This is a genomic window from Streptomyces sp. NPDC087300 (assembly GCF_044744425.1).
Classification (GTDB): Bacteria; Actinomycetota; Actinomycetes; order Streptomycetales; family Streptomycetaceae; genus Streptomyces.
In genome coordinates this window covers 1-111269 of sequence record NZ_JBIUYI010000015.1, presented here as the reverse complement: position 1 = coordinate 111269, position 111269 = coordinate 1, and the positions used below count along the sequence as shown (strand labels likewise).

Below are 111269 nucleotides of genomic sequence, written 5' to 3'. Positions count from 1 at the left end.
GTCATGCGGTCCAGCTCGGGCCGCGGCGCCTCCATCAGGTGGATGCCGCCGCGCTCGGCCGCGAGCTGGAGGGCCTCGCGGACCCGCTCGTCGTTGTCGATGAACTGCTGGACGTAGAGCGTGGAGGCGGGCACGCCGTCGCGCAGCGCCTCGAAGACCGGGTTGCGGCCGACGACCATCTCGGACGACGCCTTGCCGCCGCGGCCCTTGGGCGCGGGACGGCGGGGGGCGCCCGCGGACTTCTTGGCCTTGGCGTTGGCGATGCGGTTCTTCACATGCCCCTTGCGCGCCTCGGCGGGCGGCGTCGGACCCTTGCCCTCCAGGCCGCGGCGCCGATTGCCGCCGCTGCCGACCTGCGCGCCCTTCTTGCCGGACATGCGGCGGTTGTTAGCGGCCATGACCTACCTGTCTGTCGTGATGCGTGTGCGCGCACGTGCGTGCGCGTACGAGGTGTACGTCTATGAAGTGTGCCGCCCGAATCGCCGGGCGGCACATCAGCGGGTGCCTAGCGCGGGCCGAGCGTCCAGCGCGGGCCGCTCGGGCCGTCCTCGATGACGAGGCCCGACTGGTTGAGCGAGTCACGGATGGCGTCGGCGGTGCCCCAGTCCTTGCGGCCGCGGGCGGCCTCGCGCTGGTCCAGGACGAGCCGCACGAGGGTGTCGACGACGCCGTGCATGCTGTTGAGAGATCCAGTCTCGCCGCGGTCGCTCGCGCCACCCGCCCAGTGCGCGTCGAGCGGGTCGAGGCCGAGGACGCCCAGCATGGCCCGCACCTCGGCGAGCCGCGCGATGGCGGCTTCCTTGTCGTCGGCGGCGAGGGCGGAGTTCCCCTGCCGGACCGTGGTGTGCACGATGGCGAGCGCCTGCGGGACGCCCATGTCGTCGTCCATGGCGTCGGCGAACGCGGGCGGCACCTCGGCGGCGGCGTCGACGACGCCCCCGGCCTTCTCCACCACGCGCTGCACGAAGCCCTCGATGCGGGCGAACGCGGACTCGGCCTCGCGCAGCGCCTCCGGGCTGTACTCGATCATCGAGCGGTAGTGCGGGGTGCCCAGGTAGTAGCGCAGCACGATGGGGCGCCACTGCTTGACCATCTCGGAGACGAGGACCGAGTTCCCGAGGGACTTCGACATCTTCTCGCCGCTCATGGTGACCCAGCCGTTGTGCACCCAGTAGCGCGCGAACGTGTCGCCGAAGGCCTTGGCCTGGGCGATCTCGTTCTCGTGGTGCGGGAAGATCAGGTCGATCCCGCCGCCGTGGATGTCGAACTCGGTGCCCAGGTACTTGTGGGCCATCGCCGAGCACTCCAGGTGCCAGCCGGGACGGCCGCGGCCCCAGGGGGTCTCCCAGCTGGGCTCCCCCTCCTTGGCGGCCTTCCACATGGCGAAGTCACGCGAGTCGCGCTTGCCGGTCTCGCCCTCGCCGGAGGGCTGGAGCAGATTGTCGAGCTCCTGGTTGGAGAGCTCCAGGTAGCCGGGGAAGGAGCGCACGTCGAAGTAGACGTTGCCCTCGGCCTCGTACGCGTGACCGCGCTCGATGAGGCCGCGCATCATCTCGACCATCTCGGTGATGTGCCCGGTGGCGCGCGGCTCGTAGGTGGGCGGCAGGCAGCCGAGGGCGTCGTACCCGCTGTTGAAGGCGCGCTCGTTCTCGTAGCCGATCGACCACCAGGGGCGGCCCTGTTCGGCCGACTTCTTGATGATCTTGTCGTCGATGTCCGTCACGTTCCTGATGAACGTCACGTCGTAGCCGCGGTAGGCGAACCAGCGGCGCATGATGTCGAAGTTCAGCCCCGAACGGATGTGCCCGATGTGCGGGGCCGCCTGCACGGTGGCACCGCAGAGGTAGATCGAGACACAGCCGTCGTTGAGGGGGCTGAAGTCACGGATCTGCCGGGCGCTGGTGTCGTACAGGCGAATCGTCACCACACCAGGGTAGTGGGCGCAGGGCAGTGCCCCGCGACCCCTTGGGCCACAGGGCACGGAACTGTGACGTTGCGGTGTCCTGGACGCCCGCGGCGCCCTCAGATGCTCCCGACGACCTTGCGCGCCGAGACCCGCACGACGACCCGCTCGCTGTCGTCCTTGGAACCCGGATTGAAGTCGGCGTAGTCCTTGCCGGTGTACTTGCGCGACAGCTCGTCGATGAGCTCCTGCCCGCCCTCGGTCGTCATCGTCGCCGTGCCGCGGATCTCCGCGTACGTGTAGGGGGCGTCGAAGGGCTGGACCAGCACCGTCACGCGCGGGTCGCGCCGCAGGTTCTTCTCCTTGCGGCGGCCGATCGTCGTCGAGAACAGCAGGTCGTCGCCGTCCCGCGTGACCCAGACCGGCGACACCTGGGGGCTGCCGTCGGGCTGGATGGTGGCGACCGAGATGAAGACCGGCGAGTCGAGCAGTTTCTTGAGCTGGTCGGACAGTGCGGCGGACATGAAAGTCACTCCTTCGTGGGCGGCTGGTGGTACGAGGCATACGCCAGTACACGGCGTAGGACTACCCCGATATCAGCCTCAGACTGTCGTGCGTACGACCAACGCGGTGGCGATCGCGGCGAGTCCGTCGCCGCGGCCGGGGAAACCGAGGCCGTCGGTGGTGGCCCCGGAGACGGAGACGGGCGCGCCCGCGGCCTCGGAGAGCACCTTCTGCGCCTCCTCGCGGCGCTTGCCGATCTTGGGGCGGTCGCCGACGACCTGCACGGCGACGTTCCCGATGGTGAAGCCGGCCGTTCGCACGATCCGGGCTGCCTCGGTCAGCAGGGTGAGCCCGGAGGCCCCGGACCACTCGGGGCGGCCGGTGCCGAAGTGCGCGCCGAGGTCGCCGAGGCCCGCCGCGGAGAACAGCGCGTTGCACGCGGCGTGCGCGACGACGTCGGCGTCGGAGTGCCCGGCGAGCCCGGGGCCCTCGCCCTCCCACTTCAGGCCCGCGCACCACAGCTCGCGGCCCTCTTCGAAGGCGTGGATGTCGGTGCCGATGCCGACCTGCGGCAGTACGACCAGGGGCTCGGGGGTCTCAGAAGCCATCGTTGGCCCTCCTGCGCGCGAGCACCGCTTCGGCGAGTACGAGGTCGAGGGGGCGCGTCACCTTGAACGCCTCCTCGTGTCCCGGCACCACGACGACCGGCTCGCCGAGCTGCTCGACCATGCTCGCGTCGTCCGTGACGTTCTCGGTGACGCTCTCGTGGGCGCGCACCAGGAGGGACCGGTCGAAGCCCTGCGGGGTCTGCACGGCGCGCAGCCTGGCCCGCTCGGGCGTGGCCACGACGGGCTCGGGCAGCCCGGCCTCCCGCGGCTCGACCTGCTTGACGGTGTCGGTGAGCGGCAGCGCGGGGACGACGGCGCCCGCGCCGTCGCGGACGGCCTCGATGACGCCGTCGACCGTGTCGACGGGCACCAGCGGGCGGGCCGCGTCGTGCACCAGGACGATGTCGATGCCCTCGGGCAGCGCGTCGAGACCGGCCCGCACGGACTCCTGACGGGTGTCCCCGCCGGGTACGACGAGGAAGTCGGTGCGGCCGGGCAGCGCGTGGTCGTCGAGGAGGGTCTTCACCTCGGGGGCGCCGTCCGGGGGTGCCACGACGACGACGAGGGAGACGGCGCGGGACTCCGCCATGGCGCGCACGGCGTGGATGAGCATCGGGGTGCCGTTCAGCGCACGGAGCGCTTTGGGGGCGCCAGGGCCGAGGCGCACGCCCCGTCCTGCCGCGGGAATGACCACCGCGGTGCGGGATTCGCTAGACATCGGTTCCGTTCAGGTTTGTGTGCTCGGCCGACATGGGTATGGCCACACCGTGCCGGGCGGAACGCCTTGACCGGACCCTTCCGTGACATCTGGTCGAACCAGCTGCCCGAGCCCGGCACACCAACACGGTCCCCTGAGGACCGCTCACATGCCTGCCCGGGTGGACGAGGGAATTCGTCGCCGTCCGACAAGATTCGTCCGAGAAGGATCCGGGTACGAACATGCCGCAGCGCCCGGCGACTCCGTAAAGGGTCAGCGGGCACCGCGGCATCATTGCGCCAGGCCGGCCGGGGCTCGCGCCTCGGGCCGTATGCGCGTCAGGACGCGAGAACCTCGTCCAGCAGGGCCTCGGCCTTGTCCTCGTTCGTGTTCTCCGCGAGGGCGAGCTCGCTCACCAGGATCTGCCGTGCCTTGGCGAGCATGCGCTTCTCACCTGCGGACAGTCCGCGCTCGCGCTCCCGACGCCACAGGTCACGCACGACTTCCGCGACCTTGATGACATCGCCCGAGGCGAGCTTCTCGAGATTTGCCTTGTAGCGACGAGACCAGTTCGTGGGCTCTTCGGCGTACGGCGCGCGCAGTACCTCGAAGACCCGGTCCAGTCCATCCTGACCGACCACATCACGCACGCCGACGAACTCCGCATTGTCCGCTGGCACACGTACCGTCAGGTCGCCCTGGGCGACCTTCAGCACCAAGTAGGTCTTGTCCACGCCTTTGATCTGGCGAGTTTCGATGGCCTCGATCAGCGCGGCCCCGTGATGGGGATAGACCACGGTGTCGCCAACCTTGAACGTCATGTGACAGGTACCCCTTCCGTGGCTATCCATCCTAACACGAGAACCGCCTCTTCTGAATGGCGTTTTCGCAGGTCAGGGCATATCTCGGGGCTTGACAACAGCAACAGGAACGTGCTGCGGAGGGGCCGCGGAACGGGGTATTCGCAGGTCGGAGCCGCTCTCCGGGGAGGCGGAAACACACACGTTACGTACCCCTCAAGAGCGCCCCAAGAGGTCGAACGTCCCGGTTTGCCAGGTTCCAAGCGGAGGAGTTCCGCTACTCCGTTCGGAGGACGGAGAGGTGTGCGGATCGTTGTGCGGATCGACGTCCCGGGCGATTCCAGAATTGATCAAGAAGCCGGATGATCAATTCTCCGGACCCCCATGCATTCCTTACGGGAAATCCGCAAGGCGGGACCGGAGAGCCGTTGACGGCGCTTATGTGAATGATGAACGAGGGGCCTACAGGTACTCCTGAGGTCAATGTGCGGGACGTGAAGAGGCCGGGGCGGAGTCGGAGCGGCGACGGGGCGGCGACGGAGCGCGGTGTGACGATCGGACGACCGCCGGGAGTCGTCGCGCGCCCCCTAGGCACGACCCCTCGGTGCGCAAGGGGCGGGTCGGGTGCGGTGGCACGGGAACGGCTCGGTAACCTAAGCCCGCTGACACACACTTAGGACGGCTTTACGGCCGTCCGCCCCTCCCGTACCGCCAACGTTCAAGGAGTTGCCGCCGCCGTGAGCCGCAGCCTTCGACGCGGCGCAATCGCCGCTTCCGCCATCGCGTTCTCGCTCGCCACGCTCGCCGCCTGCGGCGCCGGCAACAACGCGCAGACGATGGAGGTCAAGCCGGACAATGCCGCGACCACCGTCGGTGACATCAAGATCCAGAACGCCATGGTCATCACGCAGCCGGACCTGAAGTCCAAGGGTCCCGCCGTGATCTCCGCGACGGTCTTCAACAACGGCAGGACCGCCCAGGACCTGGAGTCGATCACGGTCGACGGCACCGACAAGAAGGCGGCGCTCACGCCCGGCAAGGACGACAAGGACTCCAAGTCGAAGGGGAAGCTGACCATCCCGGCCGGCGGCTCCGTCGTCATCGGCGGCGAGAACAACGCCTCCGCGGTCCTGCCGAGCAGCCGTGAGGCCGTCAAGGACGGCAACGCGCAGAAGGTCACCTTCTCGTTCAGCAAGACCGGTGACGTGGCGCTCCAGACGTTCGTCGTGCCCGCCGAGAGCTACTTCTCCAAGTGGGGCCCGAGCGAGCTCCCGCAGGCGCCCGACGGCAAGCCGGCCAAGGGCGCGTCGGGCAACCCGTCCGGCAAGCCCTCGGGCAAGCCGTCGGACGGCGCGAGCGGCAACCCCGAGGGCCAGGCGGACGACGCGCACACGAACCCGTCCGGTGAGGCGTCCGACGGCGCCTCCACGAACCCGTCCGGCGACGCCTCGCACGGCGCGGGCTCCGGTACCGGCACGGAGCACTGAGCGACGTACACACGCGTGAAGAAGGGCGGGACCCCGGTGGGGTCCCGCCCTTCTTCATGGCTTCAGGATGCTCTTTACGGCTCGAACTTGTAGCCGAGGCCGCGGACCGTCACCAGGTAGCGCGGCGCCCCCGGGTCCGGCTCGATCTTGGCGCGCAGGCGCTTGACGTGGACGTCGAGCGTCTTGGTGTCGCCCACGTAGTCGGCGCCCCAGACGCGGTCGATGAGCTGCATGCGGGTCAGTACCCGGCCCGCGTTGCGAAGGAGCATCTCCAGGAGGTCGAACTCCTTGAGCGGCAGGTCGACCTTGGAGCCGGAGACCGTGACCACGTGGCGGTCCACGTCCATGCGGACCGGGCCCGCCTCCAGGGCCTGCGGGGTGACCTCCTCCGGCTCGCCCCTGCGGCGCAGGACGGCGCGGATGCGCGCGACCAGCTCACGGGACGAGAAGGGCTTGGTCACGTAGTCGTCGGCTCCTATTTCGAGGCCGACCACCTTGTCGATCTCGCTGTCCTTGGCGGTGACCATGATCACCGGGACGTTGGAGCGGCTGCGCAGCTGGCGGCAGACCTCGGTGCCGGGCAGGCCGGGCAGCATCAGGTCGAGCAGGACGAGGTCGGCGCCGTTGCGCTCGAATTCGTCGAGTCCGTCCGGGCCCGTCGCCGCGATGGCGACTTCGAAGCCCTCCTTGCGGAGCATGTAGGACAGAGCGTCGCTGAAGGATTCCTCGTCCTCGACGACGAGCACTCGGGTCACGGAAGGACCTCCGGGGCAGGAATGGGTTCGTACGTAGTGGTCGCTGCGGTCTCGTCCGGCGATGCGTCCTCGGCGTCGAGGCCGCCGCCGTGACCTGTTCCGCGGTCGCGGTGCGCGGCTGCCTCGGGCAGCCGCAGGGTGAAGGTGGAGCCCTGACCCTCGGAGCTCCACACGGTGACTTCCCCGCCGTGCGAGGCGGCCACGTGCTTGACGATGGCGAGGCCGAGGCCGGTGCCGCCGGTGGCCCGTGAGCGGGCCGGGTCGACGCGGTAGAAGCGCTCGAAGATGCGCTCCTTGTCCTTGTCGGAGATGCCGATGCCCTGATCGGTGACCGCGACCTCGATGAGATCGCCGCCGGGTGCGGTGACCCGGCGGGCGGCTATGCCCACGCGGGTGCGGGCGGGGCTGTAGTTCACGGCGTTCTCGACGAGGTTGCCGAGTGCCGCGGCCAGCTGGCCGCGATTGCCCCAGATCTGCAGGTCCGCGGTGCCTCCCGCGGCCATGGTGATCTGCTTGTGCGATGCCTGGTGCCGGCTGCGGTCGATCGCCTCCGCCACCAGTTCGTCGACCCTGACGGGTTCGGCGTCCTCAAGGGGGTCGTCGTTCTGGACCCGGGAGAGGTCGATCAGTTCCTGTACGAGGCTGGTCAGGCGGGTCGCCTCGATCTGCATGCGGCCCGCGAAGCGCTCGACGGCCTCGGGGTCGTCGGAGGCGTCCATGACGGCTTCGGAGAGGAGGCTCAGGGCGCCGACGGGCGTCTTCAGCTCGTGGCTCACGTTGGCGACGAAGTCGCGGCGCACCGCCTCGATGCGGCGGGCCTCCGTGAGGTCCTCGACCAGGAGGAGCACGAGCCGGGAGCCGAGCGGCGCCACGCGCGCGGAGACCGCGAGGGCCTCGCCGCGTCCCGTGCCGCGCCGGGGCAGGTCCAGCTCGACCTGGCGTATCTCCCCGTCGCGGCGGGTGTCGCGGGCCATCTGGAGCATCGGCTCCACGGCGAGCTTGCCGCCGCGGACCAGGCCCAGCGCGTACGCCGCGGAGCTCGCCTTGACCACGCTGTCCGCCTCGTCGAGGACGACGGCGGAGGAGCGCAGTACGGAGAGGACCGTGTCCACGCCGGGCGGCAGGACGGGGTCGGTGTGCAGAGAGGTTCGGGTGGGGCGTTTCTGGTCGCGTTCGCTCCAGCGAAACGCCAGCATGGCGATCACGCCGGTGCACACCCCGGCGATCGCTGCCGCTGCGGCGACCGCCGCGTTCACGTCCATGGCTCCAGGTTATGCGCCCGTGGAGCGCCGGTCACAGCCATACGAGTGCCGCCTCGAACACTCGTCGCCCAGAGTTCACCGAGGGGACGGATCCGGTTCATTTCCTCCGATCGGTCCCGGACGGGCCGGACGCGAGCCTTCGCACCTCGTCGCCCACAGTTCACCTTGATGACAGAGGTGGTTCATTCGGGGTGCCGGAAACGGACGCGTCCGGGCCACACCGTGGGAGCGTAGGGGCCAGCCCCCTGAGACGTACGAGAGAGGGACAGCCACATGCGGGACGCGTACCACGAGGAACTTGACTCGATCGGCGAGGGCCTGGTCGAGATGGCCCGCCTTGTCGGGTCCGCTATCGGGCGCGCCACGACGGCCATGCTCGACGCCGATCTGAAGATGGCCGAGAGCGTGATCGCGGCCGACCAGAAGGTCGACGACCTTCAGCACGACCTGGAGGCCCGCGCGATAGCCCTGCTCGCGCGCCAGCAGCCGGTCGCCACGGATCTGCGCATCGTCGTCACCTCGCTGCGGATGAGCGCCGACCTGGAGCGCTCCGGCGACCTCGCCCAGCACGTCGCGAAGCTGGCCCGGCTGCGCTTCCCCGACTCCGCGGTGCCGCGGGACCTGCACGCCACCATCCTGGAGATGGGCCAGCTCGCCCAGCGCCTGATGGCGAAGGCTGCGGAGGTCATCATCACCAAGGACGTCGACCTCGCGCTCCAGCTGGAGCAGGACGACGACGAGATGGACCAGCTGCACCGCACGCTCTTCCAGCACCTGATCGACGACCGCTGGAAGCACGGCATCGAGACGGCCGTCGACGTCACCCTGCTCGGCCGCTACTACGAGCGCTTCGCGGACCACGCGGTGTCGGTCGCCAAGCGGGTCGTGTACCTGGTCACGGGCGAGCACGCGGACGAGATCCAGCCGACGGGGACGCCGGTGGAGGGGGCCTAGCCCTGGCTCTTCGCACGTGAACGTGCCCCGTGCCGCCGGTCTTTCCGGGTGGCACGGGGCACACGTGTGTCAGCCGCAGCCGCCGCCGCACTGGCAGGAGCCGCCGGACTGGCAGCCGCACTGGCAGCCGGGGCCGCAGCCGCAGGAGCCGAGCAGGACGAGCGCGGGCAGGGCCCGTGCGCCGGACCGCTGCTCGGTGAGGGTTTCGGGCTTGGGGGACACGGCCATGGTCTCCTCCTCGTAGGCGTACTGGCGTACTGCCTGATGCCCATTCCATGCCCAGCGCCGAGGGCGCATCAACGGCGCACGCGCGCGTGGCGGGACCCGGAACCCCGGTGGGCCCCGGGCGAAACTCCGTTCACTGTCTTCACAGGAATGCCTTAATGTGAGGGCGCTGTAACGGGGGGTCAAGTCCCGGTCGTCTGACCTGGGTTCTTCATATGTGGGGGGTCACATACCGTGCGTACGCGCACCATCTCGACCGCGACAGCGCTCGCGGTCCTCTTCAGCTCCGCCGCGCTGGTCGCGGTGGCATCGGGCCCGGCGCTCGCCGACTCGGCCAAGGTCCTGAACGTGAAGTCGGCGGGCGACGTCCTGGTGGACGGGGAGCACCAGCGCGTCTACGTGTCCGACCCGCGCGGCGGCAAGATCGTCGTCACGGACTACGCGGGCGCCGTCAAGGCGACCCTGGACGGCCTGCCGGACGTCGACGGGCTCGCGCTCTCGCCCGACTCGCGCCAGGTGTACGCGGCGGTCGCCGGGCTCGACCGGATCGTCTCCGTGGAGACCTCGACGTACACACAGAGTGCGAGCTACGCGCTGGACGGCGCGCAGAAGCCGCGCACCCTCGCGCTCGCGAGCGGCAAGCTGTGGTTCGGCTACGGGCCCGACGCCGCGGGCGGCATCGGCTCGCTGGACCTGTCCGGTGCCGAGCCGGTCGTCGCGCTCGGCCAGGACGGCGACGCGAGCTTCTACGCCGCTCCCGAGCTGGGCTCCGACCCCGACTCGGGGATCCTCGTCGCGGGCGAGAAGGTCACCAGCAACGACACCCTGACCGTGTACGACGTCTCGGGCCCGCAGCCGACGACGGTGGCCAGCAAGTCCGTCGACGGCGGTTTCTTCGACGACATCGCGGTCTCCCCCGACGGCACGCAGGTCGTCACGGCCAGCGGCTCCCCGTACTACCACCCGGTGTACTCCACCAAGGACCTGTCCCCCGTGGGCCGTTACGACTCCGGGGACTACGGCGCGGCCGTGGACATCGCCCCGGACGGCACCGTGGCGGCGGGCACCTCCTCCTGGTACCGGCCCGACGTGCACATCTACAAGCAGGGCCAGTGGTCCAAGATCCGCGACTACGAGTTCCCCAACACCGGTACCCACAGCGGCGGCGACACCCTGGCCGAGGGCGGCCTGGCGTGGGCGCCGGACGCCAGCAAGCTCTTCGCCGTCTCCTCCAACAGCGCGGGCGTCTACTCGCTGCGGGTCCTCGACGCGCCCGCCAAGTACCTGCCGAAGCTCACGGTCAGCGCGCCCGAGAAGGCCCCGCGCGCCAAGTCGCTCACGGTCAAGGGCAAGCTCACCTCCACCGGCATCCCGGCGGGCACCTCCCTCACGGTCACGCGCACGGACGTCGAGTCGGCGGCCCCCGGCAAGACGCTGCCCGCGGTCAAGACCGCGGCGGACGGCTCCTTCTCGTTCAAGGACACCCCGCCCGCGGGCGGCAAGGTGACCTACAAGGTCGCGTACGCCGGTGACGCCACGCACGCCGCGACGTCCGCGTCCGACGCGGTGGAGGTCTCCCGCTCCACGCCGAAGCTGACCCTGAACAAGAACGGCAACACCTACTCCTACGGCGCCGACGTCTCCTTCACCGCGCACCTCGGCACCACCTACAAGAACCGCACCGTCGAGATCTGGGCCGACCCGTACGGCGGCGACAAGCCCAAGAAGCTCGTCAAGAAGGGCACGGTCAACTCCCGCGGCGACCTGTCGGCGACCGTCGACATGAAGCGGGACACGGTGGTCACGGCCGTCTTCTCCGGAGACGCGCGGTACGCCTCCAAGAAGGCCACATCCACGGCGTACGCCAAGGTCAAGATCTCCAGCTCCGTCTCCAGGCACTACAAGACGGGCAAGATCGGCTCCACGAAGTACCACTACTTCCACAAGAACACCGACCCGGTGCTCTCCACGAAGATGACGTACTACAAGGGCCGCAAGCAGCGCTTCGAGCTCCAGGTCTACGGTCCCGACCGCAAGTGGCACTCCACCGGCACGGAGTACTTCGCGCTCTACCCGGACGGCACCTCCGCGATCAGCATCGGCGCCCCCGGCCAGTCGGGCATCCGCGCGCGCATCCGCTCGTCGTACGTGAACGGCAGCTCGGGCGACAACGTGAACTCGACGACGCACGGGGCGTGGCAGTACCTGAACTTCACGCGCTGAGCCAGTGGGCCGATCCGGCCCGGGGTGGGCGCTTTGCCGCCAACCCCGGGCAACTGGCCCGTCACGGGGGTGCGTTCACGCTACACAGGAAGGCCGGGACGTTCCGTCGCGCCTGCTTGGGGAGGCCGGCCCGTGGTACTCACGATGGATCTCGCCGTTCTGCTGGCCGTCGTCATCTTCCTCCTGGTCCGCAGACCCCCGAGGCCCCGGAAGCGGATCGACGCGGTCCTGACCATGACCCTCGTACTCGTCTTCGGCGTCCTCATCGCGCCCACCGGCTTCGGCCAGTGGGTCCTGGACACCACGGGCGAACTCACCCAGGGCGTGACCAAGGCGGGCACGCCCTGACCTGACCGCACCGATCGTCTCCAGCGCCGTGCGCCCATAGGGGCACGGCGCTGCCCTTGTGGGCACGCGCTGTGACAGAACGAAGACGGCGCGGTGGATCGGCCGTAACTGCCTGCGAGATACAAATACTCCAGACCGCCTGACATGCACCGACCACTTCTGGGGGAACACCGTGAAGACCACCCGCCTCACCGCTCTCGCCGCCATCGCCGTCGCCGCCTCGCTCTCGCTCACCGCGTGCAACGGTGACGACTCCGCGGACGCCTCCGCCAAGGGTTCCGGCTCCTCCTCGTCCTCCTCCGACGGCGGCTCCTCGTCCGCCGGCTCGGACGACGCCGCGAAGCCGGGGGGCGGCGGCGCGGAGGCGGGTTCGGGCTCGGAGGCGGGCTCCGGCCAGGGCAAGGGCACCAAGGACGAGGCAGGAGCGGGCAGTTCCTCGAAGACCGGCGGCGGCAAGACCACGTTCTGCAAGACGGCCGACCTCGCCATAGACGCCGCCGACGCCGCCCCCGACGAGACCGAGGGCCGCATCAACATCACCATGATCAACCGCGGCTCCACCACCTGCTCCGCCACCGGATTCGCCGGCGTCGACATCAAGGACGAGGACAACACCTCCAACCCCGTCGAACGCGGCCAGGCCCAGCCCCGCATCACCACCCTCAAGCCCGGCGACGCCGCCGTCTTCAACCTCTCCTACACCAACGACACCAGCGGCAAAAGCCTCGCCTCCCCCACCAACATCATCGTCACACCCCCCAACGAGACCCACTCCGTCACCCTCGACTGGCCCACCGACGCCTCCGACATCAAGGGCGCCTACACCGACGTCCAGGTCTACCCCACCCACACCACGAACTAGCGCGGGCGCGACCTCGTCGCGAACGGCCCCGGCACGACCAGAAGAAGGCCCCCAACCTGCGGAGATCCGCGGGCAAGGGGCCTTCTTGGCGTGGGACGGGGCGCATGACCTTCGGCCCTACACCGGGGCGCGCTCGTTGCCTAGCTTTGTCGGGTCCGCAGGTCTGTAGGCCCGTAGGTCCACAGGTCCGTAGGTCCACAGACCCGTCGACCTGGAGAGGAGGGTGGCCGGATGTCACAGTGGGTGGTCGTCGCCCTCGCGTTCTCGGGCTCCGTCTGCTGCGTCAGCCTGACGTCGCTGGCCAAGCTGATCGTCAAACACCGCAGGGAAGACCGAAGGCGAGCCCTGAACGGCCCGGATCCGATGTGCGGCTGCGGGCACCACCTGGCGTTCCACGACCCCTCCGAGGGCGTCTGCCACGCTCCGGCACAGGTGCCTGTCGCATGGGACTGGACCGGGGACCCGAGCAAGTTCGAAGAACGCCGGTGCTCGTGCCGCACGTACGCGGGCCCCGAGCCGCTGCCGTCCTTCCACACGCCTGAGCTGGTGGGTCGGGGCTAGGGGGGTGGCTGAAGCGTTCCTCCGCGGGGCCCCCGGAGCGGCGAAAAGCCCCCTGCCAGCGGGAGACCCGCAGGCAGGAGGCTTGAACCGGCACGCCGGAAGCGCTGGGGCTACTTCTTCTTACCCTGGTTCTTGACCGCCTCGATCGCCGCCGCCGCCGCGTCCGGGTCCAGGTACGTGCCGCCCGGCTTCACGGGCTTGAAGTCCGTGTCCAGTTCGTACGCGAGCGGGATGCCCGTCGGGATGTTCAGGCCCGCGATGTCCTCGTCCGAGATGCCGTCCAGGTGCTTGACCAGGGCGCGGAGGCTGTTGCCGTGGGCCGCTACCAGGACCGTCTTGCCGGTCAGGAGGTCGGGGACGATGCCGTCGAACCAGTACGGGAGCATGCGGACGACGACGTCCTTGAGGCACTCCGTCTGGGGGCGCAGCTCGGGCGGGAGCGTCGCGTAGCGGGGGTCGGAGAACTGGGAGTACTCCGCCTCGCGGTCGAGCGCCGGCGGCGGGGTGTCGTACGAACGGCGCCAGAGCATGAACTGCTCCTCGCCGAACTCGGCCAGGGTCTGGGCCTTGTCCTTGCCCTGGAGGGCGCCGTAGTGGCGCTCGTTCAGGCGCCAGGAGCGGTGGACCGGGATCCAGTGGCGGTCGGCCGACTCCAGGGCGAGCTGCGCGGTGCGGATCGCGCGCTTCTGGAGCGACGTGTGGACCACGTCGGGGAGCAGGCCGGCGTCCTTGAGCAGCTCACCGCCGCGGACCGCCTCCTTCTCGCCCTTCTCGTTGAGGTTGACGTCCACCCAGCCGGTGAACAGGTTCTTCGCGTTCCATTCGCTCTCGCCGTGGCGGAGGAGGATCAGCTTGTACGGTGCGTCGGCCATGGCTCCGAGCGTAATCGAACCCGGGGGCCCCTCGCGCGCGCGGGCGCGGGGCTGGACGGTGACGCGTCAGTTGACGGCTCCCGTCAATTGGGTAGCGGGGCGGGACCTTCGGCTCGTAACGTGCGGGAGCCGCTAGAGACACTTACACGCACCGACGTTCCGGGGGTCCGCCATGCCAAACGCCGTCATGAGCCACATGAGACGCGCCGTGACCGAGAGCGTATCGGGGCTCCCCCGTGCCTTCTGGTGGCTGTGGACGAGCACTCTGGTCAACCGGCTCGGGGCCTTCGTCGCGACCTTCATGGCCTTGTACCTGACCCTGGACCGGGGCTATTCGGCCTCGTACGCGGGACTTGTTGCCGCCCTGCACGGGCTCGGCGGCGTCGTCTCCTCGCTCGGCGCGGGCGTGATGACCGACCGGCTCGGGCGACGGCCCACGCTGCTGATCGCGCAGGCGTCGACGGCCGTGTCCGTGGCCGTGCTCGGGTTCATGGAGCACCCGGTCGCGATCGCGGGCGTCGCCTTCCTCGTGGGCATGGCGAGCAACGCCTCGCGGCCCGCCGTGCAGGCGATGATGGCGGACATCGTGCGGCCCGAGGACCGGGTGCGGGCGTTCTCCCTCAACTACTGGGCGATCAACCTGGGCTTCGCGATCTCCTCGGCGGGCGCCGGGTTCATCGCCTCGTACAGCTATCTCGCGGGCTTCCTGATCGAGGGCGCCATGACCATGGTCTGCGCGATCGTCGTCTTCGTGAAGCTCCCCGAGTCGCGGCCCGTGCGCACCGCCCTGGAGAAGGCCGCCGAGCCGGCGGTCGGGCTCGGGACCGTGCTGCGGGACGGGCGGTTCATGGGCGTGGTGGGCCTGTCCTTCCTGGTCGCGCTGATCTTCCAGCAGGGGTCCGTGGGACTGCCGGTGGCCATGGGCGAGGCGGGGTTCACGCCCGCCGACTACGGCGTCGCGATCGCCGTGAACGGCGTCATGATCGTGGCCCTCCAGATCCCCGTCACGCGCTTCATCGAACACCGGGACCCGCGGCGGCTGTTGGTGATCTCCTCGCTGGTCGCGGGGTACGGCTTCGGGCTCACCGCCTTCGCCGGGTCGGTCGGCGTCTTCGCCCTGACGGTGTGCGTGTGGACGCTCGCCGAGATCGTCAACGCGCCGACGCAGACCGGCCTCGTGGTGCGGCTCTCGCCCACCCACGGGCGCGGGCGCTACCAGGGCATGTACACGCTGTCGTGGTCGGTGGCCGCGCTGGTGGCGCCCCTGATGTCCGGCGTCATGATCGACCGGTTCGGCGCGGAGTGGCTGTGGGGTTCGTGCGCGGTGATCGGGACGGTGGCCGCGCTGGGGTACTGGGGGCTGATGCGGCGGCTTCCGGAGGAGGACCACCTCGCGGAGGGGCGCGTCGTGGAGGAGCGCGCCACAGAGGGGCGTGTCGTGGAGGAGCGCATCGCGGAAGGCCCCGTCTCGGAGGCTCCCGTCGCGGGAGTCCCCGTCGCCGAAGCCCCCGTCGAGGCCGTCGTGCTCAGTGGCGCAGATCCCGCTGCGCCTCGTACAGATTCCGTGGCCGCACCGCGTCCGTAGTGCCGTACAGCTCAAGGCGCGCGTGCAGGTCGCCGGTGAAGTCGGGTACGTCGATCTGGTCGAACTCGCGGACCTCGTTGATGCCCACCGTCGCGCTGTGGGGCGCGAGTTGGTCGATCTTCATCAGGCCCGCGCGCTGGTTGGTGACGCGGATGTTCCAGTGCGTGAAGCGGGCCCCGAAGAGGGGGCCCGCGCTCGCGTCGCCGCCGTGCCTGCCGTTGTTGTCGACGGTGATGTCCGTACGGACGTTCGCGAAGGGCATCCCGCGGTGCGAGTCGAAGGTGCCCATCTCCATGCGGCCGCGTGACCAGACGTTGTACGAGGAGAGGCCCTCGACGTTGATGCCGTGCAGCTGCGTGCCCGCGGGCGCGGGGACCGTGCGCTCCTCGATCACGAAGTCCTCGATCAGGTTGTCGTGCGAGCCCTCCCGGCAGAAGTACGGGTGGTGGGAGCCTCGGCCCGCGACGCGGGTGCGGCGCAGGGTGCAGGCGGAGGCGCCGACCAGGCCGAAGCCGTTGTCCACATGGCGTACGACGACGTCGTCGGCCCAGCAGTCGTACGCGCACTGGAACGTGACGCCGTTGTGGCCCTTGTCCAGGAGGTGCGGGGACTGCGGGGTCTCGACCGCTTCGAGGGTCAGCCCCTCGACGCCGGAACCGGTCAACTCCCTTACATGGGTGGTGAGTCGCGGATCCCATTGCGGGCGTACGTCCAGCGGCAGGGGGCGCTCGAAGGTGACCTCGCGCGTCCGGGGCGCGACCGAGGCGATCCGTACGGGCCACTCGTAGGGGACGTACGACGTGAGCTTGGTCTTGTCGTCCCAGGTGTACGCCTCGGGGCCGGGGCCGCCGCCCGCCATGTGTTCGAGGAGCGTGTGGTCCGCGTCGTCGGCGAGGCGGAGCAGGACGAGGTCGCCCTCGCGCAGCCGGGAGGCGTCGGCGACCGTCACCGACCGGTCGCCGCGGCGGGCGGGCGCGACGGTGGTGAGGGTCTCCCATTCGTCGCGCTTATTGCCGGTCCAGCCCTCGAAGGGCCAGTCCTTCGCCTTGATCGCGGTGGTGAGCGTCTCCCAACGGGCCGCGGGGCAGAGCCAGATGAGGCCGCCGGCCCAGGACCAGCTGGACTTGTCGCCGCCGTAGCGGGAGCCGTAGGGGCCGATCAGCTCGGTGAGGTTCTTGGTGGCGAGCAGGGTGGTGCGGCCGCTGCCCGCGCCGCGCAGGGTGACGTGGTCGTGGCCGATGCGGATGACGTCGTCGACGCGGAAGGTGCCGGGCGGGACGAGCACCGTGCCCCCGCCGGACTTACCGGCGTCGGCGAGGGCGCGGTTGATCGCGGGGGCCGCGTCGGACGTGCCGTCGGGCTTGGCGCCGTAGTGGCGGATGTCGAACTGGCGCTTGTGTCGGGGAAATCCACGGGTGCCGGTCAGGGCGCCCGCGCGGCCCACGTAGGGGATCTGCGGGTGGGTGTAGGGGGTCCGGGTGAACTCCCGCCAGAGGGTGGGGGTTTGGGTCCGGGCGGCCCGGTGCGGCGGGGAGGCGTGGGCCGTGCCGCCGGTGACGGCCGTCGCCGCTACGGCTATCGCGCCGCCGAGTACGCCGCGTCTGCTGGGGTGCCCCATGCCTCGCCGCCTTCCATCGTCCATGGATGTGAACTCAGTTCATGCTTGCGATGGGCCGGAGCATGGCATGGCGGGGCGCCTGGCGGAAGGGTGCGGGTCGGTGTTTTCCGTGCCGCCGCTTCGCGGCGGATGCTTTCCCACCCGCCCACCCGGCACTCCGCGCCGGACCGTGCGGGTAGGGGCGGGTGGGTGGGCGTGCCCCGTAGGGGCGCGGGGAACTGCGCGGCCAGCCCCCCACAAACCCGCGGCCGCCAGCCGGCGTAACGCCCCCTCAGCCCCGCGGCTGAGTCAAGTGGGTGAACGCGTCCAGGTTGCGCGTCGACTCGCCGCGCGAGACCCGCCACTCGTACTCCTTGCGGATCGCCGACGCGAAACCGAGCTCCAGGAGCGTGTTGAAGGAGTCGTCCGACGCGGACAGGACCGCGCCGAGCAGCCGGTCCAGCTCCTCGGGGGTGACCGCGGCGAGCGGCAGCTTGCCCGCCAGGTAGATGTCGCCGAGCGAGTCGATCGCGTAACTCACGCCGTACAGACGGAGGTTGCGCTCCAGGAGCCAGCGGTGCACCGCTTCGTGGTTCTCGTCGGGGTGGCGGATCACGAACGCGTTCAGGGAGAGCGAGTGCTTGCCGACGATCATCGACAGGGTCGTGGAGAGCTTGCGGGTGCCCGGCAGCTTCACGACGTACGCGCCGGGCTCGGGGGACTCCCACTCCAGCTCGGCGTCGTCCAGGGTCCGCTCGACCGTCGCCGCGGCGTCCGGGGTCTCTGCCTGCTCAGCCATGGTGCGAGCGTACGTGACGGCGGAAGTCGTGCATGGCTCCGGTGTAGACGTCCGCCGTGGCCGACGCGGCGGTGTCCCAGCCGAAGGACTGCGCGTGCCGGGCGGCGGCCGCGCCCATGCTGTCCACCAGATGGGGGTGGTCGGCGAAATCGCGCAGCACGCGCGCGTAGTGGGCCGGTTCGTGTCCGGAGATGAGGAAGCCGGTGACCTCGTCGCGCACCGCGACGGGCAGCCCGCCCACCGAGGCGGCGAGGACCGGGGTGCCCGCGGCCTGCGCCTCGATGGCCACCAGGCCGAACGACTCGCTGTAGGAGGGCATCACCAGGACCGAGGCCGCGCGGAACCAGTCCGCGAGCTGCTCCTGGCCGACCGGCGGCTGGAAGCGGACCACGTCGGCGATGCCCAGCTTCGCGGCCAGCTTCTGGAGGCCCTCGGGCTTGGCGAGGCCGCTGCCGCTGGGTCCGCCGACGATGGGTACGACGATGTTGGCGCGCAGCGCGGGACGCTCGTCGAGCAGTACGGCGACGGCGCGCAGCAGCACGTCAGGGGCCTTCAGGGGCTGGATGCGGCCCGCGAAGAGCGGGATCAGCGCGTCCTGGGGCAGGCCGAGGCGGTGCCGGGCGGCGGCCCGTCCGTCGGCGGGGCGGAAGCGGTCGAGGTTCACGCCGGGGTGCACGACGGCGACCTTGCCGGGGTCGGCTTCGTAGTGGCGTACGAGTTCGTCGGCCTCTTCGGAGGTGTTGGCGATGAGCCGGTCGGCGGCGCGCACGATCTGCGTCTCGCCGATGACGCGGGCGGCGGGCTCGGGGGTGTCGCCCGTGGCGAGCGCCGCGTTCTTGACCTTGGCCATGGTGTGCATCGCGTGCACCAGGGGGGCGCCCCAGCGCTCGGCGGCCAGCCAGCCGACGTGGCCGCTCAGCCAGTAGTGGGAGTGGACCAGGTCGTAGTAGCCGGGGCGGTGGCCGGCCCAGGCCTGCATGACGCCGTGCGTGAAGGCGCAGAGCTGGGCGGGCAGCTCCTCCTTGGCGAGCCCTTCGTAGGGGCCCGCGTCCACGTGGCGCACCAGGACGCCGGGCGCCAGCTCGACGGCGGGCGGGAGGCCGCCGGTGGTGGCACGGGTGAAGATCTCGACCTCGACGTTGATCGCGGCGAGGCGCTTGGCCAGTTCGACGATGTAGACGTTCATGCCGCCCGCGTCGCCCGTGCCGGGCTGGTGCAGCGGCGAGGTGTGCACGCTGAGCATGGCGACGCGGCGCGGGCGGCGGTTGCCGCCCGGGATGCGGAGCCGTGGGGGTGCCGCCGGGGAGCGACGCCCGAGCCTGGACACGTACTGGCTCACGTGGCGGTCCTCCTTGCGTACGGGCATGACTGAACGGAGGGCGTACGGGTCCTCCGGAGGGGAGAACACCGGAGGACTCGCCTCCATTTCCTCTTCGCCCCTTTTTGCCAAAGCGTTACCCCGCGCGGCACGGCGGCCCGGCCCGCATACCCTTTCCCCATGGCCCCTCGCACCCCCTCTCGCCCCGTGGGATCGGTGACGCGGGGAACCACCAATCCGAACCGGCTGCGCCGCATGGACCGCTGGATCGCCGCCGCCCACGGCGCCGAGCTGCGCCGCCACGCCGACCCCGTCGCCGTCGACCTCGGCTACGGGGCCTCCCCCTGGACGGCCGTCGAGCTGCTGCTCCGGCTGCGCACGGTCGCGCCCCACGCGCGCGTGGTCGGCATCGAGATCGAACCGGCGCGGGTCGCGGCCGCGCGGCCGTACGAGCGCGAGGGCCTCTCCTTCCGGCACGGCGGCTTCGAGGTGCCGCTGCCGGGCAGCCCGGTCCTGATCCGCGCGGCGAACGTGCTGCGCCAGTACGACGAGGAGCAGGTCGGCGCCGTCTGGGAGCGGCTGTGCGGGCGGCTCGCCCCCGGCGGGCTGCTCGTGGAGGGCACCTGCGACGAGATCGGCCGGCGGCACGTGTGGGTCGCGCTCGGGCCCGAGGGGCCGCGCACGGTCACGTTCGCCACCCGGCTCGGCTCCCTGGAGCGGCCTTCCGACCTCGCCGAGCGGCTGCCCAAGGCGCTGATCCACCGGAACGTGCCGGGCGAGCCGGTGCACGCGTTCCTGCGCGACTTCGACCGGGCCTGGGCGGCCGCCGCGCCCTACGCCTCGTACGGCGCACGGCAGCGGTGGATCAGGTCCGTGCGCGACCTGACCGCCGACTGGCCGGTGCTCGACGGGACTTCGCGGTGGCGCCAGGGGGAAGTGACGGTGCGGTGGGAGGCGCTGGCCCCGCGGTCGGGCTGAGCGGCGACGGGTCCGCGGTCGGGCTGAGCGGCGACGGGTCCCCGGTCGGGCTGAGCGCCCACGGGCCGCGTCACGGACGCCCGACCCACCCGAACGGACGCGTCCGACTCCCCCGCGCCGCCCGGGGATTGAACACATGTGCGTGCGCGGAGGACGTGATTCCGCCCGCCCCGCGTGGAACGCATCGCTGTGACCTGCGGGGAACGATCTCCGCGTGCCGAACGTCAGATGTGACGGGTGGGGGGATCGGAGTTGCTGTCGAGCTCTGTCGCATTGAGCGTCGGCATGGCACCATCCCGAAGGCGACCGCATGTTACTGACGGTAAATCAGCTTTGGGGGTGGCAAGGGCGTGACTGGCAAGCGATTTTCGACGGCGACGGCCGTGGCGCTGATCTGCGCGGCGACGGTGCTCACCGCACCGGGGACGGCCTTCGCGCAAGCGGCGGGCGGCCCCGCCGAGCGCCCGCCGAAGAAGCCGACGCCAGGCAACGGCAAGTCCCTGGAGCAGGTCCGCAAGGACATCGAGAAGCTCTACCACGACGCGGGCGTGGCCACCGACGCGTACAACGCGGCCGAGGAGCACGCCGACAAGCAGTCCCGGCAGATCGTGAAGCTGGCCAAGGACATCACCAAGGCCCAGGAGAAGCTGCGGAAGCTGAAGTCCCACGCGGGCGCCGAGGCCCGCGCCCAGTACCGCAACGGAGGGATGCCGCCCGAGGCCCAGATGATGCTCAGCGGCAACCCGAGCCAGTTCCTGGACGGCGCGGGACGCATGCGCGCGGGCCAGAAGGCCACCAAGGGGATGCTGACCGAGCTGGAGCGGACCGAGGAAGACCTGCGGATCTACGCCAAGGACGCCACCTCCCGCTGGAAGAAGCTGGAGGCCAACCGCAAGTCGAAGGCCGCCTCCAAGAAGAAGATCAAGCAGAAGATCGCGGACGCCGAGAAGCTCGAATCGCGCCTGGAGAAGGACGAGCGCGAGCGGCTGCGCAAGCTGGAGGAGGAGGCCGCCCTCAAGAAGCAGTCGGCCTGGGTGAGTTCGGGCGTCCTGAAGGACATCGACGGCAAGGCGTCCCCGCAGGGCAAGAAGGCCATCGCGTTCGCCACCGCCCAGATCGGCAAGCCGTACGTGTGGGGCGCCGAGGGCCCGGGGTCGTACGACTGCTCGGGGCTCACCTCCAAGGCGTGGGCCGCGGCGGGCAAGGGCATTCCGCGCACCTCGCAGGAGCAGTGGAAGCAGCTGCCGCGCGTCGACATCGAGAACATGCGCCCCGGCGACCTGATCATCTACCACTCGGACGCGAGCCACGTCGGGATGTATCTGGGCGACGGCGCGATCGTGCACGCGCCCCGACCCGGCCGCGACGTGACCATCACGGGGGCCGGATCCATGCGGATCCTCGGGGTCGTACGGCCCGACAAGTAGCCACCGGGCGGCTCCAGGGGCCGGGGCGCCCGCCCCGGTGTGACCCACCCCACGCCCCGGCCCCCCGCTCAACCCCCGCGACGTGATGTTCGTCATCCCTCACGGGACCGTGCCGTGCCCAATTGCGTTCCTGGATGCGGCATATGACGGTGGCCGTTTTCCGTGCGCCATTCCAATGGAGGCGCGGCTACCGCTAAGGTCCCCGTCGGTGCCGCGTCGACCTGCGTGGCACCACGCCCTCGGGGGGAGGGAAGGAACCAAGCGATGCCCGTACCCATACCGCGGCAGAGAGCAGTCCCGGCCGCGGAAGGCGGTCAGGCTCATGCGGCGCCCCACGACCAGGCGCACGCGGCGCCCCACGACACGGCGGCACCCGCCCATGACACGACCGGCGCAGGAAACGGCAGCGGCAACGGCTCCGGACTCAGCCTCCTGGTGATCGAGGACGATCCGGCGGGGTCACTGGGCGTTCCCGAACTGCTCGACCCCGCGGGCAAGCCCGTCCGCATCCGCACCGCCCGCAACCTCACCGAGGCCGAGCGGCTGCTCACCGACGACGTGCACTGCATCCTGCTCGACCTGGCCCTCACCGCCCCCGGCGGCGCCGAGGCGGACGACGACGAACTCGTCGTCCTCAAGCACGTGCTGCGGCTCGCGCCCCGGCACGCCGTCCTGGCGCTCACCGGGGACGGCGACGCCGAGCGCGGCGCCGAGGCCGTGCGGGTCGGCGCCCAGGACTACCTCTTCCGCGACGAGCTGGACGCGCGCCTGCTGAGCCGCGCCATCCGCTACGCGGTGGAACGCAAGCGCTCCGACGCCGCCCAGCGCCAGCTCACCGAGTCCCGCCTGCACGCCCAGGAGAACGCCCGCCTGGAGCGCGGCCTGCTCCCGACGCCGCTCCTGGAGGGCTCACCGCTGCGGTTCGCCGCGCGCTACCGCCCCGGGCGCTCGCGCGCGCTGCTCGGCGGCGACTTCTACGACACGGTGCGCACGCCCGACGGCTCCGTACACGTCATGATCGGCGACGTCTGCGGGCACGGGCCCGACGAGGCGGCGCTCGGCGTGGAGCTGCGGATCGCCTGGCGGGCGCTGACCTTCGCGGGGCTCTGCGGCGACGAGCTGCTCTCCACCCTGCAGAAGGTCCTCGAACACGAGCGCGCGGACGACGAGATCTTCGCGACGCTCTGCACGGTAGACATCGCGCCGGACGGCCGTAGGGCCGGACTGTGCCTGGCCGGGCACCCCTCGCCGCTGATCGCGCGCGAGGGCCGGCTCGCGGACCTCCTGCCGTACGAGGACAGCGGCCCGGCCCTCGGCCTGCTGCCGCGCGCCCGCTGGCCGCGCAAGCAGGTGGAGCTCGGCGGGAAGTGGAGTCTGATGCTCTACACGGACGGCCTGATCGAGGGCCGGATCGGCCAGGGCAATCAGCGCCTCGGGCAGGAAGGCATGGTGGAGATGGTCCGCCGCCAGATCGCCGAGGGGCTCCAGGGCGACGAACTCCTCGAAGCCGCGGTCAACGAGGTGCGCGACCTCAACGGCGGGGACCTGACGGACGACGTGGCGGTACTGCTGCTCGACCGGGCGCCCGGGGGCCGGTAGATCCGGCCCCGGCGGGGGCGGGGCGGGGGCTACCGGCCGCCGTCCCGGGAGCGGGGCGGAGGCTACCGGCCGCCGTTGTACGGCCCGTAGGGACCGTCGCTGCTGGAGCCGCCGCGGCGGCCGCCGCCACCGGAGATCTGCCGGATCGCGGGCCGCACGTCGACCATGTACACGATCGTCGCGACGAGGCCGATGATCGGCAGGAACGACAGGATCGGGAACAGCAGGTTCACGATGAACGCGAGCCCGAGGATGATCAGCCAGAACGGCTTGGTCTTCTTGTCCGCCGCGCGGTAGGCGTCCTCGCGCCGGACGGCGGCGTCGATGAGCGCGAATCCGCTGAAAACGATCAGGGCCAGCGACAGCAGCCACATCAAGTTCGCGAACCCCTGCATCAGCACAACGTCCACCACCAGTCTCGGCTCAATGATTACGCAGCCACGGTACCCGCTACCCCCTCAACGGGGCGGGCACGCCGTGCGTGCCCGCCCCGTACACACGGGGAACGCGTGTCGAACTCCGTGCCGCGGGGACCTACTTGGACCTACTTGGCGGGCGGCGTGGTCTTCTTCGCCGTCGTCTTGCGGGTCGTCGCGGTCTTCTTCGCGGCCGGCTTCTTCGCCGGGGCGGCGGCCGCGGCCTTGGGCTCGGCGGAGGAGGCGGCGGTCGCGGTGGGCGCCGGGGTGGCGGTGTCGCTGCCGGTGCCGGCAGCAGTAGTCCCCTCCGCGCCCTTCGCGCCCTTCGCGTCCTTCGCAGGCTCGGGGTCGGGCTCGACCGTCTCGGCGATCTCGAAGATGTCCTCGGCGGCCTCGCCGCGCCAGGTCTTCACGACCTGCTCGCCGTGCTCGGCCACCTCGTCGTACTTCTCCCGCGCCTTGACCGCGAACTCGGCCGCGACGCCGACGCCGCGCAGCGCGAAGTCCTGGGCGGTCTCGCCGAGCTTCTTCAGGTCGGTGTCGAGCGTGCCGAGCACCTCGGTGACCTTGGCCTGAAGGGTCTCCTGCGCCTCCTTGGCGCGGGCGGCGGCCTTGTCCTGGACGGCCTTGGTGTCGGTGTTGCGCACCGCGTCGATGCGGGACGGCGCCTCGGCGATCAACTGCTCGACGATGCCGGGCACCTTCTTCGCCTGCTGGATGGCGCGGTCCGCGGACCCGGCGACGAAGTACGCGGGGGTGGGGTTGCTGAGGGTCTTGCGCAGGTCATCGGTGATGGCCATGACGATGGTCCTCCCGGATTCGCGTCAGCTGGTGCAACTTGTTCAACCTGAGGGTGATTGCTTCGCATCGCCGCCGTCAGCCGTGCGGGGGCCTTCAACGGTGTCGGTGTCCTCATCCGCCGCCTCGTACGACGAGGCATCCGCATACGGCTCCGCATACGACGAGGTCTCGAAGCCGTTCTCCTTGCGGAACGACTCGTAGATCTGCAACAGCACTTGTTTCTGGCGCTCGTTGATGGAGGGGTCGGCGAGGATGACGGCGCGCGTCTCCAGCTCGTCCCGCTCCTTCTCGTCGAGGATCCCGGCCCGCACGTACAGCGTCTCGGCGGAGATCCGCAGGGCCTTGGCGACCTGCTGCAACACCTCGGCGCTCGGCTTGCGCAGGCCGCGCTCGATCTGACTCAGATACGGATTGGACACCCCGGCGGCGTCGGCGAGCTGCCGCAACGACAGCTGCGCGTTGCGCCGCTGCTCGCGCAGGTACTCACCGAGATTGCCGACGTTGAGCGATGCCATGCCTCGATGGTGCAGCATCCTTGCTAACTATTGCAAGCGCCTGCTTGCAAAAGTGCGCCATGCCACTCGGGTGGGGCCGGGTGCTCGGTCTCCTGGCTGTCAGTGGCCCCTGCCAAGGTGTGCCGCGTGGACGAACTGGTGGAGCGTGTCGACGGTCGGGATCGTGTGCTGGAGGTGGTCAGCCGACGGGAGGCCGTCCGGGAGGGGTGGCTGCATCGGGTCGCCGTGACCGTGTGCCGTGATGGGCGTGGGCGGATCCTCGTCCACCGGCGGTCGGAGCACCTCTCGCGCTTCCCCGGGCTCTACGAGGTCGAGGTCGGTGGCGCCGCGGGCGTTGGTGAGTCCTATGAGCAGGCCGCCGCGCGCGAGCTGGCCGAGGAGCTGGGGCTTCGCGCGCTGCCGCGCCTGCTGTTCACGTTCCTCAACCGCAGCGGCCTGAGCCCGCACTGGCTCGGCGTCCACGAGGCCGTGGTGCCGGACGCCGTGGTCCCCGATCCCGACGAGGTCGCCTGGTACGGCTGGCTGACCGAGCCGGAGCTCGAATCGGCCCTGCGGGAGTGGCACTTCACGCCCGACAGCCACGAATCCTTCGGCCGGTATCTCGCGTTCCGGGGAGCGCGGCCCTCGGACGGCCGACGCTGAAGTCGACGACGAAGACGATGAATTCGAGTGACGCCGAACCGGACGCCGACCTAGCCTCCCGCCCATGACCACCCCAGACGTCGGCACGGACGACGAGGCCGGCGTGACCGTCCGATGTCAGGACAACGCGTCCGTCGGCGTGACGTTCCGCGACCGGTTCAGCCTCGACGCGGACTCCGTGCACTACGCCGTCGAGCTGCACGCCCCCGGACTGACCGCTCGCGTCGACGAGGTCGTCGCCTGGGTCTGGGACAGCGAACTCGCCGTATTCCTGGAGGGGCTCGCCGCCGATTACCGAGGGTGGGACGGCGAACGGAAGTGGCAGAACGACGACCGCGATCTGGCCGTGTCGGCCGTCTTCCGGTCCGGCGGTCACGTCGGGCTGACCTGGACCCTGCGGCCCTGGACGCACGCCGCGGGCGGCTGGAGTGCCTCGGTGACCACCTGGCTGGAGGCCGGGGAGCAGATGGCCGCGCTGGCGGCCGATGTCCGGGTCTTCCTCGCCGAGGGCTAGGGGCGGGCCTTCGGCCTTCGGTGAACGGCCTCAACTGAGCGCCTAAAGGAACTAGTTGAGCGGGCCGCGCCCCCCGAACGTCGCCGTGTCAGCCCCGCCCTCCCCCGTGTCAGCCCCATGTCAGCCCCCTGACAGACCCCGACGCGATCGTAGAGACATCAACCGGTGAGCAGGGCCGAACACACCACGGCCAGCCACCCCTACCGAGGAGAACCTCACATGTCTCTGCACCTCACCCTCAGCGCCCACGACAAGCTCACCCTCCGCACCGCCGCCTACGGCGCCGTCTCGCTGCTCGCCGCCGCCGATGCCGCCGGATCGCCCCACAAGATCGCCACCCACGGGTCGATCGCCCTGACCTCCGCCACCGGACCCATCGGCCACGTCCTCGGCGAGAAGTCCAAGATCGGCGACCTCAACGGCAAGACCGTCGCCGAACTCGCCGACCGCGTGCTGCCCGCCCTCGCCGAGACCATGCACCTCCTCCAGGACCGCGACCCGGCCGAGGCCGAGAACTTCCGCACCACCATCAACACCGCCATCGACGCCGCCGCCCGTACGTACAAGGGAGAGCCCAGCCCCGTCATGACCGAGATGGCCCGCAAGATCAACGCCGCGCTCGACGCCGCCTGACCGGTGCGCCGCACCGGCGAGGGACAGTCCGTGCCGTCCGGCAGGCTCAACTGCCGGACGGCCGTGGCAAACTCGGCGCGTGCAGATCAGGATGTTGGGTCCATTCGAGGTGCGTACGAACGACGGCGAGCCGGCCGATGTGCCGGGCGCGCGGCTGCGCGGCCTGCTCATCGCCCTCGCGCTCCGGCCGGGACACGCCGTCCCCAAGGCCTCGCTCGTCGACTGGATCTGGGGCGAACATCCGCCCGCCGACGCGACGAACGCGTTGCAGCGCCTGGTCTCCCGGCTGCGCAAGGTACTGCCGGACGGGGCGATCGAGGGGCAGCCGGACGGCTATCGCCTCATCGTGCCGCCCGACGCCGTCGACGCCGTACGGTTCGAACGCCTCCTCGGCGCGGGCCGCTCGCGCGGCGAGGACGCCTCCCGGCGCGCGCCACTGCTGCGCGAGGCGCTCGGGCTCTGGCGGGGCGCCGCGCTTCAGGACGTCGGCCTCCAGGAGAGCGACGCGTTCGACGCCGCCGTCACCCGCCTCGAAGGGCTGCGCCTGGCCGCGACCGAGGAACGCTTCGACGCGGAGGTCGCCCTCGGGCACGGCGTCGAGATACTCACCGAGCTGACCGATCTGGTGGCCGCGCACCCGATGCGGGAACGGCTCGTCGCCTCGCTGATACGTGCCCTGGCCTCGGCCGGACGCGACAGCGAGGCTCTTCAGGTCTACGAGCGGCTGCGCGAGGCGCTCGCCGACGAACTGGGCGCCGACCCCTCCCCCGAACTGTCCGCCCTCCATGTCTCGCTGCTCCGTGGCGAGTTGGGGCGGCGCGAGGAGACCCGTAAGACCAATCTGCGGGCGGAGCTGACCAGTTTCGTCGGCAAGGACGCCGAGGTCACCGCCGTCCGCGAGCTCGTCGCCGAGCACCGGCTCACCACGCTGATCGGCCCCGGCGGCTCGGGCAAGACCAGGCTGGCCACCGAGACGTCCCGCACCCTCCTCGCCGATCTGCCCGACGGGGCCTGGCTGGTGGAGCTCGCCGCGATCGGCGCGGACGGCGACGTGAACGACGTGGCCCAGGTGACGCTCACCGGGCTCGGCCTGCGCGACGCGCTGCTCGGCGCGTCCCTGAACACGGAGCTGACCGACCGGCTCATCACCGCGATCCGCGAGCGCGACGCCCTCCTGGTCCTGGACAACTGCGAGCACGTGATCGAGTCCGCGGCGGTCTTCGCCCACCGGCTGCTCGGCGAGTGCCGCAGGCTGCGGATCCTCGCGACGAGCCGCGAACCCCTCGGCATCACCGGCGAGGCCCTCTGGCCCGTCGAACCGCTCGCCCTGCCCGACGACGCCACGGACCCGGCGGGCATCGAGTCGTCGCCCGCCGTCCGGCTGCTGCGGGACCGGGCGGGGGCGGTGCGCAGGAACCTCGCGGCCGACGCCGGCACGCTGGCGACGATGGTGCGGGTGTGCCGGGCGCTCGACGGAATGCCGCTGGCCATCGAACTGGCCGCGGCGAGCCTGCGCACCCTGACCATCGACCAGCTCGCGGCCCGGCTCGACGACCGCTTCCGCCTGCTCACCAGCGGCAGCCGCACCGCCCTGCCCCGGCACAAGACGCTGCGCGCGGTGGTCGACTGGAGCTGGGAGCTGCTCACCGACGCCGAACGCGCGGTGCTGCGCAGGCTCTCCGTGTTCTCCGGCGGCGCGAGCCCGGAAGCGGCCGAGACGGTCTGCGCGGGCGACGGCGTCGACCCTGCGGAGGTCTACGAGCTGCTCACGGCGCTGACCGAGAAGTCGCTGCTGCGGGCCGACGGCGACGGCGCCCCGCGCTACCGCATGATCGGCACGATCAAGGAGTACGCGGCGGGCCGGCTCGCGGAGGCGGGCGAGACGGAGTCCGCGCGCCACGCCCACCTCGCGCACTTCACCGGCCTCGCCGAGACCGCCGAACCGCATCTGCGCAGGGCCGAGCAGATGGAGTGGCTGGCCCTGCTCGACACCGAGCACGACAACCTGGGCGCGGCGATGCGCGGCGCGCTCGCCGCGGGCGAGGCGCACGGTGCGATGCGGCTGGCGGCGGGCGCCGGCTGGTACTGGTGGCTCAGCGGGCACAGGACCGAGGGCATGGAGCAGCTCACCGCGGCCACCCAGGTGCCGGGCGAGGTGCCCGACGAGATCCGCGCCACCGTCTACGCGCTCCTGGTGAACTTCGTGACCGCGGGCCCCAGTGACGAGCACCAGGCGGCCGAGTGGATCCACAAGGCGTACGAGTTCAGCATGCGCAGCGCGGACAGCGCCGAGCGCCATCCGCTGATCGGCTTCGTCACCCCGCTGGAGCGGATGCTCCAGGAGCCCGGCGCCTTCCTGCCCGCCTTCGAGGAGCTGCTCGACGACGAGGACCCCTGGGCGCGGGCGCTCGCCCGGCTGCACCTGGGCAAGATGCGGATCCTGCTCGGCCACGGCGGCCGCGACGCCGACGCGTACCTGGAGACGGCGCTCGCCGAGTTCCGGGTGCTCGGCGAACGGTTCGGGACCTCGTTCGCGCTGACCGAGCTGGCCGAACGGATCGCCGTACGGGGCGACTTCGCCGGTGCGTGCGCGCATTACGAGGAGGCGATCGCGATCGTCACCGAGGTCGGCGCCACCGAGGACGTCATCGGCATGCGGTCCCGGCAGGCGCTGCTGCACCGGCTCGCCGGTGACAAGGACTCCGCCGTCGCCGCCGTCGCGGAGGCGCAGCGGTACGCGGAGGGCGTGACCTGGCCGGCCGCGCTGGCCCTGCTCGCCCTCTCCAAGGCGCAGCTCGCCCGCTGGGACGGCGAGTCGACCGAGGCGCGCGAACAACTGGGCCGCGCCCAGGAGCTGTTGGGCAAGGAGGCGGACGAGGCGATCATCCGTGTGACGCGGCACGACCTGCTCGGGTATCTCACCGACGACCTCGAGGAGAGCAGGGCGCACCGGGCGGCGGCCTGCGAGGCGGCGACCGAGACCGGGCACGCGCCGGTGATCGCGCAGATGCTCGTGGGGATCGCGGATCTCGCGCTGCGCCGGGGGGAGTACGCGCAGGCGGCCCGGCTGCTCGGGGCGAGCGCGGGCGTCCGCGGGCTGCCCGACCTCTCCCATCCGGACGCGGTCCGCATCGAGGAGGCGGCACGAAACCGCCTCGGTGAAGGGGAGTTCACCGAGGCGGCCGAGGAGGGAGCGGGGACCGGCTGGTCCCGCCTGGTCGAGATCACGCTCGCTTCTTGAACGTGGAGACCGCCCACAGGTAGCCGACGAGGGCGAAGCCGACGCACCAGGCGAGGGTGGCGAGCAGGTCGCCGCCGGACGGGTCGCCCGCGAGGAAGCCGCGCAGCGTCTCGATGATCGGCGTGAAGGGCTGGTACTCCACGAACTGCCTGACCCCGGCGCCCATCGTGTCGGACGGGACGAACGCGCTGCTCAGGAACGGCAGCATGATCAGCGGCACGGTGGCGATGCCCGCCGACTCCGGCGACTTCGCGGCGAGGCCGAGGGCGACGGTGAGCCAGGCGGCGGCGAAGCTGAGCAGCAGTACGACACCGAGCGCGCCGAGCCAGTCCACGGCGCTCGCGCCGGGGTCGAAGCCGAGCAGGAAGGCCGTTCCGACGATGGCCGCGCAGGCCACCAGGCAGCGCACCGTGGTGATGACGACGTGCCCGGTCAGGATGGCGCCGCGGGACACGTCCATGGTCCTGAACCGGTTGATGATCCCCTTGGTCATGTCGTCGTTCACGGACGTCGAGGTGGCCCCGAGCCCGTAACTGACGGCCATCACCAGCAGTCCTGGTGTCGCGTAGTCGATGTAGGCGTCGCCACCGACGTCGAACGCGCCGCCGAAGACCTTGACGAACATCAGCATCATCACGAGCGGGAACAGGATCGCGTTGAACACCGTGACCGGGTTGCGCAGGGTGTGCTTCAGATTGCGGCGCAGCATGATGCCGGCGTCGGTCAGGGACGTGGAGAGGGTGTTCATCGGACGGTCTCCTTCGGGCTCGGGGTGGTGGCGCTAGGGGTGGTGGCGCTCGTACGGTCGGTCAGCGCGAGGAAGACGTCGTCGAGGTCGGGGGTGTGCACGGTCAGTTCGTCCGCCTCGACGCCCGCCGTTTCCAGCCGGTCGAGGAGGGCGCGCAGTTCGCGCTGGGTGCCGTCGCTGGGGATCCGCAGCGAGAGCGTCTCGTCGTCCGTGCCGGACCCGGGCAGTGCCGCGACGGCGGAGCGGTAGGCGTCCTGGCCGGTGAACCGCAGTCGTACGTGTCCGCCCGGGATGAGCCGCTTCAGCTCGTCCGCGGTGCCCTCGGCGGCGATCCTGCCCTCGCTCAACACCGCGATGCGGTCGGCGAGTTCATCGGCCTCGTCGAGGTACTGGGTGGTGAGGAAGATCGTGGTGCCCTCCGCCACCAGCTCGCGGACGATCTGCCACATGGTGCGCCTGCTGCGGGGGTCCAGGCCCGTCGTCGGCTCGTCGAGGAAGATGATCCGCGGGCTGCCGACCAGCGTCATCGCCAGGTCGAGCTTGCGGCGCATGCCGCCGGAGTAGGTGGCCGCCATCTTGTCGGCCGACTCCGTGAGGTCGAACCGCTCCAGCAGTCCCGCGACCACCTGGGCCCCGGAGCGCACCCGCTTCAGGTCCGCCATCAGCCGCAAGTTCTCGCGGCCCGTGAGGAGTTCGTCCACCGCCGCGAACTGTCCGGTGACGCCGATGGCCCCCCGCACCTCCTTGGTGGCGGTGACCACGTCGTGCCCGGCGACGCGCACCGTGCCCGCGTCGGCGTTCAGCAGGGTCGTCAGGATGTTGACCGTCGTCGTCTTGCCCGCGCCGTTGGGGCCGAGCAGGGAGAAGACCGATCCCGCCGCGACATCGAAGTCGATGCCGTCGAGCACGGTCTTGTCGCCGTATGCCTTGCGCAGTCCGGAAACCGCGATCGCCGAAGTTTTCATGCACCGACCATCGCGGCCGGCCCTGACACCCGGCTGTCACGCCCCTGACACGGCCTGACACGGCCGTCCGACGGCCTGACGCGGCCACCGCCCGACGGCCCGCCGCGGCCGGTCGCGGGTCAGCCGTCGAAGCGGCTGCGCGCGTCCTCGATGTGCCCGAGGTGCCGGTGCGTCCAGCCGCACATGGCGTCGACCGTGGCGCGCAGCCCGCGGCCCGCCACGGTGAGCGTGTACTCGACCCGGGGCGGCACGGTCGGGTACACCTTCCTGTCGACCAGGCCGTTGCGCTCCAGCATGCGCAGGTTCTGGGTGAGCATCTTGTGGCTGACGCCCTCGACCTCGTCGCGCAGCTCGCTGAAGCGCAGCGTCCGCTCGCCGAGCGCCTCGACGATCAGGAGCGCCCACTTGTTGGCGACGTCGGAGAAGATCTCGCGCGCCAGGGAGTCGGCGCGCCTGAGGTCCGCGTCCTCGGGCAGGCCCTTGAGCTCATGCTTGGTCACCATCTGGTTCCCCCGTCACCGAAAAGTGCGTTCTTCCAGGTCGGATCAGACTCTCCTACGGTTTCCGAGTAACCACAAGAGAGCACGACGGAAGGGCACACACCATGGCGACCACCGACGTCTACCACCACGGCGTCCAGGCCGAGAGCGACTTCGGCTACGCGCAGGCCGTACGGTCGGGCGGGCTGATCCACGTCTCCGGGCAGCTCGCGCTCGACGCGGCGGGCGCGTTCCGGCACGCGGACGACTTCGCCGCCCAGCTCGGCCTGACGTACGCCAACATCGACAAGGTCCTCGCCCACTACGGCGCCACCAGGAACCAGATCGTCTCCCAGACCCTGTACGTGGTGGACCTGCGGCGGCACGCGACGGCGACGGCCGAGGGCAATCTGGCGTACTTCGGCGCGCACCGGCCCGCGAGCACGGTCGTCGGCGTCACCGAACTGACCTTCCCCGGCCAGGTCGTCGAGATCGCCTGTCTCGTCGATCAGCCGCTGCCCGCCTGAGCGGTCGGTACCGTAGTCGTGTGTCCCTCTCCGACCTCGTCCGGCTGCGGCAGGCCCGCGACCGGATGGACCGCGAATACACGCGGCCGCTGGACGTCCCCGCGCTGGCCAGGGACGCCCTCATGTCGCCCGGCCACTTCTCCCGCAGCTTCCGCGCGGCCTACGGGGAGACGCCGTACAGCTATCTCATGACCCGCAGGATCGAGCGCGCCAAGGCGCTGCTGCGGCGCGGGGACCTGTCGGTGACGGACGTGTGCATGGAGGTGGGGTGTACGTCACTGGGCTCCTTCAGCTCGCGCTTCACCGAGCTGGTCGGCGAGAGCCCCAGCGCGTACCGGGCCCGCGACCACGGGGACGGCGCGGCCGTGCCCGCCTGCGTCGCCAAGATCTACACCAGGCCGGTCAGGAACCCGCGGCCGCCGACCGGTGCGCCGCGGGACCCTTCCTGATAACGTCACCGCTCGTGCGACCGGCCGCGGTCGCGAGAACCGAGGAGGTGAGACCCATCAACGCAGTAACAGGCTGGGTACTCTCCCCCTTCTCGGCGGCGCGGTTCATCTGACTCGGGTGGCCCAGGGAGTGCCCACAGGCATCCCACCGAAAGGCCTCCACCATGTCAGCGTCCTCTTCCTCCACGCGCGCCTCGTCCTCCTCCGCACGTGAGTTCTTCTCCGCCCCCGACGGCACCCGCCTGTCCTACGAGGTCATCGGCGCGGGCCGCCCGCTGATCTGCCTGCCCGGCGGACCGCAGGACTCCGTGTACCTCGGCGACCTCGGCGGCCTCTCCGCGCACCGGCAGCTGATCCGCCTCGACCTGCGCGGCACCGGCCGCTCCGGGCTCCCCGCCGACCTCTCCTCCTGCCGCTGCGACCGGCTCGTCGACGACGTGGCGGCGCTCCGCGACCACCTCGGCCTCGACCGCACGGACGTCCTCGCGCACAGCGCGGGCGCGAACCTCGCTCTCCAGTACCTGGCACGGGACCCCGCCCGCGTCGACAGGCTCGCGCTGATCACGCCGAGCGTCCGCGCCGTCGACATCACGATCACCGCGGAGGACCGGCTGTCGACCGCGCGGCTGCGCGCCGCCGAGCCCTGGTTCCCCGCCGCGTACGAGGCGCTGCGCGAACTCACCCAGGGCCGGGCCACCACCGACACCTGGGCGGCCATCGCCCCCTTCTCGTACGGCCGTTGGGACGCGGCGGCCCGCCGCCACCAGGCGGCCGAGGCCGAGCAGATGAACCCCGAGGTCGTGGCCGCGTTCGGCGCCGAGGGCGCGTTCGACCCCGCCGCGACGCGCGCCGCGCTCGCCCGTTTCGTACGTCCGGTGCTGCTGCTCACCGGAGAGACGGACCTGGGCGCACCGCCGCGCCCGATGAAGGAGCTCAACTCCCTCTTTCCGAAGGGCGAGTTGACCGTTCAGTCCGGTGCGGGGCACTTCCCGTGGCTCGACGATCCGGAGCGGTTCGTGGCGGTCGTGGCGGAGTTCCTGGGGTAGGCGCGGCGCGCTCCCCGTGGGCCGCCGGGGCTACCGGCGGCCGGCGGGGAGCGCCCGGTGGAGGGCTTCGGTGATCCGCTGGACGTCGGACCCCGTCGTACGCCAGTTGCTGAACGCGGCTCGCAGCGCGGGGACTCCGGCGTACACCGTCGGCGTGAGGAAGACGTCGTCGGACACCGCGTCGGCGAGGGCCGCAAGGCGTGCGGCGGTGGGGTCGTCGGCCAGCGTGAAGCAGACGACGTTCAGCCGGACCGGTGCGAGCAGCCGCAGTCCGGGGAGTTCCCCGACGGCGCCGCCCAGCGCGCGGGCGCAGGAGACGCACCGTTCGACGATCTCGCGGTGCCCGTCCCTGCCGTACGCGCGCAGCGTGAACCAGGCCGCGAGCGCCCGCAGTCGGCGCGAGTTCTCCGGGGTCAGGTGCACCAGGTCGGGGCTCTCGCCGAGCGGTCCGAGGTAGGCGGCGGCGTTCTGGAAGACGCGGGCCTGGAGGTCGCGCCGCCGGGTGAACTGCACCGCGCTGTCGTACGGCACGTTCAGCCACTTGTGCAGGTCGACGCAGACCGAGTCGGCGAGTTCGAGACCGTCGACCAGGTGGGCGTGGGCGGGCGAGAGCGCGGCGAAGGCGCCGAACGCGGCGTCCACGTGCAGCCAGAAGTCGTAGCGCTCGCGCAGTGCGGCGATGGCCCGCAGGTCGTCGAAGTCGACGGTGTTGACGGTGCCCGCGTTGGCGACGACCACGCAGGGCCCGTCCGCCGCGCGCAGCGCCTCTTCGAGCGCGGCCGGGTCGACGGCCTCGCGGTCCGGCAGGGTCGCCACCGGGACCAGCGCGGCGCGGCCGATCCCCAGCATCGAGAGGCCCTTGGCGATGCTGGAGTGCGGGCTGCCGGAGAGGACCCGCACCCGGCCGAGCGCGCCCACGCCCTCCTCGGCGACGCTCACCGCGAGCCGCTCCCCCAGCCACTCCCTGGCGACGGCGAGACCGACGGCGTTGGACATGGTGGCGCCGCTGACGAACGCCCCCTCGTGTACGTCGGAGAGCCCGAAGAAGCCGCGCAGCCACGCCACCGTCTCGCGCTCCAGGTGCTGACCGGCCGCGTCCAGCGAGGAGTTGGAGTTCTGGTCGACGGTCGAGGTCAGCCAGTCCCCGGCGAGCGCGGCGGGCGTCACGCCGCCGGTGACGAAGCCGAGGTAGCGCGGGCCCGCGCTGGCGGAGAGCCCCGGCTCCCAGCGCTCGGCGAACTCCGCGAGGGCGGCACGGAATCCGGCCCCCTGCTCGGGCCCCGCCGCGGACCCGGGCACCTGCCGCGCGGGACGCACCGGCTGTTCACCGAGCCCGTCGAGGAGCAGGCCCGCGCGGTGCCGGGTGGCGTCGAGGAGCTGGGGCAGCCGGTCGAGATCGTCGGCGAGCCGGGGATGCATGGGGACTCCGTCCGTGGGTGCGGGGGTCGGCTCCGGGAGCCGGGGCGGGGAGCGGGGCTTGGAGGGAGGGGCGGGGCTTGAGAGAAGGGGGCGGGGCTTGGGTGCGGGGACACGGTAGGCGGGGTGGGGGCCGGGGGGCCTGGTCCAATCCGGGGGAAGTGGACCGGAGGCACGGGCGGCACGGGCCCGTGCCGCCCACGGGCACGGCCTCGCTCAGGCGGCCCGGCGGCTGAAGAAGGAGCGCCGGTAGTCGCCCGGCGCCACCCCGACGTGCTTGAGGAAGTGGTGGCGGAGGTTGTTCGCCGTGCCGAGGCCGCTGAGTTCGGCGATCTTCTCGACCGGCAGATCCGTCGATTCGAGCAGGCTCTGGGCGCGGGCGAGGCGCTGGTTGAGGAGCCACTGGAGCGGTGTCGTGCCGGTGGCGGCCTGGACGCGCCGGTAGAGCGTGCGCGGGCTCATCGCGGCGCGGCGCGCCAGGTCGTCGACGGTGAGCGGCCGGTCCAGGTGCGCGCGGGCCCATTCCAGTACGGGCCCCAGGCCCTCGTCGTCCGTCGCGGGCACGGACAGGTCGATGAACTGGGCCTGACCGCCGGGCCGGTGGGCGGGCACCACCATGCGCCGGGCCAGCTGGTTCGCGACGTGCGCGCCGAGGTCGCGGCGGACCAGGTGCAGACAGAGGTCGAGCCCGGCGGTGAGGCCCGCGCTGGTCAGGACGTCGCCGTCGTCGACGTACAGGACCGAGTCGTCGACGGTCACCTCCGGGTAGCGCGCGGCGAGTTGGGCCGTGTGCATCCAGTGCGCGGTGGCCCTGCGGCCGTCCAGGAGCCCGGCCTCGGCGAGCGCGAAGGCGCCCGTGCACAGCGACACCATCCGGGCCCCCGAGGCATGGGCGCGGCGCAGCGCGTCGGCGAGGCCCGGCGGCAGCGGCCTGCCCTCCTCGACGCAGGGGTCCGGCACGGACGTCACGATGACGGTGTCCGCGCCGACGAGTCCGTCCAGACCGTAGGGCGTACGCAGGGAGAGCCCGATGTCGCCGCGCGCCTCCTCCCCCGTGCCCGGCTCGCGCGTCGAACAGAGCCGCAGGTCGTACCAGTGCTCCGCGAGGTCCGGCTGCGTCTTGCCGAACACCGTGAGCGGAATGCTCAGTTCGTACAGCTCCCAGGACGGGAGCCCTATCTCGTCGGTCACGACCACCGCGACGGATCCAGCGCTCATGCCCCGAGCGTACGAGGAGCTGATCACTCCGCGAGGGCCTGGCGGGATTTTGGTGATCACCGTCATTGCTGTCACTGTTTCGCGCCGCCACCGCCTGCGAGCGTGCTCCTCATGAACGCACACACCAGCACCGCTCCCGTCTCCACCACCGCCACCGCTACCGCCACGGACACCGCCACGGACACCCCGGCCCCCACGCCCGTCACGGTCATCGGCCTCGGCAACATGGGTGCCGCCCTCGCCGCCGCCCTCCTCGACCGCGGCCACCCCACCACCGTCTGGAACCGCAGCCCGGAGAAGGCCAAGGCCCTGGTGGAGCGGGGCGCGCTGCTCGCCGCGAGCCCCGCCGACGCGGTCGCCGCCAGCCCCGTCGTCCTCGCCTGCGTCCTGGACGACGCGGCCCTGCGCGAGATCCTCGACCCGCTCGCGGAGTCCGGCGCGCTCACCGGGAAGTCCCTGGTGAACCTGACCTCCACCTCTCCGGAGGGCGCCGGCGAACTGTCCGCGTGGGCACGTGCGCACGGGCTCGGCCACCTCGACGGCGGGATCATGACGACGCCGGAAGGGGTGGGCAATCCGGAGCTGATGTTCCTCTACAGCGGCTCGGCCGAGGTGTTCACCACGTACCGCCCGGTGCTCGCCGCGCTCGGCGACCCCATCCACCTGGGCACCGAGCCGGGCCTCGCCTCGCTCTACGACACCGCCCTGCTCGGCCTGATGTGGGCGACGTTCACGGGCTGGCTGCACGGCGCGGCCGTGACCGGCGCCGACGGGACGAGCGCCGAGGACTTCACGGCCGTCGCGCTGCGCTGGCTGAACGGCGCCGTCGCCGGTTTCCTCACCCGGTACGCGGGCCAGGTGGACGCGGGGCACTACCCGGGGGACGACGCGACCGTGGACGTACAGATCGCGACGATCGACCACCTCCTCCACGCGGCGGCGGACCGGGGCGTGGACAACGCGCTGCCGCAGCTCCTGAAGGCCACCATGGAGCGGGCCGCGGCGGCGGGCCACGGCGGCGACAGCTACGCGAGCGTGATCGAAGTACTGCGCGGGGGCGCTGCCGCCGAACGGTAGAGCGAAGGCATTTTCGGGCGAAATCATCTGGTTTCGTGTGACCGTTCTGCAACAGCCGCCCCGTAGGGACCGATTCTCGGGCCAGGATGGGACGTCAGCACTCTGCCGTCCGGGGGAAGCCAGATGAACCGGCCACTGCGCCACATAGCCGTCTTCTGCGGGATTCTCAGCCTCGCGCTGCTGCTGCGCGCGACCTGGGTCCAGTTCGCGGAGAACGACGAGCTGGCCAATCACGAGCACAACCGCCGGGTACAGATCGAGGCCTTCTCCCACCCGCGCGGCGACATCATCGTCGGCGGGAAGTCCATCACCGGCTCGAAGGAGACGCCGGGCTCCGACTTCAAGTACAAGCGGGTCTTCAAGGAAGGCCCGATGTACGCGCCGGTGACGGGCTACTTCTCGCAGGCCCAGGGCGCCACCTTCCTGGAGGGCGTCCACAACGGCATCCTCAGCGGCAACGACGACCGGCTCTTCATCAAGCGCACCCTGGACATGCTGACCGGCAAGAAGCAGCAGGGCGGCGACGTGGTCACGACCATCGACGCCAAGGCGCAGAAGGCCGCCTACAAGGGCCTGGTGGATCTCGACGCCAAGGGTGCGGTGGTCGCGCTCGACCCCCGCACCGGCAAGATCCTCGCCCTGGCCAGCACCCCTTCGTACGACCCCTCGGTCTTCGCGGGCATCTCGCAGGACGAGGGCAAGAAGTTCGTGGATCTCGGCAAGCGCAAGGACAAGCCGCTCAACAACCGCGCGCTGCGCGAGATCTACCCGCCCGGCTCCACCTTCAAGATCCTCACCGCGGCCGCCGCCCTGGAGCACGGCGTGGTGACCGACGTGAACAAGCCGTCCGGCGCCAAGGCCCCGTACAAGCTGCCGCTCAGCTCGACCACCATCGGCAACGACGTGCCCAACTCCATGTGCGACAAGGTCTCGATGAAGACCGGCATGCAGTGGTCCTGCAACAACGTCTTCCTCGACGCCGCGCTCAAGGTCGGCAAGGACAAGATGCGCGAGACCGCCGAGAAGTTCGGCTTCAACGAGGAGCAGTTCGTCCCCGTGCGCGCGGTGGCCAGCAGCTACCCGAAGGACCTCGACAAGCCGCAGACCGCGCTGACCGGCATGGGCCAGGGCAGCCTGACGAGCACGCCGCTCCAGATGGCCATGGTCACCGCGGGCATCGCCAACGACGGCAAGGTCATGAAGCCGTACATGGTCGAGGAGCTGCGCGGCCCCGACCTCTCGACGATCGAGAAGGCCTCGCCCGACACCCTGAGCCAGGCGGTCTCCGGGAAGACCGCGCAGACGGTGCAGGACATGATGGAGAACACCGTCGAGAACGGCACCGCGAACAAGGCGAAGATCGACGGCGTCACCGTCGGCGGCAAGACCGGCACCGCGCAGCACGGCGCGGACGTCAACGACGAGCGCCCCTACGCCTGGTTCGTCTCCTACGCCAAGAAGGAGGACGGCTCCTCGCCCGTCGCGGTGGCCGTCTTCGTCGACCCGTCCGACATGAACATCGCGCGCGAGGAGATCGCGGGCGGCAAGCTGGGCGCGCCGATCGCGAAGGCGGTCATGCAGGCGGTCCTGGACCACTGACCGCCGGGGGAACCCGGAACGGCCCAGGCACGCCGGCCGCTCCGGGACCCCGCCGCCCGCCGCGCCGCCCCTCACCGGACCGGCTCCCACGGCAACGGGCGGCTGTGCAGGACGTCCAGGCGGGAGACCGCGCGGGTGAGGACCACATACAGCCGGTTGAGCCCGCGCCGCTCCGCCTCGGCGATCGCCGCCGGTTCGACCGCGACCACGTGGTCGTACTCCAGGCCCTTGGCGACGGACGCGGGAAGCAGCGTCACGCGCGCGCCGAGCTCATCCGGCCCGGCGGCCTCGATGCCCGCCGCGGCGAGGACGGACCGCAGCTCCTCGACGTCCCCGTCGGCGGCGATGACCCCCACGGACCCCTCTCTGCCGAGCGCCGCCCGCACCGCGCCGACCACCGCACCCGGCACGTCCGCGACCTCGCGGATCGCCAACTCCCCGTCCGTACGCAGGGATCTGGCGGGCGGCACGTCCACGTCGAGCCGCCCCAGGAGCTCGTTGGCGAGCCCGACGATGGCCCGGGGCACCCGGAATCCGGTGGTCAGCGGCGTCACCGGGGCGTCCGGCTTGCCGAGGTGCGCCAGGAGCGCGGGCCAGCTGCGGGCGGCCCACGGGGCGGTGCCCTGGGCGAGGTCCCCGAGGACGGTCAGCGACCCGAAGTCCGCGCGCCGCGCGATCGCCCGGCACTCCATCGGCGAGAGGTCCTGCGCCTCGTCGACGACGATGTGCCCATATCCCGCGGGCCGTTCGAGCAGTCCCTCGATCTCGTCCATCAGGACGAGGTCGGCGGCCGTCCACCGCGCCGACTTGTACGAGCGCGGGGCCCGCTGCCACAGGACCGCCCGCTGCTCGTCGGCGCTCAGCACCCCCTCGGCCGCGGCGGCGAGCGCCTCTCCGTCCGAGAGCAGCCCGGCGAGCAGCTCGTCGGACCGGACCCTGGGCCAGCTGCCGTCCACGAAGGCGCTCACCGGACGGGCCCGGGAGATCTTCTGCACCCAGGTGTTGTTCCTGACCCCCGAACGCCGCTCGGCCTGCTCCTGGACGGCCCGCACGGCCCGGGTCCGCACGCGCTCGCGCCCGATCGCGTACGGCGGCTCCTCCTCGCGCACGCCCTCGACGATCTCCGCGAGCACCTCCACCGGCAGCCGCCACCGGTAGGACCCCTCCGGCACGGCCAGCGGCTCCACGGGCGGCGCCACGCGCGCGTACAGCGCCCGGCGCAGCACCTCGGCCATCCGCACGTCGTGCTTGACGACCGCCGCGGCCTCCTCGTCCACCGCCCGCACCGGGTGCCGCCCGATCTCGTCCCGCACGGTGGACTGCCGCACCCCGGTCTCGCCGAGCGAGGGCAGCACCTCGGCGATGTAGCGCAGGAAGGTGCGGTTGGGCCCGAGCACGAGGAGCCCGGCGCGCTGCACGCGCTGCGGATGCGTATAGAGCAGATACGCGGCCCGGTGCAGCCCCACGGCGGTCTTCCCGGTCCCCGGCGCCCCCTGCACGCACACGGAGAGACCGAGCTCCCCGCGCACCAGGTCGTCCTGCTCGGGCTGGATGGTGGCGGCGATGTCCCGCATCGGCCCGACCCTCGGCCGCTCGATCTCCCCCGCGACGATGCGGCTCCCGGCGCTCTCCACACCCGATCCCAGGTGCTCGTCCTCAAGTCCCGTGAGATCGCCGGAGTCCCCCTTGCTGCCGGGCGCCCAGCCGAACCGCCGCCGCACCGCGACGCCCTGCGGGTCGCGGGCGCCCGCCTGGTAGAAGGCGCGGGACACGGGCGCGCGCCAGTCGACCACCAGCGGCGGGGCCGAGGGGTGCTCGGTGATGCGCAGCCGCCCCACGTAATACCGCTGCCCGCCGTGCTCCCCCGCGCCGCGCCCCGCGAAGTCGAGCCGCCCGAAGAACAGCGGCGCCTCGGGCAGCTCCCGCATGGCCTTGGCCCGGCTGCGGAACTGATAGCCGAGCACCTCCGCGTCGGCACCGGACGCCGAGACGTCCGCACCGACGACGACCTGCTCCTGAGCGCCCTCGACCATGCCCGCGAGGGCCCTGCGACAGGCATCGTGATAGCTGCGTTCCTCGACAAGGGCTTCCGTCATGCACCCCAGAATAATGTAACCGAGTTAAATTTGTAACCGAATATCAAAGGTCCGGCTAGACTCTCCCTCATGGCACCCGAAGCGAGCCTCCGAGAGCTCAAGAAGCAGCAGACGTACGCGACGGTCTCCGAGACCGCGATCGCCCTCTTCCTGGAGAGGGGCTTCGAGAAGGTCTCGGTGGCGGAGGTGGCGGCCGCGGCGCAGATCTCCAAGCCGACCCTGTTCCGCTACTTCCCGACCAAGGAGGACCTGGTCCTCCACCGCTTCGCCGACCACGAGGACGAGCCGGCCCGCGTGGTCTCCGCGGCCGACACCCCCGCCCTCACCGCCCTGGAGCACCACTTCCTGGACGGCCTCACCCGCCACGACCCGGTCACCGGCCTCAACGACGCGGAGCCGGTCCTCGCCTTCCACCAACTCCTGTACAGCACCCCGTCCTTGGTGGCCCGCCTGTACGGCTACCAGAACCGCTCCGAACAGTCCCTGGCCACCGCCCTCACCGAGACCCACGGCGGCACTCCCTTGGAAGCCCGCCTGGCCGCGGCCCAGATCATCGCCACCCAACGCGTCCTGGCCCTGGAGAACTGGCACCGCATCGCCACAGGCACCCCCGCGACAGAGGTGGCCTCCCAGGCCACCACAGAAGCGACAACAGCCTTCACCCACCTACGCAAGGGCCTGACCCGCTACGCACACCGCTGACGACCAAGGCCAAGCCCCCACCGCCCGGCGCCCGAGATCTAAACGGGAGGGGCCACGGGGCACGCCGGACGGGACAGACATAGAGACCGCGCCGATCCCCTCGGCCGCCGCCATCGCGATGCCCGCGGCGACGATGCGGTCCAGACCGAGCCCGGGACGCGGCCCCTTGGAGGGCCGCTCCCGCTAACCCCCCGACGGCACGTCGAGCAGCCCGATCAGCGGAGCGAGCGCGCGGATGACCGCCTCGGCCCCCGCCGTACGCAGCGGCTCGGCCTTCCGGTCGTCCCGTGCGTACCCGACGAAACGTACCTTCGCCTCGCGCGCGGCTTCGAAGTCGGACACCGTGTCGCCGATCATCACCGCGTCACACGGCTCGGCACCGAGCCCGCGCAGCGCGCACAGCACCGGGTCGGGGTCCGGCTTGAGCTGCTCGGCGTGGTGCGTACGGCCGTAGATGTGCGGGCCGAACGCCTCGGACAGACCGTGCCGGTGCAGATAAGAGGCCACCGCGCGCGGGGAGTTGTTGGTGACGACGGCGATCCGGCAGCCCCGCCGCCACAGCTCGCGGATGAGCCGGTGGGCACCCCGGGTGGCCGGGGCGCACTGCGCGGCCCGCACCTCGCCGTCCGTGAGGAAGTCCTCCAGCGCGGCGACGCCGCTGCTGCCAGGCCGCTCGCGGGCGACGTCGCGCAGGACGTCGTAGGGGTCCTTGGAGTGGCGGTCCGCCGGGTCGATCACGTCATGGAGACCGTGCTCGCCGACCAGCTTCCAGAAGTCGTCGGCGGCGGGCCGGGACGCCTCGCCGGGAAAGAGCCGGCAGATGGGCCCGTCGAAGTCGAACAGCACACAGCTCCCCGCCGGATCGGCGAACAGCGCGCGCACCTCGTCCAGTTCACGCGCGACGGAGGGCAGCTCACCGATGCCCGCGCCCGCCTGCCGCCCGATGCCCGCCCGTCCCGCCGGAGCGTCGGCGCCCACCACCTCATACGCCCCGCCGTACACCTCTTCGTACGTCTCGTCTCCCACCGCACCCCATTCGTCGAGGGCCCCGCCGTCCCGCGCGGACCGTGCCGCGCGGTGCGCCTCCTCCTGCGCCCGGCCGTACGGCCCGGCGTACCAGGCGCGCAGCGCTGCCTCCGCGTGCGCCTCGTCGGGCACCTTCTTCAGCTTCAGGGGTTCGGCCGCGCGCCGCAACGCCCGGCAGACCCGCCGTGCCGCCCGTTGGAAGTCCTCGTGGTCCGGTTCTCCCGGCAGGCCGGCCAGGTCGAGTGCCGCGCGCATGATGTCGGGGAAGACGGACTGGGCGTACTCGAAGTCCAGGTAGGCGGGCAGGTCGGTGTCCAGTCCTTCCGTCATCTCCGGGTGGCCGGCGTTCACCATCTCCTCGGCCCACAGCGCGGTCATCCGGACCTGCTCATCCTTCTCGTAGTCCATGCGGACGAGATGCGTGGCGAGATCATGGAGCGGATCGCCGTACATCGCCAACTCCCAGTCGATCACCGCGAGTCTCTTGCGGTCGACCACGACGTTGGCCGGGTGGACATCGGTGTGCAGGAGGCAGAAGGGCCGCGGGGTGAGGCGCGGACGGTCCCGGTCGTCGCGGAAGGATCTGAGCGCGTCGGAGCGGATGCCGACCGCTTCGAAGAGGTCCCGGAACCGCCACCGGTTCCACTGGTGCACCCGGTCCTCGGTGAAGCCGATCAGCCACTCGAAGAACTCCTGGCTCCGCCCGCTCTCGGGCCAGCCGGCGGGGGTCGGCGGCAGCTTGTCCCCCCGTACGCCCGCCGTCCTGGCGAAGAATCGGGCGAAGGCCCGCATCATCCGGTCCTCGTTACCCTCGTCGATCCGTACGTCGGAGAGCACCTGACCGGCGCGGTAGGAGTGCAGCGACCAGTCACCGAAGTCCCGGTAGCAGCGCGGCACTTCCTTCTTCAGATGGCGGCTCACCGTCGCGAGGACCTCGCTCTCGCTGCGCCAGATGCGCGGCACCACCTGCACCGTGTCGCGCGGCATCCGGCACTTCACGCGGGCCCGGAACGGCATCGTGCCCAGCAGGGCGGCGAGCCACCAGCCGAGCGGCACCACGTAGTTGATGTTGTGGTACCCGGCTACGACCTCACGGTCGGGGCTCTCCCTGTGCGAGTCCGCGGATCGCCTGATCAGCGACTCGCGCAGCCCGCTCTTCGGCGCCCCGTGGGGAGATCGGGGCGGAGGTGACGACATGAGGGCAGAGAGTACCCGTGCAGCGAACCGTTCCTGTGACTTGCCGCATTCTGGACATCGGCGCGGCGTTTGCTTACCCAGCCTGCACCTTTACCGCGCTCTAATGTCGCCCACGGCGTATACAACCCTGAGAAGCGGTTTCAGGGACTCGACGACATGCGTGGCGCCGGCCTCGCGCAGCAGCCGCGCTTTGCGAACGTTACGCGCGTAGCCCAGAAATCGTACCTCCGCCCGCTGTGCGGCCTGGTAGTCCGACGGCGTGTCACCGATCATCAGGGTGGCGGCCCGATCCGCGCCCATCGCCTTCACGGCGCGCTCCAGGCAGTGGGGGTGGGGCTTGAGCAGGTGGAGGTCCTGGGTGCGGCCGTAGACGTGCGGGGCGAAGCATTCCACGAGACCGCGCGACGCCAGGTAACGGTTCACCGCGCGCGGGGAGTTGTTCGTCGTCACGGCGAGCCGGGCGCCGACGGCCGACCAGGTGCGGATCAGCGGGTCGACGTACGCGGTGGGCATGGCGGAGGCCACGGCGCCGAGCTCCTGCTGGGTGAGGTTCTCCTCCAGCTCGGCGACCAGGTCGCTGCCCGGTCTGCGGCGGTCGACGGCGCGCAGTACGAGGTAGGGGTCGGGCTCCTCGCGCACGCCGTCGGCGAGCAGGTCGCGCAGGCCCTGCTCCTCCAGCCACCGGACCTGATCCTGCGCCACCTGCTTCGCCGCGCGTCCGGCGAAGAGGTGGCAGATGGGACCGTCGAAGTCGAACAGCACAAAACGGACAGAACCGATCAGAGAACGAAGGCTCTCGGTCTCTTCTTCGACTGCCCCGGAACGTGCCGCGTCAGATTGCGTCGAATCAGAAGTCACCTAAGAGAGTGTCAGGTCCATGGTGATGGTTTCCCATAGGGCGTCGAACCACTTCTGAGACTGGTCGACGAACATGGAGTCCCGCGCGGTCGGCTCGCCCCGCTCGAAGGAGAAGAGGGGGACCTTGATGCCCCCGGAGTCGTACTTGAACATCTCCGCGTCCGTACCGTCCCCCTCCAGATCGAGCGGCTGCCGCTCCAGCGTGTAATACGCCACCAACGCCTCCACCTCATTGAGCAGATACAGCTTGATCGGCGTGGTGAACGGCAGGGCGCGGAACGTGACGCGGACGTCGATGCCGTGGGAGGCGCGCAGGGCACGGAGGTTGTGGCGCAGGACCTGGCCCTGGGCGTTGCGCTGGGCCAGCCAGTCCTCGTGGAGCCGCTGCCGGCCCGCCGCGTCCGGGTCGACCGGCACCGGGAACGCGAGGTCGATCTCGCTGCTCGGCAGCAGCACCCGCAGGTCGATCGACTCGGGCTTGAGCTTGCCCTCGTGGATGAGCCGCACCGGCTCGCCCATCGCGATCATGAGCGTCTCCGCGGTGTACGACACGACGTCGATCCGCACGTGCGGCGCCGCGAACGCGGCGGCGAGCCGCGGGGCGAGCGCGACCATGGAGGGCTGCGGGCCCTCGCTGACAGAGGCAGGGGTGGCCGCCTGCGCCACCCGGGGCGGGCTGCCCTTGCTGACGTTGGAGAGGAGGCCTTCGCCTTGCAGTGCCTTCATGGCCTGGCGCACGGTGCCGCGCTCGACACCGAACTCCTCGGCGAGCTTGGTCTGGGTGGGCAGGCGTTCGCCCGCCTTGAGTTCGCCCGCCCGGATGCGGTCGCGGAGGGTGTCGGCGATGTCCTGGGGTGAGAGTTTCCTGCTGCCGTTCACTGCCACGTTCTCCTGGGTCACGCCCAGACGATACAACTGACCGCCATCTTTGGGCAGTTGAAGGGAAGTTGTTTATGGACTCCGACCAAGTGGGGACAACTCAAGCAGAGTTGGTTGCCAACTGACTCCAGATGGCAGAGGGAGGAACCACCATGTCCGTCATAGCCCTCCTCGCAGCCGTGGTCGCCGTCACCGTCGAGCAACTCGTGCAGTGGAAGTACGGCCCGATGGGCATCATCGGTCTCCTCCTGCTGACCGTCGGCGTCAAGGCGAAGAACCCCACGGTCAGTTCCATCGGAGCCGTCGTCCTCGCCCTGATGATGACAGGACCCGCGATCTGACCGGGCCGGCGGCCGGGCCACATCGGGGCCGAACCGGGGGAATCCCCTACCCGGCCCCTAGCCCGCCGCCAGCTCCAGGTCCTGACTGATCGTGTTCCAGAGGGCGTTGAACCACAGATGGGACTGCTCGACGAAGGTCGTGTCCCGCAGCCCGTCCCCCTCCTTGAACGGAAAGAGCATCGACTGCGTGCCCTGCGCGTCGTACATCTCCAGGGACTCCTTGCCGATCTCCTCGTCCCGCTTGGCTAGCGTGTAGTACGCGAAGAGGGCCTCGGATCCGTTGATCAGGTACAGCTTCACGGGCGGCGTGAACGGCAGCGCGCGGAACTGGACCGACACGTCGATGCCGTGCGAGGCGCGCAGCGCGAGGAGGTTGTGGCGCAGGACCTGGCCCTGCGCGTTCCGCTGGGAGAGCCAGCGCCGGTGCACATGGGCCTCCTCGTCCTCCCCGGCGTCGACCGGCGCGGGGAAGGCGAGGTCGATGTCGCGGCTCGGCAGCAGGACCCGGACGTCGACCTTGGCCGGATTCCGCTGTCCGGCGTGGATCTGCCGCAGCGGTTCGCCGATCGCCATGGTGAGGGAGATGGAGGTGAGGCAGAGCGCGTCTATCTCCACGTGCGGCGATTCGAACGCGGCAGCGATCCGCGGGGCCAGGCCGACCATCGTGGGCTGTGGCCGCACACCGCCGGGACCTGCGAGCGCGCGCTCCGAGGCCTCCGCGACGGTGGCGGGGCTACCCTTCGAAACGTTGGACAGCAGATGCTCCCGCTGCAGGATTTTCAGTGCCTCGCGCACCGCACCGCGCTCGACACCGAACTCGTCGGCCAGTTCGGCCTGCGTGGGCATGCGCTGACCCGGCCGCAGCGACCCGGACCTGATCCGGTCGCGCAGCACGTCGGCCACTTCGCGGTGAGACCTCTGGTGCCTCTTCCGCCCGTTGACTGATGCTTGTTCCGGGCTCACAACCAAACGGTACAACTTCGCGCCATCTTTGGGGAGTTGCAGGGAAGGTGGTTATGAGTCGTCCCTCAGCGGAGATAAGTCCCTTGAAGTTGGTAGCCAACTTTGGCGACATGGTCAGACCCCTCCGGGGTTGGCCACCAGCCATCGACCGCCGCAGCGCAGCAACCGCGATGGACGGCCAGTTGGTCACCGGCTGAACGGGGTCCGCCGCCCCGATCCCGAAGGAGGGAACGTCATGCCGCTCATCGCCATCGTCGTCGCCGCCCTCGCCATCGGATTCGAGCAGGTCATCCAGTGGAAGTACGGGCCGCTCGGCATCATCGCCTTCGTTCTCCTCACCGTGGGCATCAAGGCCAAGAACACCAAGCTCAGCGGGCTCGGGGCCGGTCTCCTCGTCCTGCTGCTCGCCCAGTCGGGCTGACCCAGGGTCGGGCTGGCCGGGCTCCCATCCGGAGGGGAGCCGGGAGTCCGGTCAGTCATCAGGAAGTCTGAGCCCCGGTACGCGGATGGCCGGGGCTCAGACGCTTCCCGGGGGGCGTCAGGGACTGGGAACCCCTGACACCCCCCGGCACCCTTCGCATCCCCGCACCCGCCGACTCCTCCGTGATCCGGCCCGGCGCCGCCAGGCGCACCGCGGACGCGTCCCCGAGCCACGGCTCCGCCGACTCCGTGGTCGGCGATCTCCAGGACGAGGCAGCCGGACCCCGCGTACGTACGCGACTCAAGGGCCCGTACGACGTCGTCGACGAGGTCGATCGGCGCGCCGGCCCCGCGGGCCCCGCGCTCCTTGGCCGCCGGGGCACGAGGTCACACCAGCAGGTCGTCGACCTGCGCCTCGCCCTCCCGGTAGCGCCGCGCGATCTCCGCGCTGCATTCGTCCGTGGTCCGCTGGAGCAGCTGTCGGCGCCGCGACACCTGCTGCTCGTACCGCACGAGGCGGCCCATCGCCGTGTGCAGCTCGTCGTCCGTGCGCGCCACCAGGTCGGAGAGCTGCACCTCGGAGAGCATCTCGGCGGCGAGCAACCGGTACTCCTCGCTGTGCGGGGTGCCGAGCGTGAGGTGCCTGGCCGACGAGCGGTGCCGGGCCGGGGCGTCCCTGAGGATCTCCGGGAGCCGGTCGACGACCGGCGCTTCGGGCTCGGGGGCGAGCGGGTCCCTGCGGCGGGCGATCTCGGCCCGCAGGATGTCGATCCGGCCCTGGAGCAGCCGCCGCACATAGCTCAGATCGGCCTCGTCCTGCTGGGCCGCCCTGCGCAGCTCGCGGAGCTCCACGAGGCGCAGCGCCGCCAGGTCGTGCTCGGGCACCTCGGGCAGCAGCGGGCTGCCCGTGCGCTGCACGGGCGGGCGCGGAACCTGCGAACGCTGCAACGAGTTGCGACCGGGCGAATGCCCGGTACTTGGTGTGCTCATGTAGCTCTACCCGTCCCCTCGACCGGCCGACGCGGTACACCGCGTGTGAGCATCGTGCCACCCCGAGTGGCCGCTATGTGAATGAGTGCCCGGAATCGGCCCCGGATGGGGGGATCGGAGGCATCTGCCGGGCGCCGTGCGGGGCACGGCATGATGACCGTATGCGAGCAGTGGTGCAGAGGGTGGACGGCGCGAGCGTCGTCGTGGACGGCGAGACGGTCGGCGAGATCAGCGGCGAGGGCCTGTGCGTCCTGGTGGGCGTCACGCACGACGACACCAAGGAGAAGGCGGCCCAACTGGCGCGCAAGCTCTGGTCGTTGCGCATGCTGGCCGACGAGAGGTCGTGCAGCGACATCGACGCGCCGCTGCTGGTCATCAGCCAGTTCACGCTCTACGGAGACGCCCGTAAGGGCCGCCGCCCCACCTGGAACGCGGCGGCCCCCGGCGACGTGGCCGAACCCCTGGTCGACGAGGTGGTGGCGCGGCTGCGCGCCCTGGGCGCGACGGTGGCGACGGGCCGGTTCGGGGCCCAGATGCGGGTGGGCCTGACGAACGACGGACCGTTCACCGTGCTGCTCGACATGTGAGCCCAGGGCGACCTGCGAGCCCCGGAGCGGCCTGTGAGCCCCAGGGCGACCTGTGAGCCCTACGGCTCGACGACCACTTCCTGGGCAGCCGCGATGTCCCCCGCCACGAGTTCGGCGTCCAGGGGCACGTTGCGCTTGATCAGGCCGAGGGCGATCGGCCCGAGCTCGTGGTGGCGTACGGCCGTGGTGACGAAGCCGAGCTTGCGGCCCTCGGGACCCTCGCTCGCCAGGTGCAGCGGCGTGCCCGCGACCGGCAGGTGCACCTCGCTGCCGTCCAGGTGCAGGAAGACCAGGCGGCGCGGGGGCTTGCCCAGGTTCTGCACCCGGGCGACGGTCTCCTGGCCGCGGTAGCAGCCCTTCTGGAGGTGCACGGCGGTGCCGAGCCAGCCCAGCTCGTGCGGGATGGTGCGGTGGTCGGTCTCGAAGCCGAGCCGCGGCCGGTGGGACTCCACGCGCAGCGCCTCGTAGGCGAGCAGCCCGGCGGCGGGGCCGTGCTCCTGGGCGTACGACTCCAGGTCGGCGCGCGGCAGGAACAGGTCGCGGCCGTGCGCGGTCTCGCGCACGACGACGCCGTCGGGGACGGGGGCGATCGATCCGGCGGGCGCGTGCACCACGGCGAACTCGCCGGTGCGGTCGGCGACTTCGACGCGGTAGAAGAACTTCATGCTCTCCAGGTACGCGATGAGCGCTTCCTGGGTGCCGGGTTCGACGTGCAGCCAGACCGTGTCGCCGTCGTCGACGAGATAGAGGGCGTGTTCGATGTGGCCGTTGGCGGAGAGGATCAGCGCTTCGGTGGCCTGTCCCACGGGGAGCTCGCTGACGTGCTGGGTGATCAGCAGGTGCAGCCAGCTCAGCCGGTCGGCGCCGGTGACGGTGACCACGCCGCGGTGCGAGAGGTCGACGAATCCGGTGCCGTCGGCGAGGGCGCGCTGTTCACGGAACAGTTCGCCGTAGTGGGCGGCGACGCCTTCGTCCACGCCCTCGGCGGGGACGGCGCCGGGCAGGGACAGCAGGGGGCTCTTCATGTTCACAAAGACTACGACCCACCGGGGGCGGTTTTTATTTCTGGGCCGCGCAGTTCTCGCACTGGCCGAAGATCGCGAAGTGCTTCAGGTCGGTGTCGAAGCCGAACGTCTCGCGCAGCTTGGCGGTGAACTCCGCGGCGATCTCGGTGTCCGCCTCGATGACGTTCGTGCAGTCGCGGCAGACCAGGTGGATGTGGTGGTGCCGGTCGGCGAGGTGGTAGGTCGGCGCCCCGTGCCCCAGATGGGCGTGCGAGACGAGGCCCAGCTCCTCCAAGAGCTCCAGGGTCCGGTAGACCGTGGAAATGTTGACCCCCGACGCCGTCTTCCGCACTTCGCAGAGGATGTCGTCGGGGGTCGCGTGCTCAAGGGTGTCGACGGCTTCGAGGACAAGCTGGCGCTGCGGGGTCAGCCGGTAGCCGCGCTGCCGCAGGTCGCTCTTCCAGTCGGTGCTCACCACACCTCGAAGTCTAGGTCTACTTGAAGAAAGCGATGCCGTCGTCCGGCAGGTCGCCCAGGTTCCGAGCCATCTCCGCGACCTCCTCGGGCGAGACGACCTTCTTGAGCTGCGCCGACATGTAGGGGCGCAGCGGCACCTCGGGGGTCTGCTTCTCGCCGACCCACATCAGGTCGCCCTTCACATAGCCGTAGAGCCGCTTGCCGCCGGTGTAGGGGCCGGAGGCCGCGGTGCGCGCGACGGCGTCCGTGACCAGGTCGATCTGCGGCTTCTGGTCGGCCAGCTCGCCGTACCAGATCTCGACGACGCCCTCGTCGCGGACCATCACGACCTCGACCTTGCGGTTCTCGTCGATCCGCCAGTAGCCCGACTCGGACTCCAGCGGCTTGACCTTGTTGCCCTCGGCGTCGAGCACCCAGGTGTACGAGCGGTACTCGATGAAGTCGCGCCCGTCGTGCGTGAAGGAGACTTCCTGGCCGAAATTCGCCTTCTCGGCGCCGGGGAAGTCGGTGACGCCCGCGCCCGCCCAGTTGCCGAGGAGGAAGGCGAGGGGGACGAGGGAGGGGTTCAGGTCGGACGGAATCTCGATCATGGGAAGCTCAGGCGATCTGTGGAGGTGACGGTGGCGGTGGGGTCGATCAGCGCTGGCCCTGGTACAGCTTCTTCACGGTCAGTCCGGCGAAGGCGAGAACGCCGACGCAGACGAGAACCAGCAGGGCGGAGAAGAAGGCCTCAAGCACGGGGTGCTCCTCGGTGAGCGGTGGGGCAGGTATCAGAGCCGGTCCCACTGTAGTCGGGCCGTGCCCGTCCCTCTCTGTGAGGGCCCTTCGGACGTAGGCTGGATGTATGTACGCGCGAAGGCGTCATGTGTACTTCGCCATGATGGGCACCTGCATCGGCCTGTTCGTCCTGGCCTGGGGTGTCGTGCGGCTCTGGTCGGTCCCCGTCGCCGTCGGGATGTGCGTGGTGGCGATGGTGATCCCGCCCCTCGCGGCCATCACGGCGAACCGCAGGGGGCCCGAGGACCGCTGGTGGGACGATCCCAGCGGGGACCAGAGGTCCGACGAGTGGTGGGACGAGCTGGACGGCAAGCGCAGACGGCCGTAGGCAACGGCAAGCGCGGACGCCCGTAGGCAGCCGAAGGGCCGCACCCCGTTCCAGTGGCGTCCAACCCCCTGGGGTGCGGCCCTTCGGCCGTTCGTGGTGCGTGCCGGATCAGACCGCGATCGCGATCTCCGCGAGGCCGCCCGTCTGCGCGACGACCGTGCGGTCGGCGGTGCCGCCGGGGATCAGCGCCCGGACGGTCCAGGTGCCCTCGGCGGCGTAGAAGCGGAACTGTCCGGTGGCCGAGGTCGGGACCTCGGCGGTGAACTCGCCGGTCGAGTCCAGCAGGCGCACGTAACCGGTGACGGGCTCGCCGTCGCGGGTCACCTGGCCCTGGATGGTGGTCTCACCGGGCTTGATCGTCGAAGCGTCGGGGCCGCCGGCCTTTGCTCCACACATGCGTACTCCTAGGGGAAAGGAAGGTCGGTCTTGCTTACTTGTTGGCGCCGAGCTCGATCGGCACGCCGACGAGGGAGCCGTACTCGGTCCACGAGCCGTCGTAGTTCTTGACGTTGGTCTGGCCGAGCAGCTCGTGCAGGACGAACCAGGTCAGGGCCGAACGCTCACCGATGCGGCAGTACGCGATGGTGTCCTTGGCCAGGTCGACCTGCTCGTCCTCGTAGAGGGCCTTGAGCTCGTCGTCCGACTTGAAGGTGCCGTCGTCGTTGGCGTTCTTCGACCACGGGATGTTGCGGGCGGACGGGACGTGGCCCGGACGCTGCGACTGCTCCTGCGGGAGGTGGGCCGGGGCGAGCAGCTTGCCGCTGAACTCGTCGGGCGAGCGCACGTCGACCAGGTTCTTCGCGCCGATGGCCGCCACGACGTCGTCGCGGAAGGCGCGGATCGAGGTGTCCTGGGCCTTGGCCTTGTAGTCGGTGGCCGGGCGGCTGGGGACCTGCGCGCCGTCGACCAGGTCGCGGGAGTCGAGCTCCCACTTCTTGCGGCCGCCGTCGAGGAGCTTCACGTCCTGGTGGCCGTAGAGCTTGAAGTACCAGAAGGCGTACGAGGCGAACCAGTTGTTGTTGCCGCCGTAGAGGACGACGGTGGTGTCGTTGGCGATGCCCTTCTTCGACAGGAGCTCCTCGAAGCCCTGCTGGTCGATGAAGTCACGGCGGACCGGGTCCTGGAGGTCCTTGGTCCAGTCGATCCGGATCGCGTTCTTGATGTGGTTCTTCTCGTACGCCGAGGTGTCCTCGTCGACCTCGACGATGGCGACCTTCGGGTCCTCGATGTGGGCCTCGACCCAGTCGGCGTCTACCAGGACGTCACTGCGGCTCATGGGTGTCTCCTCCGGGGCAGTTGCGGCGGTGCGGCTGTGCTGCGGTGCACGAGGGGGCGGCCGGTACGGGCCGGTGGTGCGGGGAGGCACGGTGGCGTACGTACGGCGCGGGAGGCCTGCTGGATGGGCGTCACCAGGCCGGGGAACGCAGGACGCGGAACGGTCCCGCTAGAAGGTGCGACAGAGCATGGCGGCGACGCGGCACAGGTCCACTGCCCGCCGCTTCGTGAGGTCCGCCTGTCGTTGCATGGGTCCGATCGTAGGGACGGAGGGGCGGCTGTGTCACCGGTGCTCCGCATGGTGAGACACGATCGTCCACGATGTGGGAATAGTTGAACCCCGGGGCCGCCCGGAAGGGCCCCGGGGTCCGGTGTCGTCCCCGTCACATCCGCCCGCCGGACGGCTTCGTCTCGTACTTCGGACGGGGCGGCCCGGCGGCGGGGTTCAGCCGGCCAGCCGCACGTCCGAACCCGTCACGGACATGTCCACGCCGTCCGGCGCCGCCTCGACCTTCTCCAGCTTGATCCCGGCCGGCAGGTCCTCGACCTTCTGCTCGAAGTCGGTGACGTCGCGGGCCGTGCCCTCGGGCAGCGGGATGGAGAGGCCGAGGACCTCCAGCTTCTTCGGGATCGAGTCCGCGTGGACCTTGATGTTGTCGCCCTCGACGCGGACCGAGCTCAGCACGTACACGGGCTTGGGCAGCTTCGCGCCGCCCTTGCTGACCTCGACCTCGACCTTGATCTTGCCGTTGCCGCCGTCGGAGAGGCCGACGACCTTGCCGGTGGCGCCGAGCGGCAGCTGGACCGGCTCGGACTTGCTGGCCTTCAGGAGCTCGTCGTAGGAGACCCGCGCGGTGCCCGTGGCGGTCGCGGCGGTCGCCGAGCTGTAGTCGCCGGAGAACTTCACGCCCTTCATGTGGGCGGTCAGATCGGCGATGCGGATGGAGTCGGAGCCGGACTTGGCCTCGTAGTCCTTGATCCCGACCTCCACGTCGTCGAGCTCCCCGCCCGCGACCTGGGTCAGGAAGGGGAACCCCTTGATGGAGACGTCGGGCGTGCTGCTCAGCCCTTCGCTGGTACGCATCTTGTCCGCCGCCTCGCCCTCGGCGAAGTTCACGGCCAGCCGGTCGGCCGCCACGAACAGACCCCCCAGGATCACGACGACGATCAGAAGTATTCGTACGGCGCGCATGCTCATGTCCGGTGTTCCCCCACCTTGGCCCCCGACTGTCGTTTGCCGCGAGCCTAAAGGACAGGTCCCCGGCCGAGGAGCTCGGCCGGGGACCTGTCGATCAGCTGTGACGATCGCGCGGCGCTCAGCCGATGGCACGTCCGAGGACGTACACGGCGGGGGCGGCGGCCGCGAGCGGCAGCGCGACGCCCGCCGTCATGTGCACGAACCGCGACGGATAGTCGTAGCTCGCGACGCGGTGCCCGATCAGCGCGCAGACCCCGGCGCCGAGCGCGAGCAGCGCGCCCTTGCTGCCGTAGTCGGTCATGCCGCCGACGGCGACCCCGGCCCCGGTGGCCGCGAGCAGCGCGACGACGACGGAGGCGGGCGTGGGCAGCGGCAGCGCGCGGGCGAGCACCGCGACGGCGACGGCGACGCAGCCCACGGTCACGGCGTCCGCCTCGGCCGCGAGGTGCCCGGTGGCGATGATCGCGAGCGCGGCGGAGGTGAGGGTCGCCATGAGCCCGTACATCCGCTCGTCGGCACCGGCGTGGCTGCGCAGCTGGAGCACCAGCACGAGCAGCACCCAGACGCCGAGGGTGCCGAGGATGGCGGCGGGCGCGTGCTCCTTGCCGACGCCGAGCAGCGCGGCGTCGGCGACGACACCGCCGAGGAACGCGAGCGCGATGCCCTGCCTGGCCGGCCACATCCCGTTGAGCCTGAACCACCCCGCCGCGGTCACGGCCTGGAGGATCACCAGCGGCACGAGCAGCGCGTACGACCCGACGGAGGCGCCCCCGGCGAGCAGCAGCCCGAGGAGCGCGGTCAGCGCGGCGGGCTGCATCCCCGGCTCGATGACCGGCGAGCGCCCCTCGGCGCGGGCGCGCTGGGCGTCCGTTATGCGGGGGTTTCCGGTGGTGGTGGCGGGGCCGTAGGCCTCCTGCGAGGCCGCGGGCGCGGCGGGCGGCTCCGGTTCGGGCTCCGCCATGGCGCCGTACGACATGTCAGCCTGCGGCGGCAGGTACGCGGTCTCGGTGACGTCGACCACCGGCGCGGGCGGCTGCACGGACGTCTCCCAGGTCTGGCCCTGCCATTGCTGGGTGTACTGCTGCTGCTGAGGATCGGCGTAGTACTGCTGCTGCTCCGGGTAGGGCTGCGCGTACTGCTGCTGGGGATCCGCGTAGTACTGCTGCTGCTCCGGATAAGGCTGCGCGTACTGCTGCTGGGGATCCACGTACTGCTGCTGCTCCGGCGACGGATACGGCTGCTGAGGATCCGGGTACCGCTGCTGGTACGGGTCGTACCCCTCGTACCCCTCGTACGGCTGATTGGACATGGCGCTCATCCTCCTGCGAACGGCGGGAGCACCTCGACCGTGCCGCCCTCGGCCAGCCGTACGGTCTCATGCCCGCGGGTCCCGACGGGATCGCCGTCGATCAGGAACGAACAGCGCTGGAGGACCCGGACGAGCTCTCCGGGGTGCCGCTCACGCGCGGCGTCCAGCGCCTGCGCCAGCGTCGCCGCCGCGTACGGCTCCTCCGCGACACCCGCGGCCGCCTTGGCAGCGGCCCAGTAACGAATGGTGCCGTTCACCATGCGACGCTCCTCTCGATCGGCTGTTGCCGACGTCCATGATGCCGTGGCCCATGCCGCGATCCGCCCCGCGAGCTCGTCCGAGGCCGCGTGCTCCGCGTGCCCCATGCCTTCTTCCAGCCACAGTTCGGCCCCGCCCACGGCCGCCGCGGCCAGCATCCTGGGGTGGTCGACGGGGAAGTACGGGTCCTGGTCGCCGTGCACGACGAGCAGCGGGGTCGGCGCGATCAGCGGGACCGACTCCACCGGCGAGAGCGGCACGGGGTCCCACTCGTGCGGGTGGATCCGGGTGCGCAGGCCGAAGCGGCCCACCGCGCGGCCCGCCGGGCGCGTGACGACCCAGTGCAGCCGCCGCATCGGCGCGGTGCCCCGGTAGTACCAGCGGGCCGGGGCGCTCACGGCGACCACCGCATCGGCGCGCGCTTCCGTGCGCCCCCTGTGCAACGCGGCGTGCCTCAGCACCACCGAACCGCCCATCGAGAAGCCGACGGTCACCACGCGCGCGTGCCCGAGGGACCGCGCCCACTCCACGGCCGCCGCCAGGTCGAGCACCTCGCGGTCGCCGACGGTGGAGCGCCCGCCGGACGCCCCGTGTCCCCTGAAGGAGAAGGTGATCACGGCCGCACGCTGGGCGAAGACGCCCGCGATGCGGCGCACGTGGGGCCGCGAGAGATCGCCGGTGAAGCCGTGCGCGACCACGATCGCGAGCTCTCCCGAGGGGTCGGGCCCGGGGTCGTAGGCCGCGTCGATGCCCACTCCGTCGCGTGTACGAAGCATGGCGCGCTGCTGAACGCGACCCTGCCCCCGAGTGAGCGGAGGCACAGAAGAACGCGCCGTTTGACCTGCCGGACCGGAACTCATGTGGGCTATTCTCCTTGGCAGAGGATCCGGGCAGCGCAGCCCCCGGGTCCTTTTGTGCTTCCAGGAGCGCCCGCACCACGGTGCTCCACGGCCCCGGGCGCGGGCCCAGGAGCACACCGTACGAAGCAGTGCCGTAAACGTCCTCGCAGGGACCGAGGAGGAACCAGACGTTATGGGCGAGCGAAACGTGCACGACAGTCAGACGACCCAGGCAGGTGTGGGGCGACGATGAGTTCTCTGCTGCTCCTGACCAATGCCCTCCAGCCGTCGACGGAGGTGCTCCCCGCCCTCGGCCTGCTCCTTCACAACGTGCGCGTCGCCCCGGCGGAGGGGCCCGCTCTCGTCGACACCCCCGGTGCCGACGTCATCCTCGTCGACGGGCGCCGCGACCTCCCGCAGGTGCGCAGCCTCTGCCAGCTGCTCCGCTCCACCGGGCCCGGCTGTCCGCTGGTCCTCGTCGTGACGGAGGGCGGGCTCGCGGCCGTCACCGCCGACTGGGGCATCGACGACGTGCTCCTGGACACGGCGGGACCCGCCGAGGTCGAGGCGCGCCTGCGGCTCGCGATGGGCCGCCAGCAGATCACCGCCGACGACTCGCCCATGGAGATCCGCAACGGCGACCTCTCCGTGGACGAGGCGACCTACAGCGCCAAGCTCAAGGGCCGGGTCCTCGACCTGACCTTCAAGGAGTTCGAGCTGATCAAGTACCTGGCGCAGCACCCCGGCCGGGTCTTCACGCGCGCCCAGCTGCTCCAGGAAGTGTGGGGCTACGACTACTTCGGCGGTACGCGGACGGTCGACGTCCATGTGCGCCGGCTGCGCGCGAAGCTCGGCGTCGAGCACGAGTCGCTGATCGGCACCGTCCGGAATGTCGGTTACCGCTTCGTCACGCCCGAGAAGGTCGAGCGGGCCGCCGACGAGGAGAAGAAGAAGGCCGCGACGCCCCGGGCCGAGGACGCCGCGGCGCCCCGCGCGGGGGCGGACGCCGCCAGGCGGACCGCGTCCGTCGAGAGCGCCGTGAAATCCGCTCCGAAGGAAGCTGCCGTACGCCCTGCCCAGCGGTAGTTCCATCCGCGTAGACTCCGCGCGTGGCCAAGGTGACTCGGGATGACGTGGCACGACTTGCGGGCACTTCGACCGCCGTCGTCAGCTATGTCATCAACAACGGACCCCGGCCGGTCGCCCCGGCCACGCGCGAGCGGGTACTCGCCGCGATCAAGGAGCTGGGGTACCGGCCCGACCGGGTCGCCCAGGCCATGGCGTCGCGGCGCACGGACCTCATAGGCATGATCGTGCCGGACGCGCGCCAGCCGTTCTTCGCGGAGATGACGCACGCCGTCGAACAGGCGGCGTCCGAGCGCGGAAAGATGGTCCTCGTCGGCAACTCCGACTACGTCGAGGAGCGCGAGACCCACTACCTGCGGGCCTTCCTCGGCATGCGCGTCTCGGGGCTGATCCTGGTCAGCCACGGCCTGACCGACCAGGCGGCCGCCGAGATCGACGCGTGGGACGCGCGCGTGGTGCTGCTGCACGAGCGCCCCGAGGCCATCGACGACGTCGCGGTCGTCACGGACGACGTGGGCGGCGCCCAGCTCGCCACCCGCCATCTGCTCGAACACGGCCACGCGTACGTCGCCTGCGTCGGCGGCACCGCCGAGACCCCGACCGTCGGCGACCCCGTCTCCGACCACGTCGAGGGCTGGCGGCGCGCGATGCGCGAGGCCGGGCACCCGGTGGAGGGACGGCTCTTCGAGGCCCCCTACAACCGCTACGACGCCTACCAGGTCGGCCTGGACCTCCTGGCCCGCCCCGACCGGCCCACCGCGATCTTCTGCTCCACGGACGACCAGGCGATCGGCATCCTGCGGGCCGCGCGCGAGCTGCGCATCGACGTGCCGGGCGAGCTGGCCGTGGCCGGCTTCGACGACGTCAAGGAGGCCGGGCTCACCGACCCGCCGCTGACGACGGTGGCCTCCGACCGGCCCGCGATGGCCCGCGCGGCCGTGGACCTGGTCCTGGACGACGGCCTGCGGGTCGCGGGATCGCGCAGGGAGCGCCTGAAGCTGTTCCCCTCGCGGCTGGTCGTACGGCAGTCCTGCGGCTGCCAGTAGCCGCCCGCCGCCCGCCTGGCGCCCGCCTGGCGCCCGCCTTTATAACGGGCATACGCACTTCTGCCGGGCTTCTCAGGACGTACTCAGACAGCTCTCATGTACGGCGGACAGTCTCAGAGACATGACCGAGACCTTCCGCCACAGCGGCGAGTACCACCAGCAGCAGTCGTCAGCGCCTGTGCCGCCCGGCGGTACGCAGGGCGCCTTCCCGCCCCCGCCCGCCTACGCGCCGGAGGCACCTCAGGGACCCGCTCCCGCCCGGCGCCGCCGCGCGAAGGGCCCGGTGGCGCTGCTCGCCGCCGTGGCGATCGCGGCGGCCGCGGTGGGCGGCGGCACCGCGTTCGCCGTGCAGACGCTCACCGACCGGGACAACGGCTCCTCGGCCACCAGCACCGATGTCGTGCCGACCAGCAAGAAGGGCACCGTCGCCGGTGTCGCCGAGGCGGTCGGCCCGAGCATCGTGGAGATCAGCGCGAGCACCGGCCAGGGCAAGTCCACCGGCTCCGGTGTGATCCTCAAGAGCAACGGCGAGATCATCACCAACAACCACGTCGTCTCCGGCGCCACCTCGGTCAAGGTGCGCACGAGCGACGGCAAGACGTACGACGCCGAGGTCGTCGGCACCGACAGCAAGAAGGACCTCGCGCTCATCCAGCTGAAGAACGCCTCCGGGCTCAAGCCCGCCACCCTCGGCAACTCCGGCAACGTGAAGGTCGGCGACGAGGTCGTCGCCATCGGCTCCCCCGAGGGCCTGACCGGCACCGTCACCAGCGGCATCATCTCCGCGCTGGACCGCGACGTCACCGTCTCCACGGGCGAGGGCCAGCAGCAGCCGCAGAACCCCGAGGGCGGCTGGCCGTTCGAGTTCGGCGGGCAGCAGTTCAACGGCGACACCGGCTCGTCGAAGACCACGTACAAGGCGCTCCAGACGGACGCCTCGCTCAACCCCGGCAACTCCGGCGGCGCCCTCATCGACATGAACGGCAACATCATCGGCATCAACTCCGCGATGTACTCGCCCAGTTCCTCGGGCCAGGGCAGCGGCGAGAGCGCCTCCGGCAGCGTCGGCCTCGGCTTCGCCATACCGGTCGACACCGTCAAGAACGACCTGAGCACGCTGCGCTCCGGCTCCAAGACCTGATCTCCGTACGACCCCTGACCTCCGTACGACCCCACGGCACGACCCCCAGGAGGCCGCCATGTCCGGCACCACTTTCACCGGCGTCACCGTCAACCGCGCCCGGCACGCCCTCGCCGTCACCATCGGCTGGGGCAGGCCCGACACCGATCCCGCGGGGCTCGGCCTGCCGCTGAGCGTGGCGGGGGAACTGCACGGCGCCCGGCCCGAGCGGGCGCCCGAGGTGGCGACCTCCACCGGCGCGCGTCCCGCGGCGCGCCGCACCGCCCGCGCCCGCGTGCGAGGCTGATACCGGCCCCGATCCGCCCCCGACCCGAGGAAGTCCCAAGCCCATGAGCCCCGCCGAAGGCGACCGCGCCGGTGACCGCGAGCAGCAGCGCATCCTGATCGTGGACGACGAACCCGCCGTGCGGGAGGCGCTCCAGCGCAGTCTCGCCTTCGAGGGGTACGCCACGGAGGTCGCCGTCGACGGCGCCGACGCCCTGGAGAAGGCCGCCGCGCACCGCCCCGACCTCGTCGTCCTCGACATCCAGATGCCCCGCATGGACGGCCTGACCGCCGCGCGCAGGCTCCGTGCCACCGGGACGACCACGCCCATCCTCATGCTGACCGCGCGCGACACCGTCGGCGACCGCGTCACGGGACTCGACGCGGGCGCCGACGACTACCTGGTCAAGCCGTTCGAACTGGACGAGCTGTTCGCCCGCATCAGGGCGCTGCTTCGGCGCAGTTCGTACGCCGCGGCCGCCGGGCAGGCGGAGGAGGGCGACACGCTCTCCTTCGCCGATCTGCGCATGGACCTGGCGACCCGCGAGGTCACGAGGGGCCCGCGCACGGTCGAACTGACCCGCACGGAGTTCACCCTCCTGGAGATGTTCCTCGCGCACCCCCGCCAGGTCCTCACCCGCGAACAGATCCTGAAGGCGGTCTGGGGCTTCGACTTCGAGCCGTCGTCCAACTCCCTGGACGTGTACGTCATGTACCTGCGCCGCAAGACGGAGGCGGGCGGCGAACCGCGTCTGGTGCACACGGTGCGGGGCGTGGGGTATGTGCTGCGGGGCGGGGAGTGAACAGGTTCGGGCGCCGCTTCCGCGGGCTGCCGCTGCGCTCGCGGCTCGCGCTCCTGGTCACCACGGCCGTGGCCCTGGCCGTCGCGGCGGCCGCGGTGACGTGCTGGTTCGTGGTGCGCAACGCGCTGATCGACTCCCTCGACAGCGCGCTGAGCAGCAACCGGCCCAATCCGAACCAGGTGGTCGACCAGATCAACATCGACGCGCTGGCCGGCAAGGCGCGCTGCCTGCGCACGATTCCCGGCCGCGACGACCCCGATCTGTTCGAGCAGACCATTCAGGTCGTGTCCAAGAACGGCACGAAGTGCACCACCTTCGGCCGCCGTTCGATCGAGGTCACCGACGCGGACACCGCCGTGGCCGACCGGCAGGACGGCGAGACGTACCACAACGCCACCGCGTCCAACGGAGAGCAGTACCGGGTCCTGACCTACCCGCTGGAGGGCTACCCACAGTTGTCGCTCGCGGTGTCGGTGGCACGGCCCCTCAGCGAGGTCGACGACACCCTCGACAACCTCGCCCTGATCCTCGTCTTCGTCGCGGGCATCGGCGTCCTCGGCGCCGGCGCCGCCGGGCTCTGGGTGGCCCGCACCGGGCTCAGGCCGGTCGACCAGCTCACCGAAGCCGTCGAACACGTCGCCCGTACCGAGGACTTGAACCTCCGCATCCCCGTCGACGGCGACGACGAGATCGCCCGGCTCTCGGAGTCCTTCAACTCCATGACCGCATCCCTCGCCTCCTCCCGCGACCTCCAGCAGCAGCTGATCGCCGACGCGGGCCACGAGCTGCGGACGCCGCTGACCTCGCTCCGTACCAACATCGAGCTGCTCGCCCGCAGCGAGGAGACCGGCCGGGCGATCCCGCCCGACGACCGCAAGGCGCTGCTCGCCTCGGTCACCGCGCAGATGACCGAACTGGCCGTACTCATCGGTGACCTGCAAGAGCTCTCGCGGCCCGACGGCGGCGAGAGCGGCGCCAAGGTGCAGGTCGTCGCGCTGCACCACCTGACGCGGACCGCGATCGAGCGGGCCAGGCTGCGCGGCCCCGAGCTGACCGTCACCGCGGAGCTCGCGCCCTGGTACGTGCGCGTGGAGCCGCCCGCCCTGGAGCGGGCCATCGTCAACATCCTGGACAACGCGGTGAAGTTCAGCCCGCGGCGCGGCACGGTCGAGGTCACCCTGGACCGCGGCAGGCTGACCGTGCGCGACCACGGCCCCGGCATCCCCGAGGACGAACTCCCGCACGTCTTCGACCGGTTCTGGCGCTCGCCGTCCGCGCGCAGCCTGCCGGGCTCGGGGCTCGGTCTGTCGATCGTGGCGCGTACGGTCCGCCAGGCCGGCGGCGAGGTGACGCTCGCGGCGGCCGAAGGGGGCGGCACGGTGGCGACGGTGCAGCTGCCGGGGGCGGCGACCCCGCCGCCCGGGGAGATGCCTTCCGCGTAAGCAACACCTCCATGACGAGACGCCGCGTCTTGCGAAGTCGAGGGTCAGGCGCTATCTTCGGGAGCATCCCGCGAGACGGAACGTCTCGCGGGACCATCTGTCCCCTACGGAAGCGACCCCACTTGTTCCCAGTCGCCATCGGCCACCACACCCACACCTCCCAGCTCGCCCTCACCGACATCACCAAGCGCTACGAGGACCGCGTGATCCTCGACCGCGTCTCCTTCACCGTCCGCCCCGGCGAGCGCGCGGGCGTCATCGGGGACAACGGATCCGGCAAGTCCACCCTGCTGCGGCTCATCGCCGGGCAGGAGCAGCCGGACAACGGGACGCTCACCGTCACCGCCCCCGGCGGCACCGGACACCTCGCGCAGACCCTCGGCCTGCCGGACACCGCGACGGTCGGCGACGCGATCGACGCGGCCCTCGCCGAACCGCGCTCCCTGGAGCGGCGGATCAGGGTCGCCGAAGCGTCCCTGGCGGACGCCGACCAGGCCGGCTACGACCACTACGCGCGCCTCGTCGCCGAGTTCGACGCGCGCGGCGGGCACGACGCCGACCGGCGCGTCGAGGTCACCCTGCACCACCTCGGCGAACGCGCGGCCCTCGACCGCGCACGGCCGCTCGGCACGCTCTCCGGCGGGCAGCGCTCCCGGCTCGCGCTGGCCGGGACCCTCGCGTCCGCCCCCGAACTGCTGCTCCTGGACGAGCCGACCAACGACCTCGACGACGAGGCCGTGCGCTGGCTGGAGGACCGGCTGCGCGCCCACCGCGGCACGCTCGTCGCGGTTACCCACGACCGGGCGTTCCTCGACCGCGTCACGACGACGATCCTGGAGGTGGACGGCGAGACCAGGACCGTGCGGCGCTACGGCGACGGCTACGCGGGCTTCCTGACCGCCAAGGCCGCCGAACGGGCCCGCCACGAGCGGGAGTACGAGGAGTGGCGCACCGAGGTGGCCCGGCACTCCGCGCTCGCCGACTCCAACATCGGGCTGCTCTCCGCGATCCCCCGCAAGGCACCGGCCGCGTTCAGCGGGGCGGGAGCCTTCCGCGCACGCTCACGGGCGCACGGCGCGATGGGCCGCATCCGCAACGCCCGCGAACGACTGCACCGCCTCACCGAGAACCCCGTGCCGCCGCCCCCGCGCCCCCTGCGCTTCACCGCGCACGTCGACGGCGGGGCGGCGGGCGACGTGACGCTCACCGGCGTACGCGTACCGGGAAGGCTCGACATCGAGGGGACGCTGACGATCGGCGCCGGGCAGCGGCTCCTGGTCACCGGGCCCAACGGCGCGGGCAAGACGACGCTGCTGCGGGTGCTCGCAGGGGACCTCGCACCGGAGTCCGGCCAGGTCGCGGGGCCGGCCCGGGTCGGCTTCCTGCGCCAGGACAACGGGCCGTCGCGCGACGGGCGTTCGGTGCTCGACGCCTTCGGCGGGGAGGAACGGCGCGACGAGCTGCTCGCGCTCGGGCTCTTCCGCGCCGGGGACCTCGCGCTGCCCGTGCGGGCGCTCTCGGTGGGCCAGCGCCGCCGCCTGGAACTGGCCGCGCTCGTCACGCGCCCGCTGGACCTGCTCCTCCTCGACGAGCCGACCAACCACCTCTCGCCCGCCCTCGTGGAGGACCTGGAGGCGGCCCTCGCGCACTACGCGGGAACGCTGGTCGTCGTCAGCCACGACCGGCGGCTGCGCGCGGGCTTCCACGGCGAACGCCTCGCACTGCGCGAGGGCCGTCGGGTGTAGCGCCTAGCGTCCGACCCCGATGCCGGACCCTGCGATCCGTACCCGGATGCCCTCCTTCTCCACGCTCACGTCCTGGAGTGCCATCGTTCCCTCGCCCGGCAGCTTCGGCAGCTGGAAGGCGAGGGTGAGGCGGTCGGCGAGGACGGGGCGGGTGAGCTTGGCGAGGCCGTCGAGGAGGGCGGGGTCCAGGCCGAGCTTCTTGAGCAGCCAGGGGTGGCCCATGGCGACGTCGATGAGGTTGAGCCCCATCACGTCGTTCACGAACTTCGGCGCGCCGGTCAGCTCGTTCAGCTTGGTGTCGCTCTTCAGCGCCTCGCGCACCACCGCGTCGGGGACGCCGAGCCGCTGGACGATCGCGGGCACCGAGAGGAGCGCCTTCGCCTTGGACGTCTCCTCGCTCACGCGGCCGGCGGACTTCCGCGACAGGTGCAGGCCCTCCTTCTCGCGGGTGCCGGGACGGTACGTCGCGAGGTCGCCGAGCTGGAGGCTCATGCCGCCGATGTCGGTGGAGATGCCGCGGTCGCCGTTGCGCTGGATGCGGGCGTCGGCGCGCACCTTCAGATCGTGCCCGGCGACGGGCAGCGTGCCGCGCGCCAGGACCTGGTCGCGGCCCTTTCCGGTGAACGTGACCTGGGAGGCGCCCAGTTCGCGGTTGAGGTCCTCGAAGGAGAGCAGCACCTCGCCGTTCATCTCGCCGATGTGGGCGCCCTTGAACGAGGTGGGGCCGTCCCCGTCGATCCGCACGTCGGTGGCGGTCGCGGAGACCTTGGCGAGCGAGACCCGGTCGGCGGCGACGTCGGGGACGGTCACCTTCACCTTGTCGACGCGCTTGTCGAAGACCTGGGTGAGGAAGGGGAACCCCTCGATGTCCACCTCGGGCGCCGCGCTCAGCTTCATCTGGTCCTTGAGCTTCTCCGCCGCCTCGTGCTCGGCGTACAGCAGGGCCCAGCGGTCGCCGAGGGCGAGGAACGCGGTGGCGACGAGGACGGCGACGACGGCCTTCGCGGCGAGCGGCAGGCCCGCGAAGCGTGTGCGGCGGCGGCTGCCGCGGCGGTGGTTGGGCGGCGTCCAGGGGACGTCCGCGCCGTCGCCCGGGTCCTTCTCCTCGTGGAGGAACTCGTCCAGCGGGTTCGGCGCGAGGGCCGCGAGCTCGTCGTACGGATTGCTGTAGTGGGACTGGTCGGCGCGGTCGTCGTCAATAGACGCATCCGGAGGATGCGTGGCTATGCGGTGGGGGGAACGCATCGAGCGATCTCACCATACGTTCACACCCCACCCCAAGCTCTACTCCCGGTAACCGCCGGTTTCGGCCGGTACCTGCCGGAGGTGAGATTGCCTACTTCAGGATCGTGATCCGGTCGGCCTTCGGGGGCGCGATCGGCTTGTCCGCCGAGGAGTTGGCGGTCAGATAGTCGTTGAGCGCCTTCAGGTCGTCCGCCCCGACCAGCGGCTTCGTGCCCTTGCCGAGCTCGGCGAAGCCGTCGCCGCCGCCCGCGAGGAAGGAGTTCATCGCGACGCGGTAGGTGGCCGCCGGGTCGATCGCCTTGCCGTTCAGCCTGACCGAGTCCGCGACGACGCGGTCGGCGCCGGTCCTGGTCATGTCCAGCGTGTAGGTGAGCCCGTCGGAGATCTGCAGGATCTTCGGCGACGCCTCGTTCGGCCCGCTCACCTGCTGCTTGAGGCCGGTGACGAGCTGCGCCCCGGTCAGGTCGACCAGATTGACGGTGTTGCTGAACGGCTGGACGGTGAACGCCTCACCGTAGGTGACCACCCCGTCGCCCTCGCCGCCGCTCGCCTTGTGGACGAGGTCGGAGCGGATGCCGCCCGGGTTCATCAGCGCCAGATCGGCTTCCGGGTCGAGCGACTTGGCGTGCGCGAGCTGCGCGTCGGCGATCAGGTCGCCGAGCGGGGACTCGGGGGTGCCGGCGCCGCGGCCCGGGATGTCCGCGGAGATGTACCCGACGGCCTTGTCGGCGACCGGCGCGGCCAGCTTGTCCCAGCGCTCGATGAGCGAGGTCATGTCGGGCGCCTTGGCCTGCGCACGGCTGACGACGTGGTTCGCGGACTGCACGCTGGTGCGCACGATGTCCTTGGTCCTGCGGTCGTACGTCAGCGTGGTGTCCGTGTAGAGCTTCCCGTAGGAGGACGCCGACGTGACCATGCGCGGGTTGCCCGCGGGGTCCGGGATCGTGCACACGTACGCGTTGTGGGTGTGCCCGGTGACGAGCGCGTCGACCTTGGGCGAGATGCCCTTGGCGATGGTGGTGATCGGTCCCGAGATGCCGTCGCCCGCGCCCGGGGAGTCGCAGTCGTAGTTGTACGTCTGGCTCTTGGGCACGCCGCCCTCGTGGATGAGCGTGACGATGGACTTCACGCCCTGCTTGTCGAGGACCTTCGCGTACTTGTTGACCGTCTCGATCTCGTCGTGGAACTTGAGCCCTTTGACGCCGTCGGCGGAGACGATGTCGGGGGTGCCCTCCAGCGTCACGCCGATGAAGCCGATCTTCACGCCCTTGTGCTTCCACACCCAGTAGGGCTTGAGGATGGGCTTGCCGGTCTTCTCGTCGGTGACGTTGGCGGCGAGGTAGGGGTAGTCGGCGCCCTTGAACTTCTTGCCCTTGCCGTGCTTGTCCTTCTCGAAGCAGCCGTCCTTGGGGTGGCAGCCGCCGTTCTGCATCCGGGCCAGCTCCTTGGCCCCCTCGTCGAACTCGTGGTTGCCGACGCTGGTGACGTCCAGGCCGAGCTTGTTCATCGCCTCGACGGTGGGCTCGTCGTGGAAGAGCCCGGAGAGCAGCGGGCTCGCGCCGATGAGGTCGCCCGCGGCGGCGGTGACGCTGTACGGGTTGCCCTCGCGGGCGGTGCGCAGCGAGGTGGCGAGGTACTCGGCGCCGCCCGCGTCGATCTTCTTCTCGGTCCCGTCGGGCTGCCTCTCCGTCACCTGGCCGGAGGATCCGGCGGGCGGCTGGAGGTTCCCGTGGAAGTCGTTGAACGACAGCAACTGCACGTCGACCGTGCGCTTCTTGCCGCCCTTGCCGCCCGCGGGGTCCGCGTGGTCCGCCCCCGCGCTGGCGGGAAGCGCGGCGGCCAGCGCGCCGACGGTGGCGAGCGAGGCGGCCGCGGCGAGCACGCGATAGGCACGGCGTCTGGGCCGACGTGGCTGGGCAGTGGCTGACACGTGTCCCCCTGGGGGTCGAATAGGTCGAGTAAGACGGCGGTGACGCCGTCCGCAGCCTAGGTTCAACGCGCGTAGCACAACAGAGGGTTGCCGGTTACATCCTGGTTGCCATCGCTGAAACCGGGCCGATGCCGGGCGGGCACGCGCGCTGTCGGACGCCGGGCGGGTACGCGCGCTCGTCCGGTGCGTGGGGACGATGGTGAGCCCGCCGGGCGACGATTTCGAGCCCGTCCGGCGCTTGAGGACGAGCGCGGAGCGCGATGTACCCCCCGGACGACATGACGCAGCCAACCGCGGGCACGACCATTCCGCCCGGCCCCGGCCGGACACCGCTTACCCTCGATCCATGACTGACGACCACCCCGCCGAGGCCGCGCCCCTCCGGAAGATCGACACCCTCGCCGCCCTCAGCCCTGCGCAGGCCGAGGCCGTGCTCGGGCTGCTCGCGGAGGCCGCCCGCTCGGACGGCCAGCAGGCGGTGTCGGAGCAGGGCAGGCTGCAGCTGCGGGGCGGGGAGCGCGCGGGCGTGCGGCACCTGCTCCTGAGCGTCGGCGACGACCTCGTCGGCTACGCGCAGCTGGAGGACACCGACCCCGTGGAGGCCCCCGCCGCCGAGCTGGTCGTGCACCCCGCGCACCGCGGCCGCGGCCACGGCAGGGCGCTCGGCTCGGCGCTGCTCGGCGAGTCGGGCCGGCGCCTGCGCGTGTGGGCGCACGGCGGGCACTCCGCCGCCCGGCACCTCGCGCAGGTGCTCGGTCTCGCGCTCTTCCGCGAACTGCGCCAGATGCGCCGCCCGTTGACCGGTCTCGACCTGCCGGACCCGGTCCTGCCCGAGGGCGTCTCCGTACGCGCCTTCGTGCCCGGCCAGGACGACGCGGCCTGGCTCGCGGTGAACGCGGAGGCCTTCGCCCACCACCCCGAGCAGGGTTCCCTGACCCAGCGCGACCTGGACGACCGCAAGGCGGAGCCGTGGTTCGACCCGGCGGGCTTCTTCCTCGCCGAGCGCGCGGGCGAGGACGGGGGCCCGGGTGAGCTGGTCGGCTTCCACTGGACGAAGGTGCACGCGGCCGAGGGCCTCGGCGAGGTGTACGTGGTGGGCGTGCGCCCCGGCGTCCAGGGCGGCGGCCTCGGCAAGGCCCTGACCACGACCGGCCTGCGCCACCTCGCCGGGCAGGGCCTGCCGACCGCGATGCTCTACGTGGACGCGGACAACAAGGCGGCGGTGAGCGTCTACGAGCGGCTCGGTTTCGTCACGCACGAGACGGACCTGATGTACCGCACGGAGTCCTGAACCACCCGCCCCCCGCCGCACACGAAGGGCGCGGTGTTCCCCCGGGAACACCGCGCCCTTCGGCCTTCCGGCGCCGCTACTTGCCCGCGACCTCCGTCAGACACATCGAGAACTGCACCCGGCCACGCCGCGTCTGCTCGTACCGGGACTGCCCCGGCTCGCACTCGGTCTCGTGCTTGCTCTCGACCTTGTACTCGGCCTTGGCGTCACCGCAGTCGATGATCTCCATGTCGGGACTGCCCTCCGACCCCTTGTCCTGCACGCAGTCGCCGATCTCGGCGACGGCGGGCTGCTTGGCGCTCTCGCTGTCGGGACCGGTGGTGTTGCCCTTGCTCGTATACATCCAGACCCCCGCGACGACGGCCGCGATGAGCAGGGCCGCCACCTTGATGAGGGGCGATGGGCGCTGGGACATGGTGAAACCCCCGTGATTCCGTACGTGTTCACGTCAAATGCTGAGCGGCAGACGTTACAAGATCGGCACCCCCTCCCCCGAACCGGTCCGGAGTCCCGGGCCCCTCTCCTCAAAACCCCCCTCACAACTCCCCCTTGACGTCACACCCCGCCTCCTCCAGCTCGCCCAGCAGACCGAACAGGCTCTCCGCCGGGGCCTGTTGGAGCCGGGGGCAAGCCGCTCCACCCGCACCTGACCATCGCGGACACCCTGCGGCTCGGCGCCGAACTCAACCCGGGGCGCTGGGACATGGCCACCGCCGAGCGCGTCGTGGACGGCGGCGGCCTCGCCCCAGCGACCGCCGCAACGTACGCCGCGTTCAGACTCCTGCGCCGCCGCGCGGCCTGAACCGTACGATCGGCCAGAACCGTACGATCGGCTTGAACCGTATGCTCGGCCGGCGGCCCCCCGCCGCGTAGACGCCCGGGGGTCGTCGGTCGATGTCCCGCACGTCATGTCGCCGTAACCGGTGATTCAGACAGTCTTGCGACGCTCACTCAATGCAGCCCGCCGTGCCCGACCCTTCCCCGGAAACCGGGAAGCCAGCCCCAGTGAACGGGAAGCTCCGCCTCACTCCCGCGCTCTCCGACGCGCCCATCGGCGTGCCCGCGCGGAAGAATGGGTCCATGAGCCAGCCGCACACGCAAGGTCAGGTCCAGCACGCCCAGCCCTCCGTCGGCTCGATCGCCGCGCACAGGCCCCACACCATCGCCGCCACGGTCTCCGACCTGGACCCTGACATCGATGCCGACCTCGACGCGTACGACGAGGACGCCCAGATAGGGCACGACGGCGCGGAACTGCCCCAGGGGCGGTTCCTCGACCGGGAGCGCAGCTGGCTCGCCTTCAACGAGCGCGTCCTGGAGCTGGCCGAGGACCCCCACACCCCCCTCCTCGAACGGGCTAATTTCCTGGCGATCTTCGCCTCGAACCTGGACGAGTTCTTCATGGTCCGCGTGGCCGGTCTCAAGCGGCGCATCGCGACCGGCGTCGCCACCCGCTCCGCCTCGGGCCTCCAGCCCCGCGAGGTCCTTGAACTCATCTGGAACCGCTCCCGCGAGCTCATGGCCCGGCACGCCGCCTGCTACCAGGACGACGTCGCCCCCGGCCTCGCCGACGAGGGCATCCACCTGGTCCGGTGGAACGAGCTGACCGAGAAGGAGCAGTCCCGGCTCTTCACGCTCTTCCGGCAGCAGATCTTCCCCGTCCTGACCCCGCTGGCCGTCGACCCCGCGCACCCCTTCCCGTACATCTCGGGGCTCTCCCTGAACCTCGCCGTGGTCGTGCGCAACCCGGTCTCCGGGCACCAGCACTTCGCACGCGTGAAGGTCCCGCCGCTGCTCTCCCGCTTCCTGGAGGCCTCCCCGCAGCGCTACGTCCCGATAGAGGACGTCATCGCCGCACCCGCGCACCTCCAGGAGCTCTTCCCGGGCATGGAGATCCTGGAGCACCACATGTTCCGGCTCACCAGGAACGAGGACCTGGAGGTCGAGGAGGACGACGCGGAGAACCTGCTCCAGGCCCTGGAGAAGGAGCTCATGCGGCGCCGCTTCGGCCCGCCCGTGCGCCTGGAGGTCGAGGAGTCCATCGACCCGAACATCCTCAGCCTGCTGGTGCGCGAGCTGAAGATCAGCGAGGCCGAGGTCTATCCGCTGCCGGGACCGCTCGACCTCACCGGCCTCTTCAGCATCGCCAAGCTGGACAGGCCCGAGCTGAAGTACCCGAAGTTCGTGGCGGGCACCCACCGCGACCTCGCCGAGGTCGAGTCGGCGTCCGCGCCCGACATCTTCGCCGCCCTTCGCGAACGCGACGTACTCCTGCACCACCCCTACGACTCGTTCTCCACCTCCGTGCAGGCGTTCCTCGAACAGGCCGCCGCCGACCCGGACGTGCTCGCCATCAAGCAGACGCTGTACCGCACGTCGGGCGACTCCCCGATAGTGGACGCGCTCATCGACGCCGCCGAGTCCGGCAAGCAGGTCCTCGTCCTGGTGGAGATCAAGGCCCGCTTCGACGAGCAGGCCAACATCAAGTGGGCCAGGAAGCTGGAGGAGTCCGGCTGTCACGTGGTCTACGGCCTGGTCGGCCTGAAGACCCACTGCAAGCTCTCCCTCGTCGTGCGCCAGGAGGGCGACTCCCTGGTCCGCTACTCGCACGTGGGCACCGGCAACTACCACCCCAAGACGGCCCGCCTCTACGAGGACCTGGGCCTGCTGACCTCCAACCAGGAGGTCGGCGCGGACCTCTCCGACCTGTTCAACCGCCTCTCCGGCTACTCCCGCAGGGAGACCTACCGCCGCCTCCTGGTGGCCCCCAAGTCGCTGCGCGACGGCCTGGTCTCGCGCATCAACAAGGAGATGCAGCACCACCGCGCGGGCCGCCCCGCCTACGTCCGCATCAAGGTCAACTCGATGGTCGACGAGGCCGTGATCGACGCGCTCTACCGCGCGTCCCAGGCGGGCGTCGAGGTGGACGTGTGGGTGCGCGGCATCTGCGCGGTACGGCCCGGCGTCGCGGGGCTCTCGGAGAACATCCGGGTCCGTTCCGTACTCGGCCGCTTCCTCGAACACTCCCGCGTCTTCGCCTTCGGCAACGGCGGCGAACCGGAGGTGTGGATCGGCAGCGCCGACATGATGCACCGCAATCTCGACCGCCGCATCGAGGCGCTGGTCCGGGTCCAGGACCCGGCGCACCGCGCGGCCCTCAGCCGGCTCCTGGAGACCGGCATGTCGGACACCACCGCCTCCTGGCACCTGGGCGCGGACGGCAACTGGACCCGCCACTCGGTGGACCCGGAAGGCCAGCCCCTGCGGAACGTACAGGAGATGCTCATAGACGCCCGGAGGCGCCGGCGTGGCACAGCAACACCATGAGATGACGGGTACGGGGCCGGGCCCCGGCGCGGAGGCGGGCGAGCTGCTCGCCGCCCACCTCAAGGCCCAGGCGACGGAGTTCCTCCGCTCGCTGCGGCTGCACCGCGAGTCCACCACGGACGCGCAGGGCGCCGAGGAGTCCCTGGAGGCGGCCCGCTCCCTGCGCGGCGCGGCCCGCCGCATCGGCGCCACCCTGCACACCTTCCGCCCCCTCCTGGACGCGGAGTGGGCGGCGGCCCTGCGCCCCGAACTGGCGTGGCTCTCCGGCACGTTGGCCCAGGAACACGCGTACGCGTCCCGCCTGGACCGGCTGCTGGAGTCGCTGCACCGCCTGTCGGGGCAGCCGACGGTGCCGCCGCCCGCCGTGGGCCGCCGCTCCGGCGGCAGGAACGGGTGGGCACAGACCGCACAGACCCCGTCGCCGAGCGCCGGGACCGAGGCGGGCACCCCGCGCGGCCTCACGGTCGGCGCGGCCAAGGCCGCCGCGCTCCTGGAGCGCCAGCTGACCCTGGCCAGGACGCGGGCCCACTCCACCGCGCTCCAGGCCTTCGGCTCCTCCCGCTTCCACGCGGTGGCGGACAACGTCGCCGTGCTGGCCAGCGAGGTCCCGCTCCGGGGCGCCTGCGAGGACCTCAAGCCGCTGGCCGCGCAGGCCGAGGCGGACCTCACCGAGGCCGTCGCCGCGCTGCCCCTCGGCCAGGCGGGCCACCCCTACAACGCGGGCGCCCTCGTCCACGGCCTCGCCTCCGACACCGCCCCGGACGCCCAGGACGCCCCCTGGCTCAAGGTCCGCTCCCTGCTGCGCCTGCACCGGTACGCCCAGGAGGTCCTCCTCGGGCACGCGGCCCAGGAACCCCGCGTCATGGACGCGAGCCACGCCCTGAACGTCCACCGCGAGGCCGCCGCGGCCGCCTCCGCCGCCGCGCAGGCGGCCCGCACCCCCCGCATCGCCCCGGCCACGGCGTACGCGCTCGGCGTGCTCCACGCCGACCAGCGCCACGAGGTCGAGGCGGCCCGGTTCGCGTTCCAGCAGGCCTGGCTGCACGAGGCGGTGAGTACCCGGTGACGCGCGAGCACGACCTCGTACGGGCGGCGGGCTGCGTCCTGTGGCGCCGCTCCCCGGTCGACGGCGGCCTGGAGATCTGCCTGGTCCACCGGCCCAAGTACGACGACTGGTCGCACCCCAAGGGCAAGCTGAAGCGCTCCGAGGAGCCGCTCGCCGGGGCCCTGCGCGAGGTCGAGGAGGAGACCGGCTTCCGGTGCGCCCCCGGCGCCACGCTGCCCACGGTCCGCTATCTCGCCCAGGGCCGCCCCAAGGAAGTCAGCTACTGGGCCGCCGAGGCGACCACGGGCCGCTTCGTCCCCAATCGCGAGGTCGACCGGGTCCTCTGGCTGCCCCCGGCAGCGGCCCGCAACCGCCTCACCCAGCTCCGCGACCGCCAGCTGGTGGACGCACTGCTCAGCACGCTTAACCCTGCGTAGCACCTTCGCTACATTCCGTAGCACATCACCTAACCAGGCCGACCGCCGAGGTTCACCCTCCGTTCACTCGTGCCCATCGGTCGCTTCACCTGCCCTGCCTAATTTCGGCCTTACAAGAGACCGAAGAGGTCTTAGCGAGACACACCGCCGCAAGGCATCGACGTATGACATCGCACGCCGCCAGCAAAGGGCCGGCGGCTCCCGGAAGGAAAACCCGAAAAGTGAAGCTTCAGCGCAAGAACCGGCTCCGCGCCCTCTCCCTCGGCGCCATCGCCGTCTCCGGCGCCCTGGCCCTCACGGCGTGCGGCTCCGACGACACGAGCGGCTCGGGTGGTGGCGGCAAGGAGACCAACGCCAACGCCAACATCAAGTGCGACGACGCCAAGGGCCAGCTCGCGGCCTCCGGCTCGTCCGCGCAGAAGAACGCCATCGACGCCTGGCGGAAGGTCTACACGACCAACTGCAAGGACGTTCAGCTGAACTACAACCCGACGGGTTCCGGCGCGGGCATCACGGCGTTCCTCCAGGGGCAGACGGCGTTCGCGGGTTCGGACTCGGCGCTGAAGCCCGAAGAGATCGAGAAGTCGAAGAAGCTCTGCAAGGACAGCCAGGCCATCGACCTGCCGATGGTCGGCGGCCCGATCGCCCTCGGTTACAACGTCCCCGGCGTGGACAACCTCGTCCTGGACGCCAAGACCCTGGCCGACATCTTCAACGACAAGATCAAGACCTGGGACGACAAGGCGATCGAGAAGCTCAACCCCGACGCCAAGCTCCCCAGCACCAAGATCCAGGCGTTCCACCGCTCGGACGAGTCCGGCACCACGGACAACTTCACCAAGTACCTCAAGGGCGCCGCCCCCGACGCCTGGCCGCACGAGCCCGGCAAGTCCTGGGTCGCCAAGGGCGGCCAGTCCGCCAACGGCTCGGCCGGTGTCGCGGGCCAGGTCAAGCAGACCGCCGGTGCCATCTCCTACTTCGAGCTCTCCTACGCGGGCGACGGCATCAAGACCGTCGACCTGAAGACGGACGCCAAGGACCCGGTGAAGGCCAACGTCGACAACGCCTCCAAGGCCATCTCCGAGGCCAAGGTCGTCGGCAAGGGCAAGGACCTCGCCCTGGAGCTGAACTACAAGCCCACCGCCGAGGGCGCCTACCCGATCACCCTGGTGACCTACGAGGTCGTCTGCGAGAAGGGCAACAAGGCCGACACGCTCGCCGCCACGAAGTCCTTCCTGACCTACATCGCCAGCGAGGACGGCCAGAACGTCCTCAAGGACAACGACTACGCGCCGATCCCCGAAGAGATCATCACCAAGGTCCGCTCCACCGTCGCGGGCCTGAGCTAGCTGAACCGAGTGCGGCCGGCCCCCGTATGCAGCAACGGGCCGGCCGCACCGTCCGGTGCACCGCCGCCACGGAGCGCCTGCCTCAGCGCACGGCGCCTCCGCAGACCGGAGAACCTCATGGACATACCAAGCAATACGACCTCCCCCCGCCCCGTGGACGACGCGAAGCGAACGGACTCCACGAGCAAGGCCGCCGCCCGCGGCGCCACCCGCCCCGGTGACCGGATCTTCCTCGGCCTCTCCCGCGGCTCCGGCATCGCGCTCCTGGTGATCATGGCCGCCATCGCCGTGTTCCTGGCGTACCGCACGGCGATCGCCCTGGCCGACAACACCGGCAACTTCTTCACCACCTTCGAGTGGGACCCGGCCGGCATCAGCACCGGCGGAAAGCCGTACTTCGGCATCGCGGTCCTGGTCTTCGGCACCGTGGTGAGCTCGCTGATCGCCCTCGCGATCGCGGTCCCCGTCGCCATCGGCATCGCGCTGTTCATCTCGCACTACGCGCCGCGCAAGCTCGCCGCCCCCATCGCCTTCGTGATCGACCTGCTGGCCGCCGTGCCCTCGATCGTGTACGGCCTGTGGGGCGCCATCGTGGTCGCCCCCAACCTCACCGGCCTCTACAGCTGGCTCGACGACTACTTCGGCTGGACCGGCGTCCTCTCCTACCAGGGCGGCGCCCCGCGCTCCCTGATGACCGTCGGCATCCTGCTCGCGATCATGATCCTGCCGATCATCACGAACGTGACCCGCGAGGTCTTCCTCCAGGTCCCGAAGATGCACGAGGAGGCCGCGCTCGCGCTCGGCGCCACGCGCTGGGAGACCATCCGCATGTCGGTGCTGCCCTTCGCCCGCTCCGGCATCATCTCCGCCTCGATGCTGGGCCTCGGCCGCGCGCTCGGCGAGACGATCGCCGTGGCCACCGTGCTCTCCCCGCTCTTCGTGATCAACGCCTCCGTGCTCGACTACGGCGGCGGCACCTTCGCGCAGAACATCGCCAGCAAGTTCAACGAGGCCAGCGAGTACGGCCGTGACGCGCTCATCGCCTCCGGTCTGGTGCTCTTCATCATCACGCTGCTGGTCAACGGCGCGGCGCGCCTGATCATCGCCCGCCGCAAGGAGTACTCGGGGGCCAACGCATGAGCACCACGACGACACCCACCCCGCCCGGCCCGCTCGCCAAGCGGCCCTCGACCCTCAAGGCCGCCACGCTGCCGCGCTGGACGCCCGTCGCCGTCGCGCTGGGCTCGGCCGCCGCGGCCGTCGCCATCGGCGCCGGTGCGGGCCTGGACAGCCGCGTCCAGTGGGGCCTGATAGCCGCGCTCCTCTACCTCGTCGCCTCGCACGTCATCGCGGTGACCGTCGAGGGCGCACGGCAGGCCAAGGACCGCCTCGCCACCTCGATGGTGTGGGTCATGTTCCTGCTGGCCGTCGTGCCGCTGGCCTCGCTGATCTTCGAGACCGTGCAGCGCGGCATCAAGGTCTTCGACATCTACTTCCTGACCCACTCGATGGGCGTCGTCGCCGACGACGAGCCCGGCGGCGGCATCTACCACGCGATCATCGGCACCGCCGAGCAGGTGCTCCTGGCCTCCGTGATCGCCGTGCCGATCGGCCTGCTCACCGCGATCTACCTCGTCGAGTACGGCCGGGGGAAGCTCTCCAAGGTCGTCACGTTCTTCGTCGACGTCATGACCGGCATCCCCTCGATCGTCGCGGGTCTGTTCGTCCTCAGCTTCTGGATCCTCATCCTGGGCTTCGACTCCTCCGGCTGGGCCGGCGCCATGGCGCTCGCGATCCTGATGATGCCGGTGGTCGTGCGCTCCACCGAGGAGATGCTCAAGCTCGTCCCGAACGAGCTGCGCGAGGCCTCGCTCGCCCTCGGCGTACCGAAGTGGCGGACCATCCTCAAGGTCGTCCTGCCCACCGCGATCGGCGGCATCACGACCGGCGTCATGCTCTCGGTCGCCCGCATCGCCGGCGAGACCGCCCCCGTCCTGCTGCTGGTCTGGGTGAACCCCCTGATCAACACGAACCCCTTCGAGGGCTCGCAGGCCTCCCTGCCGCTGTACATCTACCAGCAGTACGCGGCGGGCAACGACGCGGCGTACGACAGGGCCTGGGCGGCGGCACTCGCGCTCATCGGCTTCATCATGATCCTCAACCTGGCGGCGCGCGGCATCGCCCGCTGGAAGGCACCGAAGACGGGCCGCTGACAGCGGCCACAGCGACCCCTCTGAACTTCCTTTTCGAAAGCAGTGATCCCCATGGCCAAGCGAATCGACGTATCGGGCCTGACGGCCTACTACGGTTCCCACAAGGCGATCGACGACATCTCCATGACCGTCGAGCCGCGCTCCGTGACGGCCTTCATCGGCCCGTCCGGCTGCGGCAAGTCCACCTTCCTGCGCACCCTGAACCGCATGCACGAGGTCACCCCCGGCGGCCGCGTCGAGGGCAAGGTGCTCCTGGACGACGAGGACCTGTACGGCAACGGCGTGGACCCGGTGGCCGTGCGCCGCACGATCGGCATGGTCTTCCAGCGCCCCAACCCCTTCCCCACGATGTCGATCTTCGACAACGTGGCGGCGGGCCTCAAGCTCAACGGCTCCTACAAGAAGTCCGAGCTGAACGAGATCGTCGAGAAGTCCCTCAAGGGCGCCAACCTCTGGAACGAGGTCAAGGACCGCCTCAACAAGCCGGGCTCCGGCCTCTCCGGCGGTCAGCAGCAGCGTCTGTGCATCGCCCGCGCCATCGCGGTCGAGCCCCAGGTCCTGCTGATGGACGAGCCCTGCTCGGCCCTCGACCCGATCTCGACCCTCGCCATCGAGGACCTGATCGGCGAGCTCAAGGAGCGCTTCACGATCGTCATCGTGACGCACAACATGCAGCAGGCCGCCCGCGTCTCGGACCGCACGGCCTTCTTCAACCTCTCCGCGGTCGGCCAGCCCGGCAAGCTCATCGAGATCGACGACACCGAGCGGATCTTCTCCAACCCGTCGGTCCAGGCCACCGAGGACTACATCTCGGGCCGCTTCGGCTAGACCGACCCCCTGACTCCCCGCGGTGCTGCATGGCGGTGCCACCGCAGGGACACCAAGAAAGGCCCGCCCCTGGCTCCCGGGGGCGGGCCTTTCCGTACGAGCCGCCGGCTACAAGAACGCGAGATTGACGATCCAGAAGCTCACGGCGGCAACGATCGCGGCCGCGGGCATCGTGATGAACCAGCCGAGAATGATGTTCTTGGCGACCCCCCACCGCACCGCGTTCACGCGCTTGGTCGCACCCACACCCATGATCGCGGACGTGATGACGTGAGTCGTCGAGATCGGCGCGTGGAACATGAACGCCGTGGTGAACATGATGCCCGCGCCGGTCGTCTCGGCGGCGAAACCCTGCGGCGGGTCCAGCTCGATGATCTTGCGGCCGAGCGTCCGCATGATGCGCCAGCCACCCGCGTACGTACCGGCGGAGAGCATCAGCGCACAGGCGATCTTGACCCAGATCGGGATGGGCGCGTCGGCGCTCTGCACGTCGGAGATGACGAGCGCCATCACCACGATGCCCATCGTCTTCTGCGCGTCCTGGAGGCCGTGGCCGAGGGCCATGCCCGCCGCGGAGACCGTCTGCGCGATACGGAAGCCGCGCTTGGCCTTGTGCGGGTTGGACTTGCGGAACATCCACATGATCGCGCACATCACCAGGTAACCGGCGACGAGGCCGACCACCGGGGACAGGAACATCGGGATGACGATCTTGTCGACGACGCCGGACCAGATGACCCCGATGCCGCCCGCGAGCGCCGCTCCGACCATGCCGCCGAACAGCGCGTGCGACGAGGAGGAGGGCAGTCCGAAGTACCAGGTGATCAGGTTCCACACGATCGCGCCGATGAGCGCGGCGAAGAGGATCCACATCCCCTTGTCACCGTGCGGGGTCTCGATGATCCCCTCGCTCACGGTCTTGGCGACCCCGCTGCCCATGAAGGCACCCGCGAGGTTCATCACCGCGGCCATCGCGAGCGCCGCGCGGGGCGTCAGCGCACGTGTGGAGACGGATGTGGCGATGGCGTTCGCGGAGTCGTGAAAGCCGTTCGTGTACGTGAATCCGAGCGCGACGCCGATCGTCACGATCAAAGCAAAGGTGTCCATGGCTAGGCCTCAGGACTCCTTGACCGCGATGGTCTCCACGGTGTTCGCCACGTGCTCGAAGGCGTCAGCCGCCTCTTCGAGGACGTCCACGATCTGCTTGAGCTTCAGCACCTCGATGGCGTCGTACTTGCCGTTGAAGAGCTGGGCGAGCAGCTTGCGGTGGATCTGGTCGGCCTGGTTCTCCAGGCGGTTGACCTCGATCCAGTACTCGGTGAGGTTGGCCATCGTCCGCAGGTTGGGCATGGCCTCCGCCGTGAGTTCGGCGGCGCGCGCGAGCACCTCGATCTGCTGCTCGACGCCCTTGGGAAGTTCCTCGACCTGGTAGAGGACGACCAGGTCGACGGCCTCCTCCATGAAGTCCATGATGTCGTCGAGGGACGAGGCGAGGTTGTAGATGTCCTCGCGGTCGAACGGTGTGATGAAGGAGGAGTTCAGCTGGTGGAAGATCGCATGCGTCGCGTCGTCTCCCGCGTGTTCCGCGGCCCGCATACGCTCTGCGATCTCGGCCCGTGCGGAGGAGTCCGCTCCGAGCAGTTCCATCAGGAGCTTCGAGCCCGTGACGATGTTGTCCGCGGATGCGGCGAACATGTCGTAGAAGCTCGTCTCCCTGGGGGTCAGACGAAAGCGCACGTGGGGTCCTCGGGGTGCTTTGGATGCGGTCAGGCTGATGCTAGGCGCATCATCCGGCCACGGCTAACCGGCCGCCCCCCAGTGTCGCCCATCAGGCACAGTGATCAGCACACCCCCCGAGAAATCGGCTATCATATACCCACCAGGGGTATATGGATCTGCAGAAATCCACAAGAAACCAGGAGGAGGACGCGATGACCACCACCGAGCCGGCCGACGCGACCGTGCCGACCACGGAAGTGCCCGAGACGCCCTCCGACCACGATCGCGGAGTGCACGGGTACCACAAGCAGAAGGACGAACACCTCAAGCGCCTGCGCCGCATCGAAGGCCAGATCCGCGGCCTGCAGCGCATGGTGGAAGAGGACGTCTACTGCATCGACATACTTACCCAGGTCTCGGCGAGCACAAAGGCCCTCCAGTCCTTCGCCCTCCAGCTCCTGGAGGAGCACCTGCGCCACTGCGTCGCCGACGCGGCGGTCAAGGGCGGCGCGGAGATCGACGCGAAGGTCGAGGAGGCCACGAAGGCGATCGCCCGCATGATGCGGACGTAGCCGACGGGAGCCGGGCCCGGGGCACGCGGCGCCGGCCGGCCCCGGGAACGCTCAGGGACGCTCGTCCGCACCGCCCCCGGGCTCCCGCCCGTCGAAGACCCTCAGCACCTCGTCGATCCGGTCAGCGCTGAGCCGTTCCTCCCCCGCCGCGGACGCGGCGATGATGAGGTCACCGCACAGCTCGATCTCGGCGAGGGCGACGTGGTCCTGAACCGCCGTGCCGCCACGCATCGGAGCCACGTTCATCACCTCTTCCTGACTGACCCGTTCCGGCCCTTTCGGCCCGTTCAGGACCGTTCCGGCCGTTACCGACTTCCTAGAGTAGGGAGCGGTCTACACAACGCGCATGGCACGGACGGACCATTTCATCCAGCCGTACGCGACTAGGGCCCGACTACGCGGACCCCGCTCCGCTACCGCTCCGCGATCTTCCCGGCGAAGATGTCCCCGGCGGCCGGAAGCCGTACCTCCGCGGGCGCCCCGAAATCGTAGAGCAGCGTGGTCGACGCCACGTTGGCCTCGGCCATCCGGAACTGCTGGCGCAGCTTGCGCACCCGCCCGCGGTCGTCGAGGTAGACGTCGAAGTGCACGCCCTGCCTGCTGAACCCTTTCGCCGCCGCGGCGGCCAACGCACCGCGCTGACCTGCGGAAGCCGCCTTCGCCGCGCCCCCGATGTCGGCGACCCCCCGGTAGTGCCGCACCTCGGCGCCGCCGACCCGCTCCTCGCCCACGTACGCCACGTGCCGTGTCCCGCGCAGCAGTTCGGCGGCGGCGAGGGGATCGGTGGCACCCCCGGTGACGAGGTTCCCGTCGGAGAGGGACGCCGTCTCGATCCGCACCCACTTGTCGGCGGGCACCCCGGCCCCGCGGTTCTTCATGTAGAGCGCGCCCGGGGTCAGGAGTTCGGTGATGGGCCGGTGCTCGTCGTCCCCGGCCGGATCCTTCGGGAGTACGACCTGGAACCGGCCACGCTGTCCCTCGAAGTCGTACACGCCCTTGCCGCGGATGGTGACGCGCGTCCCGCCGCTGGCCATCTCCAGGGACGTACTCGCCTTGGAACTGCCCGCCCGCACCAGGGAGTCGGCGGCCCCGCGCACCACGTCCCCGGGGTCGCCCGCACGCTTCGCCTCGACGGCCGCGCCGCTTCCGGAACATCCCGTGGCGACGGCCATCAGCCCCACCGCCGCGACCGCGGCGACCGCTCCGCCCGTGCGTCTGTGCTGCTGCCCCATCGCTTGTCTACCCCCAAGCGTTCTGCGTCTGCCGACGGCCCGCGTCGTTCCGCATAACGATCCGTCCGTTGACCCGTCACGCGGACGGGCGTTAACCCGAGGTCGGTACGGTGACGCCGTGGCCGATCAGGAAGACCCCGCACCCCACCGCACGACGACGGTCGAGAAGGGCCGTTTCATCGCGGCCCACTGCACCTGCGGCTGGCGCGGCCCGGCGCGCAGAGCCCGCAGCAAGGCCCGCCTGGACGCGACGGAACACGAGGCGCACCCTTAGGAGCAGCCCCCTGTGGCCCGCCCCCGGAACGGGGTACGCGGAACCCGGAAGTCCCGCACACCGTCTCGTTCTCCGGGAAGCAACGGGAGGCGTCATGGAACGGCGTACGTTCATCGGTACAACGGCGGCCACACTGGCCGCGGCCACGGTCACGAGCTGCTCCGGCGGCACCACGGCGACCGGCACGGGGACCACCGCGTCCCGCAGCGGCGGCGGCAGCAGCACCCCGATCAGAACGTCCAGCGCGGCGGCCTCGTCGCCCGCGACGCTCAAGGCCCTGGCCAAGGACCTGGACGGCACGCTCGTACAGCCGGGCGAGACCAAGTGGGCGGCGGCCCGCCAGCTGTACAACACCCGCTTCGACGACCTGTTGCCCACCGCCGTCGCCTACGTCGCGCACCCGGACGACATCCGCACCGCCCTCTCGTACGCCCGCGCCCACCGCACCCCGGTCGCGATCCGCAACGGCGGCCACTCGTACGCGGGCTGGTCCTCCGGCACGGGCCGGCTGATCATCGACGTGTCGAAGCTGAGCAAGATACGCGCGAGCGGGAACAGCGCGACCGTCGGCGGCGGCGCCAAGCTCATCGACGTCTACCGCTCACTCGCCGCGAAGGGCGTGACGATCCCCGCGGGCTCCTGCCCGACCGTCGGCATATCCGGCCTCACCCTCGGCGGCGGCCACGGCGTGGTCTCCCGGGCGTACGGACTGACCTGCGACAGCCTCACCTCCGCGACCCTGATCACGGCCGACGGCAAGCAGCTCACCGCCTCCAAGTCCGAACACAAGGACCTCTTCTGGGCGCTGCGCGGCGCGGGCAACGGAAACTTCGGCGTCGTCACCGAACTGACCTTCCGCACGCACGCCGCGCCCCAGGGCGTCTCGGCGTACATGACCTGGCCCTGGTCCAAGGCGGCCGCCGTGGTCAAGGCGTGGCAAACGTGGGGCCCCGACCAGCCCGACGAGATCTGGTCCTCCCTGCACCTGGCGAACACCCCGGGCGGCACCCCGACCGTCTCCGTCGCCTGCTTCTCGCTCGGCACGTACGGCGAACTCCAGAACGCCGTCGACCGCCTCGCCGACAAGATCGGCTCCCCCGCGCGCAGCGTCTCCCTCAAGCGGCGTTCGTACGAGCAGGCCATGGAGGTCTACGCGGGCTGCTCCTCCTTCGCCTCGGACGCCCAGTGCCACCTGCCGGGCGCGACACCCGGCCGCAGCCCGCAGGGCGCCCTCAACCGCGAGACGTACGCGGCCGGTTCGGACTTCTTCGACCGCTCCCTCTCGGCGGCGGGCATCCGCACGCTCCTCTCCCAGATCGAGAACGTGACGGGCGCGAGCGCGGGCAGCATCGCGCTCACCGCGCTGGGCGGCGCCATCAACCGCGTCGACCCGACGGCGACGGCCTTCGTCCACCGCCGCTCACGGATGCTCGCGCAGTACATCGCCTCGTGGCGCGCGGGCACCTCGGGCAAGCCGGCCCAGGCGTGGCTGAAAAAGGCTCATGGGGCGATGGGGCGCCACGCGTCAGGAGCGGCGTACCAGAACTACACGGACCCCACGCTGACGAAGTGGCGCGAGGCGTACTACGGGGACGCGGCACCGCGCCTGACGAAGCTGAAGAAGCAGTACGACCCGAAGCGCTTCTTCGACTTCCCCCAGGCGCTGTAGGGGAAGCCGGTCCTGCGGGCACGGGCAATTCAGCCCCTGCGGCACCTGGCGGGCGGGTCACGGGCAATTCAGCCGCTCCGGTACCTGGCGGGCGGGGCACGGGAGTTCCAGCCCCTCCGGCGTTTGAGGAGCGGGGTCCGGGGCGGAGCCCCGTGGGACGACACCAGCCGATGCCCCCCCCGAGCCGCCTACGCCGCGAGGTCCCGCTCGTCCGGATCCTGCGCGGCCGCCGTCCGCGCGGACGCGCCCGGCAGCGCGGCCACCGGGTCGGCGGGGCGGGACCAGACCAGGCGGCCGATGCGCGCGGAGCGCCCGATCGCCTTGGCGAGCGGCGTGAGCAGCGCCATCGCGAGCGGCGAGAGCAGCAGCGCGACGGCCGTGCCGAGCGCGAAGCCGCCGACGACGTCCGTCGGATAGTGCACGCCCATGAAGACCCGGCAGAAGCCCTCGATCACGGCGAGGCCGATGCCGACGAGCCCGAACTTGCGGTGGGCGACGAACAGTCCCGCGCCCAGCGCCATCGCGAGCGTCGCGTGGTCGCTCACGAAGGAGAAGTCGGTCTTGCCGTCCACCAGCACCTCGATGCCGCGGTGGTCATCGGCGGGCCGTGGCCGTTCGACGAAGCCCCGGATCGGCATGTTGACCAGGACGGCGATGCCCGCGGCGAGCGGCGCCCAGACGACGGCGGCGACGGACGAGGCGGCGTCGTCGAGCGTGCCGCGCTTGCGCAGGCCCCACCAGCACCACACAACGAGGAGCACGAGGGCGAGCAACAGCCCGTACTCCCCGACGAATTCCACGGTGCGGGCGAGCCAGTGCGGGGAGTCCTTCGCCAGTCCGTTGATGTCGTAGAGCAGGCTGACGTCGGGGTTCGACCCGGATTCATCGAGTCCAGCCATGGCGCTGCGGCCCCTTGTCTCCTAGCCCGTGGGCACACCTTTCCGTGCGCCCTTTCCTCAACCCCCGTGGTCGGTCCAGTCAAGGGAACGCGCAGTCCCCTCCCCTACGTTCCACTCTCCACCGAAAGATCACTCAGACGTTATCGAAGAGAGATACATCGCCGCAGCTCAGGGGGAGTGATTTTACGCAGAGTTCAAGCCAGATCACGCCCTGCGTACGCCTCCGCACGCCCCCCGCGCCCTTCCGCTCAGACCTCTGAGGGCTTGGTCGGAAGGGCCTTCGCGCCGTCCTTCGTGACGCGGGTCGCGCCAAAATAATCCGGAGTGTCGATCGGGTCGAAACGGATCACCGCGCCGGTGCGCGGCGCGTCGATCATGTAGCCGCCGCCGACGTAGATCCCGACGTGCCTGATGGTCCGTGAGTTGGTGAGGTCGTCGGAGAAGAAGACCAGGTCGCCGGGGAGCAGCTCGTCCCGCTTGGGGTGCGGGCCCGCGTTGTACTGGTCGTTGGCGACGCGCGGCAGCGTGATGCCGACGGACCGGTAGGCGGCGAGGGTGAGCCCCGAGCAGTCGAAGCGGCCGCCCTGGTCGGCCGTGCCGTTCCCGCCCCACAGGTACGGCGTACCGAGCTTCTTCTGCGCGTAGTAGATGGCGCTGGCCGCCTGCTGCGAGGGCTGCACGCGTCCGACGGGCCGGGCGAAGCTCTCCGACAGGGTCGTGATCGTCTTCACGTAGTTCTGCGTCTCGCGGTACGGCGGGACGCCGCCGTACTTGATGACGGCGTACGCCCCGGCGTTGTACGCGGCGAGCATGTTCTTGGTCGGGTTGCCCGGGGCGTCCTTCACGTACCCGGCGAGCTTGCAGTCGTACGAGGCGGCCGAGGGAATGGCGTCCTTGGGGTCCCAGATGTCGCGGTCGCCGTCACCGTCGCCGTCCACACCGTGCGCGGCCCAGGTCCCCGGGATGAACTGCGCTATCCCCAGCGCCTTGGCGGGGCTCCTGGCGCGCGGGTTGAACCCGCTCTCCTGGTACAGCTGCGCGGCGAGCAGCGCGGGGTTGATGGCCTTGCAGAGGTTGCCCCACTTCTGCACGAGGGGCTGATAGGTGGCGGGCACCGCTCCCTTGGCGAGACCCACGGACCCGCCGCCCACGCCGTTGGCGAGGCTTCCCGCGGCCATGTACGTCCCGACGACGAGCAGCGCGATGAAACTGAGGGCACCGCCGATCCCGACGGACGCGACCAGCCACGCCTTACGCACCGTCAACCACCCCTCACCCACCGGGAGACCGCCGCCGCTCAGTGTAGAGGCCCCGTGCGAAAGTGGCGGGGATCATTCATGGAAGCCTGCGGGGAACTCACCGGGGGGACCGGGCCCGGACCCCTCGGGGAACTCACCGGGGGACCGCGCCCGAACCCCTCGGCGAACTCCGCGGGCACCGTGCCCGGAACTCCCGATGGAACCCCTCGCCCGCCGCGGACAACACCTCACGTGACGTACTCATTCTCCTTGCACACCCGGATCAGGGACGGGGACCCGGAGGCATTCCGCGAGCTGTTCCGCGACCACTCCCAGCTGGTCTACCGGCACGCGCTGCGCGTGAGCGGCGACTGGGCGACCGCCGAGGACGTGGTCTCGCTGACCTTCCTGGAGGCCTGGCGGCTGCGCGGCAAGCTGCGCGACGAGGGCGAGACCCCGCGCCCCTGGCTGATGGGCATCGCGGTCAACGTCCTGCGCAACACCTCCCGCGCCGCCCGCCGCTACCGCTCGGCGGTGGACCGCGTCCCCGCGGCGAGCCCCGTGCCCGACTTCGCCGACGAGCTGGTCGGCCGGATGGCGGACGCCGAGCAACTGGCCGCCGCGCAGGCCGCGCTGAAACGGCTGCGGCGCGGCGAGCGCGAGGTCTTCACCCTCTGCGTCTGGTCGGGCCTCGGCTACGCGGAGACGGCCGAGGCGCTGGGCGTGCCGGTCGGCACGGTGCGCTCCCGGCTGTCCCGCGCGCGGACGCGGCTGCGGAAGCTGGCGCAGGAGGAACTCGCGACGGCCCGCAATTCCTCCGAACCCACCGCGAAAAACCAGGAACTGCCCCACCACGCAGGACAAGTACAGGTTGACCGCACCGAGGCGGTCAGGTCGGACAAGGAGGAGAACGGATGACGCGCACTCCCTGGAGGCGTTCGGCGAGGCGTCCGGCGCGGCACGAGCCGCTGGACCACGCGGAGTTGGCCAGGCTGCTGCCGGCCCCCGCCGACCCGGCCCTCTCCGCCGACCGCCAACTCCTGCTCGAGAGGCACCTGATGAACCGGATCCAGCAGCGGACGGGCCCCACGTCCCCCGGCTTCCCCGCGCCGCCCGCGGGCCCGCCCCGCCGCCCCGTACGCCGCGCGCTCCTGATCGCCACCCCGGTCACCGCGGCGGCGCTCGCGGCGGTGGTGGCGCTGAACCTGACGGGCGGCGGCTCGCCGTCCGACGACGCCGCCGCCACGGGCCCGCGCGAGCCGGCGCCCGTCGTCGCCCTGGAGCCGGGCACCGCGAAGACGGTCTCCGCGGTCGCGACGAAGGCCTCGCACGCGGCGGCGGCACAGAAGTTCACGGCCCCGCGCCAGGACCAGTACGTCTACGTCAAGAGCAAGGTCTCGTACGTCTACGTCCACGAGAACGTCGACACGAACGTCACCAGGACGATGGTCCAGAAGCTGCACCCGCGCGAGGTGTGGATGTCGCCCAACGGCCTCAAGGGCTGGCTGCACGAGCCCGGCTTCCAGCCCCAGGACGGCATCACGCTCGACGGCGACGTCGAGGGCTGGTCGTACAACAAGGTCAGCAAGCTCCCCACGTCCCCCGACGCCCTCCTCGACCGCATCTACGCCGACACGAACTCCGACAGCTCCCGCGACCAGCAGGCCTTCGACACGATCAGCGACATGATCTCCGAGCAGCTGGCCCCGCCGAAGATCAGCGCGGCGCTGTACCGCGCGGGCGCCGAGATCCCCGGCGTGGTCGTCGTCGACCACGCCAAGGACGCGGCGGGCCGCGAGGGAATCGCCCTGGCCCGCACGGACGAACAGAGCGGCGAACGCCGTGAGTGGATCTTCGACAAGAAGACGTACGCGTACCTGGGCAGCCGGGGCGTCCAGATCAAGGAGGTCGACGGCATCAAGCCCGGCACGGTGGTGGAGCGGACGGCGATCCTGGGCCGCGCGATCGTGGACGCGAAGGGGGCGCGGGCTTCTGGGTGAGACGGGCTTGGGTTCCTGAGTGACGTTGGCTCGGGGCGGGCCGGGGAAACCGGGCCCGAACCCGGAATGGCGCGTCCGGTACGGCGGGCCGCCTTGTCCTCGACGGCATGAACTGAGCAACGGGGCAACGAGACAGGGCGGACGCCGCCGCCCCACCCCACTGGCCTCGGCCCCTGCCCCCGACCGAGCGCGCACCCCGCCCGGCCCGCGCCCGGATTTGCGCTCCGAGACGGTCGAGCAATCTCCGCCTCATGGCCCTACGCGACGAATACGAGCCAAGAGTGATCAGGGACGACACCAACTCACCTGGTATGCCCCCATATATACGCCCGCGCTCCGACCCTGCCGCTGGTGTGCCCCACCCCTCCTGGATAGCTTGGTTCACTCCAGAGAACCCCTGCCCCTCCAGGAGCTGACCTTGAACCGCCGCCGCCCCGTCCTGCCCGTAGCGGCCGCCCTGACCACCGCCGCGGTCCTCGCACTCTCCGCCTGCGGAGGAGGCGACGGAGACTCCGCCAAGGACAACGACAAGATCGCCGGTGCGGGCGAGGGCGCGGGCGCGGACACCAAGAAGAGCGCATCGCCCTCGGCACCGACGGACGGCGTGGACCGCCCGGAGGTCAAGCTCCCGAAGGACGTGAAGAACGTCTTCGAGGGCGGGAAGACGGGGGATGCGGAGAAGGATGCGGTGCTCGCGGACAATGCGCGGTGGCTGGACGCGCTGATCGAGGCCGCGACCGTCGACGCCAAGGATCACCCGGCGCTCAAGTTCTACGCGTCGGGCGAAGGCCTGGTGACCTCCGCGGAATACGTTCAGGGGTTCCACGACAACGGCAAGAGCTTCGTCGGGACCATTCGCTACTACGACCGCCAGGTCACCTTCCTCAAGGAAGGCGTCGCAGCGGTGACGTACTGCAAGGACGGCACCAAGACGTATCCCCAGGATCGCAAGACCGGCAAGGTGGACAGATCGGTCCCGGCGTCGGCGAGCGACTACGCCTTCTTCAACACCCGTGTGAAGAAGAACGACAAGGGTGTCTGGCAGACGGATTCCGTCACGTCCACGACGGGATCCAAGAAGTGCATGTAATGAGCACGCGGGGAACGCCGACCCGCTGGACCATTCCTGCCCTCGCCCTGGCCGTGGTGTTGATCCCTGGTACCGCCTATGCCGGAGGCGGCGACACCCCCAAGGGAAACCTCGGGAGCAAGCAGCAGTCCAAAGGTTCCCGTCAGGACAAGAACCTGACCGTGGAGACGAAGGTCCGGACGACGGTCGAGGGCGGCAGCCCCAAGTCCGCCAAGACCGGCACGCTCACGCCTGCCAACAGCAACTGGGACCCCCCGGCCTGCTGGTACGAACCCGCGTACTCGCCCAAGCAGATCGAGGCCACGGTCAAGGCGGTCCGGCAGCTGAAGGTCTTCGGGGTCGGTGACCTCATCGGCGGGGTCTTCGACTCGTACTTCAAGGAAGGCCACCCCTACAAGGACTACAACCTCGACAAGCAGGGCGAGGGGCAGTTCTGGGCCGCGGCGGTCGCCGAGGACCGCAAGGACGAGCCCGCGGCGAAGGCCTGCGACAAGCTGCCGTTCTGGGTGCCCAAGGGCACGCCGCCGAAGGAGAGGCTCGCCGTCTCCCCCAAGGTCCTCGCCGAATACGCCTACAGCCAGATCCCGGTCCCGGACACCGAGATCACGATGGCGCCCGAGGGACAGACCAAGGTCAACCTGCCGACCTGGGTGTGGCTCGACAAGGCGAGGTTCAAGAAGATCTCGGTGACCGCGAGCCTGCCGGGCACCGGCCTGTCCGCGACGACGACGGCCGAGCCGGTCTCCCTGAAGCTCGAACCGGGGACGGCGGACGCCGAGACGTACCCGTCATCCGGCGAGTGCCCGATCGGCGACGACGGCCGGATCGGCAAGCCCCGCGCCAAGGGAACCGCGGCGGACACGGACCCGCCGTGCGGCGTGCGCTATCTGCGCTCGTCCGGCGACGCCTCGTACGAACTCGGGGCCACCCTCACATGGCGTGTCACCTGGAAGAGCACCACGGAACCAGGCGGCGAACTGCCCCCCGGCGAGTTCGGTGCGACGCAGGACGTCGTCGTACGCGAGATCCAGTCCGTCAACCGCTGACCGCGACCACACAAGGAATCCGGACACCGACATGAGCGACCTCCGCCTCGACGGCACCATCTTCGAGGACCTCAAGAAGACGTTCACCTCGGTGAGCGACCGCATGGACGCCGCGCGCCGGGCCCTCAAGAACACCGACGGCTCGGTCGTCGGGGCGGAGAAACTCATCGAGGACGTCCACGAGTTCGCCGACGAGTGGGGCTACGGCGTCAAGCAACTCGGCAAGCACACGCAGGGCGCGGTCAAGATGATCAACAAGATCGACACGGAGTTCAGCAAGCTGGACCAGGCGCTCGCCGAATCGTTGAAGTCCGCCAAGAAGAAGAGCAAGTGACATGGGTACGAAGCGTCCCGCGCTCCCGAACATAGGCTGGGATCCCACTCCGGGCGATGTCGAGGACACGCGCGATCTGGCCAAGAAACTGGGTGGTCTGGCCGGTGAACTCGGCGCTGCGGTAAGGGATCTGGAGCGCATCGACCAAGGCGCCTGGAAGGGCAAGGCCGCGGTGGCCTTCAGCGACTACATCGCCGAGGACGTCACCCCGCTCATCCGCAAGAGCCACGAATCCTTCGACAAGGCGTCGCGCGCGCTGCACCGGTGGGCCAAGGAGCTCAAGGAGTTCCAGGACGAGACCGACCGCCTGGAGAAGAAGGCCGGCGAGAAGCTGGACGCGCGGTCGGAGGCGAAGCCGAACAGCAAGGAGAGCGGGAAGGCGTCGGGGGACGTCGACGAGGTCATCAGCCAGGTGCACGACCTGGAGGACCGCTTCGCCAAGGCGGCCGGTGCGATCAGCAAGGAGCTCGACAAGGCGGGCGACATCGCCCCGGACGAGCCCGGCTTCTGGGACAAGCTGGGCAAGGGGATCGCTGACGCGTGGGACGCCACTGGAGAGTGGTTCAAGGAACACGCCGACATGATCAAGGCGATCGGCGACGCGCTGAGCCTGGTCAGTAACGCCCTCGGCGTCCTGGCCATCATCACCGCTCCCTTCGAGCCTCTCGGCGCCATCTTCGCCGTCGCTGCCATGGCGACCAGCGGAGCAGCACTTCTGACCCACTTGACGGCCATGGCGGCTGGCGCGGACGTCAGTTGGACGTCCCTCACCTTCGATGCTCTCGGCGCCCTCCCCGGCGTCAAGGGGCTCTTCGGCGGGGCCGCGCTGGCCAAGGGCGGCAACGCCGCCGCACGTGCCGCCAAGCTCGGCTCCGGCTATCGCGGGGTGACGAGCGTCGGCAAGGCGTACAAGCTCTTCGGGCCGCTGAAGGCCACGCCTGTCGTCAAACTCGGAGAGGGCGGCAGCCGCCTGAGGCTTGCGGCGGAGAGCGGTCTGCAGAACTTCAGAGGCGGGCAGCTGGCCGGTACGAAGACGGTCAACGCACTCGGCTCGAAGCTTCCGTTCGTCAAGAGCGATGAGCTGATCGCTCCTATGAGCCACGGTGGCCGCGCTCTGGATGCCGCCATCAAGACCGGCCTGACGGGCTACAAGGGCTACACCATCGCGCACACCGACTACGGGAACTGAGAGCAAGCTCCATGAACAGTCTCGGCCCACCCAGTGGCTCCGACGGCACAACTGAGCAGGCTCTGTCAGTTGAGGGAGTCTCGCTCCCGCCCATGACGTTCGACCTCCCCGAGGGCATGCATGCCATCGAGGTCTCTCTCGACGCCGACGAGCGCGCGGAGGCCGTCCGGCAGCTCGTGCGCGACATCTACCCGAACGGCGACAAGCCGCTCTGGGAAGCCATGAGCATGCTGTACAGCGAGACGGCCGACGGAATGATCGCCGACGGTGTCTCCTTCTTCGGCATCGGGCTGTACGGGATCGACGGCGGCGGCGTCGCGCATTGCTCCCTCACGTTGTCGGTCTTCGAATCCGATTCCGTCGATCAAGAGATCGTGGCCGAGGGAATTCGGGCCGCCCTCGGTGCCGACCCCCTGCACGACGTGACGTGGCTCGATCTGCCGTGCGGCCCCGCGGTGTCGTCCATCTCCGCCCGGCGCCTCCTCATTGACGGGCAGTACACCCAGAGCGGTAATGACGAGGAACTGGTGATGGGCCAGTTTCAGGTGCACATCCCCTTTGGGAACGGCCCCTACACGGCAGTTGTCACGCTGGATACAGCGTCCATGGAACAGTGGGAGGAATTCACTCATGCCGTCGCCAACATCATCGGATCCGTGGCGTTTCCCGCTGACGCAGATGAAGAACGAGACAGTGTCGGAGACCCACAGAGGGAGGCGACGCACTGATGGACTGGTACCCGAACTCCGATGAGCAGTTGCTCCTGCGTACGTCGGCCAGGTTCGCCACCGGGATGGCACCGGCCGTCTCAGGCTCACGCTGGTTCCGCGACCTCGAACGCCAGGACATTCAGGGCGAACTGGCCGGATGGCCACCAGGGCCGACGTACCAGCTGCGTTCCTCCGGGGACAAAGCTGCCCGTCGTACCGGTCGCGCTCTGCTGGTAGGCATCCCGCTGGTCGCGAACCTCATCGCGAACCTCGGAGGAGCCTCGGGCACCCCGCTGGGAGACGTTCCGGGCCGAGGCAAGCCGGACGAGCCCGCGAACGAGGTGCACGACTTCCCCGTCATGTGGGCTGCGCCCGGCAGCCTCGCCAGGACCGTCCCATGGCAGCTCGATCCCGGACGGCGTCCCGAGGACTGTGTGACCGATCTGGCCCTGACGGACCGCCGTCTACTCTTCCTCGCAACCCGTAAGGGCAGCCTGGAGAAGGCCGAGACCCTCGCTGAGTTCGCACGCGACTCCGTCGCCGAGATCCGCCGCATGAAGTTCAGCGAGGTCAACGCGGATGTGCGCATCACGTTCACGGATGGCTCCTGGGTGCGGTTGGCCGTCGGCAATCCGGACGACGCCGAGAGGCTCGGGCAGGTGCTCGGCGGCGCCGTCCGCATGCTCGCGGAGAGCGAGTTGTCCGCGGGACAACTCGACCGGGTGGCGCGGTTCATGGCCGACCTCCCGAAGACGGCTCACCCGCCGACGTACAGCCGCCTGCGCAGTGGCGTCACGCTGGTCGAGTCGCGTATCTCGGTGAAAGCCGGGTCGGGTCTCTTCGAGACCCACTCGATCCTGATGGACGACTCGGGACAGCCCGCGGAACCGGCCCCTGGCGATCTGTGAGGCACGAGTTCCCCGGAGAACCACCGCTTCCGTTGTTTCCGAGCCGAGAAGGAGCCGACCCAGCATGGCGCCATGGCAGCCCGCCTTCGGCGAGACCCTGCTCGCCCGCGACGCGGTCGAGTTCGCGACCGGCACGGCGCCCGTCGTCTCCGGCATGCGCTGGTTCCGCGACGCCGAGCGCAAGGACATTCAGAACGAGCTGACCGCACAAGCCGGCTGGCCCGAAGGACCCTCCTACACGCCCACTCCGCCGTCGCGCCGGAGCACCGCCCGCAAAGTCGGACGCTTCGGACTCGGCGCCCTGGCCGGCGTCGTCGTGATCGCGCTCGGAGTACTCCTGGGCGGCCTGGGAGGCGCCGGGTCCGGCGGGGGCCACGGACCCGGTCGCCCGCGCGACCCCGAGAACGAGGTCGACGACTTCCCCGTCATGTGGGGCACCCTTGGCTCCCTCGCCCGCACCCTGCCCTGGCAGCTCGACCCCGCCCGACGCCCGGCCGGCTACCGGACGCATGGCATCGTCACCGACCGCCGCGTCGTCATCGTCGGCTTCCCGGACGACGACCCTGGCAAGGACGAGGTCCTCTGGGAGATCGACCGGCAGCGCATCGCGCGGGTGGAGCGCATGACGTACAACAAGGTCTGGGGCGAGGCAAAGATCTACTTTACGGACGGCTCGTGGTGTCGGCTCGCACCGCCGGAATCACGGTACGGCTGGACCGTCCTACGTCATCTCTGCCCTCCCACCGAGCTGTTGCCGCTCTCCGAAATGACCCCACGCCAAAGGAAGTACGTCGAGTCGTACGCCGCGTACGTCACCGACCGGGATCCGGCCGTGGCCCCCGTGGTCACCCGCCGCCCGAGCGGCAGATTTCTGATCGAGGTCACCACGACGGCGCCGGTCACGGCGGAGTACGGCATCGAGAAGAGCCACTGGCACATGAGCAAGCGGGGGCGGCGTGGCGCGATCAGACAGGGCGATGTCTGAGCGAGACGGTCAACTCCCGGAAGTCCCGGCCCTTCGCCACGGGGAACTCGGCGTGCCCTCGGCCCACAACAACTTCCCCGTGTGCCCCGCCCCCATGGGGTACGACCCCCAACTGTCCGCACACGCCCGCACGATGTGCAGCCCCCGCCCACCCTCCGCCGTCTCCGGCGGCCGGTGGTCGAGGACCCGACCGGCCTCCCCGAAACCGGGCGGAATCCGCGGATTGGAGTCCCACACCGCCACGCGGATCCCCTCCGGGGAGGAGGAGCGGAGGCGGAGGGCGTAGGGGCCGTCGGTGTGGCAGTGCGCGTTGTTGAGCAGTTCGCCCGCGAGGAGCTCTGCGGTGGGCGTGAGTTCGGTCAGGCCGTACGTCTCCAGGACCGCGCGGAGGGTGGCTCGGGCGATTCCGGGGGCGCGGGGGTCGTGGGGGAGCTGGAGGGTGTAGGTCCAGGGCGGGGATACGGTTGTCATGGAATCGCCTTTCATGTCGGGGAGTTGCACGGTGTTGCCCAGTGACGGTGCCGCTCCGTCGAGCGGGGTACTTCCGGGCGAGTGGCCTGAGACACAGGCTAGAGACGCGCAAATATAATTTGCACCCATTCCATGGAATGCAGTGCACAATCCCTCGTGTGAGTGACGAACTGAGCCGTTCCTAGGAGGAGTTGCATGGCCGGACGGTCAGCGCCCAGGGTCCGCCGCGTCCGGGTCGCCAGTGAACTTCGGCGGCTCCGCGAGCACGCGGGCATGACCGCGACCGAGGCCGCCCGCGTCCTCGGGACCAGCCAGGGGCAGCTCAGCAACGTCGAGACCGCACGCTTCGGGGTGAGCGCGGCCCGCATCCGCGCGATGGCCCGCAGCTACGACTGCTCGGACCAGGACTTCATCGATGCCCTCGTCGCCATGGCCGAGGACCGCACGCGCGGCTGGTGGGAGGAGTACCGCGAGATCCTGCCCGTCGGACTGTTGGACCTGGCCGAGGTCGAGCACCACGCCACGTTGCTGCGTACCGCCGTGACCGTGCACATCCCTGGGCTCTTCCAGACCACGGACTACGCCCGCGAGATCTTCCGCCAGAGCGTTCCCGAGCTGTCACCGCCGGACATCGAGCACCGGATCTCGTACCGCATCAAGCGGCAGGCCGTGCTCTTCCGGGAGTCGCCGACGCCCCACCAGGCGATCATCCACGAGGCCGCCCTGCGGATGCAGTTCGGCGGCCCCACCGTGACCCGCACGCAGCTCAAGCACCTCATCGACATGAGCGAGCGGGAGCACGTCACCATCCACGTCATCCCGTTCGCTGCCGGAACGTTCCCGGGCTCAGGTCAGTCGATCTACTACGCCGCGGGACCGGTGCCCCAGCTCGACACGGTCAACCTCGACCAGTCGCACGGCCCGGTGTTCCTGGACGCCGAGGCGCAACTCGACAAGTACCGCGTCCTCCTCGACCGCATGGAAGCCACAGCACTCCCACCCACGAAGTCACGCGAATTCATCCACCACATCGTCCAGGACCTGTGAAGGAAGCCCACGATGCCCAAGCTCACCTGGCAGAAGTCCTCCTACTGCCCAGAAGGCAACTCCTGCGTACACATCGCCACCGACCCCGCCGGAACCGTCCATCTCACCGAAAGCTCCGACCCCACCGCCGCGATACTCCACACCAGCCCCACCGCCTTCGCCGCGCTGATCCGCACCGCGAAGGAGCCCCGCCGTGCCTGACCTCCCCGCCGGTCTCGACTGGACCCGCGCCGCCCCCGAGGACGAACAAGGCCCGGGACCCTGGATCGAGATCGCCTTCGGCAAGGACGACGACGCCGTCTACCTCCGCGAGACCAGCGACCCGGACAACATCGTCACCACCAACCGGAAGAAGTGGGACGCCTTCGTACTCGGCGTACAGGCAGGCGAGTTCGACCACTTCGTAGAGGGCGTAGAGGGCGTAGAGGGCGTGGAGAGCGTGGAGGGCGTCGCCGGGCCCTGAGCCCGGTGCGAAAACCGCTGGCCATCGCCCGCATGCCCCCTGCTACCGTCCCGCCATGTCCGGACCCAGAGAACCCGTTGAACCCGTCACCCCCGCAGACGTCACCCGTGCCGTCCGCCTCGCCGTAGCCGCCCTCCGCCAGGCCCCGCCCGACGCCGACTGGAGCGTCAAGGCAGGAGGCATCGACTGGACCTGTTGGGAGACCGTCGAGCACCTCGCCGACGACCTCTTCGCCTACGCCGCCCAACTGGGCCCGGAACACCCGCCCCTGGACTCCGACGTCCCCTTCCTCTGGTACCGCCGCAGGGAGGGCGGGCCCTCCAACGTCACCTTCGCCGATCAGGCCGGTGGCGTCCCCGGGCTGCTCCAGGTCCTGGAGTCGTGCGGCGCGCTGCTGACCGGCATGGTCGCGACCACCGCGCCGGACGTCCGCGCCCACCACGCGTGGGGCGTCTCCGACGCGGAGGGGTTCGGCGCGATGGGGATCGTGGAGACGCTCGTCCATACGTACGACATCGTGGGCGGCCTCGGCATCCGCGACGCCTGGGACCCGCCCGCCGACCTCTGCGCCCGCGTCCTGCACCGGCTCTTCCCCGACGCGCCCACCGACACCGACCCCTGGCCGACCCTCCTCTGGGCGACCGGGCGCGGCGAGCTCCCCGGGCGGGACCGGCTCACCACGTGGCGCTGGTACGGGGAGCCCAGGGACTGAGACAGGTTCCCTCCGGGCGCCGGAAGCAGCCCCTCCGGCGTCCCAGGAGCGCATCCCAAGGAGAGGCCGTCTCCGCAGGTCAGCGGCGGCTTTTGCGTTCCAGCGTCCCCCGTCCTCCGGCTTCCCTTGTCCCCGCACCGCGCAGGCCGCTTCGCTGGTCCCCAGGCCGGACACCACGGTCTCGTGCCGCCCTGATCACCAACGGGCGCAGCTCGCACACCACCAACCTGACGGGGACCCCATGAAGATCAAGCACGCCTCCAAGACCCTGCTCGCCGGCCTCGCCCTGCTCGGCTCGCTCTCGCTCACCGCGTGCAACGGCGACGACGGCACCGACGCCTCGGGCTCGAACGACTCGGTGCCCAGCGCCTCCGCCGGCCAGGACGCGGGCAGCGGCAACGACAGCGGCAGCGGATCCGGTGGCGGCGGGACGGGTGGCAAGGGCGAGACCGGGGGCACCGGCGGTTCCGGCAGCAGTGGCAGCGGCAGCGGCAGCGACAAGGGCACCGTCGCCGGGACCGGCTCCAACGAAGGCGGCAAGGTCGGCATCTGCCGCAGCGACGAGCTCGAGGTCTCCGCCGTCGACAACACCATCGGCGACGAAGGCACCGTCACCGTCGCCTTCAAGAACGGCGGCGGCCGCGACTGCACCATCAACGGCTTCGCGGGCGTCGACCTGAAGACGGCCGCCGGCGACACCATGGCCGGGAAGCGCACCGACGAGAAGCCGCGCTCCGAGATCCTCAAGGACGGCGAGACCGCCGCCTTCAACATCGGCTTCCCCGTGAACGACTCCGGCGGCTCCGGCGTGCGCGTCTCCAACATCCTGGTGACCCCGCCGAACGAGACGAAGTCCGTCACCGTCGCCTGGCCCGCGGGCTCCCTCCCCGTCGAGAACCCCGACTCCCAGGCGCTCAAGGGCCCGATCATGATCAGCCCGGTCGGCAAGGTCAGCGACTCCCCGGCCGGCTGACCCGCCGGAGTGACCCGTGTGACCTGGGAGAACTCCCCGGTCACACGGGTCGAAGGCGCTCCCCACCACCGATTGACGCCCCCTCAGCCTTCCTCGAAGGTAGGGGAATTGGGCGTTATGCGACTGCTGTGCGACCGCCGTACGACGGCCATGCGCCGCCGCGGTCGCACGGCCGGGGGGAGCCGGCGATGGAACCCAGTGACCATGATCGTGATCGTGATCGTGACCACCACCGCGACCAGAAGCCTGGCTTCGGGCCGGAGGACAGCCGCGGCAGCGGTGACCGTGACGCCGCCCCGGGCCATTTCGGCCCGCCTCCCCCGATGCCACCCCCGCTCTCACCCCCGCCCCTCCCCCCACACCCACCCACCGCGTCTCGCACCACCCCCCACGACCCCCTCCACCCCCTATCCGTAGCCCTCCTCAACCTCACCGGCCTCGGCCTCGGCTTCGTTCTCCTGCGGCGCTGGTTCCCGGCTCTCCTCTGCTGCGCCGCCACCGCCGCCCTGCTCTTCATCGCGCTGCCCGCCGACGTCGACGGCGTCCCCGGGGGCGTACTCGTCGGCTACGTCGCCTTCCTGCTCGCCGCCGCCGTCGCGGGTGCGCACCGGGCCACCCGGGTGCCCGGTGACCGGCGGCTGCGCGGCCCGGTCGCCGTCGGTCTCGGTGTCGTGCTGCTCGCCGTGCCCGCGGGCGGCGCCTTCGCGTACGAGGGCGCGCGCGACGAGGCCGTCGAGCAGATGCTCATCGGCCGCCTCGAACGCGCGGACCGCATCGTCGCGGGCCTGGCCGGGGAGCCGTACGACGGCGCGGCCGTGCGGAAGTACGGGAAGGCCCTGGCCGTCTACCGGGGTCTCGCCGAGGACCACCCGGGGTCGAAGGCCGCCGACCGGCTGCCCGACAGCCTCGACGCGTACTACAAGACGGTCGCCGCGCCGTACGCCGCGAAGAAGTACTGCGACGCCATCAGCCCCCTCAAGCATCTGCGGACCGTCCCCGACACCCTCGGCAAGGACGACCTCGGCACACTCGCCACCTGGCCGGACGACCGCCTGGCCACCTCTCTGTACGAGTGCGGCACGGCGGGTCTGGGCCGGGCGGCCGCCGACGGGCCGCTCGGCGAACTGCTGCGCACCTTCCCGGACTCGGACCGGGCCGCACGGGTCGAACCCGCGCTGCGCGCCGCGATCGGCGCCCGCGAGGCCGCGCTCAAGGGCTCCGAGCCCTGCCCCGCCGTGGACGAACTGCGGGCCATCGGCACCACCGCGAGCGGCCTGCCCGGCGGCGAGGTCGACGCCGCGGGGCTGCGCGGCGCCGCCGACCGCGCCGTACGGCGGGGCGTCTACGCCTGCGGCATCGACGAGTTCCAGGACGACCGGTTCACCGACGCCGCACGGACGATGAAGGACTTCGCCGCGAAGTACCCGGGCGACAAGAAGCACGATCGCGCCGACGACATCGCCGTCGCCGCCGAGATCGCCGCGGCCCGGCCGAGCGCGGGCCGCAGGCTGCCGCCCACCCGCCCCGGGGGCGGCGGCACCGTCGACCTCGTCGTCGCCAACCTCGGCCCCGGCGAGCTGGAGCTCCTCTACACCGGCCCCACCACGGGCCGCGTCAAGCTGAAGGACTGCGCGTCGTGCCGGATCTTCGCCGACAAGCCGCAGGGCGACAAGGCGTGCCGGGCCGGCGTATCGACGTACCCGAGGACCACCCTGCGGCTGCCCGCCGGCGAGTACCACTTCCTCTACAAACGGGCCACTGTCCGCGACCGCGCCGAGGGCGCGCGGCTCAGTACCGCCTACCGCTACACCGACTGCTCCTTCGTCACCCGCGGCACCGCCGGGCTCGGGCTGACCTAACACCTGGTCAGAACACCTGGTCAGAGGCGCGCCGGGCCGTCATTGCCCGGCGTCATCCTGCGTGATACACAGAGTGACCAGACCTCACGCACGAGAAAACGTACGAAGTCAGCCAACGAATGGCGCCAAGGCGGCATGCGCGGGCCCGATTGTCGGCGAGAATGAGCTGTCCTCTGCACCGAGGTAGGCAGAGGTGCCAGAACAACCCACTAGGGGCGGTGAGTTACACATGCTTATGGCAGCCGAAAAGGGCGACATCACCACCATCATCGGCGGGATCGCCCCCGACTGGGGTCCCTTCGGGAGCCTGGGCAACGAGGCACGCGTGATGATCGAGGTCGTGATGGCGATCGCCATCCTCCTCTGTCTCGGCATTGCGATCTGGGGCGCGGCGAAGCAACGCATCGGCGCGACGGCGCTGCGCGACACCTTCAGCGCGGAACAGGGCAAGGGCCTGATCATCGCGGGCCTCACAGGCGTCTTCATCATCGGATCACTGGGCACGCTGTTCACCATCGTGTACGGCATGGCGGTCTAGCGGTCCCACCCGCGAGCCCGCCGCGCGCCCTCGTCCCCTTCCTCCCCCCGTCCCCTCCCCCACGTCCCCACTCTTCCCGTGTCCCCCACTCTCCGTGTCCCCTCTCCCCACCCGTCCGTCGTGCCCACCGGCTGAGGTTGCAACTCCCTGATGTCGAGTCACCACACCGCGCCCGCGCGGGAACCAGCACGGCTACCGTCGTACGTGGCGGTTCAGCGAGAGGTTGAGGGGGCGTACGCGGCATGAGTCTGGACGACGAGCGGAACGACGGCCTCTTCGGCGGCTCGGGAGAGACCAGGACACGGCTCCCCGAGGGGGAGGGCGGTGGCGACGACGTCTACGGCGGCGCGCGCAGATCGGGCAGGTCCGGCCGGTCCTCCTCGCGCAGCCTGGTCACCGTCGTGGGCGTGGTGGTCCTGCTGATCGCGGCGATCGCGTTCGCCAACCGTGGCGGGGACGAGTCCTCTGCGGGGGGCGGGGACGGCAAGAAGTCCGACACGTCGCCTACTGCCCCTTCGGGGACGAAGCCTGTCGGGGGTAAGAACTCGGGGATTCCTTCGGGGTTCGCTCATGATGAGCAGGGGGCGCAGAGTGCGGCCGCGAACTACGCGGTCGCGCTGGGCTCGGCCGAGATGTTCGACAAGGACCAGCGGCACGGCATCGTGAACACGGTCTACACCCCGGACGAGGCGACGAAGCGTCAGTCCTCGCTGGACAAGGTGTACTCGGGCGAGAAGTTCCTGACGAGCATCGGCCTGAACGCCGACGGCTCCGCGCCCAAGAACACCAAGTTCGTCTCGCGCATCATCCCCGTGGGCACCAAGGCCACGAAGTTCAGCGGTGACAGAGCGAGTGTCGAGATCTGGTACTCGTCCCTCTTCGGCCTGGCGGGCGAGGACACCAAGAACCCCGTGTCGGAGAGCTGGTTCACGAACACGTACGAGCTGCGATGGGTCGACGGCGACTGGAAGGTCGCCGACTTCCGGCAGAAGGACGGTCCCGTCCCGGTCGGCCGCGATCAGCGGGCGTCCACCGCCGACGACATGGCGAAGGCAGTGGAGCAGTTCGGAGGGTTCACCTATGCCCGGTAGCGCTCGTCGCCGCACCCTCACGCTCGCCGCCGCCTTCACCACGGTGCAGACAGCGGCCGTGCTGCTGGCCACCCACGCCTTCGCGGCACCGGACCCCAAGCCCTCGGACAACCCCTGCGACCTCATCCGCGGGCCCGCGAAGGAGTACTGCGAAAAAGGCCAGAGCAGCAGCGGAGGCAGCGGCAAGTACCCCACCGAACCCCCCCTCCCCGACTCCCTCGACCCCCTCAGCTCCCTGGCGAAGGGCTGTGCCGACGCCGCCTCCTGGACCGTGGACAAATTGTCCGAGGCCGTGAAGGAGACGGCCAACGTCGACTTCACCAACTCCAAGTTCCTCCAGCAGTACGCCGTCGTGTTCGCCGCGTCGACCATCCTGACGCTGCTCCTGTGGCTGCTCGCCGTGGCGAAGAGGGCGGTGCGGGGCGTGCCGCTCACCACCGCCCTTTCGGAGGCCATCGGCTTCCTCTGGCTCACGGTCCTCGCCTCCGCCTTCACCCCGCTGATCCTGTACACCGTCGTGTCGGCGAGCGACGGCGTGTCGGACGTCATCGCGAAGGCGACGGGCGGTCAGACCGACCAGTTCTTCGGGACGTTCTCGGGTGCGCTGAAGAAGGGCGAGGACATCGGCGGCGGCCCGATCATGCTGATCGTCGTCTCGCTGGTGTCGATCCTCGCCGCCGGCGTGCTCTGGCTGGAGCTGGTCATCAGAGCGGCGCTCCTCTACGTGGGGGCGCTCCTCGGCACTGTCGTGTACGCGGGCCTCGTCGACAAGAACCTGTGGGGCCACGTCCGCAGGTGGGCCGGGATCATGATCGCGGTGATCCTGGTGAAACCCATCATCGTGATCGTGCTCGGACTCGCCGGCGCGCTCTCCGCCGACGACGGGCCCGACTCCTTCTCCGCCGTGGTCTCCGGACTCTCGATCATCCTGCTCGCCATCTTCGCGAGCGCCATGATCTACCGCTTCGTACCGGGCTTCGGCGACGAGATCGCCAACTCCCGCAACAACCGCGTCATGGGCAGCGCCGAGAACAAGGCCGCCGCCGTGATCAGCTCTCCCGCCTCGCTCGTCTCCCAGGGCATCAAGACCCACAGCTCCCGGGGCAACGGCGGCGACGGCGGCGGCAATAGCCAGGCGCGGCCCGCCAACCCCGCCAGCGGCGGCGTCGCCGCCCACAGCAGCCGCCCCACCGGGGGCGGCGGCTCATCGAACGGCGGCGGATCTGTCCCCTCCGCCGCACCCCCGCCGCGCAGCAGCGCGACGGACACGCCGCACGCGGGCAACCGCGGCGGCAACCGCAACAGCAGTTCCAACCGCTCGGGAGGTGAAGGGCGTTGACGACCCAGTCCCACGTGTCCCAGCCGGTCGCGCCCCGCCGCACATATCTGATCGGCCGCGCGCGGCCGAACGCGATCGTCGGCAAGAACCGCGAGACCGGGGAGATCGCCCTGATCATCGCGGGGGCGTTCCTCGGCATGATGTGCGGGCTCCTCGTCCCCGTCCTCTCCATGCGCATCGTGCTGCTCATGGGCTTCCCCATGCTCGCCATCGCGGCGGTGTACGTCCCCTACAAGCACCGCACGTTCTACAAGTGGTTCGAGATCAACCGCAGCTACAAGCGCTCCCTCAAGCGCGGCACCGCCTACCGCTCCGCCGCCCCCGAGGCGGGCATCAGGGTCGACGGCCGCGAGGTCGAGGTCGGCCCGCCGCCCGGCATCGGCCGGATCAGCTGGCTGGCCGCCCCGTTCGGCCCCGACGAGATCGCCGTGCTGCTGCACGCGGACCGGCGGACCGTTACTGCGGCCATCGAGATCGAGGGCCCTGGTGTGGGGCTCCGCGACTCCGAGGACCAGGAAGCCCTCGTCGACCGGTTCGGCACGCTCCTCAAGCACGTCGCGAACGGCGACGGCTTCGTGACGCGCCTCCAGATGCTCGCCCGTACGCTGCCCGCCGACCCGGACGCGCACGCCAAGGACGTCAGCCAGCGCGGCGACGACCGGGCACTGCCCTGGCTCCAGCAGTCGTACGACCAGCTCCAGTCGATGGTGTCCACCAGCAGCGAGCAGCACCGCGCCTACCTCGTCGCCTGCATGCACTACTCCCGCGAACTGGCGGGCGAGGCACAGGCGATGGCCCGCGCCGCGCGCCCGCAGGGCGGCAGGAAGCTCGACAAGGACGCCGGTCTCGCCGTGGTCATGGCACGCGAGCTGACCGACATCTGCTCGCGCCTCCAGGAGGCCGACATCCGCGTACGGCAGCCGCTCGGCCAGGGCCGCCTCGCCTCCCTCGTGCACTCCATGTACGACCCGGACCACCCCATCGACCACATCCAGGCGATGACCAAGCGCAACGCCTGGCCCGCCGAGCTCGACGCCATGGAGCCCACCTACCTCCAGGCGAAGACCCGCGAGTCCTCCACCCGCGCGCCCTGGTGCCACGCCACGGCCTGGGTCAAGGAGTGGCCGATGACACCGGTGGGGGTCAACTTCCTCGCGCCGCTGCTCGTGCACACCCCGGACGTGATCCGCACGGTCGCCGTCACGATGGACCTCGAACCCACCGAGGTCGCCATCGAGCGGATGCTGACGGAGAAGACGAACGACGAGGCGGAGGCCAGCCGCCAGGCCAAGATGAACCGCACCGTCGACCCCCGCGACATCGCCTCGCACTCCCGCCTGGACCAGCGCGGCGAGGACCTGGCGAGCGGCGCGGCGGGCGTCAACCTGGTCGGCTACATCACGGTCTCGTCCCGTTCCCCCGAGGCGCTCGCGCGCGACAAGCGCACCATCCGCGCCTCGGCCGGCAAGTCGTATCTGAAGCTGGAGTGGTGCGACCGCGAGCACCACAGGGCCTTCGTCAATACGCTGCCGTTCGCGACCGGCATCCGACGCTAGACGTAGAGGCAGGCTGCTGAGATGCGGGATCCGCTGTCCATCCTCACGGACGCCTTCACGTCCTTCCTCTTCGGGAAGGTCGAGACGACCAGGCTGCCGGTGCGCACCTCGACGGGGCAGGCCCAGGCGGTCTACCTGCCGACGGCCGCGCCGGGCCTCGGCGACTCCGGCGTGATCATCGGGCGCGAGGTCTACTCCGGCAAGGGCTACATCTACGACCCCTTCATGCTGTACGGGCAGCAACTGCCCGCACCGCACTGGCTGGTGCTCGGCGAGTCCGGCAACGGCAAGTCGGCGCTGGAGAAGACCTACGTCCTGCGCCAGCTGAGGTTCAAGGACCGCCAGGTCGTGGTCCTCGACGCCCAGGGCGAGGACGGCGTCGGCGAATGGAACCTCATCGCCCAGGAGCTGGGCATAACTCCCATCCGGCTCGACCCGACGGCCGCCCTGGACATGGGCATCCGGCTCAACCCGCTCGACCCCGCGATCACCACGACGGGCCAGCTCGCGCTGCTCCGCACGATCATCGAGGTCGCGATGGGGCACGGCCTGGACGAGCGGTCGGGCTTCGCCCTGAAGGTCGCGCACGCGTACGTCAACGAGACCATCGTGGAGCGCCAGCCGGTCCTCACCGACATCGTCGAGCAACTGCGCCACCCCGAGCCGGAGTCGGCCGAGGCGATGAACGTGGCCATAGACGACGTACGGGCCTGGGGCCTGGACGTGGCCCTCGTCCTGGACCGGCTCGTCGACGGTGACCTGCGGGGCATGTTCGACGGACCGACGACGGTGGGGATTGATCTCGATGCCCCCCTCATCGTCTTCGACCTCTCGCACATCGACCGGAACTCCATCGCGATGCCGATCCTCATGGCGATCGTCGGCGTATGGCTGGAGCACACCTGGATCCGGCCCGACCGCAAGAAGCGCATCTTCCTGGTGGAGGAGGCGTGGCACATCATCAACTCCCCCTTCGTCGCGCAGCTGTTCCAGCGCCTGCTGAAGTTCGGCCGACGGCTCGGCCTGTCCTTCGTGGCGGTGGTGCACCACCTGAGCGACGTGGTGGACGGCGCGGCCGCCAAGGAGGCGGCCGCGATCCTGAAGATGGCGTCCACGCGGACGATCTACGCCCAGAAGGCGGACGAGGCGAGGGCGACGGGCCGGGTGCTCGGCCTGCCCCGCTGGGCCGTGGAGATCATCCCGACCCTCACCCCCGGCATCGCGGTCTGGGACGTCAACGGCAACGTCCAAGTGGTCAAGCACCTCATCACGGAGACGGAACGGCCGCTGGTCTTCACCGACCGCGCCATGACCGAGTCGTCGGCCGACCTCCCCGACGACGCGCCGACCGACGAGGCGATGCGGGCGGCCGAGCTCGAGGCGGAGGAACGGGCGGCTTACATGGAGCAGCATGCGGGATGAGTGGGAGCGGGGCCGGCCCCGGCGGGCCCCCGGCGGCGAACGCGGCATCCCCGACGGCCTCCTGGTGGGATTCCTCGGCTTTCTGCTCGGATCCACGGTGCTCGTCTGGTCCGCGACGGGCCTCTCGGGCTGGTTCGCACACGGCTCCTGGCCGGAGCACGTCACCTTCGGCCATACGCCGCTGTCCGTACGCCACTTGATCGGCCGGCCCCACGACCTGCCGGGCGCCTGGCCCGACACCCCACCCGCCCAGCTCTCCGGCTACGGCCTGTTCTGGGGCCTGTTCATCGGCCAGCTGATGGTCCTCGTGGTGCTGACGGTCTTCGTGATGGGGACGGTGGCGCGGTGGAGGATGGTGCGGAGGAGACGGCGGGTGGTGGGGGCAGGTACGCCGCCGGTGGGAGAACGGGTGGGCGGATGGGAACCCCGCGCCGGAGGCGCGGAATACAGGGAACCGGCCCCGACGGAGCATCACGACGACACCCGCGCCGCAGGCACGGAGTACAGGGACCCGGAGTACAGGGACCCGGTCCCGACCGAGAAGCCCGCTGACGCCCGCGCGCAGCACACCGCACCGACGACGCCGACCGTCCCCACCCCTCGTACCCCCCTGGCCCCCCTCGTACTAGGCAGCCCGGAAACCCGCAGACCACTGGCGGTGCAGGCCATCCAGGACGCCGAGGGCGCCGCCCTGGTCATCACCTCCGACCCCACCCTGTGGGCCGAGACGAAGGACGCGCGGGCCAAGCTCGGCCCCGTCCTGCTCTACGACCCCTCGCACCTGTGCGACACCCCCGCCCGCATGCACTGGTCCCCCACCGCGGGCTGCGAGGACAAGACCACGGCCGCCCACCGGGCCGCCGCCCTGCTCGCCCCGATAAGGCCGAGCGCCAAGCTGGACACCGCCGTGGCCGACACCGCGGAAACCTTGCTGCGCAGCTTCCTGCACGCCGCCGCGGTCGGCGACAAGCCCATGAAGCACGTCCACCGCTGGTCCCAGGGCACCCAGGTCCAGGAGGCCGTACGCATCCTCCGTACCCACCCCAAGGCGTCCTCGGGAGCGGCCGGCGAACTGGAGGCGGCCCTCACCGCCTACGCCGAACGCCGCGACATGGCACAGGAGTTGACCGCCCGCGCGCTCTCCGCGCTCTTCACGGTCCACGTCCGCGAGTCCTGCACCCCGAACCGAACTGATGCGCTCACCCTGGATTCCTTCGTCGACGAAGGGGGCACGCTTTTTGTGGTGGGTGAGGCGATCGAGGATCCCAAGTCCCGCCAGGGCCCGGGTGCCATGCCACTGCTCACGGCACTCGCCTCCAGCGTGGTCGAGCACGGCCGGCGCATGGCCGAACGGTCATCCTCCGGTCGGCTCGACCCACCAGTGACGCTCGTCCTCGACGACGTCGCCGCGGTGGCACCGCTGCCCCAGCTCCCGGACCTGCTCACCACGGGCGCGGACCGCGGCCTGCCCACCCTGGCCCTGCTCAGATCACGCGAACAGGGCCGCACCCGCTGGCCGGACAGCGAACTACCCACCCCGTAGCGGAGGTTCACCGCCTCCCCTCTCAGGGGCGCCCTCGTACCCCGGTACTACCCGGGACCCGCACTTCCCGCCCCCGGTCCGACGATCCGCGCCGCCGCACGCAGCAGCATCGAAGCCATGATCAAGGCTCACGAACTGACCAAGCGATACGGCGGCAGGACCGTCGTCGAAGACCTCGGCTTCGAGGTCCACCCGGGCACCGTCACCGGCTTCCTCGGCCCCAACGGCGCGGGCAAGTCCACCACCATGCGGATGCTCCTCGGCCTCGACGCCCCCACCCGCGGCCACGCCACCGTCGGCGGCCGCTCCTACGCGGCACACCCCGCGCCCCTGCACGAGGTCGGCGCACTCCTCGAAGCACGCGCCGTCCACCCGGGCCGCTCCGCGTACCACCACCTCATGGCCCTCGCCCACACCCACTCGATCCCCAGGCAGCGCGTCGAGGAGGTCCTCGATCTCGTCGGCATCCACGAGGTCGCCCGCAAGCGCGTCAAGGGCTTCTCGCTCGGCATGGGCCAGCGCCTCGGCATCGCGGCCGCGCTGATCGGCGACCCCGCCACCGTCATCCTCGACGAGCCCGTCAACGGCCTCGACCCCGAGGGCGTCCTGTGGATCCGCAACCTCCTCAAGTCCCTCGCCGCCCAAGGCCGTACGGTCCTCGTCTCATCGCACCTGATGAGCGAGATGGCCCTCACCGCCGAACACCTGATCATCATCGGCCGGGGCAGGCTCCTCGCGGACACCACCGTCGAACACTTCGTCCGCGCGTCCGGCACCGGCTCGGTCAAGGTCGTCACGCCCGAGGCGGGACTCCTCACCGAGCTGCTCGCGGGCCCCGGCACAGAGATCACCGGCGAGGGGTCCGGAGTCCTCGACGTACGCGGCACCGACGCCGAACACATCGGCCGCACCGCTGCCGCCCACGGCATCCCGCTCTTCGAACTCACCCCGCAGGAAGCCTCGTTGGAGCAGGCCTTCATGGACCTCACCAGGGACTCCGTCGAGTACGCCGCCACCACCACCCACCCGCGTCCAGAAGGAGCAACGGCATGACCGACACCCTCCAGCACCCCGTGTCCCCCGTCACCGAGAGCACCCCGGCCCCCGCCCCGTACCGCCTCAGCGCCAAGGGCATCCTGCGCTCCGAGTGGCACAAGCTGTGGACGCTCCGCTCCACCTGGATCACCCTGCTCACCGCGACCGTCCTGGTCCTCGCCGTCGGCATCATGATGGGCTCCACCTACGACGGCGACGACGCCGAGATCGACACCGTCGTCTTCGTCCTCTTCGGCACCCAGCTCTCGCAGATCTGCCTCGCCGTCCTCGGCGTCCTCGTCATCGCGGGCGAGTACTCGACGGGCATGATCCGCGCCTCGCTCACCGCCGTACCGCACCGCCTGCCCGTCCTGTGGGCCAAGGCCGCGGTGTTCGCGACCGTCGCGTTCACGGCCACCCTGGTGACGAACGCCGGCACGTTCCTCACCGCCCAGATCTGGCTCTCCGACACCGACAAGAAACTGTCCCTCGCCGACCCCGGCGTCCTGGGCGCCCTCACGGGCAGCGCCGCGGGCATCACCCTGCTCAGCCTGATCGCCCTCGGCCTCGGCGCGCTGCTGCGCTCGGTGCCCGGCGCCATCGGCGCGTTCATCGCCGCCGTAATGATCCTGCCCGAGGTCCTGACCCTGCTGCCCTTCGGCTTCGTGGACACCGTGGCCGAGCACTTCCCGGCCCAGGCGGCGAGCGCCCTCGGCTCGGTGGCCCGCGTCGAGGACGCCGTCTCCCCCGGCACCGCCCTGCTCACCCTCGCCCTGTGGGCCGCGGCCCTCATCGGGGCGGCCTCCGTACTCCTCAAGCGGCGCGACGTATGACGAGCGGCGCGACGCTCGACCCGTGTACGAGGATGAGGCCGTGACCGACATACGGCCGACGTCGACCCCCCACCTCCAGCGTCTGACCCGGCGGGTGCGCGCCTTCGACAGGCGCCGCCCGCTGGCCTGGGACCTGCTGCTCACCGCCTTCCTCGCGGTCGCCGCCTGCACCGACGCCGCGAACGGCGGCTGGCGCACCGTCGCCCCCGAACCGGGCGTCCCGCAGGCCCTGGTCGTCGCCATGAGCCTGGGCCTCTCCCTGCCGCTGCTCCTGCGCCGCCGCCACCCCCTGGCCGTCCTCGCCTTCATGACGGCCGTCGGCCTCGTCAACAGCGCGTCCGGCGCCATGCTCCAGGCCTCGATGCTCCAGCTGGTCGTCGTCTTCCACATCGCCCTCCGGCTGCCCCTGCGCACCCTGGGCACGGCGGGCGCCATGATGGCGCCGCCGCTCGTCGTGGGCGCCGTCCGTTTCCCCGAGGACAGCTGGGACACGCAGATCGTCCCCTTCCTCTGGGCGTACGCCCTCGTCGCGCTCCTCGGCATCGCCATCCGCTCCCGGCAGGACTACACACAGTCCCTCGTCGAACGCGCCCGGCGGCTCGAAGTCGAACGCGACCAGCAGGCACAGCTCGCCACGGCCGCCGAACGCACCCGCATCGCCCGCGAGATGCACGACATCATCGGCCACAACCTCTCGGTCATCACGGGCCTCGCGGACGGCGGCTCGTACGCGGCGGCCAAGTCCCCCGAACGTGCCGCCCAGGCCCTCGAAGCCATCGGCAGCACCAGCCGACAGGCCCTCTCCGAGCTCCGCCGCCTCCTCGACGTCCTGAACGACGAGGGCCCCGCCGCGGCCGAACTCGCCCCGCAGCCCGCCCTGTCCGACCTGGACCAGCTCATCGACGGCGTACGGGCCGCGGGCCTCCCCGTACGCCGGACCGTGCGCGGCGCCCCCGGGACGCTCCCCGCAGGGCGCCAACTCGCCGTGTACCGCGTGATCCAGGAGGCCCTCACCAACACCCTCAAGCACGGCGGCCCGGACGCGACGGCCACCGTCGACATCGGCTACGGGCCGGAGGGGGTGACGGTCGAGGTCACGGACACCGGGGTCGGAGTCGGGGCTGGGGCTGGCGTCGGGGCCAGGGACCGGGAAAACCGTGCGAAGTCGGGCGGCGGTCGCGGACTGACCGGAATGCGCGAGCGAACTTCGTTGTACGACGGCACACTTGAGGCCGGCCCGCTCCCCCGCCCACCGGGCGGCTGGCGGGTCCACCTCCATCTCCCGAAGGACAGCGAGACACCGTGACCACCGTGCTCATCGTCGACGACCAGCCCATGCAGCGCTTCGGTTTCCGCATGCTCCTGGAGAGCCAGGACGACATGGCGGTCGCGGGCGAGGCGGGCAACGGCAGCGAGGCGGTCCGCATGACCGCCGAACTCCACCCGGACGTCGTCCTGATGGACATCCGCATGCCGGGCCTCGACGGCATCGAGGCCACCCGCCGCATCATCGCGTCGGGCGACCGCACGCGCGTCCTGATCCTCACGACGTTCGACCTCGACGAGTACGCGTACGCCGGTCTGCGCGCCGGGGCGTCCGGCTTCCTCATCAAGGACGCGCTCCCCGAGGACCTCCTCTCCGGCATCCGCGCGGTCGCTTCGGGCGACGCGGTGGTGGCCCCGAGCCTGACGCGCCGGCTCCTCGACACCTACGCGGACCGGCTGCCCACGGGAATCGCCCCCGCCGACCCGGCCCAGGACCCGCGCATCGTGTCGCTCACGGACCGCGAACGGGAAATCCTGACCGTCATCGGCCGCGGCTGGACGAACACGGAGATCGCTTCCCGTCTGCACCTCGCGGAATCCACGGTGAAGACGCACGTGGGCCGCGTCCTCGCGAAGACGGGCACGCGGGACAGGGTGCAGGCGGTCATCCTGGCGTACGACACGAAGCTGGTGAGCCCGTCCTGAGCGGGGTCTGGATATGGGTCTGGAAATGGGTCTGGAAAGGGCCCTGGAACGCAGAAAACCCCCGCACCAAGGGTGCGGGGGTTTTCCCATTCAAAATTAGTTCGGCGGCGTCCTACTCTCCCACAGGGTCCCCCCTGCAGTACCATCGGCGCTGTGAGGCTTAGCTTCCGGGTTCGGAATGTAAC

Annotated in this window: 113 protein-coding genes, 1 rRNA gene and 1 pseudogene (1 of these 115 running past the window's edge); 67 read left to right on the top strand and 48 right to left on the bottom strand. The window is 70.7% G+C overall.

Annotated features, from left to right (window positions below):
• The 6 genes from rlmB to ACIO9J_RS40330 all read right to left on the bottom strand — a co-directional run.
• A protein-coding gene (rlmB, locus tag ACIO9J_RS40355; protein ID WP_402010321.1) for a 23S rRNA (guanosine(2251)-2'-O)-methyltransferase RlmB crosses the window boundary here: on the bottom strand, positions 1-398 show its 5' portion. It extends 553 nt beyond the left edge of the window; 398 of the gene's 951 nt are visible here — the first part of the coding sequence; the start codon lies at positions 396-398; its stop codon lies beyond the left edge, outside the window.
• Between the two features lie 107 nt (positions 399-505).
• Positions 506-1924 carry a cysteine--tRNA ligase gene (gene cysS, locus ACIO9J_RS40350; protein ID WP_402010319.1) on the bottom strand — a complete coding sequence of 473 codons (1419 nt, stop codon included), beginning with the start codon at positions 1922-1924 and terminating at the stop codon, positions 506-508.
• Positions 1925-2022: 98 nt separating this feature from the next.
• The gene (locus ACIO9J_RS40345) at positions 2023-2427 is read right to left on the bottom strand and encodes a PPOX class F420-dependent oxidoreductase (RefSeq protein WP_402010317.1); all 405 of its coding nucleotides are present in this window, start codon (positions 2425-2427) and stop codon (positions 2023-2025) included.
• Between the two features lie 78 nt (positions 2428-2505).
• On the bottom strand, positions 2506-3015 hold the full coding sequence (ispF, locus tag ACIO9J_RS40340; RefSeq protein ID WP_402010315.1) for a 2-C-methyl-D-erythritol 2,4-cyclodiphosphate synthase: 510 nt from the start codon (positions 3013-3015) through the stop codon (positions 2506-2508).
• A complete protein-coding gene (ispD, locus tag ACIO9J_RS40335; protein ID WP_402010313.1) occupies positions 3005-3733 on the bottom strand; it encodes a 2-C-methyl-D-erythritol 4-phosphate cytidylyltransferase in 729 nt (242 codons plus the stop codon). Before ispD ends, ispF begins: the two co-directional genes overlap by 11 nt.
• A 317-nt stretch (positions 3734-4050) precedes the next feature.
• Positions 4051-4533, bottom strand: a complete 483-nt coding sequence (locus ACIO9J_RS40330) for a CarD family transcriptional regulator (protein ID WP_003953493.1) — start codon at positions 4531-4533, stop codon at positions 4051-4053.
• 716 nt (positions 4534-5249) lie between these two features.
• Here ACIO9J_RS40330 and ACIO9J_RS40325 point away from each other — a divergent pair.
• Positions 5250-5999, top strand: coding sequence for a DUF461 domain-containing protein (locus ACIO9J_RS40325; protein WP_402010311.1), 750 nt, complete (start codon positions 5250-5252; stop codon positions 5997-5999).
• Positions 6000-6073: 74 nt separating this feature from the next.
• Here ACIO9J_RS40325 and ACIO9J_RS40320 read toward each other — a convergent pair whose 3' ends face one another.
• Entirely contained in the window at positions 6074-6754 is a 681-nt protein-coding gene (locus tag ACIO9J_RS40320) for a response regulator transcription factor (protein WP_030682312.1), read from the bottom strand.
• Entirely contained in the window at positions 6751-8016 is a 1266-nt protein-coding gene (locus tag ACIO9J_RS40315) for a sensor histidine kinase (protein ID WP_402010309.1), read from the bottom strand. The genes ACIO9J_RS40320 and ACIO9J_RS40315 overlap by 4 nt, the downstream gene beginning before the upstream one ends.
• Before the next feature lie 273 nt (positions 8017-8289).
• On the opposite strand from ACIO9J_RS40315, the gene phoU reads away from it, so the two are divergent.
• Positions 8290-8970, top strand: a complete 681-nt coding sequence (phoU, locus tag ACIO9J_RS40310; protein ID WP_402010308.1) for a phosphate signaling complex protein PhoU — start codon at positions 8290-8292, stop codon at positions 8968-8970.
• Between the two features lie 69 nt (positions 8971-9039).
• Here phoU and ACIO9J_RS40305 read toward each other — a convergent pair whose 3' ends face one another.
• Positions 9040-9198 carry a hypothetical protein gene (locus ACIO9J_RS40305; protein ID WP_402010306.1) on the bottom strand — a complete coding sequence of 53 codons (159 nt, stop codon included), beginning with the start codon at positions 9196-9198 and terminating at the stop codon, positions 9040-9042.
• A 231-nt stretch (positions 9199-9429) separates the two neighbouring features.
• Between ACIO9J_RS40305 and ACIO9J_RS40300 the strand changes: the two genes are divergently transcribed.
• The 4 genes from ACIO9J_RS40300 to ACIO9J_RS40285 all read left to right on the top strand — a co-directional run bounded on the left by ACIO9J_RS40300 (position 9430) and on the right by ACIO9J_RS40285 (position 13189).
• Positions 9430-11418 carry an Ig-like domain repeat protein gene (locus ACIO9J_RS40300; protein WP_402010304.1) on the top strand — a complete coding sequence of 663 codons (1989 nt, stop codon included), beginning with the start codon at positions 9430-9432 and terminating at the stop codon, positions 11416-11418.
• A gap of 144 nt (positions 11419-11562) precedes the next feature.
• Complete coding sequence (locus ACIO9J_RS40295; RefSeq protein WP_402010302.1) at positions 11563-11766, top strand: hypothetical protein; 204 nt, start codon at positions 11563-11565, stop codon at positions 11764-11766.
• A gap of 172 nt (positions 11767-11938) precedes the next feature.
• On the top strand, positions 11939-12628 hold the full coding sequence (locus tag ACIO9J_RS40290; protein ID WP_402010300.1) for a DUF4232 domain-containing protein: 690 nt from the start codon (positions 11939-11941) through the stop codon (positions 12626-12628).
• Positions 12629-12859: 231 nt separating this feature from the next.
• On the top strand, positions 12860-13189 hold the full coding sequence (locus ACIO9J_RS40285) for a hypothetical protein (RefSeq protein WP_402010298.1): 330 nt from the start codon (positions 12860-12862) through the stop codon (positions 13187-13189).
• Positions 13190-13299: 110 nt separating this feature from the next.
• Here ACIO9J_RS40285 and ACIO9J_RS40280 read toward each other — a convergent pair whose 3' ends face one another.
• On the bottom strand, positions 13300-14061 hold the full coding sequence (locus ACIO9J_RS40280) for a phosphoglyceromutase (protein WP_402010297.1): 762 nt from the start codon (positions 14059-14061) through the stop codon (positions 13300-13302).
• A 187-nt stretch (positions 14062-14248) separates the two neighbouring features.
• Here ACIO9J_RS40280 and ACIO9J_RS40275 point away from each other — a divergent pair, with 187 nt between their 5' ends.
• Positions 14249-15646: an MDR family MFS transporter gene (locus tag ACIO9J_RS40275; RefSeq protein ID WP_402010295.1), complete on the top strand. Its 1398-nt coding sequence runs from the start codon at positions 14249-14251 to the stop codon at positions 15644-15646.
• On the opposite strand, the gene ACIO9J_RS40270 is transcribed toward ACIO9J_RS40275, so the two are convergent.
• The 3 genes from ACIO9J_RS40270 to mshA all read right to left on the bottom strand — a co-directional run bounded on the left by ACIO9J_RS40270 (position 15588) and on the right by mshA (position 19381).
• Entirely contained in the window at positions 15588-17264 is a 1677-nt protein-coding gene (locus tag ACIO9J_RS40270; protein ID WP_402010294.1) for a glycosyl hydrolase family 28-related protein, read from the bottom strand. The genes ACIO9J_RS40275 and ACIO9J_RS40270 overlap by 59 nt on opposite strands.
• Before the next feature lie 271 nt (positions 17265-17535).
• Positions 17536-18042, bottom strand: a complete 507-nt coding sequence (locus tag ACIO9J_RS40265) for a YbjN domain-containing protein (protein ID WP_402010292.1) — start codon at positions 18040-18042, stop codon at positions 17536-17538.
• Positions 18035-19381 (bottom strand): D-inositol-3-phosphate glycosyltransferase, encoded by a 1347-nt coding sequence (gene mshA, locus ACIO9J_RS40260; RefSeq protein WP_402010367.1) that lies wholly within the window; start codon positions 19379-19381, stop codon positions 18035-18037. Before mshA ends, ACIO9J_RS40265 begins: the two co-directional genes overlap by 8 nt.
• A 159-nt stretch (positions 19382-19540) precedes the next feature.
• Here mshA and ACIO9J_RS40255 point away from each other — a divergent pair, with 159 nt between their 5' ends.
• From ACIO9J_RS40255 to ACIO9J_RS40245, 3 genes are all read left to right on the top strand, one after another.
• The gene (locus ACIO9J_RS40255) at positions 19541-20338 is read left to right on the top strand and encodes a class I SAM-dependent methyltransferase (protein WP_402010290.1); all 798 of its coding nucleotides are present in this window, start codon (positions 19541-19543) and stop codon (positions 20336-20338) included.
• Between the two features lie 350 nt (positions 20339-20688).
• Positions 20689-21765 (top strand): NlpC/P60 family protein, encoded by a 1077-nt coding sequence (locus tag ACIO9J_RS40250; RefSeq protein WP_402010288.1) that lies wholly within the window; start codon positions 20689-20691, stop codon positions 21763-21765.
• Between the two features lie 264 nt (positions 21766-22029).
• On the top strand, positions 22030-23364 hold the full coding sequence (locus tag ACIO9J_RS40245) for a PP2C family protein-serine/threonine phosphatase (RefSeq protein WP_402010286.1): 1335 nt from the start codon (positions 22030-22032) through the stop codon (positions 23362-23364).
• A 62-nt stretch (positions 23365-23426) separates the two neighbouring features.
• On the opposite strand, the gene ACIO9J_RS40240 is transcribed toward ACIO9J_RS40245, so the two are convergent.
• The 3 genes from ACIO9J_RS40240 to ACIO9J_RS40230 all read right to left on the bottom strand — a co-directional run bounded on the left by ACIO9J_RS40240 (position 23427) and on the right by ACIO9J_RS40230 (position 25096).
• Positions 23427-23759, bottom strand: a complete 333-nt coding sequence (locus ACIO9J_RS40240; RefSeq protein WP_402010284.1) for a DUF2516 family protein — start codon at positions 23757-23759, stop codon at positions 23427-23429.
• 149 nt (positions 23760-23908) lie between these two features.
• On the bottom strand, positions 23909-24580 hold the full coding sequence (locus ACIO9J_RS40235) for a hypothetical protein (protein ID WP_402010282.1): 672 nt from the start codon (positions 24578-24580) through the stop codon (positions 23909-23911).
• A 42-nt stretch (positions 24581-24622) separates the two neighbouring features.
• On the bottom strand, positions 24623-25096 hold the full coding sequence (locus ACIO9J_RS40230) for a helix-turn-helix domain-containing protein (protein WP_402010281.1): 474 nt from the start codon (positions 25094-25096) through the stop codon (positions 24623-24625).
• 117 nt (positions 25097-25213) lie between these two features.
• On the opposite strand from ACIO9J_RS40230, the gene ACIO9J_RS40225 reads away from it, so the two are divergent.
• The 4 genes from ACIO9J_RS40225 to ACIO9J_RS40210 all read left to right on the top strand — a co-directional run bounded on the left by ACIO9J_RS40225 (position 25214) and on the right by ACIO9J_RS40210 (position 30126).
• Positions 25214-25738, top strand: coding sequence for an NUDIX hydrolase (locus ACIO9J_RS40225; RefSeq protein WP_402010365.1), 525 nt, complete (start codon positions 25214-25216; stop codon positions 25736-25738).
• Between the two features lie 64 nt (positions 25739-25802).
• A complete protein-coding gene (locus ACIO9J_RS40220; protein ID WP_402010279.1) occupies positions 25803-26252 on the top strand; it encodes a DUF6228 family protein in 450 nt (149 codons plus the stop codon).
• 219 nt (positions 26253-26471) lie between these two features.
• Positions 26472-26885: a hypothetical protein gene (locus tag ACIO9J_RS40215; RefSeq protein ID WP_402010278.1), complete on the top strand. Its 414-nt coding sequence runs from the start codon at positions 26472-26474 to the stop codon at positions 26883-26885.
• A 79-nt stretch (positions 26886-26964) separates the two neighbouring features.
• Positions 26965-30126, top strand: coding sequence for a BTAD domain-containing putative transcriptional regulator (locus ACIO9J_RS40210; protein WP_402010276.1), 3162 nt, complete (start codon positions 26965-26967; stop codon positions 30124-30126).
• On the opposite strand, the gene ACIO9J_RS40205 is transcribed toward ACIO9J_RS40210, so the two are convergent.
• The 3 genes from ACIO9J_RS40205 to ACIO9J_RS40195 form a co-directional block, all read right to left on the bottom strand.
• Entirely contained in the window at positions 30110-30874 is a 765-nt protein-coding gene (locus ACIO9J_RS40205; RefSeq protein WP_402010274.1) for an ABC transporter permease, read from the bottom strand. The genes ACIO9J_RS40210 and ACIO9J_RS40205 overlap by 17 nt on opposite strands.
• Positions 30871-31839, bottom strand: a complete 969-nt coding sequence (locus ACIO9J_RS40200) for an ATP-binding cassette domain-containing protein (RefSeq protein WP_402010272.1) — start codon at positions 31837-31839, stop codon at positions 30871-30873. Before ACIO9J_RS40200 ends, ACIO9J_RS40205 begins: the two co-directional genes overlap by 4 nt.
• A 119-nt stretch (positions 31840-31958) precedes the next feature.
• The gene (locus ACIO9J_RS40195; RefSeq protein WP_402010270.1) at positions 31959-32342 is read right to left on the bottom strand and encodes a winged helix-turn-helix transcriptional regulator; all 384 of its coding nucleotides are present in this window, start codon (positions 32340-32342) and stop codon (positions 31959-31961) included.
• A gap of 101 nt (positions 32343-32443) precedes the next feature.
• On the opposite strand from ACIO9J_RS40195, the gene ACIO9J_RS40190 reads away from it, so the two are divergent.
• The 3 genes from ACIO9J_RS40190 (at position 32444) to ACIO9J_RS40180 (ending at position 34340) form a co-directional block, all read left to right on the top strand.
• The gene (locus tag ACIO9J_RS40190) at positions 32444-32845 is read left to right on the top strand and encodes a Rid family hydrolase (RefSeq protein WP_402010269.1); all 402 of its coding nucleotides are present in this window, start codon (positions 32444-32446) and stop codon (positions 32843-32845) included.
• A gap of 20 nt (positions 32846-32865) precedes the next feature.
• Positions 32866-33294, top strand: a complete 429-nt coding sequence (locus tag ACIO9J_RS40185; RefSeq protein WP_402010267.1) for a helix-turn-helix transcriptional regulator — start codon at positions 32866-32868, stop codon at positions 33292-33294.
• 164 nt (positions 33295-33458) lie between these two features.
• Positions 33459-34340, top strand: coding sequence for an alpha/beta fold hydrolase (locus ACIO9J_RS40180; RefSeq protein WP_402010265.1), 882 nt, complete (start codon positions 33459-33461; stop codon positions 34338-34340).
• A 30-nt stretch (positions 34341-34370) separates the two neighbouring features.
• On the opposite strand, the gene ACIO9J_RS40175 is transcribed toward ACIO9J_RS40180, so the two are convergent.
• Entirely contained in the window at positions 34371-35759 is a 1389-nt protein-coding gene (locus tag ACIO9J_RS40175) for a pyridoxal phosphate-dependent decarboxylase family protein (protein ID WP_402010264.1), read from the bottom strand.
• Positions 35760-35972: 213 nt separating this feature from the next.
• Positions 35973-36974 (bottom strand): GlxA family transcriptional regulator, encoded by a 1002-nt coding sequence (locus ACIO9J_RS40170; protein ID WP_402010263.1) that lies wholly within the window; start codon positions 36972-36974, stop codon positions 35973-35975.
• A gap of 111 nt (positions 36975-37085) precedes the next feature.
• Between ACIO9J_RS40170 and ACIO9J_RS40165 the strand changes: the two genes are divergently transcribed.
• Positions 37086-38051, top strand: a complete 966-nt coding sequence (locus tag ACIO9J_RS40165; RefSeq protein WP_402010262.1) for an NAD(P)-dependent oxidoreductase — start codon at positions 37086-37088, stop codon at positions 38049-38051.
• A gap of 123 nt (positions 38052-38174) precedes the next feature.
• On the top strand, positions 38175-39650 hold the full coding sequence (locus ACIO9J_RS40160; RefSeq protein WP_402010260.1) for a peptidoglycan D,D-transpeptidase FtsI family protein: 1476 nt from the start codon (positions 38175-38177) through the stop codon (positions 39648-39650).
• A 71-nt stretch (positions 39651-39721) separates the two neighbouring features.
• Here ACIO9J_RS40160 and ACIO9J_RS40155 read toward each other — a convergent pair whose 3' ends face one another.
• Positions 39722-41746, bottom strand: coding sequence for a HelD family protein (locus tag ACIO9J_RS40155; RefSeq protein WP_402010259.1), 2025 nt, complete (start codon positions 41744-41746; stop codon positions 39722-39724).
• A 69-nt stretch (positions 41747-41815) separates the two neighbouring features.
• On the opposite strand from ACIO9J_RS40155, the gene ACIO9J_RS40150 reads away from it, so the two are divergent.
• Positions 41816-42448 (top strand): TetR/AcrR family transcriptional regulator, encoded by a 633-nt coding sequence (locus ACIO9J_RS40150; protein ID WP_402010257.1) that lies wholly within the window; start codon positions 41816-41818, stop codon positions 42446-42448.
• A gap of 183 nt (positions 42449-42631) precedes the next feature.
• Here the strand turns inward: ACIO9J_RS40150 and ACIO9J_RS40145 are convergent, their stop codons facing one another.
• The 3 genes from ACIO9J_RS40145 to ACIO9J_RS40135 form a co-directional block, all read right to left on the bottom strand.
• The gene (locus ACIO9J_RS40145) at positions 42632-44671 is read right to left on the bottom strand and encodes an HAD family hydrolase (protein WP_402010255.1); all 2040 of its coding nucleotides are present in this window, start codon (positions 44669-44671) and stop codon (positions 42632-42634) included.
• Positions 44672-44761: 90 nt separating this feature from the next.
• Positions 44762-45433 (bottom strand): HAD family hydrolase, encoded by a 672-nt coding sequence (locus ACIO9J_RS40140; protein WP_402010254.1) that lies wholly within the window; start codon positions 45431-45433, stop codon positions 44762-44764.
• A 96-nt stretch (positions 45434-45529) separates the two neighbouring features.
• A complete protein-coding gene (locus tag ACIO9J_RS40135; RefSeq protein WP_402010363.1) occupies positions 45530-46435 on the bottom strand; it encodes a winged helix-turn-helix domain-containing protein in 906 nt (301 codons plus the stop codon).
• Positions 46436-46560: 125 nt separating this feature from the next.
• Here ACIO9J_RS40135 and ACIO9J_RS40130 point away from each other — a divergent pair, with 125 nt between their 5' ends.
• Entirely contained in the window at positions 46561-46749 is a 189-nt protein-coding gene (locus tag ACIO9J_RS40130; protein ID WP_402010252.1) for a hypothetical protein, read from the top strand.
• A 57-nt stretch (positions 46750-46806) separates the two neighbouring features.
• Here the strand turns inward: ACIO9J_RS40130 and ACIO9J_RS40125 are convergent, their stop codons facing one another.
• Positions 46807-47718, bottom strand: coding sequence for a FadR/GntR family transcriptional regulator (locus ACIO9J_RS40125; RefSeq protein WP_402010250.1), 912 nt, complete (start codon positions 47716-47718; stop codon positions 46807-46809).
• Between the two features lie 229 nt (positions 47719-47947).
• On the opposite strand from ACIO9J_RS40125, the gene ACIO9J_RS40120 reads away from it, so the two are divergent.
• Positions 47948-48133 carry a hypothetical protein gene (locus ACIO9J_RS40120; RefSeq protein ID WP_402010249.1) on the top strand — a complete coding sequence of 62 codons (186 nt, stop codon included), beginning with the start codon at positions 47948-47950 and terminating at the stop codon, positions 48131-48133.
• A gap of 386 nt (positions 48134-48519) precedes the next feature.
• Here the strand turns inward: ACIO9J_RS40120 and ACIO9J_RS40115 are convergent, their stop codons facing one another.
• Positions 48520-49122, bottom strand: coding sequence for an ABC transporter substrate-binding protein (locus ACIO9J_RS40115; RefSeq protein ID WP_402010247.1), 603 nt, complete (start codon positions 49120-49122; stop codon positions 48520-48522).
• A gap of 161 nt (positions 49123-49283) precedes the next feature.
• Between ACIO9J_RS40115 and dtd the strand changes: the two genes are divergently transcribed.
• Positions 49284-49709, top strand: coding sequence for a D-aminoacyl-tRNA deacylase (gene dtd / locus ACIO9J_RS40110; RefSeq protein ID WP_402010246.1), 426 nt, complete (start codon positions 49284-49286; stop codon positions 49707-49709).
• A gap of 59 nt (positions 49710-49768) precedes the next feature.
• On the opposite strand, the gene ACIO9J_RS40105 is transcribed toward dtd, so the two are convergent.
• From ACIO9J_RS40105 to ACIO9J_RS40095, 3 genes are read right to left on the bottom strand one after another with little or no spacing between them, the layout of a single operon-like run.
• Entirely contained in the window at positions 49769-50734 is a 966-nt protein-coding gene (locus ACIO9J_RS40105) for a YgfZ/GcvT domain-containing protein (RefSeq protein ID WP_402010244.1), read from the bottom strand.
• 34 nt (positions 50735-50768) lie between these two features.
• Positions 50769-51191: a Fur family transcriptional regulator gene (locus tag ACIO9J_RS40100; RefSeq protein ID WP_055700333.1), complete on the bottom strand. Its 423-nt coding sequence runs from the start codon at positions 51189-51191 to the stop codon at positions 50769-50771.
• Positions 51192-51207: 16 nt separating this feature from the next.
• The gene (locus ACIO9J_RS40095; RefSeq protein WP_402010242.1) at positions 51208-51780 is read right to left on the bottom strand and encodes an FABP family protein; all 573 of its coding nucleotides are present in this window, start codon (positions 51778-51780) and stop codon (positions 51208-51210) included.
• Positions 51781-52034: 254 nt separating this feature from the next.
• Between ACIO9J_RS40095 and ACIO9J_RS40090 the strand changes: the two genes are divergently transcribed.
• A complete protein-coding gene (locus tag ACIO9J_RS40090) occupies positions 52035-52295 on the top strand; it encodes a DUF3099 domain-containing protein (RefSeq protein WP_402010241.1) in 261 nt (86 codons plus the stop codon).
• A gap of 108 nt (positions 52296-52403) precedes the next feature.
• On the opposite strand, the gene ACIO9J_RS40085 is transcribed toward ACIO9J_RS40090, so the two are convergent.
• The 7 genes and pseudogenes from ACIO9J_RS40085 to ACIO9J_RS40055 all read right to left on the bottom strand — a co-directional run.
• The gene (locus ACIO9J_RS40085; protein WP_055551667.1) at positions 52404-52691 is read right to left on the bottom strand and encodes a DUF1416 domain-containing protein; all 288 of its coding nucleotides are present in this window, start codon (positions 52689-52691) and stop codon (positions 52404-52406) included.
• A 34-nt stretch (positions 52692-52725) separates the two neighbouring features.
• The gene (locus tag ACIO9J_RS40080; protein ID WP_402010239.1) at positions 52726-53571 is read right to left on the bottom strand and encodes a sulfurtransferase; all 846 of its coding nucleotides are present in this window, start codon (positions 53569-53571) and stop codon (positions 52726-52728) included.
• Positions 53572-53739: 168 nt separating this feature from the next.
• The gene (locus tag ACIO9J_RS40075; RefSeq protein WP_351007875.1) at positions 53740-53820 is read right to left on the bottom strand and encodes a putative leader peptide; all 81 of its coding nucleotides are present in this window, start codon (positions 53818-53820) and stop codon (positions 53740-53742) included.
• A gap of 195 nt (positions 53821-54015) precedes the next feature.
• Entirely contained in the window at positions 54016-54762 is a 747-nt protein-coding gene (locus tag ACIO9J_RS40070) for a DUF2993 domain-containing protein (protein WP_402010361.1), read from the bottom strand.
• Positions 54763-54886: 124 nt separating this feature from the next.
• The gene (locus ACIO9J_RS40065) at positions 54887-56077 is read right to left on the bottom strand and encodes a hypothetical protein (RefSeq protein WP_402010237.1); all 1191 of its coding nucleotides are present in this window, start codon (positions 56075-56077) and stop codon (positions 54887-54889) included.
• Positions 56078-56082: 5 nt separating this feature from the next.
• Complete coding sequence (locus ACIO9J_RS40060; protein ID WP_402010359.1) at positions 56083-56337, bottom strand: MoaD/ThiS family protein; 255 nt, start codon at positions 56335-56337, stop codon at positions 56083-56085.
• 39 nt (positions 56338-56376) lie between these two features.
• Positions 56377-57195 (bottom strand): annotated as a pseudogene (locus ACIO9J_RS40055) (alpha/beta hydrolase); the annotation flags it as partial.
• Positions 57196-57423: 228 nt separating this feature from the next.
• Here ACIO9J_RS40055 and ACIO9J_RS40050 point away from each other — a divergent pair.
• The 7 genes from ACIO9J_RS40050 (at position 57424) to abc-f (ending at position 64701) form a co-directional block, all read left to right on the top strand.
• Positions 57424-58260, top strand: coding sequence for a response regulator transcription factor (locus ACIO9J_RS40050; protein ID WP_402010235.1), 837 nt, complete (start codon positions 57424-57426; stop codon positions 58258-58260).
• Between the two features lie 23 nt (positions 58261-58283).
• Positions 58284-59306, top strand: a complete 1023-nt coding sequence (locus ACIO9J_RS40045; RefSeq protein ID WP_402010233.1) for a LacI family DNA-binding transcriptional regulator — start codon at positions 58284-58286, stop codon at positions 59304-59306.
• Positions 59307-59427: 121 nt separating this feature from the next.
• Positions 59428-60447, top strand: coding sequence for a S1C family serine protease (locus ACIO9J_RS40040; protein WP_402010232.1), 1020 nt, complete (start codon positions 59428-59430; stop codon positions 60445-60447).
• A gap of 58 nt (positions 60448-60505) precedes the next feature.
• On the top strand, positions 60506-60733 hold the full coding sequence (locus ACIO9J_RS40035) for a hypothetical protein (protein ID WP_402010230.1): 228 nt from the start codon (positions 60506-60508) through the stop codon (positions 60731-60733).
• A gap of 43 nt (positions 60734-60776) precedes the next feature.
• Positions 60777-61514: a response regulator transcription factor gene (locus ACIO9J_RS40030; protein WP_402010228.1), complete on the top strand. Its 738-nt coding sequence runs from the start codon at positions 60777-60779 to the stop codon at positions 61512-61514.
• Positions 61511-62956 carry a sensor histidine kinase gene (locus tag ACIO9J_RS40025; RefSeq protein ID WP_402010226.1) on the top strand — a complete coding sequence of 482 codons (1446 nt, stop codon included), beginning with the start codon at positions 61511-61513 and terminating at the stop codon, positions 62954-62956. The genes ACIO9J_RS40030 and ACIO9J_RS40025 overlap by 4 nt, the downstream gene beginning before the upstream one ends.
• Positions 62957-63093: 137 nt before the next feature.
• Positions 63094-64701 carry a ribosomal protection-like ABC-F family protein gene (gene abc-f, locus ACIO9J_RS40020; RefSeq protein ID WP_402010358.1) on the top strand — a complete coding sequence of 536 codons (1608 nt, stop codon included), beginning with the start codon at positions 63094-63096 and terminating at the stop codon, positions 64699-64701.
• A gap of 3 nt (positions 64702-64704) precedes the next feature.
• Here the strand turns inward: abc-f and ACIO9J_RS40015 are convergent, their stop codons facing one another.
• Together ACIO9J_RS40015 and ACIO9J_RS40010 are read right to left on the bottom strand one after the other, a co-directional pair.
• A complete protein-coding gene (locus tag ACIO9J_RS40015) occupies positions 64705-65946 on the bottom strand; it encodes a DUF2993 domain-containing protein (protein ID WP_402010224.1) in 1242 nt (413 codons plus the stop codon).
• Between the two features lie 91 nt (positions 65947-66037).
• Positions 66038-67876 (bottom strand): bifunctional metallophosphatase/5'-nucleotidase, encoded by a 1839-nt coding sequence (locus tag ACIO9J_RS40010; protein WP_402010222.1) that lies wholly within the window; start codon positions 67874-67876, stop codon positions 66038-66040.
• A gap of 346 nt (positions 67877-68222) precedes the next feature.
• Here ACIO9J_RS40010 and mshD point away from each other — a divergent pair, with 346 nt between their 5' ends.
• Entirely contained in the window at positions 68223-69167 is a 945-nt protein-coding gene (gene mshD / locus ACIO9J_RS40005) for a mycothiol synthase (protein WP_402010220.1), read from the top strand.
• A gap of 76 nt (positions 69168-69243) precedes the next feature.
• Here the strand turns inward: mshD and ACIO9J_RS40000 are convergent, their stop codons facing one another.
• Positions 69244-69582, bottom strand: a complete 339-nt coding sequence (locus ACIO9J_RS40000; protein ID WP_402010219.1) for a hypothetical protein — start codon at positions 69580-69582, stop codon at positions 69244-69246.
• A gap of 539 nt (positions 69583-70121) precedes the next feature.
• Between ACIO9J_RS40000 and ACIO9J_RS39995 the strand changes: the two genes are divergently transcribed.
• The 7 genes from ACIO9J_RS39995 (at position 70122) to pstB (ending at position 78366) form a co-directional block, all read left to right on the top strand.
• Positions 70122-72494 (top strand): RNA degradosome polyphosphate kinase, encoded by a 2373-nt coding sequence (locus ACIO9J_RS39995; protein ID WP_402010217.1) that lies wholly within the window; start codon positions 70122-70124, stop codon positions 72492-72494.
• The gene (locus ACIO9J_RS39990; protein ID WP_402010215.1) at positions 72475-73560 is read left to right on the top strand and encodes a CHAD domain-containing protein; all 1086 of its coding nucleotides are present in this window, start codon (positions 72475-72477) and stop codon (positions 73558-73560) included. Before ACIO9J_RS39995 ends, ACIO9J_RS39990 begins: the two co-directional genes overlap by 20 nt.
• The gene (locus tag ACIO9J_RS39985; RefSeq protein ID WP_402010213.1) at positions 73557-73976 is read left to right on the top strand and encodes an NUDIX hydrolase; all 420 of its coding nucleotides are present in this window, start codon (positions 73557-73559) and stop codon (positions 73974-73976) included. The genes ACIO9J_RS39990 and ACIO9J_RS39985 overlap by 4 nt, the downstream gene beginning before the upstream one ends.
• 221 nt (positions 73977-74197) lie before the next feature.
• Positions 74198-75325 (top strand): phosphate ABC transporter substrate-binding protein PstS, encoded by a 1128-nt coding sequence (gene pstS, locus ACIO9J_RS39980; protein WP_402010211.1) that lies wholly within the window; start codon positions 74198-74200, stop codon positions 75323-75325.
• A 117-nt stretch (positions 75326-75442) separates the two neighbouring features.
• Positions 75443-76465: a phosphate ABC transporter permease subunit PstC gene (gene pstC, locus ACIO9J_RS39975; RefSeq protein WP_402010210.1), complete on the top strand. Its 1023-nt coding sequence runs from the start codon at positions 75443-75445 to the stop codon at positions 76463-76465.
• Complete coding sequence (gene pstA, locus ACIO9J_RS39970) at positions 76462-77538, top strand: phosphate ABC transporter permease PstA (protein WP_402010208.1); 1077 nt, start codon at positions 76462-76464, stop codon at positions 77536-77538. Before pstC ends, pstA begins: the two co-directional genes overlap by 4 nt.
• A gap of 51 nt (positions 77539-77589) precedes the next feature.
• Entirely contained in the window at positions 77590-78366 is a 777-nt protein-coding gene (gene pstB / locus ACIO9J_RS39965; protein ID WP_402010206.1) for a phosphate ABC transporter ATP-binding protein PstB, read from the top strand.
• 108 nt (positions 78367-78474) lie between these two features.
• Here the strand turns inward: pstB and ACIO9J_RS39960 are convergent, their stop codons facing one another.
• On the bottom strand, positions 78475-79473 hold the full coding sequence (locus ACIO9J_RS39960) for an anion permease (RefSeq protein WP_402010204.1): 999 nt from the start codon (positions 79471-79473) through the stop codon (positions 78475-78477).
• Positions 79474-79482: 9 nt separating this feature from the next.
• Positions 79483-80103 carry a DUF47 domain-containing protein gene (locus tag ACIO9J_RS39955; protein ID WP_055567145.1) on the bottom strand — a complete coding sequence of 207 codons (621 nt, stop codon included), beginning with the start codon at positions 80101-80103 and terminating at the stop codon, positions 79483-79485.
• Positions 80104-80297: 194 nt separating this feature from the next.
• On the opposite strand from ACIO9J_RS39955, the gene ACIO9J_RS39950 reads away from it, so the two are divergent.
• Positions 80298-80657, top strand: coding sequence for a metal-sensitive transcriptional regulator (locus ACIO9J_RS39950; RefSeq protein WP_402010202.1), 360 nt, complete (start codon positions 80298-80300; stop codon positions 80655-80657).
• A gap of 51 nt (positions 80658-80708) precedes the next feature.
• Here the strand turns inward: ACIO9J_RS39950 and ACIO9J_RS39945 are convergent, their stop codons facing one another.
• Positions 80709-80903, bottom strand: a complete 195-nt coding sequence (locus tag ACIO9J_RS39945; RefSeq protein WP_402010200.1) for a hypothetical protein — start codon at positions 80901-80903, stop codon at positions 80709-80711.
• Between the two features lie 167 nt (positions 80904-81070).
• On the bottom strand, positions 81071-81889 hold the full coding sequence (locus tag ACIO9J_RS39940) for a hypothetical protein (RefSeq protein WP_402010199.1): 819 nt from the start codon (positions 81887-81889) through the stop codon (positions 81071-81073).
• Positions 81890-82007: 118 nt separating this feature from the next.
• Here ACIO9J_RS39940 and ACIO9J_RS39935 point away from each other — a divergent pair, with 118 nt between their 5' ends.
• Together ACIO9J_RS39935 and ACIO9J_RS39930 are read left to right on the top strand one after the other, a co-directional pair.
• Positions 82008-82163 (top strand): hypothetical protein, encoded by a 156-nt coding sequence (locus tag ACIO9J_RS39935; protein ID WP_402010198.1) that lies wholly within the window; start codon positions 82008-82010, stop codon positions 82161-82163.
• A 94-nt stretch (positions 82164-82257) separates the two neighbouring features.
• Positions 82258-83832, top strand: coding sequence for an FAD-binding oxidoreductase (locus ACIO9J_RS39930; protein WP_402010197.1), 1575 nt, complete (start codon positions 82258-82260; stop codon positions 83830-83832).
• 188 nt (positions 83833-84020) lie between these two features.
• On the opposite strand, the gene ACIO9J_RS39925 is transcribed toward ACIO9J_RS39930, so the two are convergent.
• Both ACIO9J_RS39925 and ACIO9J_RS39920 read right to left on the bottom strand, forming a co-directional pair.
• The gene (locus tag ACIO9J_RS39925) at positions 84021-84731 is read right to left on the bottom strand and encodes a phosphatase PAP2 family protein (protein WP_402010195.1); all 711 of its coding nucleotides are present in this window, start codon (positions 84729-84731) and stop codon (positions 84021-84023) included.
• 248 nt (positions 84732-84979) lie between these two features.
• Positions 84980-85996, bottom strand: coding sequence for an NlpC/P60 family protein (locus ACIO9J_RS39920; protein WP_402010194.1), 1017 nt, complete (start codon positions 85994-85996; stop codon positions 84980-84982).
• A gap of 225 nt (positions 85997-86221) precedes the next feature.
• Here ACIO9J_RS39920 and ACIO9J_RS39915 point away from each other — a divergent pair, with 225 nt between their 5' ends.
• From ACIO9J_RS39915 to ACIO9J_RS39875, 9 genes are all read left to right on the top strand, one after another.
• Complete coding sequence (locus tag ACIO9J_RS39915) at positions 86222-86887, top strand: RNA polymerase sigma factor (protein WP_402010192.1); 666 nt, start codon at positions 86222-86224, stop codon at positions 86885-86887.
• Positions 86884-87969: a CU044_5270 family protein gene (locus ACIO9J_RS39910; RefSeq protein ID WP_402010191.1), complete on the top strand. Its 1086-nt coding sequence runs from the start codon at positions 86884-86886 to the stop codon at positions 87967-87969. Before ACIO9J_RS39915 ends, ACIO9J_RS39910 begins: the two co-directional genes overlap by 4 nt.
• Before the next feature lie 418 nt (positions 87970-88387).
• Positions 88388-89059, top strand: coding sequence for a hypothetical protein (locus ACIO9J_RS39905; protein WP_402010189.1), 672 nt, complete (start codon positions 88388-88390; stop codon positions 89057-89059).
• Positions 89059-90105 (top strand): hypothetical protein, encoded by a 1047-nt coding sequence (locus ACIO9J_RS39900; protein ID WP_402010187.1) that lies wholly within the window; start codon positions 89059-89061, stop codon positions 90103-90105. The genes ACIO9J_RS39905 and ACIO9J_RS39900 overlap by 1 nt, the downstream gene beginning before the upstream one ends.
• 31 nt (positions 90106-90136) lie before the next feature.
• Complete coding sequence (locus tag ACIO9J_RS39895) at positions 90137-90439, top strand: hypothetical protein (protein WP_402010185.1); 303 nt, start codon at positions 90137-90139, stop codon at positions 90437-90439.
• Between the two features lies 1 nt (position 90440).
• Positions 90441-91628 carry a WXG100 family type VII secretion target gene (locus ACIO9J_RS39890; RefSeq protein WP_402010184.1) on the top strand — a complete coding sequence of 396 codons (1188 nt, stop codon included), beginning with the start codon at positions 90441-90443 and terminating at the stop codon, positions 91626-91628.
• Positions 91629-91720: 92 nt separating this feature from the next.
• Entirely contained in the window at positions 91721-92356 is a 636-nt protein-coding gene (locus ACIO9J_RS39885; protein ID WP_402010182.1) for a hypothetical protein, read from the top strand.
• Positions 92356-93246 carry a hypothetical protein gene (locus ACIO9J_RS39880; protein ID WP_402010181.1) on the top strand — a complete coding sequence of 297 codons (891 nt, stop codon included), beginning with the start codon at positions 92356-92358 and terminating at the stop codon, positions 93244-93246. The genes ACIO9J_RS39885 and ACIO9J_RS39880 overlap by 1 nt, the downstream gene beginning before the upstream one ends.
• 64 nt (positions 93247-93310) lie before the next feature.
• Entirely contained in the window at positions 93311-94231 is a 921-nt protein-coding gene (locus ACIO9J_RS39875) for a hypothetical protein (RefSeq protein ID WP_402010180.1), read from the top strand.
• Positions 94232-94240: 9 nt separating this feature from the next.
• Here the strand turns inward: ACIO9J_RS39875 and ACIO9J_RS39870 are convergent, their stop codons facing one another.
• Positions 94241-94702 carry an ATP-binding protein gene (locus ACIO9J_RS39870; protein WP_402010178.1) on the bottom strand — a complete coding sequence of 154 codons (462 nt, stop codon included), beginning with the start codon at positions 94700-94702 and terminating at the stop codon, positions 94241-94243.
• 195 nt (positions 94703-94897) lie between these two features.
• Here ACIO9J_RS39870 and ACIO9J_RS39865 point away from each other — a divergent pair, with 195 nt between their 5' ends.
• The 16 genes from ACIO9J_RS39865 to ACIO9J_RS39790 all read left to right on the top strand — a co-directional run bounded on the left by ACIO9J_RS39865 (position 94898) and on the right by ACIO9J_RS39790 (position 111084).
• Positions 94898-95749 (top strand): helix-turn-helix domain-containing protein, encoded by an 852-nt coding sequence (locus ACIO9J_RS39865; protein ID WP_402010176.1) that lies wholly within the window; start codon positions 94898-94900, stop codon positions 95747-95749.
• A 12-nt stretch (positions 95750-95761) separates the two neighbouring features.
• A complete protein-coding gene (locus ACIO9J_RS39860; RefSeq protein ID WP_402010174.1) occupies positions 95762-95950 on the top strand; it encodes a DUF397 domain-containing protein in 189 nt (62 codons plus the stop codon).
• Positions 95943-96212, top strand: a complete 270-nt coding sequence (locus tag ACIO9J_RS39855; RefSeq protein WP_402010172.1) for a DUF397 domain-containing protein — start codon at positions 95943-95945, stop codon at positions 96210-96212. The genes ACIO9J_RS39860 and ACIO9J_RS39855 overlap by 8 nt, the downstream gene beginning before the upstream one ends.
• Before the next feature lie 55 nt (positions 96213-96267).
• A complete protein-coding gene (locus ACIO9J_RS39850; RefSeq protein ID WP_402010171.1) occupies positions 96268-96924 on the top strand; it encodes a hypothetical protein in 657 nt (218 codons plus the stop codon).
• Between the two features lie 241 nt (positions 96925-97165).
• A complete protein-coding gene (locus ACIO9J_RS39845; protein ID WP_402010170.1) occupies positions 97166-97897 on the top strand; it encodes a DUF4232 domain-containing protein in 732 nt (243 codons plus the stop codon).
• 323 nt (positions 97898-98220) lie between these two features.
• On the top strand, positions 98221-99756 hold the full coding sequence (locus ACIO9J_RS39840) for a tol-pal system YbgF family protein (protein WP_402010168.1): 1536 nt from the start codon (positions 98221-98223) through the stop codon (positions 99754-99756).
• Between the two features lie 229 nt (positions 99757-99985).
• Positions 99986-100294 (top strand): hypothetical protein, encoded by a 309-nt coding sequence (locus ACIO9J_RS39835; RefSeq protein WP_055570172.1) that lies wholly within the window; start codon positions 99986-99988, stop codon positions 100292-100294.
• 242 nt (positions 100295-100536) lie between these two features.
• The gene (locus ACIO9J_RS39830) at positions 100537-101385 is read left to right on the top strand and encodes a hypothetical protein (RefSeq protein WP_402010166.1); all 849 of its coding nucleotides are present in this window, start codon (positions 100537-100539) and stop codon (positions 101383-101385) included.
• Positions 101375-102724, top strand: a complete 1350-nt coding sequence (locus ACIO9J_RS39825) for a hypothetical protein (protein WP_402010164.1) — start codon at positions 101375-101377, stop codon at positions 102722-102724. The genes ACIO9J_RS39830 and ACIO9J_RS39825 overlap by 11 nt, the downstream gene beginning before the upstream one ends.
• Positions 102721-104280, top strand: a complete 1560-nt coding sequence (locus ACIO9J_RS39820; protein ID WP_402010163.1) for an SCO6880 family protein — start codon at positions 102721-102723, stop codon at positions 104278-104280. Before ACIO9J_RS39825 ends, ACIO9J_RS39820 begins: the two co-directional genes overlap by 4 nt.
• Positions 104281-104301: 21 nt before the next feature.
• Positions 104302-105702 carry an ATP-binding protein gene (locus tag ACIO9J_RS39815; RefSeq protein WP_402010162.1) on the top strand — a complete coding sequence of 467 codons (1401 nt, stop codon included), beginning with the start codon at positions 104302-104304 and terminating at the stop codon, positions 105700-105702.
• Positions 105692-107245: a type IV secretory system conjugative DNA transfer family protein gene (locus tag ACIO9J_RS39810; RefSeq protein WP_402010161.1), complete on the top strand. Its 1554-nt coding sequence runs from the start codon at positions 105692-105694 to the stop codon at positions 107243-107245. Before ACIO9J_RS39815 ends, ACIO9J_RS39810 begins: the two co-directional genes overlap by 11 nt.
• Positions 107246-107362: 117 nt before the next feature.
• A complete protein-coding gene (locus ACIO9J_RS39805) occupies positions 107363-108298 on the top strand; it encodes an ATP-binding cassette domain-containing protein (RefSeq protein WP_402010160.1) in 936 nt (311 codons plus the stop codon).
• Positions 108295-109113, top strand: coding sequence for an ABC transporter permease (locus tag ACIO9J_RS39800; protein WP_402010158.1), 819 nt, complete (start codon positions 108295-108297; stop codon positions 109111-109113). The genes ACIO9J_RS39805 and ACIO9J_RS39800 overlap by 4 nt, the downstream gene beginning before the upstream one ends.
• A 40-nt stretch (positions 109114-109153) precedes the next feature.
• Positions 109154-110419: a sensor histidine kinase gene (locus ACIO9J_RS39795; RefSeq protein WP_402010156.1), complete on the top strand. Its 1266-nt coding sequence runs from the start codon at positions 109154-109156 to the stop codon at positions 110417-110419.
• Positions 110416-111084: a response regulator gene (locus tag ACIO9J_RS39790; RefSeq protein ID WP_402010154.1), complete on the top strand. Its 669-nt coding sequence runs from the start codon at positions 110416-110418 to the stop codon at positions 111082-111084. The genes ACIO9J_RS39795 and ACIO9J_RS39790 overlap by 4 nt, the downstream gene beginning before the upstream one ends.
• 99 nt (positions 111085-111183) lie before the next feature.
• On the opposite strand, the gene rrf is transcribed toward ACIO9J_RS39790, so the two are convergent.
• Positions 111184-111269, bottom strand: a 5S ribosomal RNA gene (gene rrf, locus ACIO9J_RS39785); the annotation flags it as partial.

Bases quoted from the DNA above. Each gene is read 5' to 3' on its own strand.
- ACIO9J_RS40345 (WP_402010317.1), bottom strand. From the start codon at position 2,427: ATGTCCGCCGCACTGTCCGACCAGCTCAAGAAACTGCTCGACTCGCCG.
- ispF (WP_402010315.1), bottom strand. From the start codon at position 3,015: ATGGCTTCTGAGACCCCCGAGCCCCTGGTCGTACTGCCGCAGGTCGGC.
- ispD (WP_402010313.1), bottom strand. From the start codon at position 3,733: ATGTCTAGCGAATCCCGCACCGCGGTGGTCATTCCCGCGGCAGGACGG.
- ACIO9J_RS40330 (WP_003953493.1), bottom strand. From the start codon at position 4,533: ATGACGTTCAAGGTTGGCGACACCGTGGTCTATCCCCATCACGGGGCC.
- ACIO9J_RS40315 (WP_402010309.1), bottom strand. From the start codon at position 8,016: ATGGACGTGAACGCGGCGGTCGCCGCAGCGGCAGCGATCGCCGGGGTG.
- phoU (WP_402010308.1), top strand. From the start codon at position 8,290: ATGCGGGACGCGTACCACGAGGAACTTGACTCGATCGGCGAGGGCCTG.
- ACIO9J_RS40305 (WP_402010306.1), bottom strand. From the start codon at position 9,198: ATGGCCGTGTCCCCCAAGCCCGAAACCCTCACCGAGCAGCGGTCCGGC.
- ACIO9J_RS40295 (WP_402010302.1), top strand. From the start codon at position 11,563: ATGGATCTCGCCGTTCTGCTGGCCGTCGTCATCTTCCTCCTGGTCCGC.
- ACIO9J_RS40285 (WP_402010298.1), top strand. From the start codon at position 12,860: ATGTCACAGTGGGTGGTCGTCGCCCTCGCGTTCTCGGGCTCCGTCTGC.
- ACIO9J_RS40280 (WP_402010297.1), bottom strand. From the start codon at position 14,061: ATGGCCGACGCACCGTACAAGCTGATCCTCCTCCGCCACGGCGAGAGC.
- ACIO9J_RS40275 (WP_402010295.1), top strand. From the start codon at position 14,249: ATGAGCCACATGAGACGCGCCGTGACCGAGAGCGTATCGGGGCTCCCC.
- ACIO9J_RS40270 (WP_402010294.1), bottom strand. From the start codon at position 17,264: ATGGGGCACCCCAGCAGACGCGGCGTACTCGGCGGCGCGATAGCCGTA.
- ACIO9J_RS40265 (WP_402010292.1), bottom strand. From the start codon at position 18,042: ATGGCTGAGCAGGCAGAGACCCCGGACGCCGCGGCGACGGTCGAGCGG.
- ACIO9J_RS40255 (WP_402010290.1), top strand. From the start codon at position 19,541: ATGGCCCCTCGCACCCCCTCTCGCCCCGTGGGATCGGTGACGCGGGGA.
- ACIO9J_RS40245 (WP_402010286.1), top strand. From the start codon at position 22,030: ATGCCCGTACCCATACCGCGGCAGAGAGCAGTCCCGGCCGCGGAAGGC.
- ACIO9J_RS40240 (WP_402010284.1), bottom strand. From the start codon at position 23,759: ATGCAGGGGTTCGCGAACTTGATGTGGCTGCTGTCGCTGGCCCTGATC.
- ACIO9J_RS40235 (WP_402010282.1), bottom strand. From the start codon at position 24,580: ATGGCCATCACCGATGACCTGCGCAAGACCCTCAGCAACCCCACCCCC.
- ACIO9J_RS40230 (WP_402010281.1), bottom strand. From the start codon at position 25,096: ATGGCATCGCTCAACGTCGGCAATCTCGGTGAGTACCTGCGCGAGCAG.
- ACIO9J_RS40220 (WP_402010279.1), top strand. From the start codon at position 25,803: ATGACCACCCCAGACGTCGGCACGGACGACGAGGCCGGCGTGACCGTC.
- ACIO9J_RS40215 (WP_402010278.1), top strand. From the start codon at position 26,472: ATGTCTCTGCACCTCACCCTCAGCGCCCACGACAAGCTCACCCTCCGC.
- ACIO9J_RS40205 (WP_402010274.1), bottom strand. From the start codon at position 30,874: ATGAACACCCTCTCCACGTCCCTGACCGACGCCGGCATCATGCTGCGC.
- ACIO9J_RS40200 (WP_402010272.1), bottom strand. From the start codon at position 31,839: ATGAAAACTTCGGCGATCGCGGTTTCCGGACTGCGCAAGGCATACGGC.
- ACIO9J_RS40195 (WP_402010270.1), bottom strand. From the start codon at position 32,342: ATGGTGACCAAGCATGAGCTCAAGGGCCTGCCCGAGGACGCGGACCTC.
- ACIO9J_RS40190 (WP_402010269.1), top strand. From the start codon at position 32,444: ATGGCGACCACCGACGTCTACCACCACGGCGTCCAGGCCGAGAGCGAC.
- ACIO9J_RS40180 (WP_402010265.1), top strand. From the start codon at position 33,459: ATGTCAGCGTCCTCTTCCTCCACGCGCGCCTCGTCCTCCTCCGCACGT.
- ACIO9J_RS40175 (WP_402010264.1), bottom strand. From the start codon at position 35,759: ATGCATCCCCGGCTCGCCGACGATCTCGACCGGCTGCCCCAGCTCCTC.
- ACIO9J_RS40170 (WP_402010263.1), bottom strand. From the start codon at position 36,974: ATGAGCGCTGGATCCGTCGCGGTGGTCGTGACCGACGAGATAGGGCTC.
- ACIO9J_RS40165 (WP_402010262.1), top strand. From the start codon at position 37,086: ATGAACGCACACACCAGCACCGCTCCCGTCTCCACCACCGCCACCGCT.
- ACIO9J_RS40160 (WP_402010260.1), top strand. From the start codon at position 38,175: ATGAACCGGCCACTGCGCCACATAGCCGTCTTCTGCGGGATTCTCAGC.
- ACIO9J_RS40155 (WP_402010259.1), bottom strand. From the start codon at position 41,746: ATGACGGAAGCCCTTGTCGAGGAACGCAGCTATCACGATGCCTGTCGC.
- ACIO9J_RS40150 (WP_402010257.1), top strand. From the start codon at position 41,816: ATGGCACCCGAAGCGAGCCTCCGAGAGCTCAAGAAGCAGCAGACGTAC.
- ACIO9J_RS40145 (WP_402010255.1), bottom strand. From the start codon at position 44,671: ATGTCGTCACCTCCGCCCCGATCTCCCCACGGGGCGCCGAAGAGCGGG.
- ACIO9J_RS40130 (WP_402010252.1), top strand. From the start codon at position 46,561: ATGTCCGTCATAGCCCTCCTCGCAGCCGTGGTCGCCGTCACCGTCGAG.
- ACIO9J_RS40120 (WP_402010249.1), top strand. From the start codon at position 47,948: ATGCCGCTCATCGCCATCGTCGTCGCCGCCCTCGCCATCGGATTCGAG.
- ACIO9J_RS40115 (WP_402010247.1), bottom strand. From the start codon at position 49,122: ATGAGCACACCAAGTACCGGGCATTCGCCCGGTCGCAACTCGTTGCAG.
- dtd (WP_402010246.1), top strand. From the start codon at position 49,284: ATGCGAGCAGTGGTGCAGAGGGTGGACGGCGCGAGCGTCGTCGTGGAC.
- ACIO9J_RS40105 (WP_402010244.1), bottom strand. From the start codon at position 50,734: ATGAAGAGCCCCCTGCTGTCCCTGCCCGGCGCCGTCCCCGCCGAGGGC.
- ACIO9J_RS40095 (WP_402010242.1), bottom strand. From the start codon at position 51,780: ATGATCGAGATTCCGTCCGACCTGAACCCCTCCCTCGTCCCCCTCGCC.
- ACIO9J_RS40090 (WP_402010241.1), top strand. From the start codon at position 52,035: ATGTACGCGCGAAGGCGTCATGTGTACTTCGCCATGATGGGCACCTGC.
- ACIO9J_RS40085 (WP_055551667.1), bottom strand. From the start codon at position 52,691: ATGTGTGGAGCAAAGGCCGGCGGCCCCGACGCTTCGACGATCAAGCCC.
- ACIO9J_RS40080 (WP_402010239.1), bottom strand. From the start codon at position 53,571: ATGAGCCGCAGTGACGTCCTGGTAGACGCCGACTGGGTCGAGGCCCAC.
- ACIO9J_RS40075 (WP_351007875.1), bottom strand. From the start codon at position 53,820: ATGCAACGACAGGCGGACCTCACGAAGCGGCGGGCAGTGGACCTGTGC.
- ACIO9J_RS40070 (WP_402010361.1), bottom strand. From the start codon at position 54,762: ATGCGCGCCGTACGAATACTTCTGATCGTCGTCGTGATCCTGGGGGGT.
- ACIO9J_RS40065 (WP_402010237.1), bottom strand. From the start codon at position 56,077: ATGTCCAATCAGCCGTACGAGGGGTACGAGGGGTACGACCCGTACCAG.
- ACIO9J_RS40060 (WP_402010359.1), bottom strand. From the start codon at position 56,337: ATGGTGAACGGCACCATTCGTTACTGGGCCGCTGCCAAGGCGGCCGCG.
- ACIO9J_RS40050 (WP_402010235.1), top strand. From the start codon at position 57,424: ATGAGTTCTCTGCTGCTCCTGACCAATGCCCTCCAGCCGTCGACGGAG.
- ACIO9J_RS40040 (WP_402010232.1), top strand. From the start codon at position 59,428: ATGACCGAGACCTTCCGCCACAGCGGCGAGTACCACCAGCAGCAGTCG.
- ACIO9J_RS40035 (WP_402010230.1), top strand. From the start codon at position 60,506: ATGTCCGGCACCACTTTCACCGGCGTCACCGTCAACCGCGCCCGGCAC.
- ACIO9J_RS40030 (WP_402010228.1), top strand. From the start codon at position 60,777: ATGAGCCCCGCCGAAGGCGACCGCGCCGGTGACCGCGAGCAGCAGCGC.
- ACIO9J_RS40015 (WP_402010224.1), bottom strand. From the start codon at position 65,946: ATGCGTTCCCCCCACCGCATAGCCACGCATCCTCCGGATGCGTCTATT.
- mshD (WP_402010220.1), top strand. From the start codon at position 68,223: ATGACTGACGACCACCCCGCCGAGGCCGCGCCCCTCCGGAAGATCGAC.
- ACIO9J_RS40000 (WP_402010219.1), bottom strand. From the start codon at position 69,582: ATGTCCCAGCGCCCATCGCCCCTCATCAAGGTGGCGGCCCTGCTCATC.
- ACIO9J_RS39995 (WP_402010217.1), top strand. From the start codon at position 70,122: ATGCAGCCCGCCGTGCCCGACCCTTCCCCGGAAACCGGGAAGCCAGCC.
- pstC (WP_402010210.1), top strand. From the start codon at position 75,443: ATGGACATACCAAGCAATACGACCTCCCCCCGCCCCGTGGACGACGCG.
- pstA (WP_402010208.1), top strand. From the start codon at position 76,462: ATGAGCACCACGACGACACCCACCCCGCCCGGCCCGCTCGCCAAGCGG.
- pstB (WP_402010206.1), top strand. From the start codon at position 77,590: ATGGCCAAGCGAATCGACGTATCGGGCCTGACGGCCTACTACGGTTCC.
- ACIO9J_RS39960 (WP_402010204.1), bottom strand. From the start codon at position 79,473: ATGGACACCTTTGCTTTGATCGTGACGATCGGCGTCGCGCTCGGATTC.
- ACIO9J_RS39950 (WP_402010202.1), top strand. From the start codon at position 80,298: ATGACCACCACCGAGCCGGCCGACGCGACCGTGCCGACCACGGAAGTG.
- ACIO9J_RS39945 (WP_402010200.1), bottom strand. From the start codon at position 80,903: ATGAACGTGGCTCCGATGCGTGGCGGCACGGCGGTTCAGGACCACGTC.
- ACIO9J_RS39940 (WP_402010199.1), bottom strand. From the start codon at position 81,889: ATGGGGCAGCAGCACAGACGCACGGGCGGAGCGGTCGCCGCGGTCGCG.
- ACIO9J_RS39930 (WP_402010197.1), top strand. From the start codon at position 82,258: ATGGAACGGCGTACGTTCATCGGTACAACGGCGGCCACACTGGCCGCG.
- ACIO9J_RS39925 (WP_402010195.1), bottom strand. From the start codon at position 84,731: ATGGCTGGACTCGATGAATCCGGGTCGAACCCCGACGTCAGCCTGCTC.
- ACIO9J_RS39910 (WP_402010191.1), top strand. From the start codon at position 86,884: ATGACGCGCACTCCCTGGAGGCGTTCGGCGAGGCGTCCGGCGCGGCAC.
- ACIO9J_RS39900 (WP_402010187.1), top strand. From the start codon at position 89,059: ATGAGCACGCGGGGAACGCCGACCCGCTGGACCATTCCTGCCCTCGCC.
- ACIO9J_RS39895 (WP_402010185.1), top strand. From the start codon at position 90,137: ATGAGCGACCTCCGCCTCGACGGCACCATCTTCGAGGACCTCAAGAAG.
- ACIO9J_RS39890 (WP_402010184.1), top strand. From the start codon at position 90,441: ATGGGTACGAAGCGTCCCGCGCTCCCGAACATAGGCTGGGATCCCACT.
- ACIO9J_RS39885 (WP_402010182.1), top strand. From the start codon at position 91,721: ATGACGTTCGACCTCCCCGAGGGCATGCATGCCATCGAGGTCTCTCTC.
- ACIO9J_RS39880 (WP_402010181.1), top strand. From the start codon at position 92,356: ATGGACTGGTACCCGAACTCCGATGAGCAGTTGCTCCTGCGTACGTCG.
- ACIO9J_RS39875 (WP_402010180.1), top strand. From the start codon at position 93,311: ATGGCGCCATGGCAGCCCGCCTTCGGCGAGACCCTGCTCGCCCGCGAC.
- ACIO9J_RS39870 (WP_402010178.1), bottom strand. From the start codon at position 94,702: ATGACAACCGTATCCCCGCCCTGGACCTACACCCTCCAGCTCCCCCAC.
- ACIO9J_RS39865 (WP_402010176.1), top strand. From the start codon at position 94,898: ATGGCCGGACGGTCAGCGCCCAGGGTCCGCCGCGTCCGGGTCGCCAGT.
- ACIO9J_RS39860 (WP_402010174.1), top strand. From the start codon at position 95,762: ATGCCCAAGCTCACCTGGCAGAAGTCCTCCTACTGCCCAGAAGGCAAC.
- ACIO9J_RS39850 (WP_402010171.1), top strand. From the start codon at position 96,268: ATGTCCGGACCCAGAGAACCCGTTGAACCCGTCACCCCCGCAGACGTC.
- ACIO9J_RS39845 (WP_402010170.1), top strand. From the start codon at position 97,166: ATGAAGATCAAGCACGCCTCCAAGACCCTGCTCGCCGGCCTCGCCCTG.
- ACIO9J_RS39840 (WP_402010168.1), top strand. From the start codon at position 98,221: ATGCCACCCCCGCTCTCACCCCCGCCCCTCCCCCCACACCCACCCACC.
- ACIO9J_RS39835 (WP_055570172.1), top strand. From the start codon at position 99,986: ATGCTTATGGCAGCCGAAAAGGGCGACATCACCACCATCATCGGCGGG.
- ACIO9J_RS39830 (WP_402010166.1), top strand. From the start codon at position 100,537: ATGAGTCTGGACGACGAGCGGAACGACGGCCTCTTCGGCGGCTCGGGA.
- ACIO9J_RS39825 (WP_402010164.1), top strand. From the start codon at position 101,375: ATGCCCGGTAGCGCTCGTCGCCGCACCCTCACGCTCGCCGCCGCCTTC.
- ACIO9J_RS39815 (WP_402010162.1), top strand. From the start codon at position 104,302: ATGCGGGATCCGCTGTCCATCCTCACGGACGCCTTCACGTCCTTCCTC.
- ACIO9J_RS39810 (WP_402010161.1), top strand. From the start codon at position 105,692: ATGCGGGATGAGTGGGAGCGGGGCCGGCCCCGGCGGGCCCCCGGCGGC.
- ACIO9J_RS39805 (WP_402010160.1), top strand. From the start codon at position 107,363: ATGATCAAGGCTCACGAACTGACCAAGCGATACGGCGGCAGGACCGTC.
- ACIO9J_RS39800 (WP_402010158.1), top strand. From the start codon at position 108,295: ATGACCGACACCCTCCAGCACCCCGTGTCCCCCGTCACCGAGAGCACC.